Source organism: Vibrio sp. Isolate32, assembly GCF_022397955.1.
GTDB lineage: Bacteria > Pseudomonadota > Gammaproteobacteria > Enterobacterales > Vibrionaceae > Vibrio.
The window spans coordinates 57,672-173,014 of record NZ_JAKEUQ010000004.1 but is presented as its reverse complement, the minus strand read 5'-3'; the positions used below and the strand labels follow the sequence as shown (position 1 = coordinate 173,014).

The following is a 115,343-nucleotide window of genomic DNA, read 5'->3' as shown; positions in this document are numbered from 1 at the left end:
ACTTAACGCTTGGATCGGCGTCATTTCAGTATAACCAAGAGAATCCAACGTATGCAGAAGCTCAGGTTTAAGGGCGATAGAAGAGAATTTTGAAGTGCTCAATGGAAATATCCAACTGGTGAAAAACAGAGTGCATTATGAGTGTTTTTGAAAATTATTCCACCTTAATCACAGTTTGGAAGAACCACGCTGAACGAAAACTAAAAAGCCAGCTTTGTTAGCTGGCTTTTGCTTCTTTACGGATTGCTTTCTATGGCACACCATGGTCTTTAGAAGCCACCCACACGCGATACCATTGTTCGCGAGTCAGCTCGATTTTCAGTGCATCAACAGCTGTCTTAACGCGTTCAATCTTACCAGAGCCAATGATAGCAATTGGGTTAGATGGTAAACGACGTACCCAAGCGTAGATCACTTGGTCAATACTGTCTGCACCCACTTCTTGACGAATCGCTTCTAGTTCTTCACGTACACGAATTGCTTGTGCAGAGTCACCACTGAAAATACTACCGCCACCTAAACAAGACCATGCCATAGGACGAACACGGTTCATCTGTAGTTGATCCAAAGTACCGTCGTGTACAACGTCGAAATTCAATGGGTTGATTTCAACTTGGTTAGTCACTAACGGTTTGCCTAGTCGAGATTGCAATAATTCGAATTGACGTGGTGAAAAGTTAGATACACCAAAGTGCTTAACCTTACCGACTTTGTGCAGCTCAGCAAAGGCTTCTGCTACTTCGTCTGCATCCATTAAGGCATCAGGACGGTGAATCAGCAATACATCGATATCGTGAACGCCTAGGCGCTCTAATGAGTTATTTACTGATTGGTAGATATGCTGTGCGCTAGTGTCATAGTGATTGATCTTACGCTCAGGAGTGTGGTCACCACACAAGTTGATATCACACTTGGTGACAATTTGAATCTCGTCTCGAAGGCTAGGCTCCAGCGCAAGTGCTTCACCAAAAAGCTTTTCACATTGGTAGTTACCATAGATATCCGCGTGATCAACCGTTGTGATACCAAGGTCTATGTGTTGCTTAAGGAAAGTTAGACGTTGTTGAGGGGTCATGCCCCACTCTGCCGTACGCCAGTATCCTTGCACCAACTCAGAAAATTCTGGGCCTTGTGGCGCTATCGTTACTTTTGCAACCATGGGTTGTCTCCTTTATCAATACTGAGCGTATCCTATGCTCGTTTTACCGACGGCTCAACGTTTAACAAATGGCAAAGGTAAACGCTTGCTAAAACTGTGAGAACAACAGAAAAACGAACACTCAAATCAATAATAGCTTGCTGTCTGGCTCTCAGGCGTTCTACGAAAAAGGTGGTTTACTCGAATGAAAAATAACACTTTCTATAAATTTGAGTGATTAAAAGCGATTAAGTTCCACGGTCAAATTGTCTCCGTCACTCGTGAGAACGGTCCAGGGAGAGTCAACATTCGGGACATTCCATCGGCTTATTTGCTCTGAAGAGTCGTGCGATCCATTCATAAACTCGATCAACTGCTTGTCCACGATGTCAGCACTTACTCCTTCCCTTTCTGCCAGTTCAAGTTGGCTCACAACATCGAACTCATCTTCCCCAATATGAATTGAGCTGAGCGCAAAGCCATCTTGGCGTAGGTATGCTTGAAGTTTGGTGTAACTTAATTTGGAATATGGCAGTGTGAAACGAACGGCTTCGACACTTGATGCTCTTAAGTCCAACTCTACATACACATCAAGATCGTAGTACTGCGTTAGGTCACTACACAGCTGAGTGCCTTCGACTTCGCCACAATCCATTAAAACGATGTCGTTAATATAGTGTTGGGAACTAGGCTGAGCGTGGCTCGTGTTAAACACGGTTCGCAGCCACCAGCTTTCACTCGCTTGCACGGAGGCAGAGAAGATATTGGCGGCTAATAGTACGACAAGGGCAGAAAGACTTTTCATTAATGTTGCTTATTCAAACCACAGGTGTGATTCATTATACGTAACCGATCAACCAGCAACCTGTCAAGACAATGATTTAAGCTAAAAAGTAAGACTCGACTGAGCAAACGCTAATCGGCAAACCTTCAATCAAACATCATAAATATCACTTAATAAGTGTGTTATATTAATGAAATTAATAGTTAATTTTCAAGGATTGTAATGACTGCAACGAACTATCTCAACCAACTAAATCACAAGTATCTTGCGACTCACAAAACAAAAGAAAACTTCTTTTGGGATACCTATATGGGCATCAGTGACGATCATGATGGCTCAACCCTCGCTCAAACTCAATGGACCGAGTTTCTAAGCTCTGCTGAACAGATAAAGGCTATCGAAGCCCAACTCAGTAACGTAGACCAAATTCAAGATCCTCAAGAAAAAGAGAACACCTTAACCGGGCTAAATGGTTGGTTAGCTACGTTCAAATCGCATGCTATTGAATCGCAGTATTCACAAGCGCTAAAGGCAGACCTCATCAAGTTTGAAGGGGAGCTGTTTGAGAAAAAGCAAAACCACGTGATGACTTACGTAAATGAAGCAGGTAAAGAAACAGAAGGCTCGCTTCCTGTCCTAGGTTCAGCTGTGAGAAGTAACAGTAGTGAGCAAGTTCGACGTTCAGCACACCAAGCTTTATTGGGGCTAGAGCAATGGCTGCTTGTGAACGGCTTTATTGAACTCATCAAGAAACGTAATAAGTTTGCCCAGTCTCTGGGGTTCAAAACATTTTTTGATTATTCTGTCGTAAAAACTGAGCAGATGACCACAGGGCAACTGTTTGCGATTTTGGACGACTTTGAGGCGCGTACCCGAGATAGTCACCAAAAGAGTCTCACCAACTTGGCTGTGCAAAAGGGTCAAAGCGCCCTCGAAGGCCATAACTTCACCTACTCTTTTGCTGGTGATGTGATGAATGACCTCGACCCTTACGTCCCTTTCTCAAAGTCATTGAGACGCTGGATTGAATCTTTTGGTCGCTTAAATATCGAATACTCTCAAGCCACACTGAAGTTGGATCTTCTTGATCGCAAGGGCAAATACCCAAATGGTTTTTGTCATGGGCCTATTCCTTCGTACTATGACCAAGACACTTGGGTGCCAGCTCAAGTCAACTTCACAAGCAACGCTAAGCCCGATCAAATAGGTAGCGGCTATGATGGAATCAACACGCTGTTTCATGAGGGCGGACACGCGGCACACTTTGCCAACGTCAAAATGAACGCGCCATGTTTCTCTCAAGAGTTTGCACCGACCTCGATGGCTTACGCGGAAACTCAATCTATGTTCTGCGATAGCCTATTGAATGATGCCGACTGGCTAAAACAATACGCGGTCAATGATAAAGGTCAGCCGGTACCGGATGAGCTCATTAAAGCGATGATTGATAGCAAACAGCCATTCAGAGCTTACCAAGAGCGCAGTATTCTTGTGGTGCCTTACTTTGAACGAGCGCTGTATGAGATGGCTGATGAAGATCTAACGCCTGAAAAGATCACAGAGCTCGCTCGTCGTAGCGAAAAAAGCATACTCGGTTTGGACTGCAGCCCACGTCCATTAATGGCGATCCCTCACCTGTTATCAGACGAAGCCTCTTGCGCATACCAAGGTTACCTGCTGGCTCACATGGCGGTGTATCAAACGCGTGCTTACTTCACTGACAAATTTGGTTACTTAACAGATAACCCTGAGATCGGCCCTTTATTGGCTAAGCACTATTGGCATAAAGGCAATAGTGTTAATCACAATGGAACAATAGAGAGTCTGACTGGAGAAGGTTTCAATGCCAAATACCTTGCTGATGAATGCAACTTAACACCTGAAGAAGCTTGGGCAATTGAAGAGCAAAAAATCACACAGCTGTCGACAAGAGAGCGTGCACCTGTTGCTGATTTGAATGCGAAGATATCGATCGTTGATGGGGCAAACGAGTTGGCGAATAATGACAGATCAAACCATCAGATGTGTGATGAGTTTGAGCACTTCATCGTTGGAAAATACGGTCGATAACAATAGTCGACAATAACAGTTGATAGATTGTGTTTTGAGACTAATGAAAAAGGCAAAAATGAGTAGTGATCACAACAAAAATGAGTAGTGACAAAAATGAGTAGTGAAATAACTCATTTTTGCCCCGAAATTGGTTTCGCTAAAAAGTCCACAATCACAGTCGATTAGTTTTTGACCTAATAGAACTAATCTGAAACCCAAACTCATAAAGAACTAAAAATGGGTATTAGAGTGCAGTTGTTAGTTCAAAGAAACTCGATGACTTTTGCTCTACAAACCACTCTTAAAACGTCATAAACTTACAAGGCGTTATGGAAGCATATCGCCTTGATAAAGTGTCCAAAATCTTTGCTAAGAGCGTTTGAGGGGCTCTGAGGCGTCTTATTGGTAGCTAACTTGCCTGTTTAACATAATAGGAATAATGAACACCGATTTTTGAATTGGTGTGCTTAAAAAGGTATTGTTTATTTTCATTTTACAAATAGAGTTTTGTCTATGAGAAGAATCCTTACACTTACTTTGCTCTTGTTTGCATCGTTTGCACAGTCGGCAGACTTTTATAAAGGTCTTGATGCTTACGATCAAGGCGAGTTTAAAACAGCCTACAATGAGTGGATTCCTTTGGCTGAGCAGGGGAATGCGTCTGCTCAATATCACCTTGGGATTATGTACGCCAATGGCGAAGGCGTACTCCAAGATGATAAGCAGGCTGTGTATTGGTATCGAAAAGCTGCTGAGCAAGGACATGCTATGGCTCAAAACAATCTTGGTGCGACGTACCGTGAAGGGAAAGGCGTGCCTCAAGATGATAAACAAGCGGTGCATTGGTATCAAAAAGCCGCTGAGCAAGGACATGCTATCGCTCAATATAACCTTGGGGTTATGTACGCCAATGGCGAAGGCGTACTCCAAGATGATAAGCAGGCTGTGTATTGGTATCGAAAAGCTGCTGAGCAGGGAGATTCGGATGCTCAATATAACCTTGGGGTTATGTACGCCAATGGCAAAGGCGTACTCCAAGATTATAAGCAGGCTGTGTATTGGTATCAAAAAGTCGCTGAGCAAGGACATGCTATCGCTCAATATAACCTTGGGGTTATGTACGCCAATGGCGAAGGCGTACTCCAAGATGATGAGCAGGCTGTGTATTGGTATCGAAAAGCTGCTGAGCAGGGAGATTCGGATGCTCAATATAACCTTGGGGTTATGTACGCCAATGGCGAAGGCGTACTCCAAGATGATAAGCAGGCTGTGTATTGGTATCGAAAAGCTGCTGAGCAGGGGTATGCGTCTGCTCAATATAACCTTGGGTTAAGGTACGCCAATGGCCAAGGCGTACTCCAAAATGATAAGCAGGCTGTGTATTGGTATCGAAAAGCTGCTGAGCAAGGACATGCTATCGCTCAATATAACCTTGGGGTTAGGTACGCCAATGGCCAAGGCGTACTCCAAAATAATATAAAAGCGTATATGTGGTTTAATCTTGCTAGATATAATGGATATAAAAATACAAAGTCGGCATTTGACTTTATGAAAAAGTTAATGGCACCTGTTGATGTTGGTAAAGCACAAGAAGCATCCAATATATGTTTGGAGTCTAACTATAAAAAATGTGGCTAACTTGGATGTTTAATTTAACGTAACGTCACTTAGTGCGAACTAATATTTAGACACAGAAATCGTCAATTTCACCGTGAAATCACCCTTGAAAACCCACCTTAAGCCATTGATTTTCAATTAAAAAACAAGGTTGCAAAAAGGTGTCTTTTTTCGGGAAAACTGTTTTTTGTAATTGATGATTTTCACTGTACTTTTAACGTAACTGCACTTAGTGCGCACCTAAACCAATACTTTGCCCACTTTCTTCGCTCCTGATAGTGGGCTTTTTTTCAGCTTGCCATACCTATAGTTATTCATGATTTGCTAATATTCGATTTGCCGAAACGCATTTTTGTCCAAAAGCTTCTCAGGTTGATTTCTTACCCGTGCCACTTTCTAGCTCGAAAATGCCCCTTAGTTTGTTAGACCAAATACTCTACAAATTTTAGTTGTGTGCTTTGCCCCTACAAAACCTAATATCAAGTTCTGGATGATTTATATACCATCTTTAATTTCTTTTCTGTATATCTATACGGTTTATTAATTTTGAATGTTGTTTGAATACGGATAGTGGCATGTTTTATTTAGAGTTTGGTCTCGCTTTGTCGATGGTTGGTTTTGTAGGTTGTTGTCTCTAAAGGTTTGTGGTTTTCACATCTTGGATAACACGCATTGTTAAAAAGTGATAACACGCTGGCGCGTTTTATGTGAGGATTGAGCATGAATCTTGATGTATTTTCAATTTTTTTAGTGACTTATGATAAGTTGAGCAAAAAACGAGTAGTTAGGAAAACGAGACTGCCTGTTATTAATAATGTTAGGGTTACAAGGAAACTATGTCTCATATTGAACAATTTTGTGAATCAGCAATAGCTAAAGGTGATGGCACATCGGCCCATGATAATGAGCATTTTGAGGCAATGAAATGCGCTATTAGTAATCTTTCAGATTTATCCGAATTAGTGCCTTTACTAAAACATAACAATGAATGGGTAGTTTCTTGGTCGGCAAGTCACCTCTTAGTTAATGGGCAAACATCAAAAGCTGTTGAAGCCCTAAAAATCTTAGTTCAAAGGGGTGGTATATCGGGTTTCTGCGCAGAGGTTGTTATTCAAGAGTACGAAAGAGGTACTTTCGTATCTCCTTTTGTGTATAAGTAAACCTAACAAGCTAAGTCAACGGGGCAATTTTAAGCTGGCCCCCGTCGATTCGCTACTAATTTGGGGTTGTTAGATGAGCTAGATGGGGTTATTTCTGAAAATCTGGAAGTTAGAGAGTTCTCGGTGGTTTTTTCTGATCATGAAGCAATGGCTTGTAACCTATATCCAAATAATCTTTAGAGTGTTCATTCAAAAGTACCATGCATGTCAATTGTACTATTTGCCATACCTTCAGTTATTCATGACTTGCTAATGTAAGGTTTTTCGAAACTCATTTTTGTCCAAAACCTTCACTGGTTGAGTTTTTACCCGTGGCATTTTCTAGCTCGAAAATGCCCCATTCCGCGTTAGAGTGATTATTCGTTGGTGAATCGTGCCACTGAAATCAGATTACATTTTCTCATGATTGGCGCTCTGTATCACTCATATAGATTAAAGGCTTTTCATTGCGGTTGATAGTTCAGTTATGGCTTTAACCATTTCAGCTACTTTTTCTTCCCCAACCGTATCAATTAGTTGCTCTGCATATGCTTTATGAAATGGTCTTATTTTTGACAGAGCATTATGACCTTTTGGCGTTAACTGAAGTAACATAGCCTTTTGATGAGATGGATTTTCTAATGTTTCTAACATACCTTCATCGATAAGCTGTTTGCTGGTTCTCTGAACGCTTTGACGTGTGATCCCCATTTGACGTGCGACTTCAGCTTGTGTAAGAGGATCATTAACAAGAGCCCCCAACACTTGCCAGCGAGTTGCAGTGAGATCTGCCCGAGAAGCAATATTCTCGGCTATTGATAAAAACTGACCATTTAAAGAAAAAACAGTTAGGGCTAAAGTACTGAGGTCATGTCTTGGGTCACTCATTGAAGGAATTCTCCATTAACTCGTAAAAACCAGTTATGTCCCGCTGTTCGAATAATTTCAACCAAGAATCTAGCGTAGTTTCAGAATAGATCTCCAACTTCCTGAATATCTCTGCCGCAAAAGCAATAGGTTCAATACCCCCTGCGGTGATCAAATAGTCTGTCGATACAACGGGTTCTTGGATATAGTTCTGGCTACCTGCATATCCTGTCATTTCCAGAAATTCTTTTGCATTACTAGTATGCGGAACATTATCTAATATACCTTTTCTCGCTAAAGCAGCGGTTGCACCACAGATAGCTGCAACACAAATACCATTGTCGATAAAACGCTTGGCTGCATCGACAAAATCATCGATGCCGCCTGAAGCAGCATTATCTGAACCACAAAGAATAAGCATTTTACCATCAGAGGGATTTAGCTTATCGAGAGATAAATCTGGCACGACAGTTAATCCACCTTTAGTTCTAATCGATTCTTTATTTCGCCCAACCGTCTTTATTACAAACCTGTCAGGGAAAGCTTGAAACTCTTGAGAGTTGATATGAGCCAAGACATACCCGTACTCCCAATCAGAGATACCGTCATATACAGCTAGATAAATAGATTCCTTCATAAATTACACCTCAAAAATGACAACAGACTTACATTGTGTCAGCGTGCTGTCATAATTACAAGGAAATAAATTCAATGGGAGTTGCATACAATTTCACAAACTTTACATTAATTAAGTTGATATCACAGAGTTCAGCCTTTCAGTTTCTGTCCACCGACATTTAAGAGCTTCCTAAACCCTACTAAATTTGACGGCCAAACTTCATGTTGACCAAAACACTGAGAGGAGGTCATCATGAGAAAGTTATCTTCTGGAAAATGCAGTGGCATCAAAAGGCCATTTAAGCTTGAAGAGATCTGGCGGATCAGAACTAGGCTGGAGATTGAAAATGATCTGATGCAGCTCGCATTACTGAACCTAGCTATAGATAGCAAATTAAGAGCGAGTGATTTACTAAAGCTACACGTTTACGATGTTTCTTCGCAAGGGGTTATCTATGAAAGGGTTCAGTGCATCCAGCAAAAAACTGGCACCGATGTCCATTATGAGATTACTCCGAGAACACAGCAAAGTATTAGCCGATGGATTTTTGCAGCATCCCTAGAGGCAAGCAGCTTTCTATTCCCGAGTAGCCGACGCTTTGGGCAACCTATCAGCTACTCATTCTATCGTTCAATTATCAGGAACTGGGCTGTAAAACTGGGACTGAATGCTGACTATTACGGCACTCATTCCATGCGCCGCACCAAAGCCACGTTAATATATGCCAGAACGAAAAACATCAGGGCCGTACAGATTTTACTTGGACATTCGAAGCTAGATAATACAATTCGATACCTTGGCGTTGAACTAGAAGACGCTCTGAGGTTGTCTGAGAAAACAGACTGCTGACAGGTGATGAAACAGGCTTTTCTTCTGAAAAGCCTGTGCCCCTTTCCGAGTTACGACTCACAAGTTAAATATGTCTACTTATTTGGTGACTATTCAGAAGGAGCACTAAGACTAGTCTTGATTGGTATAACTATGGAGTATTTTGAAGCAGTCATTTTTTGTAATGATGTTCTGCTTCTTGCTCAACTTTAATCGTATCATTCTCTAGCCATCGAGGTGTTTCTCGGCTAAGCAAGGACATTCTTACTTCGTTGCCTTGAGAGTCTTCAGTAGCCATATCTGTACCAAATGGATTGTCATACTCTATAGTTTTTCTAAAAAACTCATTGTTTAGATGGAACCCACAACCATTCTTACCTAGACAAATTAGTTCTACTGTAATCTTCTCATCTGGCCATTTTACATAAGCCAAACGTTTATCTTTTTTTTCATCGCACATTTGTGGCTCTTCTCCGCTTAGATGAGCTTGATTTCCGGATAAATGGTAGAGTGAGTTTCTAGGATTGAGGTTTGTCTAATCTTCAATTTAAAGTAATCAGTATCCCTTACTCCTCGGGCTCTACGTCTAAGAAGACCTATCGATACATTCCCTGCTTCCACTCGGGCATTCGTCAGCTTATATTTTGCATAGTTGCAGATCCCAACTCTTCTCTCCCAAAGCGCGTCTGCAAAATTGATGAGAGATAAGATCCTCGTCTTTTTAGCAAGCTGGCACCACGCATCAAGCGCTGCGATCATCAAGTCAAAATTACGTTCATCCCATAAGGCTTGAAGCTGCTCTTTGAGCATATAAATCGTACAAAGAGTCTTATTGCTTTCCAGTAAATCATCTAGCCTATCTGACTGCTTATCGCTTAATTTCGGCGCATTTTTGAGGAGTAAAAATAGCGTCCCTTTAAGCATTTTCTTCTCGTCATGTGTTCCTTTCCTAAACGCTTTATTACGCTCTTTCCTTATCAGAAGAGAGTAGTTCTGCATAACGTGAAACCGGTCAAAAACGATGTCTGCATTCGGAAGAGCGTTTCTCACTGCTGATTGGTAAGATTGCCCCATATCCATTGATACCGCTTGGATGCCGTCTCTCGTTTGCGGTGATAATTGTTCAAAAAAGTTGATGAGTACGTTTGAAGTCCGACCATGGTCAACCCAAATAAGTTGTCCTGAAACGAGATCATAAACGACGGTCATATAGTCATGGCCTTTAGCCCTAGCGACTTCATCAACGCCAATATGAACAAGGTTGGTCAACTTCTTAGGCTCTAAAGCAGGCAAGGTAGAGAGAAGGAATGCTTTATCGATATTTTTGACGGTTTCCCAGCGTATGTCTAAATGCTTCGACACTGCATGGATGCTCATATAGCGGCACAGTCCACTAATAAAGTGACAGAACCTCTTTGTATAACGACTTCCCTTATCAACAAAATCAGCCTCTTCAATCAACCTTCGGCCGAGCCTATCCCTTGTCTGAGCCAATTCAATTTCTATAACGCAAGGGCGACCACTGACAGGTAAATCCGACAGGCGACGGTGAACATAGTGGTCGACGGTGCGCGGAGCTCCAGACTCAGGATCAACAACTTTACAGCGTCTATCTCGCTTGCACTTGACGAGTACTGAATGAGAGCTTTCTTCAAGTGTAACAGACTGTACGGATTGACCTTTAAAGTTAAATAGAGCGGAAGATAATAACGACAAACTACAACACTGATATATAAGGTGGGAAGCGATTATAAATCAATGTGTTAGCGGTTTTATTGTTAATTTATAGACTCATCTAAGCGGAGAAGAGCCCTAAAAGTTATCCGGAGTCAGCACATCCACGGTTATGTCTCAGAACAGTCTAACTCCTTAACTCTACTGCTAACTTTTTGGTTTTGAGTTGTGTGCTAGATGTTTTGCTTCAGGTAGATCCCCATTCTGACTAAGAGTTCAATTGTGTTGTTCTCACAGATGTACGCCATGAACATTTTTTTATTGCTGACGTTCAGCAGTTCGAAGGCACGCTTGAGGTGTGTCTGCACGGAGCTCTCTTTAATGTTCAACGTTGCCGCCACTTGTTTTACCGACAAACTCAGTGTCGATAGTGAGAGGCACTCGACCTGACGCTGGGTTAAGAAAGGGGAAAGTAGTTGTGGGATGACCGCATACAGCTCTTCTGAAGCGCTTCTCGGCTTGAGAGGCTCCGTGCGAATGGTATAACGGCCCATCAGTTGGTTGAGTATACTTTGGCAATCCACGACCGAAGCGTAATGGCTGACTTTACTATTGACAAACGTCAGTTGTGAGCTGCCCTGGTAGACCAGAGCTTTCCCCGTAGCCGACACACCTAAGAACTCCCCCAAATGCTTTCCTTTCGCCGTCCACTCAATCACAATGTCGTTCTTACGGGTGATCACGCGGTTTTCTTTGTACTCTAATGTAGGAAAAGCGCGCAGCCACACTCTCAGCGTCTCGCAAAAGGAGTTAGAACCTACCGTTAGTTGAAGAGGACTTTCTATCACGGTGTGGGAGGTCATCACTTCCGTCACGGCCTCCGTCATCTTGTCATTCCAGATACGATTCATAAGGTTACGTGCGGTCTGAACACACGGTTGACGATGAGTCATAATGCGAACCTTCTTTTGTTGTACTCGTAGGATGGCGTTTATCTAAGACGCTGTGCTAGCACGGTGAATTTGGCGGCAGGCACGCTGCCAATCAACAAACCTAGTGCTATCAGGGCGCAGCCTACCACTTTTTGTGAAGAAATGCCCTCATGAAACAGAGCGCTTGAACCCAACAGTGCAAAAAGGGGCACGAGCAACGTAAACGGGGCCACATGCGACAAGCGGTAAGACACCACCAACTTGTTCCAGATCCAGTATCCAAACAACGTGGTGGCATATGCCTGGCACACAATGGAAAACACACCGGGTAGGGTTATATTGTCCACCAAAGCCGTAAAGCCCTGGGTCCCAACCTGAAGGTAGGACAGGAGACACAGAGGGATCGGCGCAAAGAGCATCGACCACACACTGAACGAGAACACGTGTTGGGTGTTGGATTGCTTTAACAGCACCCCTGATATCGACCAACACAGCGCCGCCACCAAAATCAACCCCACTCCGGTCAGCGTGACAGAACCGTCGGATACCGTCAGGCTTAAGGCCAAACCACACAATGCGATCAATGACCCGAGCGATCGAAGCGGGCTCACCGACTCTTTGAGTAACAGCCAGCCCAGCCCCAAACCGAACACCACATTCGTTTGAATAAGCAACGCTGCCATGCCGGGGGATAAACCCGCCCCGATCGCCCAGGTGGACAGTCCCCAAACCCCGACCGAAAACGTCAGGCCATAGGCTGCCAGATATCCCCAATGTACGTCTGGTTTCTTAACAAAAAAGACCGCTGGAATGGCCGCCAGGATAAACCTCAAAGCGGTCAGCAGCATCGGATCCAGTGTATCCAACCCAGTTTGACGACGGAAAAATTCAGTCCCCAGATCGCCATTATGAACACGCACAGGGTATAGTCTTTCAAGCCCATGCGTTACCCCTTCGTTAACATTGTGTTTGGCTCCGATTGGTGCCAGATCGCGAACTGTTTCGCAAAGTAGGTGACGATGAGATCCGCGCCCGCTCGTTTAAAGCCGATCAGAGTTTCCAACACTGCTTCCTGTTCGTTTAAGATGCCCATTTGCGCTGCGCATTTGATGGCCGCATACTCCCCGCTGACTTGATAGGCCGCCAGTGGAAGCTGAGTTTTACGGCGCAATTGGGCCAAAATGTCCAGGTAAGGGGTACCGGGTTTGACCATCAAAATGTCCGCGCCTTCTTGTTCATCCAGCAAGGCTTCACTGAGCGCTTGTCTGGCATTGGCGTAGTCGAGCTGATACGAGCGTCTGTCGCCCTTGAGTTCGCACTCAACCGCCTGTCGAAATGGCCCGTAAAACGCCGACGCAAATTTCGCGCTGTGTGCCAGTATCGCGACATGCTCAAATCCCGCTTCATCCAAGCCCTGGCGGATCGCCCTTACCTGGCCATCCATCATGGAAGAGGGGGCGAGCATGTCCGCCCCGGCTTGCGCGGCATTTACACACTGCTTCACCAAGTGAGCCACCGTCTGATCATTGTCAACGTCCTGATCGGTCATGACACCGCAATGACCGTGCGTGGTGTACTCGCAAAAGCAGATATCGGGGATCACCATCATGTGCGGACACGCTGACTTAATCGTGCTGGTCATACGACTCAGCAGACCGTCTCGACACCAGGTGTCACTCCCGATGTCGTCTTTGTGATGACTGATACCAAAGGGCATTACATAGCGGATCCCAAGCGCATCCAGCGCATGGATTTCATCGACGAGTTGAGTTTCAGGGATCCGGGTCAATCCCGGCAGACCGGTGACTGGCACCGGACTGGTGATGGTTTCTTCGACAAATATCGGATAAATCAAATCGCTTAATTGAACCTCATGTTCCCGAACGAGCGCTCTGATCATGGGGGTAGTCCGCAAACGGCGCAGGCGTTTGGTGATCCCCGGTTGGGTGGTGTGGTTGGATTGGAATTCCATGGGTGGTACTCCTGTGAATGGGTTGTCTAAAAGGGTGATGAGTGGCCCTCGATCGAGACTATCGAGTCAAGGCCCCTCTCGCGTGATGGTGCGTGTTACACGCGCTCAATGATCATTGCCATGCCTTGGCCTACTCCGATACACAAACTGCACAGCGCATAGCGTCCCTGATGCTGGATGAGTTGATTCATTGCCGTACCAATCACCCTCGCGCCACTCATGCCCAGCGGGTGGCCCAGCGCAATCGCGCCGCCATTGGGATTGAGGCGCGGATCGTCGCCGTCAATCCCCAGGTGGTTGACCACCGAGAGGACCTGTGAGGCGAAGGCTTCATTGATTTCAATCACGTCCATCTGATCCAGCGACAACTGAGCGAGTTCCAGGACCTTTTTGATCGCCGGCGCCGGGCCAAATCCCATAATGCTAGGCTCAACGCCGGCACACGCCGTGGCCACAATGCGCGCTTTGGGCACCAGTTGGTGATCGGTCAGTGACCGCTCCGACGCGACCAAGAGTGCCGCCGAGCCATCATTAATGCCCGATGCATTTCCCGCTGTTACGGAACCCTGTGGGTGCACCACGGGTTTGAGTTTGGCCAAGGTCTCGATACTGGAGAGTCTGGGGTGCTCATCGGTCTCGATAACCAACGGGCTCTGACGTTTGCGCGCGACTTCGACCGGGACAATTTCGTGACGGAAGAACCCCCGTTCTTGCGCCGCGGCGTATTTGGTCTGACTCCAAAAGGCAAACGCGTCCTGCTCATCTCGGCTAATGCCGAATTTGACTGCCAGGTTTTCCGCGGTCTCTGGCATCGAGCAGGTGCCGTACATCTCATCCAATCTGGCATTCACAAAACGCCAGCCCATGGTGGTGTCATAGAATTCGGCGTCGCGGGCAAACGGCAAGTCGGTTTTTCCAAGCACGTACGGTGCGCGTGACATCGACTCCACCCCGCCGGCAATGATTAGGTGCGCTTCGCCCGTTTTGATGGCTCGCGCGGCGTTAGACACAGCTTCCATCCCAGACGCACACAGTCGGTTGACAGTGGACCCCGGCACTTGGGTGTCCAGTCCGGCCAGCAGCAAACTCATTCGGGCGACGTTGCGGTTGTCTTCACCCGCTTGGTTCGCACACCCCAAAATCACATCGTCGACGCGACGCCAGTCGAGCATTGGGTGACGTTCTGTGAGTGCTTTTAACGTGATGGCGGCCAGATCGTCCGCGCGGATCGACGACAATGCACCGGCGTAGCGGCCAATCGGGGTTCTGACGAAATCACACAGGTACGCATTAGACATGCGCCACCTCCTTGTGAGACGCCGCGAAGCTGGCGGTGATCAATCCTCTGGCCAGATCGATTTCCGATCGGATAATGCGGTGCTCTCGCTCGGCAAAGATCTCAAGGTGGACACTCGCTCCTAACTGCTCAAAATAGTCGGCCGTCTGAGTGACACGTTCCGCGGAGACCCAAGTATCGGTATGACTGCCCGAGAGCAACATCGCCATGCCATCAAACACGGGCTTTTGATCCGATGCTATCGGGCACTGAGGACCAAACAGTCCACCAGTGAATAAAATGACGCCCCCCATCGGCTGTTGAGATTGCCTGATGAACTCGGCCGCCATGCACGCGCCCTGCGAGAAGCCCATGATCCAGATGCGCTCGCGGCTCACGCCTTGTGAGATCAAGTTTTGCAGGACGTGATCGATCACCTCGAGCCCCTGATTTAACTGTGGCTGGTTGTCGTCAAGAGCGCGGGTGAACCCTCGGGGATACCAGGTGGCGCCGGGTGCACTCGGCAGATAATAGGTCGCCTCAGCCAAGTTCAATTTGTTGATCAGTTTCGTCATATCGTCTGTAGTTTGGCGGCGTCCATGCAAAAGGATCACCACAGGGTTGCCGGCGCTCAGTTCAGCGCCTTTAATAACCACTGTGTACGGGCTAATGTTAGATTGGGATTTGAGGGTTAACACGTTATCTAGTCCTTGTTTTGAAGGCGGTTACACAGCTATCTCAGCGATGGTGTCGGGCTTGGCAGGTTGTGGGTTTAGGCCTAAGATTGTTCTGGCCTCATCGATAGTGGCCACATCCCGTCCCAATTCGTGAGACAGTCTGACGATGCGATCCACCAACTGGGCATTGCTGGTAGCGAGCTCACCTTTTCGGTAATAAATGTTGTCTTCGAGCCCCGTGCGGACATGGCCACCCAATAAAATCGAGTAGGTGTTCAGCGGCAACTGCGCCTGCCCAATCCCGATGGCTGACCAGATGCTGTTGTTAGGAAGGCAGTCCACCAGATGCAGCAAGTCTTTGCAGGTCGGCCGGACCCCACCATGAATGCCCATTGCAAACGCAAACACCAACTTCTTGTCCAAGTAACCTTGTTGCTGAAGGGTGATGGCCTCGTGGATTACCCCGGAATGGTAAATTTCTATCTCAGGGGTCACCTGATGCTCCTTCAGCGCCAGTGCGAGTTTTTTTGCCAGTGCGGGGCTGTTGATGAAGGGTTTGTCGCCATGATTCACTGACCCACAGTTAAAGGAAGCGATGTCTGGCCCGTACTGAAGATGATTCCAGGCTTCCTCTTCTGGCATGCCGTGTGGCAAGTTGAGGCCCGATGTACTCAGGTTGAGGATAATGTCGGAATGTTCGCGGACACGCTCGATGATCTCGCGCCAAACGTCTTTGTCGTAGCTTGGCTTACCCGCTTCATCACGGGCGTGGATATGCGCGACACTGGCGCCTGCCTCACTGCACTGAACGACAGCATCTGCAATTTCTTTTGGCGTATGTGGGACGGCGGGGTTCTTACTTCTTGGAGTGATTCCGCCATTAACGGCGGCGGTGATAATTAAATTATCCATATATTTCAATTTCTTACAGTATATAATTGCCTCCATTATAAATATAAAAAATTAAACTCATGTCCCCAAAAAATGGTGACAAAATGGATTTTGTTGCATAAAGGCCACATTAGGCCTTGCTATGCATGGTGTGCTTACAACACAGTCTATATGTCTATACATATTGATTTTATGATTGTGATTTGCCTCATCAACACAGGTTACTCAGTAAAGCAACATGCCATACCTGTAGTTATTGGTTAATTGATAATTTAGCAAAGTTGCTGAAACAGTTTTGTCCAAAGACGTGCTGACGCCGATCTCGGCAAACATGGGGGCTGTCAATTTATGTCAATTTATGACACTTTTAAGCTCTGTGACACTTTCAAGCTCGAAAGTGTATAGGCTTCTTGTTTGACTGTATTCTCCCTATGAACCGACTGGGCGATCCTGTTAGTGTTCAAAGTTCCAAGGCAGAAGCGCATCGATGTCTGGCTCTGGTTTTGCCTTTTCAATTCTCCTTTGAGTAGGGGAGTTAAGCTTATTCTTCACGCTTGGCTATTCGAATGCGGGTTGCATGACGCGCTTACAAATTAAGAAGCATATAGAATAAGAAAGGTATCATATCGATGCCTTTTTTGGTTTTAAATGAATGCGCATTACATATGCACTCAAAAGACTATGTATCTTAGAGCTACTAGATGGATAACTGTATCTAAACTCGATACTGGCATTCTCTGACCAAGCTAACAAAATCGTCCATTACCTTTTCGCCAAATGGTGTAAGCCTCCCGGATTGTTCAATCACTATTCCAAGCGCTATGGCACTGGGCAGTTAGACGTCATCCAACCAAGTCCAAAGACTGGGTTGTTCATAAGTACTTCCTCAATCGTAAAGGCCAGTGGCAATTTCACGGTTGGCAGAAAATCATGAACATGGACTGTCACTTCAATCTGCTGTTCAAAATAGCGAAAGTGCCCATCGAAAGGCACGTGAAAATTAGGAGTGCTGCGACCCCTTTTGACCCTCAATACCAAGAATATTTGGTGAAGAGAAAATCTAAAAGGCTAGCTCGTAACTCTTGGAAAGAGCCTGTCCCGACTGCGTTATAAGTTGCTGGGTATCAATGATGCCTTAGTGGAGGCTTGAGCCGTATGCAGTGAAAGTTGCACGTACGGTTCTTAGAGGGGCGGCACTTGGTAACAAGTGTCGTCTACTCGACAATAGTTACTCAGGACAAACCAACATGCTACATAGGACATTTTCCAGCTTAGTTACTCGTTACCTTCACTCAGAGCAAACTTGATCTCGTCTGAAGAGAAACCCTTTCGACTTAGCATTGCGTAAGCCTTAGAGCGTTCTTTTTGATCGTTTAGATCATAAGATTTTTTCTGTAACTGCTCTAAACAAGAAGAATAGAAATCGAGTTGATCTTCGTTAATCAATCGTTCGATGAGCGATGACAGTTCACAGATATCGATTTGTCTTTGTCTTAGCTCTTGCTTAATAACGGTTAACCCCTTTCCTTTTTTGGCATACTTGAGCACTTCTTTTTCCAAATCCGCTTTCTCAGCCTTAATTTGAATATTACTTCTCAGTTCATGCGCTTGTGAATGCTGATCAATAGCGACCTTCACCTGCTGGTAGCTAAAACCACGCTTTTGCAGGGTCGCCACTAACTTTTCACGGCTTATGGTAAAGCTTGAGTAGTAATGGTTGACTCGGTCGATTAAGATAGTCTGCTCATCAATAGATTTCTCAACCGACACCTTATGAATAGCGTCAGAAATAACGGAATTATTCAGGCCTTTCTTCTTCAATTTTTCGACAATATATCGAGAACCAAATTCGCCAGAAAAAGCTTGTTCCACGAATTGTTCGGCAAACACTTGATCAGACTTAAGATACCCAAAGCCTTTAAGGGTACCCAACGTTTCATCGATCCATTCTTGATTGTCGGTTTTCACTTTGAGTTTTGCAATCAACTCACTTTCAGTCATATCTCTCTGGGTTAAATGCCACATCGCAGAATCCATGACGCTTTCGATTCGAGTCGCTTTTTTTACTATTGTATTTCTAGTGTTGTTTTTTTGCTGTGAACCATCCATTCGCTTTCAACTGTCCAGATTAAGCCTACCCCATCATAACTTAATTCTGAGGTGTGTAGCGTTTAGTAAAAGAATGACGTTTTATATAAACGACAGCCAATAAAAATGGACGGTTATTCAGCGTCCATTTGTTATCACATTAACAATGATGGCTCGAAGTCACGCTTAGCTCTCTTCGTGATTGTAAATATGTACATCACGTTGAGGGAATGGAATCGTGATTCCTTCTTCATCAAAGCGTTTCTTCACGGCTTCTGTCACATCCCAATAGACATCCCAGTAGTCATCACTTTTCACCCATGGTCGAACTACAAAATCAACGGAAGAGCTATTTAGTGTATGCAATTTGACAATATGTTCAGGCTTCTTAAGTACTTTAGGATGGGCGATAATAATGTCATTCAACACGTCTTTCGCCTTGTCAATGTCATCTGAGTAACCGATACCAAAGACCATATCTACACGTCTTACCCGTTCCGCTGTCACGTTATTAATTACGTCACCCCAAATCTTATTATTAGGGATGACCATTCGTTGGTTATCAATCGTTTGAACCGTGGTGGAGACAAGACTCATGTCTTTCACTCTACCTTGAACAGAGGCTACTTTAACCATATCACCAACATCGTATGGACGGTAGATCAGGATCATAAGGCCAGATGCAAAATTAGATAGCGTGTCTTGCAATGCGAAGCCGATGATGACACCAGCCACACCAAAACCAGCAAGGAGTGGTGCTAGCTCTATCCCTATTTGAGATAAAGCAAATAACAAGCCGATAAAGACAACGGCTTTTGAAGCCATTGAAACAAAGAAGTCTTGCATTAATACGCTAAAGTCCATTTTTGAATGTGAAACACTCTTACGAACCATTTTTCGGGCTACGTTAGACAATAGACGCGTCACATACAAAACACCTAAAAACAGCGCGAGCTTAACGACAAAAGAGGGGGTACTTTCCAACGCCCATGAACTGAACGAACGAAGCCAACCATCCAACAGCTCCAGTGCAACATCAACATCCAACACATCGGCGTTAATATCACCTGTAGTTGCTAATAGCACACGTTTGTATGAGGTCACATCCACACCAAACGGCTCCATTAGCGTGATAGTTTCTTCTAAACTCGCTACCATAACGCTAGTACGCTCGCTAAAGCGCTCAAGCTCCTTTTTAATGGTCGCTTTCTCTTCTTCACTCACGAAAGCCAAACGCGTTTCTAAATCTTGTCGCTGAGTGTCAGTGTAGAGAATGGCATTGGTTAAGTATTTAGAACGAGACACCAAGTCCGCTTCTAGTGCTTTTTTAGGCGCAGATACATCAACACCACGCTTTTTCGACCAGTTTAAGGTTTTGGCAAGCTGCTGGTAATAAACGTCCATCATCCCAATTCGTTTTTGGATACGTAATTCAAGACGTTTTTTATCATCTCCTTCCGCCGAACGATTCGCTTTACTCATCAAAATAATTTTATCTTCGTTCAATGACAGTAAATGTTGTAAAAGCTCTACCTGTTGAGCAAGAACCGCATCTAGGCCTTCTTTCTTATCAGACGACAACTGGGAAAGAATATCTTCACGTACCGATTGGTTTTTTCGTCTTAATATATCTTCCAAAAAAGGCTTTTCTGCATCGTGCGCCGATTCAAGTGTAGTGAGGTCCAGCATTAGCTGGTCTTGTATTGTTGCTATCTTGTCGACACTTTGTGCAAAACTCCCTGTTGCAACAAACGCCAACATTAAAAATAGACAACGCCAAACCTTTATCATGTTAATTCCTATGAATGTCTAAATTGACCCTTTACATAGTAATGAAAAGGATATAGATAACAAGCATTTAAACGTATGCTGTGTTAAAAATTCGCAAAATGTCAGTCCGTATCTAATATTTGAGAGTTCCAATCCCCTCTTTTGACCTGTAGAGTACGCAACCAACAAAGTACAACCGCCAATATCGTCACTTAATTTCATGCACTAGAACGCCTTAAGTCCGATATTAGCTAATAGCAAGAGAGCATAAAAATGAACAACGAACTTGATATTATTGATTCCTTAGAAGAACTAGAAAAGTTCCTAATCTCAGTTGAAGCTGGCGGTTTGGGTCTTGAAGGCGTTGAAGGAGTAGGCATGGCAACCAATAATTCAGATGGTCGTCACTTCGTTGCGGTATTCAACAGCAGCCACAAAGTTCTACTTGCTCGTTGGATCACTGACGAAGTATTTGAAAACGGCAAAGACCTAGTGCGTAACGGCCCACGCCGTAGTCACTAAACGGCTAAGCAGGAAGTTAGAATACTAAGCTTCTGCAGCCACAGATAAGAGTTGAACAAGCCCAATCCGATCCCAGGTGAATGATTGGGCTTTTTTTGTACCCAAAATCATCGCAAACGTTTGTTAGCGGTACCGTAAAAAGAAATATTAAAAAAGATCATATTCTTATGAACTTAACTCCAACCGCGGTGCCTTAACGTCTAGGTTTGGTGATAATACACCTTTGGGCTTTGACAGTTTTATAACTTGTAGCACGAAGCAAAGTTATCTAAGCTAACCGCCGTGAAATGAGCTGTTTGATGACTCCGTGAGTAAAAATAGCCCGTCAATTTAAATACCAAGACCCGACACTAACTGACTCTATTACTGATTGATTTGCTAAGCACACCTAGATTCTTTTTATCTCAACAAAACCGCCAAAAAAAGCAATCGCTTTGGGCGCTTTTCCTTACCGGACTGGTTATCATAACTTGTCTGGCGAGTACGCTGTCTGCAAATAAAGTTACGTTTTCCAACTATTCGATTAGTCAATCAACACGTCTTGGTACTGAAAGCAGTGGTCCGCAAGCCTCTATAGCTTCGTCTGAAAAAATGTCTGAGCTTTACTCCAGTGTATTCGGATCAAAAGCATCTAAATCGCTGTCTGCGCCAACTTCAAGTGCCTGTGACCTGAGCTCTAAAATGCTCACCTTCGCGACACCTAAAACTGGCTGGCTAGTCCCTTTTATTCTTCTGATCGCTGTAGCATTCAGCCTTCCACCTCACATATCGAGATTATCTAGAGACAATCATCGCTCTGCTCGACCAACAAAGCACCGCTTACACTTAAAGCACTGTATATTTAGAGAATAAATAACCGGGCCGTTACACCCTTTTATTTATTTTTTGGAGATACATTTGTGTACAACACACTTCTAACTAAGTTTGCCGATTGTTTGGCATTCTGCATGCGTACATGCGCGAAAACTATTATCACAGCCCTACTGGTAATGACGTCATTCACAGCTCTGGCACAAACGACCGGATGGCTGAGTATGCCTGAGCACCCGCCTGTAAAAATGCGAATGATGTCGACAGGGGAACAATCCGATGACGGTTCTCAAATTCAGACCGTACTCGATATCGTGCTCGATGGAGACTGGAAAACCTATTGGCGTAGCCCTGGTGAAGGGGGTATCCCGCCAAGCTGGGACTGGTCTGGTTCTACCAACATCAAGTCGGTTGAGTGGCATTGGCCTATCCCTAAATATTACGAGCAGCTAGATGTAATGACATTGGGCTATAAAAAGCATGTCAGTTTCCCGGTCACGCTCACATTGAAAGACAACACCAAGCCTGCAATATTCAAGGCGTCTTTGACCTTTCCGTCGTGTACCAATATCTGCGTTTTAACCGATTACGACATTGAATTGCCGATTGACCCACAAACATTAGAGCTTGATGAAGAAGCCATGCTTTTGTTCAATCAGGGTATGAGTCAGTCTCCACGCGAAGCTAATCGAACTTCTGTGAATGGCCTATTTTGGGACAAAAGCAAGCAACAACTGGTCACTCAGCTGACAAGCAAAGATGGCTGGGATAAGCCAATGGTCTTGATTGACGGACAAGAAGTAATTGATGATTTCTTCTCTCAACCAAGTGTCCACATCACAGACAATACAATGACTGCTGTATTTGATGTGAGCAACTGGATTGGTGAAGTCGACCTTACCGATCGCACAGTGAGTGTCACTGTCTCAGACACGAATTTTGCCGAAGAGATGACCGCTCAAGTGGGCTCAGAGCCAATCACTTATCAAGAGAGCAACAACGGCTTTATTGCGATGATCGGTTTTGCCTTAATTGGTGGTTTGTTCCTCAACATCATGCCGTGCGTGTTACCCGTATTAGGAATGAAGCTAAACAGCATCATTCAGAATAAGGGGGCCTCTCATCGTCATATCCGACTTTCGTTCCTGGCTTCTGCTGCTGGTGTGATTACTTCATTCGCACTGCTAGCGCTTGGCATGACACTCCTAAAAATGGGTGGAAACGCGATTGGCTGGGGAATCCAATTCCAGAACGTTTGGTTTATCGGTTTCATGCTGATCATCACCTTGCTGTTCTCAATTAACCTATTGGGTTTATTTGAGTTCCGACTGCCTTCAGGTTTAAACACCTGGATGGCGACCAAAGGCGACGATTCACATTCGGGTCACTTCGTTCAAGGCATGTTTGCCACACTCTTAGCAACACCGTGTAGCGCGCCATTCCTTGGTACCGCCGTAGCTTATGCACTTGGGGCAAGCTACCAAGAACTGTGGGCTATCTTCATTGCACTTGGCATTGGTATGAGTGCACCTTGGCTAATCTTCGCTCTATTCCCAAGCCTAACCAAATTGCTGCCGAAACCGGGCGCGTGGATGTTCAAAGTTAAGTTGTTGTTTGGCTTAATGATGTTCATCACCAGCTTATGGTTAACAAGCTTACTGACCCCATTCATCGGTAAGTTACCGACCATCTTGCTGTCTCTGTTTATTGTTGTTTCGGTATTGATTTGGATTGGCATGAAACTAGGCAGAAAGGTACTGATTCCTATCATGGCGACCACTACTCTAACGTTTGGTGCTGCCCTTATCATCGGTAGCGTGACAGCTAATAACTGGGCGACCCCGATCGTCGATGACCTACCTTGGCAGAAGTTAGATGCTAAACAAATTCCTCAGTTAGTTGAGGAAGGTAAAACGGTCTTTGTCGATGTAACGGCACAGTGGTGTATCACCTGTAAAGCGAACAAAATCGGTGTAATTCTCCAAGATCCGGTTTACAGCCACCTACAACAAGAAGACATTGTTTTAATGAAGGGCGATTGGACAACACCAAGCGAAAGCGTCACCCAATACCTGCAAAGCAATGGGCGATTCGGTGTTCCATTTAACATCGTTTATGGCCCAAGCTACAAAAAAGGCATCCCTCTCCCCGTGATTCTAGACAGCGACACGGTTGTTCAAGCTATCGATGCAGCGAGGTAATCAATGAACACTCCCAACGCTAAAGATACAGCTGGCACAACGGAAAGTGGCGATGCAAGTCACCAAGTGAAAAAGCAAAGCCGCCTTAAGAAGTGGGGAAAAGAATTCGTCTCAATGTTATTGATTGTCGGCGTTGTCTCTTTTGCCATGGATTTTTATCACAGCAGAAACATGCCTCAAGGAGATGCAATTCCAATCATGGGTCAATCGATCCAAGGTGAGGATATTGACGTCATTGAGCTCAGTAAAAATGGCAAACCAGTGATTGTCTACTTTTGGGCAACTTGGTGTGGTGCCTGCAAACTGGTGAGCCCTACAGTGAATAGCTTCAGCGATTCACATCAAGTCGTCTCTGTCGCTTTGTCCTCCGGGCCAGATGAACGAGTACAACGTTTCATGGATGCCAAAGAGTATGATTTCCCTGTGATCAATGATCTTTCTGGTTCAATCAGCAGAAGTTGGGGCATTAATGTCACACCAAGTATTGTCATCATCAAAGATGGAAAGATAAGCAGTATCGCAACGGGCGTGACTTCTCCAATCGGACTTTGGCTAAGAACTTACTTTGCATAAAGTATCGGCAAAATAGATCGTTAGGCCAATTTAAACCAACTAAAGAACATTAGCGCGAACGCCCCCCAACAGGCGCTCGCCATTATAAGAATTTGAGATTAATAACATGAAAAAACTTCTGATTAGCACACTGATTTTAGGCTCGATGATGAGCGCAAGCGCTTTCGCAGAGCTGAGCAAAGAACAAACGCAGCAACTTGAGGAGATTAACCAATTCCTCAAAGAGAACCCTTCTACAATTTTGGGCCTACACACTAGCTTAGAGCAGTACGTAGCAGGTCAAGAGCAAGCGAAGAAAGCCCAAGCGGAAAGCCATGATTGGTTATACAACAATGACGCTCACCCAATCACGGGCAATCCGGATGGCAAATCGGTCATTATTAATTTTACCGACTATAACTGCCCTTACTGTAAGCGCTTGGAAAAAGGCTTGGTTCAATTAACTTCTGAAAACAGCGATATTAAAGTGATCAACGTGTACTTATCGTTTAAGCAACAACAAGTTGCAGGGCTAGACACCAACGCTGCGCTATACGCAATGAAAGTATGGAAAGATAACCCAGAAGCATTCCCTGAAGTTGATAGATTGCTGATGGCGAAAAGCGGCATTCACTCAAAAAACTCACTAGAAGCCGTTGCCAAGAAAACGGGAACAGAGGCGGAGCTAAAAACAACTCAAGAACAAAACCAGGCTCTAACCACTAACCATCAAACATTCAGTGCACTCGGCTTAACAGGCACTCCAACCATGATGATGAATGGGAAAATATTACCAGGGTATGTTCCTTACGATCGCTTGAAAGAGATCGTGGATGAAGCGTTTTAATCTCGCTAATAAGTAAAGGCAAAGCCACCCAATAAAAACCAAAAGCCTACTTGTCTAATTCACAGTAGGCTTTTTTGTTTGCCAGTATTTTTCGCTGCGGTTTGAAGTCATGACTGTAAGGTCATCATTTTGCAATAGAAAAACACTCTAAGTGTCACCACTACGCAATGGGTTCTTAATCTAATCTAGGTAGCTTAAAAACAGTTCTGTCGAGAGTGCGAAGACGTGTTAATTCTAGACAACTGTCCTTTGACCGAGCTTAGCTCGGTCTTTTTTTAGGTGTTTCAAAGGTGATAAAGCAAGTGCCTAAAGGTGAAACTCGATAGAACTTAACTCAATAAACGACAGACAAGCGCACCAGGCTCTCTCAACGCATCCACATTGTAACTGAGAACGCGCCCCGCCGATGGCGCATGATAGCGGCGGCACTCATTACCAAAAGCGTCATATTGAATGGCCAATAAATCATCTTGTTCTACACTTTGCAAAAGCTCCACCTGAGGCAACACAAAGCCGCCTATGTCGGCGCGGATAGACACGACGTTGTTGCCTTCTATCCAATCCATACTTGGCAGCTGCTTTGCCTCTAATGGATCTTCACCGTCAAGCATCTCATAATAAGATAGTATATTAAAAACACCGTCTACCGCTCGTTGAATCATCTCAGGCTGAGTGAATTTCCCCATCCCCACTTCCACCGTGACACTCGGAATTCCACTTCGATTCCAAACCGTTTCAAGAATACCAGGATCGCCGGGATCATTGAGCACGCAGTCTGGCTGCATCAGTCTTGCCATCTCTAAACATTGATCAATTCTGTAATCCGCAAATACATACAGCGGGTATACCGCACCACGAGTTTGGGTATGTAAGTCGACGGCAAAAGTAGCATTGCGCTTGAGTAAGCGTTCCCATAAAGAAGCAACAAAGCGCTCGGCTGCTAAGCCATGTGGGTCTCCGGGGAAAAGTCGATTAAGGTTCGCAGGGCAAGAACCCGGATCCGAAGAGATGAAGTCTCGACTATGGTTTAGTATACCTGACAAATTCACCGTTGGTACAACGGTCACGGTCCCTTTTAGCTCTTTCCCCACTAAGTCTCGGATAATTTGCTGTGCAGCTAGCACACCATTGAGCTCATCACCATGGATACCAGCGGTGATCATCAACTTAGGGCCATCTTGGCTGCCTTTGAAAACAGAAACTGGCATGTTTTTAGGTTGCCCGAGTCCATCACTGGTCACTTGAAACCAAAACTGATGTTCTCCGACCTGTAAGTCTTCAACATTCAAGGAGCCAATAACCTGTCTGCCTTGTAAAACATCGCCTAAGTACTCTGTTTTCATCCAACCACTCCATCTTGTTGAGCAAAATCTATTCTCTTCTAAGTTTTTGCATCATAGAGGATATCTTAACCAGTACAAGCAGTTAATCAGATTAAAAAACCCTTAAGCGCTCCAAAAATCCACCCCGATCGACATACGTGATTCCGAGGTAAAACTTGTCAATGTGACCTTTGAAATACACACAACTTCTATAACCATTCACAGAACACTCAGCCTAACTAAATAAAAGTGCAATAAAATCAACATTTAAAAAGTTCTCTATTCACTGAAATGTAATTTTATAGAAATGAAAGCTTAATTTAGCTTCTCTAGATTAGTTTCATATCGAAACGGAGAGCACTTCGCTCTCGGATTTTAAAATACAAGGTAATTGATTATGAAAAAGGCAGTTCTAGCTTCTGCAGTGGTAGCAGCACTAGTTTCAGGTTCATCTATAGCTGCAACAGTGTACAGCTCTGACGGTACTGAGCTTAAGATTGGTGGTCGTGCAGAAGCTCGTTTCAATGTCTCTGACAACAATGAAAGCGCGTCTGACAGTTCTTTCAAAGACAAGTCACGTGCACGTGTAAATATTTCAGGCAAATCAGAACTTTCAGACGGTTTATATGGGTTCGGTAAGTATGAAGCTGAATTTACTAGCTCATCAACGACAGAGTTCGAAGATGGAAATGGCGACACTGTAAAAATCAAAAATGAATCACTTACCAATCGTTATTACTACGCTGGTTTAGGTACCAAATTTGGCGAGTTTTCTTACGGTAAACAAGATTCAGCACAAGTAATGTTAACCAATATTACGGATACGATGGCTACATTTGGTGCGGATGCCGCTGATGCTGTTGCTGGTAACAAAGACAAACGTGAAAACAACTTCCTTTACTCTGGCGAGTTTGATGCACTGACAGTTCAAGCAAACTACATAGCTGCGGATGAAAAAGATGCTGACAGCTTTGGTCTTGCTGCTATGTACAACTTAGGAGCTTTTGACCTTGGTGCTGGTTACGTCGCTCAAAAGAATGGCAACTTCGATGATGACCAAATTAACCTTGTAGCTCAATTCTCAATGGATGCATTTACTGTTGGTGGTCTATACACAATGGCTTCAGTAGCAGATGAAGATTACACTGGCTACGAGCTATCAGCTATTTTCAAAGCAACTAAACAACTATCGTTGATTGGCGTATATAACTACGGTGAGTTCGATAAAGCGGCTGACGAAGAGGCAAACAACTTTGCTATTGAAGCAGTATATAAGTTTAACAGCCACATCCGTACCTATGCTGGTTACAAATTTGAACAGCTAGATAATAAAGACGATCAACTGCAAGCTGGCATTCGCTACGACTTCTAATCTAAATTTACTTTAGGTAGACACTAAAAAGGTTGGGCAATTGCTCAGCCTTTTTTCATATTCGAATATTCTGACCAACTTCATCGATGCTTTTTCTGGTTAAGTGGTGCTAAATCCGTATCATAGGCAAACCACATCAAATAATTAGAAACATCATGTCACAACACCATCCGATCCAAGGCGCTAGCTGGATGCTTACCGCAGGCTTAGCCTTTGCTGTAATTAACAGCTTGACTCAAATTGCTAGCATTCATTTCGGACTGACTTCTACTACCGTTGCCGTCATTCAATACGCCATCGCTTTATTAGCCATTCTTCCTTATCTGAAAACGCTGGGCATTCGCCGTGCACTCCAGACCGACAACCTCAAACTGCACGTGTTCCGTGTCTTTTTATCGGTCATTGGTATCCAGCTTTGGATATGGGCGCTCGCTTACCCTGTGCCAATTTGGCAAGGTATCGCACTGCTGATGACCTCTCCGTTGTTTGCGACGATAGGATCGGGACTGTTCTTAAAAGAAAAAGTTGGTGCTGCACGCTGGGGAGCAACATTAGCGGGCTTCATTGGTGCAATGATCATTCTAGAGCCATGGGCCGAAGACTTTAGCTGGGCAACCTTATTACCTGTTGGCGCTGCATTCTTTTGGGCGTGCTACTCGCTGATGGTGAAGAAACTGTCATCACAAGATAGCCCATCAACCATGGTGGTTTATCTACTGCTGTTGATTACACCGTTCAACATCATGTTAGCCGTGCCTGACTGGCAAACACCAAGTGGCAGTACCATTTGGGGTATTCTGGCCGTCATTGGTGTTTTAACCGCCCTCGCACAATGGGCCATTGTAAAAGCCTACTCGGTCGCCGATGCTTCGTTTGTACAGCCGTTTGACCACGCGAAATTACCGCTAAATGTTTTAGCAGGTTGGATTGTGTTTAGTTGGGTTCCACCGGGTCGTTTATGGCTAGGAGCTGCTATTATTATTGCGTCAGTTGCATTTATAACGCACTGGGAAACCAAAAAACCTTTGAAAGTGAAGAAAGTTTAAGGTTGGTGAAATAAATAGTTCGACTGTCCGTTCTATATGGATAAGAGAATTCAAACGAGGCCGTAACCATGAAGAAACCAGTCAAGATTACACTGTACCGTTGGGCAGGTAGCTGGGGTCCATTTAAAGTGAACATCCCATGTGGAGAATGTACTCTGACCAAAGATATTCTTAAAGATACTTTTGAGAATGAGCTGGCAGATGTCGATATCGAACTGGAAGTAAAAGATTGGTTATCTTACTGGTGGGAACCGTTAAAACTTGGTTCTTGGCACGCTCCGATCCTTATTGTTGAAGGCAAGGTGGTAAGCCAAGGTGAAGCGCTCAACCGTGGTGTGCTCGTCCAATCGGTAATCCAAGAATGGACAAAACGAGATAGCCTAAAAGGCAATATTGTTTACGGCAAAGCGACCTGCCCATACTGCGTAAAAGCGAAGAACATGTTGGATGAAGCAGGTGTCGAGTATACCTACCATGATGTGGTTAAAGACAGTGCAGCTCTGTATCGAATGATTCCTGAGGTGAAAGCGCACATCGGTCAAAAAACGCCAGTGACCGTGCCTCAGATCTGGCTTGATAATAAGTACATCGGCGGGGCTGATAACTTGGAAGCTTGGATGAAGGAAAATGGTCTAGATAGCACTCCAAATAACGTCGTCGATTTATCCAACCAATCAGCAGGCTAACTTCATTCGCGTCACTCTTTAATAAGCGGCAGCTATCGAATTAATATTGTTGTGTCCATCCACAACAAAATACAGCTATGAAAGTCATCAACCGCTGAAACTAAAAAGGCCTTAAACTTCAAAGAGTTTAAGGCCTTTTAAAATTCCGTTTTGGAAAATGGTTACTTAGCCATTTTCTTCATCATTCGCTTGATGAATGATGCTTTTTCGGCTTTGACTTACCGTACATTGCTTCGTGCATCATGTTTTTTGCTGCCATTTGACCAAGGTATGCGTGGCCTAGTTCATAATTCATGCTTATCTCCGCACATAATCAACTTTCTTTAGCGCGGATTTTACACTGAAAACACCCAAAAACAAGATATAAGTCACACTTTACTGCAATGCGAGCTATTAAATTGCAATAAACCTAATTTTGCCTCTGTGCTAATCAGCATTGTATATGTATATCAATGAGTTAACCTGAAGTCCGGTTTGAGCTTAATGCTCCATTCCTAATAACAATCCAAGACATTGGTTTAGCCACTTATAAAAAAGCAGCTCAAGAGAGCTGCTTTCTAAAATACTTTACTGAAAACCCTAGCTGCGCTTCGGCTGTCTGTAAGTTTTACCGGCAATTTGGTATGTGTCTTTTTGCTTCAATTCAAACATTGTTTCAAAGAACCAAGCTGCAAATTTGATTAAGTCATCGCCTTCATTCATGACATGTTCGATGTACTCTTGCTCTTCGCCTTGTTCATTTTCTTGAAGCGTCACGTGGTAAATACGCTTTTCACCTTCCACTTCAGCGAGTGAAAATTGACCAGTCAGTGATGCAGCAGCCTCAGCGACTTCTGTATCCTCATTGGATTTCAATAGCTCAAGCGCTTGAGGCAGGCCATCTAGGGCGCAGATAGCTTTTACCAGTACTTCAAATTCATTTTGCTGCATTTTGTTTTTACCTATTCAATGGACCGAAGCATTGTAGAAAACCATCAGCACAAATACAACGTATTAACGATGGTGAGTGGACGATAGTGAACTAGGCAATTAGCTATATTCCACTCCAACAGTATCGTTTTTTTTGTTCACTTTGGTTGAAGACCAAAGCACCCCGCCCATAGCAGCACCAATGATGAGGTAGAACACGCCTAGCTGTAAATGAGTCGTGACCCAACTCTCTACCAGATACCCACCCAATAAACCCGCTAAACACATCTGGATTGAACCTGACAACGCGGAAACTGCACCCGCTTGTTTCTTATGAGGCTCTAATAACATGCTGATTGATAGCGGGAACGAGATACCCTGTGCTATAGCCAACCAAGTAAACGCCCAAACTAAGTTAAAGATGGACAACTCATGAGTCAAAAGCCAAGTTCCCGATGCCAAGATAATCAAGATAGCTAGGCTCATCAGTTGGGGGGTACTAAACCTACGATTGAGCAAATTTAAAGCGACACTACCTATCAGTAAGCCTGCCGAAGGGACAATCATCAATGAGCCATATTCAGCGGCGGTCAGCCCTAATTGCTCTTGCATTAAAAAGGGAAACAACGACAACGAAACCAAACTCGCCACATAGCTCATCCAGTTGTAACTAGCACTGGTCAACACCTGGTGATTGGTCAACAAGCGCCCGTAGTTCTTCACCACCTGGCAGGCATCAAATCGGCTCTTTCCGTATGGCAAAGTTTCATGCAGAACAAAGTAACCCAGCGTAAATATCGCTAATAAGTACAATAAAACGAACAGGAATACCGCCTGCCAACCGAGGTGAAATGAAATCCAACCACCAAATACTGGCGCAATGATCGGCATGATCGAAACAGTGATCGAGATATAAGACAACGCTTTGGTAAGCTGTGAACCATCATAGCTGTCACGAAGCACGCTTCGCCCAAGAACCGAGGCACTACCGGCCCCTAAACCTTGCAACAAGCGGCCTACTTCTAGCGCCATCATGTTGTCAGAAAACACGATACAAACGACAGTACCAACCAAATAAACACCCTGACCTAACAAGAATATAGGCCTTCTTCCCACCGCATCGGACATCGGTCCGTAAAATAACTGCGATAAACCAAAACCCACAAGAAACAGCGTGACGAGCAGCTGTACATCCAATTGGGTAACACTTAAGTCAGCAGCAATGAGCGGCAATGATGGCAAGTAGATGCTCACACCCACCTGGCCCGTAGCAATGATCATCATTGCTAAGAGTAACGGCGTTTTTTTAAAGGTCGATTGGCTCAAAAAATTCCCTATTCGTTTGAAATTTGTCCGTTAGGTGAGTTTACATTCAAAACCAAAAATTGATAATTAGCTAAATTGGAATTTAATTAAGTCCCGACAGGAAATAATATGGATTGGATCCTTAACGTAAAAAGCTATGTCAGAGTAGTGGAAGAAGGTAGCTTCAATGGTGCAGCTCGAAAACTGAACACCACCAGCTCAGCGATCAGCAAAAGAGTAAGCTGGCTGGAAGAGCGCATTGGCACTCAACTTTTAAAGCGCACCACTCGCTCAATTAGCCAAACCGAAGCAGGCGCACTCTTCTATCAGAGAGCAAAAGATCAACTCGATAACTGGCAGTCAATCATTGATGAAACTCGCTCAGTTAATCAAACTCCCGCAGGCCTATTAAAAATTGGAGCCACCATCGCAGTTGGCTCTAAATTTCTCGTTCAACACATGGGCGATTTCCTAGAAAAATATCCAGATATTAAGGTGCAGCTGATCACGACCACGCCAGGGCAATTACCAGAGCTGGGATTAGATCTGGTGATCAGCCGTGAACTGGAACAGCTCAACTCGTTAAGCTTCAAGAAAACACCGCTGTTTGAGCACAAAGCCAGCTTCTATGCAGCGCCAAGCTATTTAGCTAAACATGGTTATCCCGCCAACGAGCAGGACTTAGAACAACACAACTCTTTGATTTGGGGAGAGCGCCCTACCCGAGAAGTCACACTCACTAAAGGGCAACGCATCACTCTCAATGGCAACTTTGCTACCACCAATCCAGAGGCCTTGTTTCATGCTGCGAAGCGAGGAATGGGCGTACTCTTAACCATTAAAGCAATGATCAAAGAGGATCTAAAACAAGGGACATTAGTTCCAGTATTGCCAAATATTACTGCCGACGAAGTAATGGTTTACGCGTATTACCCTAAGCTTGATTACTCACATACGCGAACCAAGTTATTTTTGGATCATTTAAAAGAGAGGTTAGACAAAGAGCGCAGCACTCAGGCTCTGTGAAATAAGTCACATTTTAATTTGAAAAGTTATACAATACGAACAATAATAAACTAGACGCATATAAGTACTAAAGCTTAAAACTGCATAGTGCCAAAATCGTATAGACAAGAGCATACACATACAGCTTACACAGTGAATCTGGTTAACTAAGGATGGTGACCATGACTCAACATACGCATAACAGCATGATAGACACAGAGCGCATTGGTCGTTTACTGAAATTGGAAGGTATCGACCTTTTAGAGTCAGCCGTACTTACTTTACATCAAACCTTTGGTACTCAGTACACCAGCATCATTGAGAAGAAGCACTTCCCAGATCAAATCGTTCCTTTGGTGATCGCCCACTCTGACCATGTAATACATGATAAAATCAATGCACGTCATGGACAGATCTACCAACAAGCAGTCAATCAAAGACACCCGGATTGCTCGTTTGCTCAGCATGTCATCCAGTCATTGCCAACATCGGCATTTAGACAGGAAATCACCTCACAAAACTCCATCGCGATCCCTACTCGTACTCAAAGTGGTGAAGTGATGGGAGTGTTGTTCTCAACGTTTGCCTCGCCTCTAAGTCCTGTTCAACAACAAGACGTGATAAAACACCACCAATTGTTCGCTGACATCATCATCCACACCTTGCGTGAAATGTGGTTCAACGACCGTTCTGAACAACTGGTTAATCAACTCCGTTACGAAGTATCACACGACAGCTTAACGGGAGTACTAAACCGAAGCTGCTTGTCTGATACCTTAGAATCGATCACTCAACAGAGCGTCACTCCATTCTCTCTCGCTCTGCTCGACATCAATAGCTTCAAAGCCATCAATGACATGCACGGCAATTATATTGGCGATAAGGTACTTCAATTTGTCGCAGAAATATTGCGTAGAACCTTACCCGAAAGCAATCTGACTTTCCGGACTGCTGGCAATGAGTTTGCTTTCATTACCTATCATTCGGACCCAATAGCAGTTTGCGAGCAAATCCTACCCAAGATAAAGCAAGGTTACAGTAATGTTGATATCAAAATCGATTTCGACGTTAGTATCGGCATTGCCCGTTCAGATGGGAATAACAAAGACATAGAACAGATCATCTTCAACACCAGTTTAGCTCTTAAAGAGTGCAAGCACAGTCAAGATAACCATATTCAATGCTATGACACCCACTTGAGATCTCGCTACCAAAGAAAAACCGAGTTAATCGCTGCGTTGCGCAATGAACTCGAAAACCCAATATCACAAAGCTATGTCCCCGACAGCAATGGAATGTATGTAGTTGTGCAACCCATTGTGGGCAAAGGTGATGCACAGTGGCAATATTTCGAGGTACTGACTCGCTGGAAAACTGCCAGACACGGTGACATCTCACCAGTAGAGTTCATTCAAGTAGCTGAAGAGTCAGGGCTAATTGTCGAGCTAGGTGAGCGTATTATTGAATTGGTATGCCGCGCCAAAACCACGTTAGAACAAGGTTTAGGTTACAAGATCAAGCTTGGGATAAACTGTTCCGCGCATGAGCTTACCGACTCTAAGCGCTATATTTCCTATCTCACTAGAACCATTGAACAGCATCACTTTAAAGCTGATGAGTTTGTTATTGAGCTAACCGAAACTGTGTTGTTGTCTCCAACTCAAGAGACCAAATCGGCACTAAACTTCCTGAGAGGACAAGGCTTTACCATTGCGCTTGATGATTTCGGTACGGGCTACTCCAGTTTGAACTACATTCACAGCTACCCTATCGATTGCATTAAAATTGATGCCACCTTTATCCGTAATTTGTTGACCAATTCAACCTCTGAGAGCGTTGTTTGGTTGATTGTTCAACTTGCCCATAGGCTAGACGTATCACTAATTGCGGAAGGCGTAGAGAAGCGTGAACAATTAGAAAAACTGCACGCTATGGGATGTGACAAGATACAAGGATACCTCTACTCACCACCGATGCGACCTGAAGCTATCGTCAGTTACGTGACTCACTCAGAACCGTTAGCTTAAATACTTGCTTTAGTTACTCCAAGATCAGAAAAGCCGCGAAAGCAGGACTCTGTTTAGAGTGATGCTCTCACGGCTTTAGTATACTACTTGATGAGTAACAGCCTCATTCAGGGTTACCTTAAAGAGGCCTAGCTAGCTGTTATTAGATTGTGCTTCTAACGCTACCTTTAGCAACTTGTCAGCTTCATCTCTTGCAGCTACAAACGTCGCTTTTTCCTTTTTCGGCACAGAATCTGCCATTGGGATGTTTGCTTTCATAGCATCAACAGGGCGACCACGTTCAATCAGTTCGTAATGCAAGTGTGGACCTGTCACTCGACCTGTTTTGCCTGATAAACCAATACGCTGACCACGAGATACCGTTTGTCCTTTACGCACGAGGATTTTACTCAAATGTAGGTAGCGTGTTTTATAAGTACTGCCGTGCTGAATAACAACGTAATTACCTGCGTATGGGTGCTTACGAGTCATAATCACTTTGCCATCACCCGTCGCTTGAACTGGGGTGCCAATCGGCGTCGCGAAATCTGTACCGTTATGCGGTGAGACTCGCCCAGTCACGGGGTGTAAGCGCTTAGGATTAAATTGAGAACTTTGGCGCCAACCACTGCTCACAGGGTAACGTTGGAAAGCACGCTGCAAGCTATCACCATTGGCATCGTAATATTGCCCATCAGTATGTAAATACGCTGACACAACGCGGTTACGATTCATGATCTTAATCGCTTCAATTTCACGTTTTCCGGTTGCAACACCATTAACAAATTGAGCCTTTTGAAGCACTTCAAACTGATCACCAGCACGCAAATCACGGCTAAAATTCAGCTTATCTTTCAATAGAGTAACAATATGATCAATCTCAAGACTATTCAGGCCAACCTTATTAGCCGACATCGAGAAACTGCCTTGAATATCACCCACTAAAGGCTTTTGCTTCCATTCACCTGGAATAGAAATATCTTTGAATTCGTAGCTACCGTCGTCAAGCAGTCGATAAACCACTTTATCTGCGACGCTAAATTGAAGTTCCATTTTGGAAAGTTCACCCGTAGCTTCATCACGCCAGAAACGTAATGTATTGCCCGGACGAAGCGTATCTAACGCAAGAAAGTTCAAATCGGTTTCCATTACGCTCATCATCGATTTATAAGAAAATCCAAGTTGAGTGAAAATGCTACTCAAGTTATCGCCCGTTTGAATTTGATACTCAAATGTCGGAGGCTCAATAACGGTAACAGAAGAAGGTGACAAAATGGACTCAATAACGTTTGAGTCTGGTAAATCAAGATCGATCGTTTTCGTCAGATCCGATTGTGAAGATTGCAGAGCAACACCAATCGCTGCAATAAGTGGCAGCCCTAAAATAGCTACTTTTTTTACAGGTGAAAGCTCAGCAAACGGAGAGGGAAATATTTTTGAATACACGGTAAACGGTCTTTCCACGACATAAAGGCACAGGATATGCTTTTCAAACGCATAAATCATCAATGCATTGTAATAATATGACGAGAATCTGCCCAATTCAGGCTAAGTCATTGAGTTGCCGTAGATGAAGTACCATGAAACGAGAAATAAAATTAACCGCTAAATTTGAAGTAGGTACTCCAGAGCATGCACGGGGTACTTACTGTTACAACTCCCTGCGGAGTTGACCAGAATCTTTTTCACCCTGATGTGGTAGGTGCGGTGATTCCGAACAAACCGGCATTCATGAATACACGGCTGTTCTTCAACCCAGTGAACCCGCAACAAAAAGACTTCTGGCATCGTGACTGTCAATACGACTACGACATTGATGACCAGATGAAAGTCATCATGAAAACTCAGGTACTGCATCTGCGTGTTCCCCTTTTTGATGAGCCCGGTATGGAGCTTATCCCTGGCACGCACAAGCGCTGGGATAACGAAGAAGAGTACAACGTTCGCCAAGAAGAAAATGGTAAAGTGAGCAGCGATGATATCTCTGGTGGCAAGCAGATACCGTCAGAAGCGGGCGACTTATTGGTGTTTTCAGCGGATATGCTCCACCGAGGCCGATATAGCTTGGATCGTTTGGCTTTGGATATTTTAATCTTCGATACGGCGGCAGACTATGTCAACCGCGTTGGTGACGACGGTTTACCAACACCAGCTATGTTGAGCAATATTAGCGACCCAAGGTTGTTTATGAACACGCTACACTTAAAATCAATGCAGTACTCATAATCCATAAGGTACCCGAACTATGACTGACACTATGCAAAATACCCGAATTAGCCAGTTCCGTTTCGGTCAGCCGAAAGAGTCTCTCAAGTTAGAACATGTCGCTTTAGGGGCACTAGACAAAGATAAAGTTCGCGTACAAATTGAAGCGACTAACATCAACCCTAGTGATCTGTTGTCGATTTATGGTGTGGGCCAATACAAACATAGCCGCCAGCCGCCGAGAGTACCGGGGTTTGAAGCAGTAGGAAGGCTTGTAGAGTCCAGCAATGCTGAGTTTGCAGTGAACCAGCGAGTGCTCGTAGCAACCAATGGAACGTGGCAGAACTATGTCGATGTATCACCAAATGACCTATTCCAAATTCCTCAGCATTTAGATAATGGCTACGCCTGTCAGCTCTACATTAATCCCCTAACCGCATGGGTCCTAACGACAGAAGTAACCAAGCTGACCCAAGAAGATGTGTTGATCATTAACGCAGGCAGCTCTGCCATCGGTAAGATCTTCTCCCAATTATCAGCATCGCTCGGCTTCAACATCATTGTTGTTACATCACAGCCGAAACGATACCCAACTGCCACAAGTTGGGTATTAGATTCAAACGATGATTTAGTTAATCAAATTAAGGCCTTAGGCTTGCCTACTCCAACCGTCGCCTTTGATGCAATTGGTGGTTCACCCGGAACCGATCTTATTCACACCCTTGGCAATAATGGGCGTTTTATCAACTATGGGACGCTGTCTCTAGATTTTTACGAGCCACGCTTCTTTGAGTACGCGAAAAGCCAACACATCGATTTCAGCACCTTCTTCTTACGTTATTGGGAAGAAGCAGCAGGTAAAGATGTTCGCCGTGATAAGTTCACAACCATGCTAGATCACTTCATCACAAACGACATTCAGCTCGACGTTGACCGCTATCTGTCATTCGATAAAGTTCAAACCGCGATTGATCTCATTGAATCGAAAACCACACGTTTAGATGGCAAGATCGTCTTACTCCCACAGTAAGTGAAGGTTGGCGATATATACCTTATTTATTTCAACAGGCAAAACGTTCAACAGCTTACAAACGTGCTGATTAATACACCAACGCTTAGTTAGAAAGTTTGATTAAAGGATTCAAGTGTTGAAAAGAGAGCGAAGAGTTGTGGCCGATTTCATCATAACTTAAGTTGTTTTGAGATGGTCATGAGTCACATTTATTTGAAACATTAATTATTTATATCATTAGAAATATGACATTAATCACTCACAAGATAACCTCAATTCTATATGGTAGCGCCATACTGAAAACCACGATGTGAACATACTTATGAAAAGACACATACTATCAAGCGCCATCCTACTATCTCTAGCCTTTCCCACCTTTGCAGCTGATGGCGACATACACGATGTCACGATACTGGGTACTTCAGATATACACGGTCATTTTATGGCGTGGGATTACGCGGCAGATAAACTCAACACTCGTGGTAGCTTGAGCCAAATCGCGACCAAGGTTGGTGAGATCCGAAAAGAGCAATCTAACATTATCCTTGTCGACGCTGGTGACACCATCCAAGGCAACTTCGTCGAAACCTTCAAAGACGAGCCCGTTGATCCAATGATGCTTGGCTTTAATCACATGAAATACGATGTGTGGGTTTTAGGTAACCACGAATTCGATTTTGGCCTCAAAACCCTCAACAGAGCCGTTACCCAATTTAAAGGGCAGTCTCTCGGTGGCAACATTAAGAACAAAAACGGAAACCCATTCTTACCGGGTTACACCATTCTAGAACGAGGTGGTATTAAGATCGGTGTGATAGGAATGGATACCCCAATGACGGAGGTCTTTGCGCAAGGTACAAACCGTTTAGAAGGCGTCACTTTCACTAATCCAACCTTGGAAGTGAAGAAAATCGTCAAAGAAATTGATGATAAAGTGGATGCCATCGTATTGGTTGCCCATATGGGGATTGAGAACGAGAATGACATTGCCGACACCGGTGTCACCGACATTGCCAATGCAAACCCAGAGCTTGATGCCATCGTCGCTGGCCACATGCACACTCGCATCGATAAGGCCGTTGTAAATGGCGTTATTATTACTGAACCCGACAAATATGGCCGCGCCCTATCTCGTATCGATCTTCAATTTGAAGAGCGCGATGGCAAATTCACTCTCGTTAACAAAGACAGCTTCACCTATAAAATTAAAGGTATCGACTCTGATGAGAATATGGACGAGTTATACCAGCCTTATCACAAACAACTCCGAGAAATGGCGAATCGACCTGTCGCTCAGCTTACCGGCGTTGATTTAGTCCCTGAAAACGAAATCCGCGGTATCCCTCAAGTCCATGTTCAAGACACTGGCATCAGTGCGCTATTCCAAGAAGCGAGCTTCTTCTATGCACCCAAAGCCAATGTCATCGCACTTCAAATAGACAACGACAATGCCGAGCTCGATGTTGGCCCAATCAAAGCCAAAGACATCGCGTACAACTACCAATACGCAGGTGGCGAAATCACTGTCTACCAGATGACAGGCAAAGAGCTGAGAACCTACATGGAATGGTCTGCGGGCTACTTCAACTCAGTACAACCTGGCGATGTAACCTACAGCTTTAACCCTGAGCGCAGAGCTTCAAAATACTCAACCAATGACTTCTTCGCGGGCGTGACTTATACCATCGACCTCACTCAACCTGCAGGTACCCGCATCACCAACCTTGTGTTTGCTGATGGCACACCGGTTACTGATCAAACAAAGATCCGTATTGGTATGAATAGCTATCGAATGGGTCATCTAACCAAGAAAGGCGGCGTGCTAGAAGGTGAATCGTTCCCTGTACTTTTTGATACGGAAGCAGAGTATGGAGAAGAAGCAGGCACGATCCGTAATATGACCATCAAGTTTCTTAAGGAAGAAAAGAACGGTCAGTATGAAGGCAAGCCTCAACAACGATGGGCACTTTCTGGTTTAGAGAGCCGTTACAATGAACAGCGTGAGATCGTAAAGTCATTGATTAACGATGAAACCATATCAATCCCGACCAGTGACGATGGCCGCTACACAAACATCGCTTCTATCAACGTGAAAGAACTGATGTTCAAATCTGACGAAGCCAAACAAGCAGCCATAACCACACGCGAAAAGAAACTGCCGCAGGCGACTGAGCAAGAGAGTAAGCAAATCAAACGCGAAATCACTCTGATTGAAGCGCTCAATTAATCCCTGACCTCAAACCAATAACGACTTAACGACGCTTAGAGCATGGCTAAGTCGTTGTCATTCCCATCTTCCAACATTACATCTGAACTGAGTAAAACTGTTGATATTGGTGAATGAGCCACAAAGGCTAACTCATAGTTGGTAAAGTGCTATGAGTTAAAAATCAACCTGTCACTGCTTTTAGAAATGTTTAATTTGAGTAACAAGATTTTACACAATGAACAGCATTAGAAAGAATGGAACAGGAACAAACTAAAGAAACAGCACGAACCATCTGACGAAAAATCTAAGAGCCTCCTAGGTGACTCTAAGCTCCCACCAAAATCTACATTCTTCCTTGCACTGATCTATTTCCCTCTTTTCAAAGTACAAGTTATTAATAATTCGATATAAATCGCTCTATTGTTTGAAATTGTTGTCTACAGTTTTATAGAGCTTGTCGATTCGGTAATTGCCACAAGTAACGACACCTTTTGATGGTAAGTTTTGGTTATAAGGAAAGGTAATGGAAAGCCCAATTGTCACACTCACACATGCCAGAAAAAGCTTTGTTGATGGTAAAGATATCCATCACGTGCTGGAAAATGTCGACTTCGCTTTGGCAACAAGGGCAAGCGTAGCTTTGACAGGGGCGAGTGGCAGCGGAAAAAGTACTTTGCTGAACATCATTGCAGGGTTTGAACCACTATCTGGTGGCGAATTGTGGCTCGATGGCGAGAACACATCAAATTGGAAAGACCCACAGTGGAGCCGACTCCGCCATCAAAAATTAGGCGTGATCTTTCAACAGTTCAACTTGCTAACGCCACTCAACGTAAAACAAAACATTGCCTTCCCTCTTCATTTAAATCAACAGAAATGGAGCGACTGGTGCGACTATTTAGTTGACGCATTGGGTATCAGCGAGCTACTCGAAAGACATGTATCCGCACTCTCTGGCGGTCAGCAACAACGAGTCGCAATAGCGCGTGCGCTAGCCCATAAACCCAAACTATTGCTTGCTGATGAACCCACAGGCAACCTCGACCACAAAGCAGGCATTGAGGTAATGAAGCTGTTGAGTGAAATCACTACACAAGGCAACACTGCGGTGCTTTTGGTTACGCACAGCCCAGAATGTGCCAGCTTTATGCAGACAAAATTGGTGTTAGATGATGGTTGTTTAAGGAACGCGGATCTAACCCCAAGAGCAGCAGCGTTGTGATTAATCCAATGAAGCAAACTGGCTTCGCTCAGAACCAGCTCACCCATACCAAACTGACTCTGAATCTATTCGCGGCGCACTATCGTCAGTCACCATTGCAAGCCGCAGCGATTCTGATCGGCATTGTGCTTGCAGTCACCTTGTTTGTCGCGGTGCAAGCCATCAACCTCAATGCCAAGCGCAGCTATGCAGAATCGACCGAGCAACTGAGCGCTCAAGCGCAGAACCTTATCATTCCACCAGCAGGGCAAAACTATTTGCCGGAATCGCTCTACTTCAGCTTAAGACAAAGTGGATTAAGCGCAGCGCTACCTGTTATAGAAGGGCGAGTAAGAGACGAACAAGGCCGACGCTGGTCAGTTCAAGGCAGTGAGCTAATCGCCGCCCTCACTTCAAGAGCTCGCCACGCTCGCATCGACGAAAAAAGCAATACTCAAGCCAAAGAGCCAAACATTTCCCTGTTCGACAATGCCTTACCTTTGCCGCAACTCTTAGCGGGTGAACCCATTGTGATGATGAGCCAATCTCAGCACCAGAGTTTGGACGAAGTGGACACGCTCACTTTGGATGAAGTGCTCACCAAAGTTGTGGTATTGCCAGATGAATGGCAACTCGGTAGCCGAATGTTGATGGACATTGGATTCGCTCAACAACTGCTTAACAAGCGAGGGCAACTGAGCTATATCGCTGTTTTTGACACGAACAGCAATACTCAGGATACGTGGCAAAGCCTAATAGGCACACAAGGGCAATGGATTTCCAACAACCAAAGTACGGATCTCGGTTCAATTACCGATAGCTTTCACCTCAATCTCACCGCCATGAGTTTGTTGGCGTTTTTGGTTGGCTTATTCATCGCTTACAACGGTGTGAAGTACAGTTTGCTGAAACGTAATCGGCTGTTGGTGCAACTTCAACAAGCAGGGATTGCGCCAAGCATCGTGTTTTCAGCTCTGTTAGTCGAGCTTACGGTTTTAATCACACTGGGCGCATCGCTTGGTTTCATACTCGGCATTCAACTCAGCCATTGGCTACATCCAACCGTCGCGATAACGCTAGAGCAACTTTATGGTGCAACACTTCTGCCCGGCACATGGCAGTGGCAATGGTTTGTGCAGGCTCTGCTACTCACGCTGGCCGCAACGCTTGTCGCATGTTGGCAGCACTTTAAACAGCGAGTGCGACAACCTCTCTCTTCCCATGGCGGTTTCTATCAAGCGCCGGAAACGTCTAACGAAAATCAGCTGTTTGTTATCGGGTCAGTGTTAACCATTCTCGCGTTAGCTGGGTTATCGTTGAGCGAGCATCACCGCTTCACCATGGCATGGCTCGGTGTGTTAATGGTGTCGATTCCCTTATATCTGCCTAAAACGCTCAGTGTGCTAGCAAACTGGAGCGAAAAACGCACCCAATCGGGATTAATACAATATCTGTTTGCTGAGCTGCGTGAACTTATCTCCCCTCTCTCCCTTGCCATGATGGCGTTGCTTCTCGCTGTCACCGCAAATGTGGGAATGAATACCTTAGTCGGCAGCTTTGAATCCACGTTAAAGCAATGGCTTGAACAGCGCTTACATGCTGATATTTACGTTAGCCCTGCCCAAGGTGAAATCGCGAATGTTGTGCGCGCGTTAGAACAGTTTGAGAACGTTGAAACCGTCTACAAACAATACTACGTCGATGATAACTTGCAGGGCTTACCGACTTTGCTCGGCACCAAAGACAGAGACACACTTGAGCAAACCATGGTGTTCCAATCCCGCGTTGATGACTTTTGGACGCGCTTTTACCAAGGTGAATTAGTGGCGATCAGCGAACCTACAGCGGTGAAACTCGACTTGTCTCTTGGAAGCCAACTCAAGCTCGACGCGATCCAAGACAAAACACTCATCGTCGGGGCGATTTTCCACGATTACGGCTCACCGAATGGTGAAGTGTTACTTGCGCCTTATTTGTGGATCGAAAGCGGATTTACACACTTACCCACCAGTTTGGGAATCAAAGTCTCTGGCGACCCACAAGTGGTTTACGAACAGCTACGCCAACAACTCAATTTGTACCCTAGCCAGCTTTACGACCAAGCACAGATCAAATCGATCGCTTTGGATATCTTCTCACAAACTTTTGCCATTACTCGGGCGCTTAATGGCGTCACTTTAATGGTGGCGGTGATAGGGTTGTTCTGCGCCTGTTTCATGTTGCTCGATGCACGCAAAGCCGCTATTGCAAGGTTGTATGCGCTCGGTGTTAGTCAGAGAAAATTGATGGCAATGGTAGTCGGGCAAATCGTTGTTCTGGTCGCCTTCACTCTGGTTATCGCGTTACCACTCGGCGCTATGGTCGGTTATGTGTTGACGGACATCGTCACCCTGCGCGCCTTTGGTTGGAGCTTAAATTACGTATGGAATTGGAGTGATGCGCTCAGTATCTCCGTAATCACAATTATTGTGGCGGTGATTGCAACACTCATCCCCCTATGGCATTTGGTCAGTAAACCTGTGGTGTCTAGCTTGCAAAGTGAGGTGTTGTGATGAGCATTGGTTTGAAGAGTAAGCTAATCCAACTGGCTGCACTCTCACTTAGCCTGCTATCTCTATGGGGGTGTGACAAGGTCGATCCAAATTCAGCTCAAAACATGGGGGCAATACTCGGCGGGAACAGTGAGCAGCAGAGTGATCAATACAGTCCCGTCATTAAAGACGTTGAACTCACCTTCCCTATGGACCACCAAGCGCACCCGAGTTTCCGTCATGAGTGGTGGTATTTAACCGCCAACCTCATCGATGAGGACGGCAACACACTAGGCGTACAATGGACACAGTTCCGCTTTGCCGCAGCTCCAGAAAACAGCGTCGAACAAAACAAGTCAACCGCATGGCAAAGCCAACAGATCTACATGGCGCACAGTGCCGTCACCACCGAAGACAAACACTACGCCGATGAAAAATGGTCACGCGATCACACAGAACTGGCAGGAGTAAACACATCACCATTTCGCGTCTATCTTGATGATTGGCAGTGGACATCTTCTACCGATGACTTGTTCCCTGCCACATTGAATGCTAACTCAGAGCAGTTTGGCTACTCGTTAACACTGACTAGCGGCGCTCCCTATCAAAAACAAGGAGAGCAAGGCTACAGCACCAAAAGCGGTGACGGAAAAGTCGCCTCCTACTACTACAGCCAACCATTCATCGATGTATCAGGCGACGTGACGATTGATGGTGTGACACATCAGGTTTCAGGCAAAGGTTGGATAGACAGAGAATGGAGTTCGCAGTTCTTACTCGACTCTCAACAAGGCTGGGATTGGTTTGCACTTAGGCTCAGTGATGAAACCAGCCTAGTCGTATTCCAACTGCGAAACTCAGCAACAGGCGAAGCCAGTTATGCTCACGCAAGGCTTATGCAGCAAAATGGTTCTGGTACTGCCATTTCGCAGCAAGACATTACTCTCACTGCAACCAAACAAACAGTAATTGATGGGCGCGATTATCCAACAGAGTGGCAAATATCAATTCCAACGAAAAGCATAGATCTGACTGTCTCGGCACTGAACCCCAAAGCAAAAATGCCACTATCGGTTCCCTATTGGGAGGGTCCAATCTCAATTAAAGGAACACACTTAGGTATAGGGTATATGGAGCTGACCGGGTATTAGGTATGTCTGAGCAATCATCAGCAATACAATAAAAAGACATGAATTAACCAGCCACCTATTCAAATAGAACGCTCTTGGTTTAGGGCAAACTCGTGTCCACTACAACATCTAAAAAATTAAGCACAACCAAGTCAATAATTTAAATTCGCATCTAACAACGCAACCACTCAATAGTGAGATTCCATTTTGTGAAGAGAACATGCATTGACGTCATCTTAATAAATGCCAACAAGTATAAGTTTTAGATATATTACCAACAGTAAAAACTAAGGTTTAATCGTGCTCAAGCGATATAAATTACGAATAGGCACCGCCGTTCTCGAAAGCGCTTGATTGGATATCATCGAGATACTTCCTCCTGAATACTTCAATCACCTATTTGGCGCTAGTAGTCCTCTCTCACTGCGGCAAATGACGACAAATTAAAAGGAATAGAATGAAACAAGAAGAACAAGAGTTATATCACGCTGCCGTTGAACTGATTAAAATACGGTATCCGCGAGGCTGGGGCGGTGCGGCGGCTGTAAGAACGGAAACAGGCAAAATTTTAACTAGTATTGCTCCCGATACGAAAAATGATGCACTTTCTCTTTGTATGGAGGTCGGCGCCTTTCTGGAAGCGCATAAATTGAACGAAAAAGTCACGCACTCTCTGTGTATCTGTCGAGAAGACGAGAGTACTGAGTTTTTGGTGCTATCTCCTTGTGGAGTCTGCCAAGAAAGACTGGTTCATTGGGGAGGCGACGTTAAAGCAGCTATCTCAACAAAAGAGAATAAGCTGGTGTTCAAAACTATCCGTGAATTAATGCCACACCACTGGTCGTTAGTAAATGGAACGACTCTATAACAAAACGCTTATTACCAAGCCTCGAAGCCCCTAAGCACTCTATACAATGCTTCTAGGGATGATACGTAACATAATAACTGGTAATTTGAAATCTACGCTAGGGAGCTCTATTGAACATTTTAATTCAGCAAGAAATCGATCTTCATCAATATGAAGTTCGACAAAACAACAATGATATTAAGCGTTTAATACATCCCGATTTTTCTGAAGTCGGTCGCAGTGGCGATAGCTATGACTTTATGTCTATCGTCAAAATGATGAGAGCAGAGGAACCTTCCACCTCAAAAATTCACTCACAAGACTACCAATGCCTTTTACTAAGCCCTTCGGTACACTTACTAAAATATCAGACTGCTTTGGTAAGTGAACTTGGTGATGTGAGTAACTATGCCAAACGTTGCTCTATATGGGTTTTGACTGAGGCTGGTTGGCAGCTTAAATATCACCAAGGCACACCATGTTTACCTTTCGAGCTAACCTACAGTTAAGACATCGCATCTGAACCTTGAATCTCGATTTTATTTAAGTACATAGTAAGGAGATACATGATTAAACTTAGAGAAATGCGCCATGAAGAGTACCCCGCTTACTGCGACTATTTTATTGACGATTACAGCCGTGAAATAACGAAAAACTATGGCCACTCTATGGAGCGATCCGTTGAGCTAGCTAAAAAAGATCTACATCGTTGCTTTCCGAATGGCCTTGAAGGAAACGAACATTCGCTTCTTTGTATCGAAGCTCAGTTAAATGGACAACCATGCCTTGTCGGCTACCTTTGGCACTCCATTAATACAGAAGATAAATCTACCTTCATCTACGACTTCTACGTATCTAATTTGTACCGAGGTGCTGGCTATGGAAAACAAGCTCTGAGCCTATTAGAGCAGCAGCTTAAGGAGCATGGTATTGAACAAATAAAGTTAAGAGTCGCGTACCATAATGAAAGAGCACTGAAGCTCTACCAAGCAGTCGGCTTCTCTATTACTGGTTTTAATATGTCTAAGAAAATAGGAGCTGTTGAAGCCTAAATCAACACAACCGAGCAATGGAACAGCTAAACATAATATTTGAGTGAGGATGAATTTTAAGCCACTCATCTCAATGGGATAAGTTCTGTACTCACCTATTGTCTTAATAAGTATCGAAGGAAAACTGTGAGCGAAGAAATTTATGACAAGATGTGGCAACGCTTTAAAGTTGCATCTGAAACCGACCAATATGAACTAGATTCATATCTATTAGATCTACCCAGCGACACTCGAAGAGGGATCACTGCTCTAGCCTATCTAAAACAAGGTAACAATGTTCTTCTCGACGAAATAATGAGATTTCAAGAGGCTGTAAACATACTCGAACCCGACCAATATTATCATCCTAGGGAGGAGTTACATTTAACCATTCTTTCCATCATTTCATGCGTTGCTAACTTTGAAATTACCCAGGTTAATGCTCAATCCTACATTGAGGTTTTCAATAAAGTTGTAGGTTCAATTGCACCCATTGAGATTGAATATAAAGGCATAAGTGCTTCTGAAAACTGTATCATCCTCCAAGGCTTTGCTATAGGTAATGGACTTGAACAGCTCCGAAACAAGTTACGTGAAGCATTGGTAGAGCAAGGGCTAAGAGTCACTTTCGATAGTCGATACAAACAGGTCACTGCGCACAGCTCTTTGATTCGCTTTAGTTCACCAGTTAATAATGCTCAGCGACTTTTTAACCTCTGTGAGCAATATCGAAATCATACGTTTGGTCGGATTACTCTTAATGACTTCGAACTGGTGTTCAATAACTGGTACCAACACTTGGATACCACTCAATCGTTGTCACGAGCCTGCATAGCACTCACTAAGAAAGTGTTCGCAAGATAAAAAGCCATCACTAGGATGGCTTCTTTGAATTGACTTCAGTGTATGTATCAACCATTACAGCGACTATCATATATGTCATTTACCCAGCTTGGGTTGTCGATGAACGGATTGCGGTTGCTTTGCCATTTGACGGCTTTTTCATGGCGGTTACGTTCCCAATCATCGACAGGGTCAGCGTTATGCCATTGCAATAATGTGCAAAGTTTTCCAACCTTAGGTTGCCCTGAAGAGCTCGACGTGTCATCGACTAGGTACAAGTCAGGCATTTTTGCGTCATTTCCCTCATAGCGTACAGCCATGTAGAAAAGCGAACGAGCGGTATCCCCTTTCACTGCATCGCGAGGTTCAAAGCTGTCGTAATCCGTCTTGTTAAGCGGTGACTTTTTCAATGGCGCTCCACCAAAATCGAAGTCTTTGTTCGAACGGATGGAGTTAATCTCTGCATCGGTTGGTTGAAGATGGTGAATGTCCGTATACCCCCACTGATCTTTACGCTTGAAACCAAAAGATTTTGGCCAAAGGTGTTCACGGTTCCAAGCATTCTTGTCGTTGTTGCCTGATGACGTAAAGTCTTTAGATTGTGAACGACCGCTATAATACAAAATCACATTGTTCGGGCTATTCGGATCTTCGTTGGTGTCTTTCAATGCAGACCACACCTGAGTGTAAGTGAGTTGCTTTTGCCCGCGAGCAGCAATCACACCAAGCATGTCTTTCAACGCATTCCCACTTAGCCCCTCAGCTTCAAGGTAGTAACCATCAGGGTAGCTAGTATTAGCAAGCGCAACTGGACTAAGAGCCGTCGAAATCAGCAAGAGGCTTAGATTTAAACGCATTTTCATTGTTTTTTATTATCCTTGTTATTGTTGTTATTCACCCACCATTGATGAGTGCCCTCATACTCTACAAAACACAACTTATATGCAATCTGTTTATTTATAAATCTCACTTGAGCTACAGCCTTAATATTTAAGCCGTAAGGTATAGCTGTGCACAAACCTGCAATGATCCATGCTTGGTAGGAGGTATATAGGGTCGGTGTGCTTACTCTCGAATTCTAGTAAGCCGCTTTTTGTTCGTGATGCAGGGCAAAAGTGAGTCACTTGCGCCCTGCTATCTTCGGTTAAGTTAAGTTCGAGACAGATCTAGCCACGTCTTCAGCGCCTTTTTGTATCTCTTCGATCACAACAGATACGCTTTCAAGCCTATCGTTTGTTTCGATAGACGATTGACTGATCACTTCCATAGATTGAGTAATGTCGTTGGTTAGAGATAAGTTCTCTGCAACCACTCGACTGATTTCTTCCGTTGAGTCGGATGTTCTCGAAGCTAAAACCCTGACCTCATCAGCAACCACGGCAAAACCACGCCCGTAATCTCCAGCCCTAGCCGCCTCAATTGCGCATTAAGCGCCAATAAATTCGTTTGATCAGCAATATTGCCAATGACCTGCACAATGTTTTCGATGCTGCCCGATAATTCAGTCAGTCGACGAATTAGCTTTTCAGACTTCTCGATATCTTCAACCACATTTTTAGACAGCTCACGGGTCAGTGCGAGAGAAGATTGCCCATCGCTTGCCACTTGTGCTGTCTCTACCGCGGTGCTGTAAGCAATAGACGTCGCATCCGACGTTGCCTCTTCTTGCAGCACTTCATTGGTAATATCGGAAGCAAACTTAACGACTTTATAGACCTCTCCTCGCTCATTCTTTATCGGGCTGTAAGAGGCTTGAATCCAAACTTTTCCACCATGTCGATCTTTTCTTAAGAAGCGCCCAGTAAATGCTCGCCCCGATTGCAGCTCTTTCCAAAAGTTAGGGTTCTCTTTGTAAAATTCGTCAAAACAGAACATCCTATGATTCTGCGAAATAACCTGTTCTTTTGAGTAACCCAAGGTTTTCAGGAAGTTGTCATTTGCATCCAAAATATTGCCATCAGGCGTAAACGAAATAGTCGCAAAGGTTTGGTTGAGTGCGTCTAATAATTCGCTGTCTAGCGTCTGCTTTACATGAGACTCGGTAACATCAGCGGCAACTTTAACGACCTTTTGCACTTCCCCATTTGAAATAATCGGACAATAACTAGCCTCGATATGGACTTGTCGCTTTCCCTTCGCGTAACGAGGAAAAACACCGCTTTTCTTTGAACCTGCAGCAAGGTCTCGCCAAAATTGCATATAGTGCGAGGTATTCACTATCTCGTCAGAACAAAATAGAGAGTGATGTTTACCTTTTATTTCATCCAGTGAATAGCCCATCAATGTTAAGAATGGCTCACTCGCGTCCAACACATGCCCGCGAGTATCAAAAGACACCATTGCTAAAGAACGATTCAGTGAATCAACAATATCCATATTGTGATCAGATTGATCTGTGCTTTTTTCCTTCTTTTTAAAAAAAATGATACTGTCCACCTTCAAAAGTAATAATTAATTTAATGTTTTATACCCTTAGTAAATAAGGACTCAATTCGTATCGTGCCAATTTAGTTAACGACAGAAAGTTCTACGATTGGCAACCTGCTAGTAAGATGCGTATTGAGTTCGACTTGATGAAAGCCAAACAGCTGGACAATATGAATAAAGTTGTCGACGTTAATATTGGATAAACTGACCGATAATGGCTTAATTTGTTGTTGCTCATCTGAGAAGCATTGCTCTAGGTGTGCCTGCGAGACATATAAAGTACTAGGAAGATATTCAGACACGCCCTCATTAAGGTCTGCCGTTATTCCATGATCTTCTCTCAAATATTCAAGTAGATAGTGAAGCTTATGCATGTCATTCAACCTATCCCTGTAGCTTTGGGATAGCTCTCTAAGCTCACATAAACGCTCTTCAAGTAAGGCAGAGCCATACTTGCCAGCCTGTATGATCGACTTTATCTCTTTCTTAATGGTTTTATATTTGATCTTATTTATTTTTGGCTTAAACCATCGCACCAATATCTGGTTTCGGACATCTCTAGAAACATGATTCCTTGAGTTGGCAACCGAAATCCAAAGGTGCAATAAAGCGTTGTCTATCGTGGTTGAGAGTAAACGCTCGTATTTGTAACTCGACATTGTCACTCTTTATTTTCGAACTGCTACATTTTGTAAAACTAACGAGGTTCATTACCTTGCCTATCTGTATAAAAACCGCCCAGACAGTGAATAACGGTCCGGTTGATAATTAAGATATAGATAAGGCATTAAGCCCCTACTGCATGGGTTTACTTATTAACGAATACTTCGTTTTCACAAGGATATTATCGTGTAAATGTCTTTGATGTAACAGCACATTTATTTAAACAAATTTAAGCTCATATGGTGCGCTTTATGAACAAGCACTATTGCAGCAGCTAGCGCAAACAACACATTTGCGCCAGCTGACAAGCTTAATGATGGCTCACTGTTTAAGGTTAATTGAAAGCTATTGCGTCAAGTCAGCCTTAATTTGATCAACTTGATTCGCCAAAGAAGTATCTTGGAAATATTCACTGTGTGTTTTACCTAAGTACAGCTTCTTGTTTTTAACTCGTTGATCCAACTTATCTTTAATAACAGTGCCTTGTACCAACTTGTTGTCTAGCTCGCTGGCGATAGTAGAGCTGTCTAATACTTTGTTACCTTTCGTATCATAATAACGAACTTTACCGATATTCTTATCAAATGGATCACAGTAGGCTATGCCTAAATCACCACTTTCAATAATGTCGTTGTATTGGGCTTTGGTGATTGGTGCCTCTTTATTCGATACGAATTGGCTACCTCGAACACACCAATTGATTCGGGTACCTACGTCTGGGAAATACGCCGAAATTAAGTTAACGGCATAATATATATCAGGATCTGATAGATTTGATTTTGCATATATATCAATCACCTTACCGCCAACCACTTGATACTCAACGTCCCCATTGTCATAAGACTCTAAAAAGTAGCTGTTTCTAAACATCTCGCTAAAGCTGACATTATCAACAGAACGCCCGCTATCAGATTTGAAGCTCTTCAGTTGCTGCTTATATTTAACGTTGCCCGTAATAATGTTGGTCATTAAACCAATCACCGTGTTTTTCGAAGAATCACTTTCCCAGGCTGTATAGTTACTTATATTTTGCTGAGGTGTCTTTGTTACAGCATCAGCTTTGACACTGTACTTATAACGAAGCTCGGTAATGTCGTCACCAACTTTAGTTTCCTTAGCGTCGGGTTTGTAACGGCGAGCTTCGCAATCTTGAAAGTTTGCATCGTAGTAGAAATAACTGATCCAATCTTTTGCCTCAATCATCTCTTTACTGTGAGCAGAATAATCGACGATTCCGTTTGCACCATAAACACCATAGAAGCCTTTTAGATCTTTTTGTTCCTTAGCATTTAGTCCCTTGTTGAACTCATCATTCCAACCAAAACTGTAAATGTTAAACAGGTTCAGAGTCTTTTCGCACTGTTTAATATCGGTGCTACCGATAGTGTTAGCCGAATACATGACAGGGCTGCTAGCGAATTTCTTTGCTGCATCATCTTTTGGATCAGCCACGCTACCTTTTGCTGGAGTGACCGACATTTGAGGCACCACTGTTTGTTTCTTTTGAGCCGGTGGCGCTGAACCGCCGCCGCCACCTCCGCATGCAGTAAGTGTGGCAACTAACGCTGATATGATTGAGATTTGGAACTTCAAGGTTTTCCTCGATACGTTGAGCAAGTGGTAAATAAATCATCACCGAATTACCGAAAGAATACTAAACGCTTATATAACCAAATTAAAACCATAAAAGAATCAGGTTTAGAACCAAGCTAAAACAAATTGAATTTAACCAACATAAACAATACTTTAGATATAAAAACCGTAGCCTTCATACTGTTAATCGAAGGAATTAACTAAACCTATTACAACAAACGGTTCTTATACTGTTCGGGAGTTTGACCTGAATACTTCTTGAACATACTGATGAAAGGACTGGCTTGGTTGTAGCCTAACGTAAGCGCAACTTCTTTAACCGATTGCCCATTTCTTAGCAGATCCATTGAATATAAATAGCGAACGCGCAGTCTCCATTCAGTAAAACTCATGCCCAGTTCACTTTGGCAATGACGCGACAAAGTACGCTCGGTAGCATGTACTTTCTCCGCCCAATCTTTCAACGAAACTTCATCCGTTGGGTTCTCTTCTATCGCTGCTAAAATAGGCGCAAGGTATTTGTTGTCGGTTGACGGTAAGAAGTGGTGTTCAACTTGACGCTCTGCGAGTTGATCCAATAAGACCTGAACCAATCTCTTATCTGGTTCGGTTTGTGCCACGTTGATATCACGTTGACGAAAATCATCTATGATCGAAGAGACTATCGGCGTGATCTTAATTAGGCTGGTCTTTTCAGGAAGGTGCTGAGTTAGCTCTGGGGCGATATTCAGTGAGCAGTAATCAAGTGGTTTACGGTTATAACTGCAGTGCCTAACCCCTGCTGGCACCCAAATTGCGAGATGTGGCGGCGCCAAGAAGCGAGTTCCCTCGGCCTTCATTTCAAGAATCCCACCACTGATCAACTGAACCTGTCCCCAAGGGTGACTGTGGACACGCGTTTCAGTATTCGATAAGAACGCTTCAAAATTCATAAATACGTTGGATGGTGCCTTATCAATTGATAAGGATGGATGAAGGTTTCTTGGGTGTTTTTTCAAACTTGTCTTCCTATCGCGCCTGATGTCTTTTTAAAGATATCTGTAAGTATAACGACCTGTCAAACTAGCCGCATCAACTCATTTTGCGATGGAATTCACATGCATTATCTTTTACCTTTTTTCACAGTCTGTATCTGGGGTGCCAATGCGATAGTCAACAAGCTCGCTGCAAGCACCATCGAGCCAAGCGCGATGAGTTTTTACCGTTGGTTTATTGCAATGTTAATTCTGACTCCTTTCTGCATTCGCTCGGTTATCAAACAGTGGCCAATCATTAAACCTAACTTATCAAAGCTGGCTTTCCTTGGCTTTCTAGGCATGGTGTTGAACCAGTCTTTAGGTTACTACGCAGGCTTAACCACTTCCGCTTCGAACATGGCTTTGATTACATCATTAGTGCCATTGTTCAGTGTATTCCTTAGCGTTCCACTGCTAAACAAGTCGATTTCAAGTTTGAGTATTGTAGGCGGTGTGTTGTCTCTATCAGGCTTAGCATTAATGCTTGGTAAAGGCGATCCCCTATTCTTTATCCATCAGGAGTTAACGCAGGGCGATGGCTACATGTTAATCGCAGCTTGTGTGTATGCTTCTTACTGCGTGTTGCTAAAACGTTGGAAAATGCCTATAAGCAATTGGGTAGTCATCTACATGCAAGGGATATTCGCGGTCGCGATGCTGGCCCCACTTTGGCTAACGAGCGAGCAGCTAGTGCCTTCACAACAAGCCATTCCTTTGATTGCTTACGCAGCTGTAGCGGCTTCTATTTTGGCACCTTGGATGTGGGTTAAAGCAATTGACACGATTGGCGCTGATTCAAGTGCGATGTTCATGAACTTAATGCCTGTAGTCGCGATTGTATTGGCATCGACATGGTTAGGCGAAGAGATTAACCACTTCCATATCATTGGCGGTATCATGGTCGTTTCTGGTGTTATCCTTGCTCAAGTAAAAAGAAAACCAAGGCTTGAGGCTCCTCTCCCTCAACAAAGCTAAGCGAATGACCCAACGCTCATATTAGGATAAATACTCAAACTCACTGTCTCACAGTGCCTACTCCTAAAGTAGGTACTGCTGTTTTATTCACAAGCCTTTCAAATGCTTTTAATAAGCGTTCATTGTGGTTGCAACATGTTACGAGTCAGGTTTAATGCATTAAATACTGTTTAAGTTGTAAAATGAATTAAAATGACTCAACTAACGATCCCTGCGGTCATCTCGTCCCTGCTTGCTTTATCATCGACTTCAAGTTTTGCTGCCACTGTTCCTGCTGATAGATCATTAGCTGAAGAACAACATTTTATGCGTGGTAATGGCACAGAGCCAATACACTAGACCTAGCGCCATAAACTCAGGCATGCCCAGTGAGATTATCGTCAATTATATGTTTGAAGGTTTTGTTATCGAGAAATACTGGTAGACAAAGTGACAGGGTAAGGAGATCCAAAGCGAAACAACTAATCGAAGAACCAATCTGGATACAACAAAGAAAACCCTCTGAAATTCACTCTCACCTAGGGCACCAGCCAGAACCACAAAAAGATCGTCATCGCAATTGCACCTATGTGGAAGCCGCTCAGGGTAAACATTGAATTACAAAATATCGAGTGGGATGCCTACGTAGCGGCGAAAGGAACTGGAGACTATCAACTTTTGCACGCTCATTGACATTTGGTGATTATCCTTAGCCCTCGGCGCTGTTAGAAGCTTTCACTTGTCATCATACTGCTAACGAACATGGTTTTTGTAATCCAGACTATGATGAGCTTTTAAATAAATCAAGAAAAACGAAAAATCAAGCTAATCGCTTCGCTTTATACCAGCACACTGAATCACCGATAAACAAATAATCAGCATTTATGCCTTTATATTGCCACAATTACACTCAATTAGTGCGAAATCACCTCAAATTCTTTCCAAACAACAATCCAAAAGGAAATATCTTCGCTAAGGACCTATACTTCATAGAATAACAAAAATGAGCTCAGAAATAAAAATTTCAACTACCACTTTAGTGGTGAAAAGATAGAATCACTTTAACTAAATCAAATAAAACAACGGTTAGTTGGCTAACATAATAAAGGTACCGTAACGAGTACCACACGGCTTAGAAACACCTAGCATAGCTAGGTGTTTTTTTTTGCAATCGACCTTTCGAACAATTTACTCGATAAAGTACACCTCTGTTGAAGCATCACCTTTAACGCCTTTGAACATCAATATTCACCAACTCATCATTTGTTCGAAAAAATAGTCTTAATCGTGAAATTATCCGCTTTAAATTATGTCGTCTTAAGTAAAGCCCACTAACCGCTCTACCCTCCAAAACCTTATTACTATGCCAAGTACCTGCTTGGCACTTACTAACCCCTTAGCTCTGTGTATCTATATAAGACACACCTATGAAAGCGTGATAGCCAACCAAAGGTTGAAATGAATCGAAGCTGAATGTCGGATTTATTTTGACTGTAATAAAGTCGTCATTTTGCTCTGGTTAAATACCGCCAATCATAATGGATGTATTAAATTTCCCGGAGCTACACTTGAGCGTCACACGCCCCACTCTTAGCGAAGCTACACTAAACAATTTGAAGGCTGTTGAGTACCAATGGGTTAGAACTTTGTACGTCGAAGGCTACGACAGTAATGAGATCAACCACTACATCCAAACCTGTTTCGGCGGTGACTCGACGTTTGCGGATCTGTTTCGTCGCGTGGCCTTGGATCAAGAAAGTATCTATGTATTGCTGCAACACCTTGGATGCGCTCCTTCGAGTAAAGAGTTCTAACTCAATACTCAACCACACACTTCACAAAATAATACCCAAAGCACCTTATATAAGCGCATGAAATAACGAGCAAAAGCTCTAAAAGGCACAATTGTGTCTATGTCCTTTTTTATGCAATATCCATAGTTGTTGCATACAAATCATTGAAGTATCACGCAATGGAATATTAGCAAACTATCAATAGAGCAACGGCCCCTTATACTGAATGTCTGATTTGTGAGACTCGTTCATTTCCTCAAGTAATCGAGATGATGCAGTCAATGTTTAGGAAAGAAGTGACTCGAAGCTTTAAATACTCAAGCCGTTGTAAACATAACAATCGTGCTGGGTACACTGTTAACGAGCAAAGCTGACACAAAGATAAGATCAAAACGGCAGGCATAAAAAAACCCAAGTAAATACCTGGGTTAGAGTTACAAAAACCACTAATCAATAATAGCGTAAGGAACCTGATTAGTAGCCAGCTATGCGTAACCTGAGGGTTATTTTTATTACTGATCGGCGGCCAAACCAAATGATGTAATAAAAATGCCAATATAGAGCGACCTAATGGTCGCTCTTTTTCGTTCTTATAGGGTACAGCTTATCCTTTTACACCACCTGCCGTCAAACCGCCAACTAACCAACGTTGAGCAAGTAAGAACACGATAGTGATAGGAAGCGCTGAAAGTACAGCCGCTGCCGCAAAGTCACCCCATAAGTAGTTCTGAGGGTATAGGTATTGCTGCATACCTACTGCTAGCGTGTAAGAGTTCACATCAGTAAGTAGGATAGACGCTACTGGAACCTCACCAACTGTCGCAATGAAAGATAGGATAAACACCACCGCTAGAATTGGCACAGACAGCGGCAGTAGAACCAACCTGAATGCTTGCCATGGCGTTGCACCATCTAGTGCTGCCGCTTCTTCTAGAGAATTATCAATCGTCTCAAAGTAGCCTTTAATCGTCCATACGTGCAGTGCGATACCACCTAAGTAAGAGAAGATCAAACCGCCGTGCGTATTCAAGCCCAAGAACGGTACGTATTGTCCAAGTTTGTCGAACAGCGCGTAAATCGCTACAAGAGCCAATACCGGTGGGAACATTTGGAAAATCATCATCGCTTTCAGGATTGTGTTTTTACCTTTAAAGCGCATACGAGCAAACGCGTAAGCTGATGTCGTAGACAGTGCCACAATCAGAATCGATGTAGTACCCGCCACTTTCACTGAGTTCCACAACCAAGTCAGTACTGGGAATGGTGGTGTTGTTACCGAACCATCCGCGTTTGTTACTGAGATACCTAGTGCAAGTTTCCAGTGCTCCAGCGATGGATTGTCTGGAATCAAGCTACCCGTTGCGAAGTTACCTTCACGGAACGAGATCGCGATGATCATTAATAGTGGGAAGATAATCATTGCCAGGAAGCACCACAACAGTGCATGCGTTGCCCACACTCGGTATTTAAGGCCTTTACCTTGTACCATAGCCATTGTCGTGCTCCTTAATCTTGAGACAGTTTAGTGAAACGAAGGTTTAGTAACGCTAGTGCACCAACCAATAGGAAGATAAGCGTCGCGATAGCACTTGCTAGACCAAAGTCTTGACCGCCGCCGCCTTCGAATGCGATTCGGTAGGTGTAGCTTACAAGCAAGTCTGTGTAACCCGCTGGCTCAGAAGTGCCAATCATGTTCGGGCCACCGTTCGTTAATAGTTGAATCATTACGAAGTTATTGAAGTTAAAGGCAAACGCTGCAATCAATAGCGGTGTTAGCGGCTTAATCATCAATGGGAAAGTGATTCGCTTGAAGTTATCAAGGAAGTTCGCACCATCGATTGCTGACGCTTCGTATAGGTCATCAGGAATCGCTTTAAGCAGACCCATACATAGAATCATCATGTAAGGGAAACCTAGCCATGTGTTTACAATCAACACCATGGTTTTCGCAAGAATCGGGTCAGAGAACCAGTTCGGGCTTAGGCCGAAGATATTCTCAAGTACCATGTTGATCTCACCAAAGCTCTGGTTGAATAGACCTTTAAAGATAAGAATCGAGATGAACGCTGGTACCGCGTAAGGCAGAATAAGCAGAACTCGGTAAATAGAACGACCTTTCAGCTCTTCCCACTGTACGATGTTTGCAAGTACAAGACCGATAATCAGAGTGAACGCCACAGTACATACAGAGAAAATAACCGTCCAGATGAAGATGCTGATGAAAGGTTCTTTAATACCGTCATCTTTCCATACACGTTCAAAGTTGTGCGTACCGATGCCAACGACGAAGCCAGGAGAAATAGTGTTACCAGTAAACTCAGCGTTTGCATCAACAGGTTGGTAGAAACCGACTTCCATATTTGGCTTTAATACATCACCGGTTTCATTGTTAACCAGTGTTTCACCATCTTCTTGTAGTGTGTAAAGCGGAGCAACAGAAGCAAAATTACGCAAACCGCTCATGCGGATGTCATCGCCGTTTGGCAGATGGAAATCAACGCCACTAAGCGCTGATCGGTTTTGAATGATCGCTTTGATCTTCTCTTTTTCACCTTGAGCCGACTCGATAACCGATAGGTCCATATCTGTCGCTGTCATACCTTCTAACGAAAATACATCAGTCGCTAACAGTTGGTCGCCATCTTTAACCACGATTTGGTGGCCGTTATCTGTTTTGTACAAAGTGAATGGGTAGCTTTCGCCGCTTTGGAAAGAGCGGTCTAAAAGAACGGTTTGAGTACGTTCCAAAGAAAGTTGGTTTTTTGCGCTGTAGTTAGTAAACGCTAGCCCAACGGTGTATGCCAATGGGAAAAGAATGAACAAAATCATTCCGGCAATACCCGGGTAAATATAACGGTGGGCGTAAGTTTTCTTACTACCAAAAATGTAAAGAGCTAAAGCCGTTAAGATCACTGTAAGCAGCGCAAAAGCGAGCTCACCGCGAGAATACATTAGAATTGTAGCGTAGCCGTTAATTAAGCCAACGCTACCAAGCAACCCCCATTTGATGAAGACGCTTTTACTGCCTGGAAGGCTTGATGGTGCTGGGATAGCATCTGTACCTTGAACTGACTGCATAGAGGAACCTGCTAGCGATATAGATAAAAAATAGAAAAGTAAGGAGAGGTTGCCCTCTCCTTAAAAGGAAGTGCTTAGTTATTACTTAGTCATGCGAGCTTCAGCACCTTTCAGCGCTTGGTCTACTGTTTGACGACCATCAACTACGTTGCCGATCGCTTCTTCCATGCTGTACCAGAACGTTGTGAACTGAGGAATGTTAGGCATGACTTCGCCGTTCATCGCGTTGTCCATTGTTGCTGCGATACGAGTGTCGCTGTCTAATTGACGTTGGAAAGAGTTTAGAGCAACAGCGCCAAGTGGTTTGTCGTCGTTCAGGCTCTTCATACCTTCATCAGTTAGTAGGTAGTTTTCCATGAACTCAACCGCTAGGTCACGGTTTGGAGAAGCTGTGCTGATACCACCAGCCCATACGCCAACGAAAGGTTTAGATGCTTTACCGTTGAACTTAGGTAGAGTTGCTACGCCGTAATCTACGCCAGCTTTCTCGATGTTTGCCCAGCCCCAAGGACCGTTGATTGTCATCGCAACATTACCCGCAACGAACTCAGACTCAGCTACCGAGTAATCCATGTCTGCAGAAATAACTTTGTCTTGTACCATTTTCTCGATAAAACCTAGAGACTTCTGAACACCGTCAGTCGCTACGCCCGCATCTTTAATGTCGTAACCTTCAGCAACCTGTTTGAATGCATAACCGCCGTCAGCTGCGAGTAGAGGCCAAGTGAAGTATGCGCCGCCACGTAGGGGCCACATGATCGCTTTCTTACCGTCTTTTTGAAGCTCAGCGTTAAGTGCTGGGATTTCTTCCCAAGATTTAGGAGGGTTTGGAACAAGTGCTTTGTTGTAAATTAGAGAAACTGACTCAACGGCGACTGGGTAAGCAATTGTTTTACCTTCGTATAAAACAGCGTCCCATGCGAAGTCTACGATACCTTCTTTAGTCTCTTTAGAAGGTTTGATATCAGCAAGAAGACCCGCTTCTGCAAAACCACCAAAACGGTCGTGAGCGTAGAAGATCATGTCTGGGCCATCGCCAGCTGCTGCTACTTGTGGGAATTTTTCTTCTAGCTTATCAGGGAAAGCGACTGTTACTTTTACACCAGTATCTTCTTCGAAACGTTTACCTACTTCAGCCATTCCTTCATAAGCTTTGTCACCACCTACCCAGATTGTTAGTTGTCCTTCTTCGATAGCAGCGTTTGCACCAAAAGAACCCAGAGCAACCAATGTACCTAGAGCTACAGCGCTTAGAGCGTTTTTCATGTGAATATCCTTTTTATATTTATACGTAGGGCACATCAACCAAGACGAGCCAGTTTTCGGAGTTATGATCTGAGAAAACAGACCCTAGCTCATCATCCTAGCCACTACGCCCTAGCTATTATGGCTTAAATTCGTGATCGCCATCCGGTCAGATTAGAGACTGCAATCACAAAACGTATAGTCATCGTGATCAACATCACCGTTATGTGGTGGATTTATTTGAACTGGATCGCCAATTATTAATAACCCCGTATATCTACTCCTCCCCTCCTACTCCCCCTAGTTAATTTTCCATTAGGAGGATGTCCCCTTACGCCATTTCACCGAAACTGTATTCATCCAAGAGTGGATAGAAAGAAACCTTTACCGACAAGTGCTATGCATTGACGCATTATTCATTTAGTTGGCTTCACTGCCCGCTGGTGTCTTATATTAGCATCGAGCTAAATCTGTGATTGAATCACGGGGGAGGTTTAGCTAAATGTGGGGGAAATGGACATCAGTTTGGCTATGACGGGTGGGCCTGGTTAAAGAAGCCAAGTCTCACCCACTTTTTTCTTACTCACTCAATACTTACCAATTCCTACAGTTACTGCTGACCCAAAAATTTCTTATAATGATAAGCAGTAAAACTTAAAATTTGATCGATCGAGGACAAGCTAGATGGCGAGTGTCACGTTAAAAAACGTTTATAAATCATATGGTGATGTACAGATTTCTAAGGACGTAACCTTAGACATCAACGAAGGTGAGTTCGTAGTATTCGTTGGACCATCCGGTTGTGGTAAATCGACGCTATTACGTTGTATCGCAGGTCTAGAAGACATTACGTCTGGTGATTTGTACATTGGCGACCAACGCATGAATGACGTTGAGCCTTCAAAGCGTGGCGTTGGTATGGTATTCCAATCATACGCGCTTTACCCTCACCTCAACCTATACGACAACATGTCTTTCGGTCTTAAGCTAGCAAACGCAAATAAAACTGAGATTGACAAACGCGTTGAACATGCTGCAGAAATCCTTCAGCTTGGTCACCTTCTTGAGCGCCAACCTAAAGCGCTTTCTGGTGGTCAGCGTCAACGTGTTGCGATTGGTCGTACTCTGGTTTCTCAACCAAACGTATTCCTACTTGATGAGCCACTATCAAACCTAGATGCTGCACTACGTGTTCAAATGCGTTCGCAAATCACGAAGCTACAGCGTCAACTCGGTTGTACCATGATCTACGTTACCCACGACCAAGTGGAAGCGATGACAATGGCGGATAAGATCGTTGTTCTTGATGGTGGTTACGTATCTCAAGTCGGTAAGCCGCTTGACCTTTACCACTACCCTCAAAACCGTTTCGTTGCTGGCTTTATTGGTTCACCGAAGATGAACTTCATGTCTGTACACATTGAACAAGCTGAAGCAGAACGCGTATTGATACAACTTTCTAATGGCATGACTTTCTGGATTCCTGTTGACGGGACGACGGTTAATGCTGGCGATCGTATGTCTCTGGGTATTCGTCCTGAACACTTGATGTCTGCTGAATCAGGTGACGCGACGATTGAAGCTGACGTGATGATGGTAGAGAAACTAGGTAACGAAACTCAGGTTTACCTAAACCTTGAAAGTGCCGATGCTGATGTTATCTATCGCCAGCCAGACACGTTAAAAATCGAATCAGGAGACAAGTTGGCGATTGGTATTCCAGCGCACCGTTGTCACCTGTTCCACAGCGATGGCCGCGCATGTCGTCGTCTGTACAAAGAGTACGGCACTGAATAAGCGCTAAGCTTTTAAGATATAACTTGCCCTATTCAAATCCCTCTTACTCTGTAAGGGGGATTTTTCTTTAGATTCGACCTATATCAACGAGCAATAAAAAAGGCCTAGCGTGTGCTAGACCTTTATCTGTTCTGTTTGAGCCTTAGCCCAACCAATCACTTAACAGTACCACCTAAACATAGGTTTATTTTAAGCTTAGTGGATTGGCGTATCATTCTGTTTGTTGAACTGACCAAAGTGCGCTTCTAATACTTCAGGTGTCAGTTTGCCTTCCGCTTCTAGTCGCTTAAATTCAGCAACGATCGCTTTTTGCTCTTCAAGTGATGGCAGTTTTACCTCAGGCTCATCGCCCATCTCTTGAGTCATCTGCTCTAGTTCTTTTTCAAAATCGCTCATGATACATACTTACCTAAATATTAAACCTAATCAGATTTTACTCATTTCCGCTCCGTGATGCTAGATTGATTGAAAGTAAAGCACGAAACCAGATCAAGCTAAGGTCAGTTAGAAGATAATAAGCCCACAAATCGAAAGAACTGGATTCACGATAAAATGAACCCACCTCTTAGTCTATATTCCTTTCTAACCCATGTTACAGCTTGAAGGGGTTAAAGCTTAAATGAACCAACCATCTTATCTAGGCGAGAAGACAAGTCACGAAGCTCTTGGCTCGCTTCAGCAAGTTGCTCAGCAGTGCCTGTTGTCACTTCGTTAATCGCGTTGATCTCTTCGATGTTCTGGTTAATGGTGTGAACCACCGTTGATTGCTCTTCAGTTGCTGTCGCGACTTGCGTGTTACGGTCAGAGATATCAACGATACGGTCAGAAATACCGCCCAATACATCGACCGCTTCATCTGATGCTGATACACCTTCAAGCGTAATCACTTTGCCCGCACTCATCGCCGTTACCGCATCTTTTGCATCGCTTTGCAGTTGGTTGATCATCTTCTGAATCTCTTCCGTTGAATCCGCAGTGCGACTTGCTAGGTTACGAACTTCATCCGCTACTACCGCAAACCCACGACCTTGCTCACCGGCACGCGCAGCTTCAATCGCAGCGTTCAATGCAAGCAAGTTGGTTTGCTCTGAAATATCGCGGATAACACCCAGAATAGAGCCAATGTCTTGAGTGGTAGAAGCCAGTTGCTCTACTACCTGACCCGTGCTTTCGATGTCTTGAGCCAAACGGCTAATCGCATCTTTTGCTTTGTTCACAACAGAACGGCCAACTTCTGTATTACCTGAAGCCTGTGTTGCCGTTTCAGCCGCAGTTGCCGCATTCGATGCAATTTCACTGATGGTCATACCCATTTGGTTAATCGCAGCAACTACTTGAAGGGTTTGATCACGTTGCTCTTGGCTATTATCGTGGGTGATGTGTGCTTTATTAGAAACACTCTCGGCCGCCACTTGAAGCGCTTGGCTTGTCGAACATACCTCTTTCATGGACTCGTGAATCTTTTCAATAAATCCGTTAAAGCCCTTTGAAAGCTGTGCGATTTCATCATTGCCTTTGACTTCGATACGCTGTGCTAGATCGCCATCACCTTCGCCAAGGTCACCGAAGCGCTTAGCCAACAGCTTAATCGGCTGAGTGATGCTATTTGCTAGCACTACGCCCATTAGGATAAAGACCAACGCCACAACCGCAGTCATGATCAGCATCTTTTGCGCTGTCGCATCTAACTCTGCAAATACTTCACCAGTCGGAACCACACCAATAACAAACCAGTCCATTGAAGACACATACAAGCTTGCCACAAACAACTCTTGGCCCTGGCTTTCAGTGGTAATCAGGTTAAAGCCCGACTTGTTTAGTAGTTGGCTTGCTTGAGGACCGTAGAGTTGTTGAAGTGAAGAATCACTGCGAGAACGTTCACGGTGAATTTGAACATCACCCTGGCTATCGGTTAAGAATACGAAGCCTGTATTTTCAATCTTAAAACCATTGAGTAGCTTAACCATGTCATCCATCGACTTTGATAGACCTGACATCGCCAAACCAGAAGGCTGTTGGTAGTTAGCAAACATCTTCACTTCGCCATTGGCTTCTTGGAACATGCTCACCATGGTTGGCAGCCCAGATTGAGTAAAACCAAAGAACCAACCATCTTGTTGTTGGTTTAGCTGACGCAAGAAGCCGTTTTGGTTCCAGTAATATGCGGTTTGACGGTTCGCTACCGATGCATCATTCAACTGATACTGATTGCGAACATTATTCAGTTGTTTAACCAACTTACTCTCTAACGTTGGATCGCGATCTGTCGACTCGATTACATCAGAAATGAATTCATTTGAAGCAATTTGCTCAGCGGCCAACAATAACTGAGAAACTTCACGGTCAATCTCACCATTGATTCGCTCAAGCATTCCAGGAAGTTCAATATTGACCAGTCGATGACTCAGTACATCTCGTGCTTGTTGCTGCGCCATCGCGCCAACAATAACCGTAGAGGCAAGAACCGCAAAAGTAATACCCAGTACTACCTTTTTCTTAATACTTAGAGAGTTAGTTTTAAACATATTTGGACCTTTAAAAAGCATCGCTCTTAATTCGCATCCCCAAAACAGGGCCTTTTAGTGCATCCCAAGCTGAAATACACAGTCTGAGTTGTGTATCGACCAATGCCTATAAATCTAAAGAGGAATGTCCCCAAAATTTGCAAAAATAATGTAATAAGCAAAACAATCAAAAATCATATGGCATCAGCAAACCAAACATGCTGCCATTTGTCCTTCACCCCCTGCATAGTTAAAACTTCCACAGCTATACACAACAGCCTCAGTAAGTACTTTTATGTATAAACATCGATTGATATGGTAAAAATCAACAATCAAACGCGTTGCTCGCTAAACACTTGTTAATATTTCCAATTTTGAAAAAATAAATTCCGCAAATGTATTGGAACTTTTTCCTAGTAATCAGTGACCAATACACAAAATAAAAATCAAATGGATACCCAGAGAGTCCAAAATGCACGAAACAAATTTCGAAGTCCTTCAAAACTATCTAGAGTCTCAAATTATTGGTCAAAAAGAGCTCGTTAAGCAACTAATGATCGCCCTTTTGGCGGATGGTCATATCCTCGTTGAAGGTCCTCCCGGCTTAGCAAAAACTCGCGCAGTAAAATCATTGGCTGACTGTGTTGAAGGGGATTTCCACCGCATTCAATTTACCCCTGACTTACTGCCTGCCGACTTAACGGGTACCGATATCTTCCGACCAGAGACAGGGGAATTTACGTTCCAATCTGGGCCGATCTTTAACTCACTTATCCTAGCGGATGAGATCAACCGTGCTCCTGCAAAAGTTCAAGCGGCGATGCTAGAAGCGATGGCGGAAAAACAAGTCACTGCCGGTCGTAAAACCTACGCCCTACCGGAGCTATTTTTGGTGATGGCGACCCAAAACCCGATTGAGCAAGAAGGTACATACCCACTTCCAGAAGCTCAGTTAGACCGCTTCCTGCTGCACCTAGAAGTTGAATACCCAGACATGAAAAGCGAGCTTGAGATCCTGCGACTCAACCGCGGTGAAGCTCAAGGTAACGAATCGGCACAGCCACAAGAGATCTCTCAACAGACTATCTTTGAAGCACGCCAAGAAGTGCTCAATATCCATATGGCAGATACCATTGAGCAGTACATCATCAGGCTGGTCATGGCGACTCGCCAACCTAAGCAGTACAGTGACCAACTGGATCAGTGGTTAGATATGGGCGTGAGTCCGCGTGCGACCATTGCTCTCGACCGCTGCGCTCGTGCACATGCTTGGCTTGCAGGCCGCGACTATGTCACACCACAAGATGTTCAAACGATGGCATTTCCTGTCTTGCGTCACCGCCTGCTTCGCAGCTACCATGCACAAGCTGAAGGTGTCACAGCAAACCAAGTGATTGCACACCTGATTTCGTTGGTTGGTAGCGCATAGGAACACGCGCATGAATAATTTATTACCGAACCACAGTGACGGCGTGATGCTGAACCTGGACGAACTGATGCAATACAAAGCGCAGTCTGTTCGATGGTTGCCTCCAGCGAAAAGCCTCTGGTCACAGCTCAATGGTCAACACGAAAGCAACCGCAAAGGTCGTGGGATGAATTTCTCAGAAGTTCGTCAATATCAAGCGGGTGATGACATACGCAGCATTGACTGGCGAGTAACCGCAAGAACGGGCAAAGCGCATACTAAGCTGTTCTCTGAAGAGAGAGAGCAGCCTGTTATCTTGTACTTAGATTTATCAAGCAGCATGATTTTCGGCTCAACCTTATTGCTGAAATCGGTTCAACTTGCGCACTTTGCTAGTCAGTTGTGCTGGCTAACCGTCGCTCAAAAAGACCGAATTGGCGCAGTCATCGATACCGGAAAAGAAATCATAGAAATCAAACCAAGTAGCAGTAACCATGCTCCTTTGCGTATTTTGCAAAAAGTCATAGAAATCAATAATGCAGCGCTAACCAACCACGATAATCGCTGTGATACCACCTTAGAGCATGGATTGAAGTCTCTTCATCAACTTTGCCCAAAAGGAAGCGATATTGTCCTCCTCAGTGACTTTGTACGCTACCAAGAAAGTGATTACTCACTTACCAGTCAAATACGCCGACACAACAGAGTACGTCTGGTACATTTTTATGACCCGCTAGAGCAAGGTCAAACAGCCTATAAAGGCTCGAAACAAGTTACCGATGGCAGTAAAACGCAGTGGTTTAACTTCTCCTCCACTAAAGAGAAGCAAAAACTCAACCACGCGTTCTCATTAAAAAAACAGCAGCTACAAGAGTTGAGTTTATCTCTCGCGATACCCTATAGCTCGTTGTCGAGTGCACAGCCATTGATGAGCCAGATATCAGGAGCTCAGTCATGAAGCAGACCTTAGATCTAAGCCCTGTGATTGCACCAGATGCGCCAACATGGTGGCCTCTGGCGTGGGGTTGGTGGGCATTGATTGTCACAGCCATTATCCTAATTGCCTTGGTGTTTTTTATTGTAAAACGAAGAAAAAACAACCAACAGCCTAAACAAGAGGCGCTGTCTTACTTCACTAATAGTCATTCTTCTAATCGCTTGTCTCCGAGTGAAGCACAACGCATCCTTCGTCAGGCGGCATTGAGCTACTTCCCACGTGAAAAAGTGGCTGGCCTAGCTGGTGATGATTGGTTGAAGTTCTTAGATGCGCAACTGAAAAAGCCGTTGTTTGTAGAGAAACAAGCTCAGTGGCAACAGTCACTCTATCAAGAACCAACTTCGATAAATGACGAACAGCGTCAAAGCCAACAGCAATTGGTTGACGACTGCGAAACGTGGCTTCGTAAAGCTCTGCCCCCAAAGCGAGGTAGTCATGACTAACTTTCTAAGCACTAACTGGTTAAACATCGAGTTCGTTTGGTGGTGGATGTTTTTCCTCGCACCACTGCCGTTTCTCATTTACATATTCTCACCTAAAGCAGAATCAAGCAGCGCTCTTAAGCTTCCATTTTTGCCAGAGGACAGTAATACAAAGACACCGAGTACTCGCTTACCAAAAGCGCTTTCAGTGCTTATTTGGCTACTGCTAGTCACGGCGAGCGCTCGTCCGGTTTGGTATGGCGAACCCGTTGAGTTTCAGCCAAAGCACCGCGATTTGATGTTGGTAGTTGACCTCTCTTATTCAATGAGCCAAGAGGACATGCAGTTCAATGGCGAGTACATCGACCGCTTATCAGCAGTGAAACATGTGTTGAGTGACTTCATTGAACGTCGTAAAGGCGACCGAGTTGGTTTGGTGCTCTTTGCCGATCATGCCTACCTACAAACCCCTTTGACTTTGGATAGAGACACACTGTCACAACAACTCAATCAAGCCGTCCTAAGACTGATCGGCAATCAAACCGCGATTGGTGACGGCATTGGACTGGCGACCAAGACCTTTGTAGATAGTGATGCACCTCAACGTGTGATGGTACTACTCAGCGACGGCAGTAATACCGCTGGGGTGTTAGACCCACTAGAGGCCGCAGATATAGCCAAGAAGTACAACGCAACCATCTACACCGTCGGTGTTGGCGCAGGCGAAATGATGGTTAAAGAGTTCTTCATGACTCGTAAAGTAAACACAGCTCAAGATTTAGATGAACGCACACTAATGGAAATTGCCAAACGCACTGGCGGTCAATACTTCCGAGCGCGTGACAGCAAAGAGCTGGCAACGATTTACGACACCATTAACCAGTTAGAACCCGTGACAAATGCCACCAAAATATGGCGACCACAACAAGAGTGGTTTTTATGGCCTTTAGCGGCTGCCATGTTCTTCGCATTTATGCTGTTAGCCATTAGGAGAAACAATGTCTAACTTTACTTTTATCTACCCATATTGGTTGTTGGCACTTGCTGCCCTACCCGCTATTTGGTGGCTCAGCAAGAGACAATCAAAACAAGGGTTATTGGCGTCTCATATCGCACGATATTTGGCTCCAGAATCAAGTAAGCCGTCTAAAAACCGCAGCACTTACTTTGTTATTTGGTGGTTGGTTGGTGTTATCGCGCTAGCCGGACCAAGCTTTCAAAACAATGAGCAGCCTAGCTTTGAAAAAACACAGGCTCGAGTTGTGATGATGGATATGTCGATGTCGCTCTACGCTACCGACATAAAACCAAACCGTTTGACACAAGTGCGATATAAAGCGCTCGATCTGCTCTCATTGTGGAAAGAGGGCTTAACCGGAATGGTTGCTTACGCTGGCGATGCTTATACCATTAGCCCGTTAACCTCAGACATCAATACGATTAAGAGCCAAGTACCGAACTTATCTCCAGATATCATGCCTTACCAAGGCAGTAACGCCCCCGCAGCGGTTAAGCTTGCCATTGAGATGATGACTCGAGCAAAGATCTACCAAGGTGATTTGGTACTCATTGCCGATGACATCGATGACCAAGAAAAGAAAGAGATCGACTCGCTACTATCTGATGGCAATTGGACACTATCTATCTTAGCGGTGGGCAGTGAAACTGGCGCACCAATCTCGTTACCAAGTGGCTCGATGCTACAAACCGACTCAGGACAGACGGTAGTAGCAAGAACCAACTTAGAGAACATGCGTGATCTTACACGCAGCTATGGTGGCACGTTTACTGAGGTTCAATTCGATAATTCAGATGTTGAACACATTGCGAACTATCTAGACCGCATTGCTACAACGACAGAAGTGACTAAAACCCATAACTCACTCAACACCAGAGTCAATAATGGCTTCTGGCTACTGCCATTCCTATTGCTGCCTGCGGTTGGGCTTTTCAGAAAAGGGATTATTTGGTGCGGATTGGCTATGGTTCTATCATTTAGCCAACCGAATACAGCGTTTGCAAGCCTATGGAAGACCGATGATCAAGTCGGTTATCAGCTTTATCAAAATGAAGATTTCCAGCAGGCTGCGGAACAATTCAAACAGCAAGAGTGGAAAGGCATCTCACAATACAAAGCGGGAGACTTCGAAGCCGCTGAGCAGACACTACAAGGTTTGACTGACGAAAGTGCTCGTTACAACCTTGCGAATGCTCAAGCACAGCAAGGCAAGTACGAACAAGCGATCGAAGAGTATCAACGCATTCTCGAAAACAACCCAGACCATGAGTATGCGAAGAACAACCTAGAAGTCGTCAAGCAAGCCCAGAAGCAACAGCAACAGCAACAGCAACAGCAACAGCAACAGCAACAGCAACAGCAAGATGATTCTAAATCCAAAGACCAAAAAGACCAAGACCAGCAGAATCAGCAAGGTCAACAAGGTCAACAAGGTCAACAAGGTCAACAAGGTCAACAAGGTCGGCAAAATGATTCGCAAGGCTCACAGGATCAACAACAAAACTCTGCAGACGCTGAAAATTCGCAGAGCAAAGCTGATAGCCAATCTCAAAACACAAGCCAAGAGCAAGCCAAAGACCAATCGAGTGCAAACGCAGGCGAACAAGAGGGCGAGCAATCTAAGCAACCAAGTACAACAAATCATTCTGAGGAAAAAGAGCATGACAAGTCACAGACTCAAAGTGCAAGTGCACAGCAAGCTTCAAACGAGAAAGGTGATAAAGATGGTCAACAAGCTTTAACACAAGCCTCAGAGAAGCCGTTATCAAATGACCCAGATATGCGAAAGCTTGAGCAGGTAGAGAGTGCTAGGGATCCAAGCCAACTACTTAAAGCACAAATGATTTTACAAGCACAACAAAAAAGTGCCCCTAACAACCAGAACAAAAAGTGGTAACCATGCGATTTCTAAATAAGCCATTTTTATCCATAGCTCTAACACTGCTGTTGGGCGCATTCTCGTCATTTTCAGCATTGGCGGCTAATGCCGTGGCGAGTGTTTCACAGAACAGTGTCACCAAAGATGAAGTATTCTTACTTAGAGTGACCACCGACGAGAAGGTCTCTTCTGATGCTCTGGATCTCACCGCACTTCAGCAGGACTTCTATGTCGGTACACCAAGCTTTGGTTCATCAATGCGAATCATTAATGGTAGCCGTTCGGTGTCAAGTGAGTGGAACATCACCCTTGCTCCACTGCACTTAGGTCAAATACAGATCCCGAGCTTTGATATTGAAGGGGCTAAAACCAAGCCTATCACCATCAATGTCGCCATTAATAAATCAGCGCCAACTCAACATGATATGGCTGAGTTTCAACTGAATCTAAGTAAGAGCTCACTATACCCACAAGAGACCGCAGTGCTTGATGTAAAGCTGATCATTAAAGCAGACCCAAGAAGGCTACAAGATCCGAAAATCGCGCCACCAAGCTCTTCTGGCTTAAAAGTAGAACCTATTGGGGAATCGAAGCAGTTTCAAGACGTTCTCAATGGAAAGGAGGTGACAGTAGTTCAACAGTCATTCCGAATCTCGTCACAAAAAGCAGGTCAATTTAAGCTGAACGGGCCCAAGCTAACAGGAGCAGTCGTCTACTCAACCAACAACTCCAATGCAACTCGACTATTCCAACTCGACACGCCCGTTGAAACCTTAGATGTCACCGTAAAGGATGTGCCAAAAGGCTACAAGGGTGAGTGGTTACCAACATCGAGCTTCAAATTGATTCAGCAATGGTCGGATAGCCAAGGTAACGAATTAACTGCTAACAAAGGATTAGCAGGTGACAAGCAAGCCATCGAAATGGAAGCGGGTGATTCTTTAACTCGTACTATTACCATGACGGCGAGTAACTTAACGCAACACCAACTACCAAAACTGAATATCACCTACCCTAATTCGGTTCGTGTTTATGAAGAAAAGCCGCAATTTGGTACCACAAAGTCCGGCGATGCAGTTGTAGTGTACAAACAGGTTCTAATCCCAAAAGAAGCGGGAAACATCTCGCTTCCTGACGTTTCCCAAGCTTGGTTCAATACTGATGCTCAATCAGAACAAACCAGTAAAGCTCTGGGTTTAGAGCTAGCAGTAACAGCAAGTGATCGTGTTGTATCAAGCGCACCTCCAGTTGCTAGCGCGCCGCTCCAACAAACAGCGCCAACGGTGATTAATGTCGATAACCCTGGTTTCTGGCCTTATCTCACCGCCCTATTCGCTGCTTTGTGGTTAATCAGCTCAGCAATGGCTTTCTACTTCTGGTCACGCCGTGGAAAAATCACACAATCGAAGCGCGCAGAACAAAGTTCTTCCAATACCGAAGAGGCGATAATCACTGCTCTGAAGGCACACGATGGTGTGATGACCAGGACCTTATTTGAGCAATGGAAAGCTGAAAATACAGACCTAAGTGATGAGACATTAGAAACCGTTGAAAGTGAACTTACTAAACTAAACCAAGGCCTTTACGGTGAAGCTGGTTCATCAGCCCAAACATGGAGTCCTGAGCTGGCAATCAAAACGGTGAAGAAACCCAAAAGAGTCGCGAGTAAGAAGCATAATAGCTCGCTAGAAAAGCTTTAGTCGACACTGCTCGTCAAAACAGTAAAGCACAAAGACCGTTGATCATATGGAGAACAACGGTCTTTATTTTAAGAAAGAGAGGCAGAAACCTTTTTGCGCTTTAAGGCAGAAACAATTCGATTTCGTCCTGAGTCTTTGGCTTGATATAAGGCTTTATCTGCCTTGCCATATAGCAAATCAAAATCGAATTGGCGCTGGTCAGAAGTTATCGAGGCATAGCCAACGGATGCGGTTAAATAGGGGCTGGTACTACTTTCACAATGGAGGATTTTTGCCTCTTCAATGCATTTTCTAATCGACTCTGCACGTTGCTTTGTCTCTGAGTGATTCGTGCCAATCATCAACAACATAAACTCCTCTCCACCAATACGACAGAATGTTTCTTTGTCATTGTGAACATGAGCATTCAGTATCTCGCCGACCGTCCTCAGAGCCGCATCCCCTTCAGTATGTCCATAGACACTGTTGTACAAACCAAAGTGATCAAGGTCGACAAGAATCAACCCAAATGTAATTTCATTCTGTGAGGAAAACGCACCTTGATCGTTGCAACTCAAGTCTTCTAAAACCTGCGACAACATACGGCGGTTTCCAAGACGCGTAAGAGGGTCTAGCTTAGAAATGATATCCAATTGCTCATTCGCCAACTCTAGCTCTTGGGTGCGCTTACTGACTTCTTGCTCCAGTGTTTCATTGAGCTTTTTCAGTTCTTCTTGAGCCATGGTTCTTTGCAGCACCTCAGCAAGGCTTGAAGCAAAGATACGTATTACCTCACGAAGCTGTGAGGTTAGCGGGCTACGAGTTAGCAAGTTATCGGCAGCGATAAACGCAATAGGCTCACCCGTGTTTGTGGTGAGCATAGTCATGGCCGTCCAACCAACGCCGACAATATTGAAATCGTGGTAAATAGGGACCGACTCTTCGAACGCGACTTGATTCGGACAAGCACGCGCTGCCGCGACAATGTCACGTTCCACTAGCTCAGAGCGATAATAAGACTCATCGACAATATCGCCTTTAATGTCAGTACCCCAAGTACCCTGCATATAACTGCACTTTTTGTCCGTAAGGAAAACTGCCAGTCGATCGATACCTAGATGTTGAATCGCAAAACTAACAGCGGACTTACAGACTTCGCTGACGCTATCGCATCGAGACAGCTCAACCATACTCGAGTGCAACATACGTATGTTCTGCTCTTGGCGCTTGCGAATGTAGATCTGAGAAAGCAAGGAGCCAAAAGACTCAAGCATCTGCTTTTGATAATTAGTAATCGGTGAACGATGAATGTAGTTATCCATGGCGATCCAGCCAACAGGCTTGTCCCCTTCACGCAAGATAAGCATGCCATTCCAGCCCTGCCCAACCACCTTACCTTCTGTATACAAAGGAGCATTATCGATGATCACTAGATTAGTATGATTATCAGACAGCGCTTCAATGTATTCCGCTTCAAGTTGATGCAAATCGTATTGAGTGTGGTGTTCACTGTTGGTTTTACCCGCTTCGTCGGTGCCATAAGTGCCACTGAAACAACGCTTTTTCATATCAAGCAACATGAAGATCGCTCGATCAAAACCTAAACGGTCACGAACTGCTTCAACCGATGCCTTGTACAAGGCATCCAGTGACTCAGGGTTAGACAGTTCAAGCGCGACCTGATGAACCAGCTTCATGTTCTCAACAAACAGTTCACGTAGCTTTATCTCATCTAAGTATTGAGCTTCACGTGTGTCTCTGTGTTTGATTTCTAGCACTGCGTTCTTTTCTGCTCGAATGCATTGCCAGCGGGCTGCGGCTAACTGAAGTACGTCAAGGTCTTGATCACAAGTCTGGTTGATCTGCTCTGTACAACAATTTTGAACAATTAAATAAGTTCTGGAGGCCGGCGCATTGTCGAGCATCATGATGAATGACTCACCGCCAAGTACCTTCATGTGTTCCCACTTACAGGTGTTGATAGCCATAGGCAAAACCCCGTCTGCGGTATCGAACTGAGCAACCCAAGGCCAAAATGTAGCAGGATAGTTCGCCAATGAGGTGAGCTCACCGTAGGAGAATAGCGGTAATACGTCACTTTCTGGCGTTGGCTCAGCAAATATTCCAATCCCTTTGGGAGCTAGAACCTTAACCAGATAATCAAAAAGAGACTCAGCCAACAGACGATGGTCGCGTGTCGCAGATATTTGTTTTGCAAAGGCTTTAACAGGCACAGCTTCCTTCCATTGGCGATTAAGAATAAAGCAAAAATACAGAAGCCTTGATATGCAATCAATGTAAGCAAAAATGAGATGTTAAGCGGGTCGCAGTTTCACCTTTAACATTATCACAAGCATGAGAAGGACGACAAAAATGGGATTCTCTGCCCAAAATCACATCGACATTGGGGCTTTTTTAGACACATAAAAAAGCCCCACCTAAAGTGGGGCAAAACTTCCATCGCTTATAGTTATAGTGATAATTCTGTTGTTCTATTCGATTATCTAACCTGCGTTTCAGTTAGTGTGTAAAGGTATCTAATCGCTTAAACACCACACGTAAAACACCGATTAACCAAAGTCACCGTTTACGTAACCTTTAGTGCGATCATCTTTTGGCTCACTGAAGATAACGCTCGTTTCATTGTGCTCAACAAGTTCACCCATAAGGAAGAAAGCCGTACGGTCTGAGATACGACGAGCTTGTTGCATTGAATGCGTCACGATAACGATAGTGAAGTTTTTCTTCAGATCTTCCATCAACTCTTCAATTTTGTGAGTCGCAATAGGATCAAGTGCTGAAGTAGGTTCATCCATCAAAATCACGTCAGGTTGCATCGCGATCGTACGAGCAATACACAAACGTTGTTGTTGACCACCAGACAAGCCGAATGCGTGTGCTTTCAAACGGTCTTTCACTTCATCCCAAAGAGCAGCACCACGAAGTGAACTTTCAACCACTTGATCAATGTGCTTTTTGTCTTTGATACCTTGAGCACGTAAGCCGTATGCTACGTTCTCGTAGATGCTCATTGGGAACGGATTTGGCTTTTGGAAAACCATGCCTACTTTAATACGCAGGTCAGCAACATCGATATTGCCGTAGATATTGTCGCCATCCATCTCCAGAAGGCCTGTGATTTTCACACCTTCAATAAGGTCGTTCATGCGGTTCAAACAACGTAATAACGTTGATTTGCCACAACCCGAAGGGCCAATCAAAGCAGTCACTTGGCGCTCAGGTACCGGCAGGTTGATTGATTTAAGTGCTTGATTGTCGCCATAAAAAAGGTCTAGGTCTTTAATATCAAATTTGTTCATATTCGTAATCTCGTAATTCGTCAAAGTCTGTACTGTGTCTGTTTTAGGAGCTCATCTGGCTCTAGAAAACCCTGCTTAGTAAGTTGCAGTATTAAAACGTCTTGCGATCAACTTAGTGAGTGTGTTGATCAGCAGTACAAGAACAATCAGTACTGTTGCAGTGCCGTATGCTTGATTCCATTCTTCAATGGTAAACAGCTCCGTCGTTAACTTATATAAGTGAACGGTTAGTGTACGACCAGAATCCAATAATGAATCTGGGATACGAGCAACCATACCCGCGGTCAAGAATACTGGCGCTGACTCACCAATAACACGACCAATACTCAAAATAACTGAAGTGAGAATACCTGGCATTGCACTTGGCAGAATCAAACGCCAGATTGTGTAGATTTTAGAAGCACCCAAACCATATGAACCTTCACGGTAAGTTTGAGAAACGGCCATTAACGCTTCTTCAGTGGTTCGAATAATCACTGGAAGAATCAAGATACTCAATGTCAACGCGCCCGATAGGATAGAGAAACCTAAACCTAAAATAGCCACGAAGAATGTCATACCAAACAAACCGAAGATGATTGACGGAATACCCGCTAATGACTCAGTACAAAAACGAATGATCTTAACTAAACGACTTCCGACTTTTGCGTACTCCGTCAGGTAGATTGCCGTCATGATACCAAGTGGCGCCGCAACCGCGATCGAAGCGATAACCATATAAATCGTAGAGATGATCATCGGGAAAATACCGTGTTCATCACCTGTACGTGTATAGTTATCTGTGATGAACTTCCAATCCACGTGCTGTAAGCCGTTAGAAAGGATGTACCACATAATCCAGAATAAGAATCCAACCGTTAAAGCTGCAGCGGCCCAAATGAAACCACTCAGAACTGCATCTTTACGTGCGCGAGCTTTCTTTAACGCGACTCTGTCCAACTTACTACCCTGTGACGTCATTGATTTAGCTTGAGGTGTTGCGTTGTTATCTAAAGACATAATGTTTACCTCGCCTTCTCGCGGTTCAAGTAAAGTAGAATCGCGTTTAGAGACATGATGAATATCAGTAGAACAACACCCGTCGCGTATAATGCGCTTGCATGAACGCCACTTGCGTAAGACATTTCAATCGCAATGTTCGCTGTAAGAGTACGCGCTGAATCTAGAATACCTTCAGGCATAGCTGGCGCATTACCCATCACCATGATGATTGCCATCGTCTCACCAAGAGCACGACCAATACCAAGAATCACACCCGTCATAATGCCTGAGCGAGCAGCCGGAACGAGCAGCTTGAAGATGGTAAAAACCTTTGAAGCACCTAACGCTAAAGAACCCTCTTTATACGTTCTTGGTACTGCACGAATTGATGTTTCAGAAACCGTGATTACTGTCGGTAGAATCATCACACCCAGTACAATGATACCTGCCAAGATCGTGTTACCCGCAGGAACTTGAAACACATTTTGAATCAGGGGAACGATAATCACTAGGCCGAAGAAGCCGTAAACTACCGAAGGAATACCGGCAAGCAATTCAACAGCAGGACGGATGATGTCTGCTAGACGTTTTGGCGCGATTTCAGCAATAAAGATTGCCGTTAATACACCAATAGGCACACCAACTACTACCGCGCCTAATGTCGATACGACAGATGCCACAATCATGGTAGCAACACCGTAAAGTGCCGGTGGTAGCCAATTTTGTCCTAGAACGATGCCCGATAGGCCTGCTTCTTGGAATGCAGGGAGACTTTCTCTAACGATGAAGTAAGCAATCACAGCAAGGGATACGATACCAATGATTGCGCTTGTAAGAAATAAGCCGTGAAAAATACGCTCTTTCCAATCTACGCGCTTCTTTTTACGTAAGCTGCGTTTCAGTTGAGTCGCTTCGCTATTCATAAGCTGTTCACTATTCGTTGCGATGGTCATAACAAGTCTCACATATCGATAATCCTTAACACGCTGTCTCAGCGTACGGATTAACTCGAAGTGGGATAGAAAAGGCTCAGCCTGAAAGGGTAGGCTGAGCAATATTTAAATTAATTGAGATATAGATTAGTTAACTGAAATGTAGCCTTTGTTCTCAACAAGAGACTGAGCTTCGTCAGTTAGCATCCAATCTAGGAACTTTTGAGTTTCAGAAGAAGGTTGACCTTCTTTGTAAAGTACTAGGAAAGGACGAGCTACTTTGTAAGAGCCGTTTTTAACGTTGTCTACAGATGCTTCAGTACCGTCAATTGCTAGCGCGTTTACCGAGTTATCTACTGTACCTAGAGAGATGTAGCCGATTGCGTAAGGGTTAGATGCAACCATTGTTTTTAGTGCACCGTTACCGTTAGCAACTTGAGCTCGTTGAGAGATAGCCGATACTTTCGTGCCAGAAATCTTCATTTTAAGAGACATAATGTCTTCAAATGCACCGCGAGTACCAGATGCTGTATCACGCGTAATAGCTACGATTGGCTTGTCTGCACCACCAACGTCTTTCCAGTTTGTTACTTCGCCTTTGTAGATAGCCGTTACTTGCTCAGCCGTTAGACCTTCAAGGCCATTCTTAGGGTTAACCACGACTGCGATACCGTCACGAGCAACAACTTCTTCCACTAGTGTTTCTTCTTTCTCGCTATCTTTAAGGTTACGAGAAGACATACCTAAATCTGCACTGCCATTCTTAGCTGCTTTAACACCTGCAGATGAACCTGGGCCTTGTACTTCAATAAATACGTTTGAATTCGTTTTCATGTATGTTTCAGAGAAAACTTCCATCAGTGGAGTCACGCTGCTTGAACCAACTGCTGAAATAGTTTCTTTAGCTGAAGCTGGAGTCACTGTTAGTGCACCTAAAAGAGCGATTGCACCGATAACTGTCTTTTTCATCACAAATTTCCTTAAGTGGCGTTATTGCCGTTGTGTTTTACTTGAACGATGCTCACTTTAGAATCCTAATGTGACAGTTGTGTTTCACTTAATTGAAGCCTGTATGACAACTGAAAATTAATGACTGATTTCTCCCCTACTCGATGAATTGATGACTGTATACCTATAATGCTCACTCATTTATCAGAACAGTTCACCTCAAATCAGACACGACTTCTCACAACAACCCTCAATTTATATCGAACACTAACCAATATATGTCCTTATTTATCAGTCAAATATCCGTAAAAAATAAGTAGAAACACGCACATTTAGAGCAATAAATAACCGTGTATAGCAAATACCTATCGCATATAACAAAATCAAAGCCATTACTGATTGAATTATCAATCTCATTGGTTAGAATCGCCAACAAATAATAATAATTATCATCTATTTATTTTATTCAAAGAGGGACATTACATGCGCCAACTTCTCAGTGGCTTATCTATAAAAATACAAATACTAATACCTGTACTCTTTTCCGTCGTATTGCTTTTGACGGGGGTTATTATCGGTGGTGACAAACTAGAAAATGCCTTTAAAGAGGTATCTATCGCAACAGACCAGCTGATACTACATAAAGAAGAACTCAGCGAAATCGTCGACAACAGCTACGGTATGCGCATCAAAGCGATCTACAGCTTGTTCAATGCAGATGATGTGAAAACCTTGGTTCAAACTCTTAATGAAAAGCGCGACCTAAACACTCGTCTATTGAACTCCTTAAATACTGTGCCGGGGATACAAGACGAAGTAGCAGCGATGAGTAAAGCGATGAATCACTATGTCGACTTTTCTCGTACAACAATGCTTCCTTTATTGAAGGCAAAACATGGTAATTCAGCTCTGTCTTCTGACTTCGATGCACGTTACCAAGTGGGCATTGACCAATACCGTCATGCAGGTAACGAGATGGTACAAGCCATCAATACCCTATCTAAAAAGCTCAACTTACTTGCAACGCAAGAAGTAGACATCAATGGTCAGCAACACACCAATACGCTGGATACGGCAACGGTAGCTCTGTTAATTATCCTTTCAGGCGCGCTAGCCATCAGCTGGGTACTCGCAAGCATCATTGTTAAACCAATCAGTAATATTCAATCAACCATGCGTGAAGTTGCTAAAGGTAACTTGTTAGTCAAAGCAGAAGAGTACGGCGATAACGAAATCTCGGCCCTTGCACAAGACGTTAACCAATCGGTAGACCAACTACGTGACACCGTAAGTTCACTTTCTCGAATCAGTATTGAAGTCGCTTCTGCTTCCACAGAACTAGCAGCAGTAATGACGCAATCAAGCGCGAACTCAGATCAAGAGAAGCAAGAAGTTGAGCAAGTTGCTTCTGCAGTGAATCAACTGGAGAGCACAGCTTCTCACGTTAACGAAAATGCCGTGCAAGCAGACTCGGCGTCTAAGCAAGCTGACGAGATGGCAACGCATAGCATGAGTTTGTTTAACGAAAGCAACAAAGCCAATGAGCAAATGGCTATTCAGCTTAGTGAAGCAGCGAATGTTGTGGGAACACTGAAAGAACACTCAGAACAGATTGGTAAAGTAATTGAAGTGATTCAAAGCATCTCAGAGCAAACCAATCTACTTGCGCTTAACGCGGCCATTGAAGCGGCACGTGCTGGAGAAAGCGGTCGTGGTTTCGCGGTGGTTGCCGATGAAGTTCGAATGCTAGCGGCACGTACTCAAGACTCAACCAAAGAGATCCAAACCATTATCGAAGGTTTGCAAATTCAATCTGGCAACGCTAATGAAAGCATGAGCAATTCACTGGCTATGCTAGAGCAAAACCAAGCGCTTGCTAGTGAAGTGAGTATCGCCCTTTCTGGTATCGCTAACTCGGTAACGGACATGACGGAAATCAACACTCAAGTAGCCTCAGCAGCCGAAGAGCAAAGCCAAGTGACATCAGATATTAACCGTAATATATCAAACATCTACAGCCTAGTAAGCCAAAACGTAACCGGCATTACTCAAGCAGCAGCAGCAAGCTACGAGCTATCTAACCTAGCCGAGCAGCAGAAGCGGCAGTTGGATTACTTTAAGGTATAAGTTTCAAGGTATAAAAACTTAAGATGTAAGTGCTTACTTTACATGTATAAATTGTAGTGACCATCTTAAATATTATTAGGCCTACTATTGAATAATCAGTAGTTGGCTTTTTTATACGCCAGACATTACTGACTAGACTCAGCAGCTCTGATCCTTTCAATCGCTTCAACTCTACGAAGTTGCTCTGGCTGAAAGTGCATAATCCGAAGCCGTGCGATAGTCTCTTGTTTGTCAGTTGTCGAGAGTGCTGAATCACTTAAGATGTCATTTCGCTCTGTAAAATAAACCTCTAACGAACCTTCAAAGTCCGCCCTTTGCTTATCGAGCGCTTGGAGTCTTTGGGTTGCTTCTTCACCAACGAGTTCGCTTCTCTTTAAATATTTACCCTGCTCATCGAGGCCTTCAGAGCTAGAGAGCCGTTGGAGTAACACCTGATTCTGATGACTCGACTGAACATAATCGGGTTGCTCAGATAAATAAGACTCAAGCCTTTGCTGATATTCTGACTCGTCTAGCCCTTCTTGTTTCAGAAGTAACTTTTCTAAAGCGATCTCCCTCATTCTGTTGTCATGGGTAAATAGAATACTAACCTCGCTCTCACTGAAAAATTGAGATTGGAGATCGAGCAACGCTTGATTCAGTGCACGTAAGTCCTCTGCAGATATTGAGGTGGTGTCGAATTGAACATCCAATGCTGTCAGTGCCGACTTGTACTCAAGATACTTTGCGAACAATGCTTCATCGACCACCCCTGCTTGTGATTGCTTGTAGTGTTTTGCCACATTGTAACGAATCTCTTCGAGGGTTAATTCTGTATTGCCTGACACGAAATATTCCATCATGTCTTTAGCTGACGCACTATCAATTTCGGTATCTTGTTGAGAGCTAACCTTCAATGAAGAAGCGCTTTGTTCGTTGTTATTATATGAACTTGTATCTTCCTTCTTTAGATATAAAAAGACCGCCGCTGTGCTCATCAGGGCTATCGTGGTTATCGACAAAATGGCGGTCTTTTTCATTATATTTTCCTTATGATCTTAACTGATGGGCAATGTGACCTACAGGCCAGCCAACTTCAATCGATTTGCGTGTTGGCGATATAGCGTCACCGGGTCAGTCTCAAACAAGTGATGTATGCCCAGCAAACCATTGATCTCATCCAGATGATTCATTTTGTAATCGTCGCCAATCACTTTACCTAGGTGAGCACTACAAGCTCCAACAAGCCCATCATTCGGTTCATCAAACGCTAATCCAAGCACAGTCATCGCCGCATCGGTCGGGTCCAGAAGGTTGGTAAAAGTGGAAGACCCTGTCCATGAGTAGTAATAAACACCGTTGCTGGCTTGCCACTCACCATCACCGCATGCAGAGGTTGGAACCCCTTCAGGGTAAAACTGGTTGAAAGCAAGAGAGCCTTCTGTGGTCAGCGCTTCTAATGATGCCAAGCCATCTTGTTCTAGATCAGAACCACCAGAAAGTAGATTGATGAGTGTCGTCAAACCACCAGCCAACTTAACTGCAATCCCTTCTGAAACCGAACCCTCAGGTACCGTTCCACGGACTAAATCTGCCACTTTTGAACCTTTATGAACGCCGCCAATACTCGTTACCGATGCGACAAGGTCTGGTCTCACTGAGGCCACATACCTCGCCGTCGGGCCACCATGACTATGCCCGACAAGGTTGACCTTATCTGCTCCTGTTGCTGCTAGAAGTGTCTCGACTTGAGCAAGTAACTGCTCTCCCCTAACCTCTGAGCTATTTGTCGCTGATACTTGTGCAACGTATACACTCGCGCCATCTTTGGTTAAGGATTCAGGCACCCCATAGAAGTAATCCACACCAGCTAACGTATCGAACCCAAATAAGCCATGTACCAACACAATAGGATATTTGGTTTCAGTGTACCCACTTACTTCTAACGCCGATGCGCTCGCTCCGGCATATACGCCAAAATTGGATAGGCAGGCTATCGTCCAAATTAATATCTTTTTCAATGCTCTTTCCTTAAATAGGTTGGACCTCTGATGAGCAACGGAACCGTAAGTGATTATTTTATAAAACCAAAAAGAGTGACTCGATATTTGTGATGTTTATATTAAAATAAACAATTGGGGTTAACATTAGACTGGCGAAGAATAAACAATAAAAATAACAATAAGGTATTGATTAAAATAACATTTAACCAAGATGGCGTGTTAATTATTGACTCTTAAGTTCCGAGAACAAGAACCAAAAAGTCGTTGGAAGTTTGATGCTTATGCCAGTTATAAAACACAGGCACTATGAATAAATTGACGAGAACCATCAATTTTAGATATAGGTCGTACGAGTGATTTAGTTACTCAGTTATCAACAATAAACAACGTTTATTCGGCTTACTTACACATAAAAAGAGAACACAGTGATGAAATACATGGCTTTGATACTCGCGTTAACCGTACCTTTTGGTGCCTATGCTGCTGAAAATTCAACACCAACACCTGAATCCATTACCTCTGCTCAAGTACTCAGCACACAAGGTTCTGAAACCAACTCTTACGTCCGATGTTGGTATCGCACCGATGCATCTCATGACTCAGCCGTCACAGACTGGAAATGGGCGAAAAAAGAAAACGGGGACTATTACACGATCAACGGATATTGGTGGTCGTCCGTCTCATTCAAAAATATGTTTTACAGTGATACCTCACAATCTGAAATCAAACAGCGTTGTGAACAGACACTCGACATCCAACACGACGTTGCCGATATCACTTATTTTGCGGCAGACAACCGCTTCTCTTACAACCACTCAATTTGGACCAACGATAACGCCATTCAATCCAACACCATCAACCGTATCGTTACTTTTGGTGATAGTCTTTCTGATACTGGTAACTTATTTAATGGTTCTCAATGGATTTTCCCGAACGCTGATTCGTGGTTTTTAGGACACTTTTCGAATGGTTTAGTCTGGACTGAATATTTGGCTAAAGCCAAGGATGTACCTCTATATAACTGGGCTGTGGGCGGAGCAGCAGGTACCAATCAATATGTCGCGATAACAGGTGTTTATGATCAAGTCACCTCTTATCTGACCTACATGAAACTAGCTAAAAACTATCGTCCAGAAAACTCATTATTTACTTTAGAGTTTGGTCTCAATGATTTCATGAACTACAACCGAGAAGTTGCAGATGTAAAAGCTGACTTCAGTAGCGCGCTGATCCGCTTAACCGAATCTGGTGCGAACAATATCTTGCTGTTCACCTTACCCGATGCGACCAAGGCACCTCAATTTAAATACTCAACCGAGCAAGAGATTATTAACGTTCGTGGTAAGATTTTAGAATTCAACCAGTTCATCAAATCCCAAGCTGACTATTACCAAGGTATAGGAAAAAACGTGGTACTGTTCGACGCTAGTGCGTTGTTCGCTAGCATTACCGATAACCCACAACAACATGGCTTTCGAAACGCAAGCGATGCATGTCTTGATATCAATAGAAGCTCAGCGACCGACTACCTGAAAAGCCATAGCTTAACTAATGATTGTGCAACCTATGGTTCAGACAGCTATGTATTCTGGGGCGTGACGCACCCAACCACCGCCATGCATAAATACATTGCCGACCATATCTTAGCTCTTTCATTCTCGACTTTTGATTTCTAAAGCCGACAAAATGGCTCTGTAACCTGAGGTAGCACCTCTCATGCACAGAAGTCAGACACAAAAAAAACCGCCAGCAGGCGGTTTTTATTTACGTTAACTTTTATAAAGTTCTGTTTTTATAAACATTAGCTTTTATCTCACACGAGTTAATTACTCGTCGTTAGTTTTTGGCGCCACTTTCTTCTTAGGGATAAACACGGTATCACCCACTGCCACATTCTGGTGGAAGCTCTTATCACGCTTAACTGGTTTCTTCGATGTTTTCTTAGCTTGAATATTGGTTTTCTTCTTCGCAGGACCGCCTTTAGCAAAAGTAGGTTTGCGCGGTTGAATACCTTTAAATTTGCCTTTTAGGCCTTCAAGCACTGAGAAAGTTAAATCTTGTTGAAGGTAAAGTTCAACACGCTTGAAGCTATCCCAATCTTTTGGACCAACTAAAGAAATCGCATCGCCTTTGTTACCAGCACGGCCAGTACGACCAACGCGGTGAACGTACTCTTCGGTGTGCTTTGGCATATCAAAATTGATAACATGGCTTACGTTTGGAATATCAATACCGCGAGAAGCAACATCGGTCGTTACCAAGATCTTGTAAACAGCACGCTCAAACTGACTCATGATCGTATTGCGCTGCGTTTGGTTTAGGTTACCACTTAGTGCGACAGCTTTAAGCTTCTTCTCATTCAGCTTGTTTGTTAGTCGATCAGTGTCGGCACGAGTTGCTGTGAAGATCATTACCTGACGGTATTCCGCTTCTTCTAATACGCGGTCTAAAATCGCTTCTTTGTGATCAAGGTGATCACATAAATAAAACTTCTGAGTGATATCTAAATGTTGCTCGTTAGAAACACCTACCGAGATACGCTTAGGTGCCTCTAGCATTTCATTGGCAATGCCGTTCACTTCAGCGTGATCTAATGTTGCAGAGAACATTAAAGTCTGACGACGACGGTGCTTAGCCGCGTTTGCAATACGACGCAGCTCTGGAGCAAAACCTAGATCAAGCATTCGGTCTGCTTCATCAAGAATCAGCGTTTCAACACCATCTAAAAACAGTGAGCGGTGTTCAAGGTGATCCGCAAGACGTCCAGGAGTCGCAACAATAAAACGAGGGTACTTACGTAGAGCTTTAACTTGATCGTTAAAGTTTTCACCACCTAAGATAAGTGTGGCTTCGTAAGACAGGCCACCAAGCATGCTACGCAATTCGCCATACACCTGCTTAGCCAACTCACGAGTAGGAGCCAAGATTACACCACGAGGATCACGAGCAGAAAACGCCTTGGTTTTTAATGCTTTGTGAATCATTGGTAACACAAACGCCAATGTCTTGCCTGAACCCGTTTTTGATGAAGCCAATAGATCCTTACCGGCAATAGCAACAGGGATCGCTTTCGATTGGATCTCTGTTGCTTTCTTAAAGTCGTAATGTTTTAAGTTCTTCAGTAAGCGGTTATCTAAGCCTAAATCTTTAAAGTGCAAAGGACTCTCCAAGAATGATGGTATTGAATAAAATTAATTTAACGCAACATGATACCGCGAAAGTACTTTATAAGGATACAGATCACAGTAAATTTATCCCTTCAACTATCTTTAACGAAGAGGCTTTATACATTGCTAGCAAAGTGATGTCTTTTCAGACTAGGTCAAAACCTTTGCCTCACAAATGAGACAGAACGTGACGGTTAGCTAATTAACTCAAAAATTTAGCTCTTTCTCTAGTAATACTTTTTGTGCTTAAAAAATTTGTCGCTACAATCAGTGAGGAAGCGACTATATGACAAAGAGTGTATAGCGCAACTTTTGATGAAAAATAATCAAGGAGTTCTTATGAATAAGATGTTCATCGCTGCTGCAGCCTCAGTTTTCATTTTAGCCGGTTGTTCTTCAGAGCCAGAAAAAGCGACCATGTCGAAAATGGAACAACTAACTAACCAAGTTGCTCAGCTTAAAAGCGAAGTCGAAACACTTAAGAGTGAAAAAGCTGCAGCAGAGATGAAAGCTCAAAAAGCTTCTGCAGCCGCGATGGCAGCAAAAGAAGAAGCGGAGCGTGCTAACGACCGTATCGACAACATCGCACAGTCTTACACTAAGTAATACTGACTAGATAAACAATTAATTTAAAATCAATTGCTTACTTTGAGAGCATCCGATTTATGGCGATAAAATGGCGACACATTTTTGTGTCGCCATTTTTGGGTTGCGCATCAATATTAAACAGTTTGTTATTAATTAAACCCATAGTACTTGCCGATGGCTGTAGCCAACAGACTACCAGCAGCACCAACCTTAACATCCCATAACGTTGATGCTGCTTTAGAAACCATTTTGCCCATCCAGCCCGATACGGCTGAACCAAAGTTCCCAGATTCTAGGTTCGCACTATTTTTATCTGCTTCTATTGCAAGTTGAAGTAACTCTATATCATCATCACTAACTTTATTTTGTTTGAGGACTTCGAATAAGGAAGCCATATCATTTTTATTTACGGTATTACGAATAGTTTGCGTGTTTGAATCACCAACTACGATAGTGGCATTATCACCAAAAACTGTATTGTTAAATAAATCTGACACACCAACCTCTTTCGCTCTTGTTTTCATATCACTCAACTCCATTTCATTTGGAAATTTTTCAGACAATTCCAAAACGAAATCTAAAAGCCTAGTCGTAACTTCTGTCAATATTTGTGTCATCGCACCAACAGAATGAACAGCCCAAGCGGTTTCTACACCATAGCTAACATCAAAGCCCTCAGACAAAAGTGGGTAGAACTCAGGTGCGATACTTACCTGTAAATTTTCTTTAGTAGAATACTGCTCGACAACAGCAATGCTGTCCATCAAGTATTTAGTGTTTAGCTGTTCACGTATCTCATCATCTAAGTGCATCAAAGGCAGAGGTTGATTCTGGTATCTGTACACAGAATTACTCAAATTGCCTTTGACTGTAAGATGCAGTTTTCTGTATGAGGGGACAGACTCACGACTTCCATATCCTCTGAGCTCATGATCAACCCAATCTAAAAGCTCTTTCTCGCCTAACTGATGAAGTAGTACTTTTGTTTTTAACAATGCTACTTTTAAGTTGCTTTCGCCAGAACTTAACAGCTGGATAATTTCTTCGATTAACTTCATTTACTTAACAAACTCAAATTTAATGCAACGCCCAGTTAAAGTGTGAGCCACGCTACCACAGCACTCAATTTGAGCACCGTAAACACCTAATTTGAACCAAACCAAAAATGCCAAGCGTGGGAACAACTCTTAAATTGTTATGTGATAATTTCTAGAACAGTACATTCTGCATATTGATAACACCCGCGACTTCCTTGTAGAAAGGTCTGTCGTTTTTATCACATAGTTCAATGAACGCTTTATACGTCGTGCTCTTAGTAAAAAGCAGAGTTACTTCATCAATACAAAACTCAAAATCACCTTTTACTCGCCACTCACGCTCATGTGTCCAGTCAATGATAAAGTTTGGATTTGAAAGATCAAAATTTACGATACGCCACCATTCTGATTTGGGTAAATACCTCTTAGCTTCAGCTGTTTTATCGTATATCACTGGACGACCGCCACTTGTGTACACCTTTTGTTTCGGAAACATGAAACCACAAGGGTGATACCTTGTTTTTTTCGTATGCCCACTAGCTCTCAATTTTTGCTCAAACCAAGTGTTCTGGCAAACTGAGCTCAAAGGTGCATCCTGAAAACAAACTGCTGTGTCTTTACCAACAATAAAGCCTTGTTCAGTAGAGCTACCTTTCAAGGATTGCTCTGTTAAAATTTTAAACATTAGGGCTGCAACAGATGCCTTATCCTTTGCTCGTGTTAGATGGACTAACCCAGTCGAAAGGTCAGAACGCTCAGAATAGCGATTTCGCCAATCTTCAATTTTATACGACATACTTTCCTTATCACATCTCGCCGCTTTAAGTGGTTAGTAACGCAAACCACCCTACCAAAATCATTGTGCCGTAAATACTAAAGCTAAATCAAACCAATAATGCCAAGACGCTTTGATAGAGCTATTCTTGCACCCTTACACGGAGGTTTTCATCACATTTGTAGTGTTTTTCGAATATGCAGTATATTGTTTGAAAAGATACCCAAAAAACAGCAAATGCACCGATGCCAACTGGAATACGTTGATCCGCCAACTGTCCTACAAATGACTCAGGGTTGAAAATAGATATTACCCCTAAATCGACAGATGACACCAAACCAGCAGCAGACAAAATGATGGTAACAGCTTCAGTTAAATCTGTTTTTGTTCGTTCTTTATAAAACGCCAAGCCGATATAAATAAGAACGAGGCATAGTCCCAGAAGAATAAGCTTTGCGATGATATCCATAATTAATCACCACTATTTTTTTTCTTTGTATCAGGCTTATTACGACCAACAATACCACCTACAATACCACCGACAACAGCTCCGCCAACCCCTGGAGCGATCCAATTACCAATGAGTGCACCACCAATAATAAGTGCTGGGATACGTGTACTATCACCTTTCGGGTCCTTTTTCTCCCCGAAGTTGTTGATGGGTCTTTTTATCCCACTGGGGATATTATTATTCGTATTTTTCTTCATAGTTTCCTCTTATAGCCCTAACATCCAATTAAGGGGTGAACAGCACCTTCACTTAAATCCAAATCACTGTGCCATCGACACTAAATTTGAAGTAGAAGCAAAAGTGCCAAGTGTTGCGAATCACTCTTAAACAATCTGTTATACCTAAATTATTTGCAACTCTTTCCTCATCAACTCCATCAGTTCTTTAGCCGTTGCTTGCGTTTCTAATCCAAGGGCGGCCAACTCACTTTGAAATTTTGCAGATAACTCATTATTTTGAGATAAAACTATTTCTAGAAATTTATTCATGAACTCGTTGGACTTATCAAAAGATGCTTTAGTTAAGGCCTCCAAACGTGCGAATGTTTCAATCATCTGGTCGGTTGCGGTGAGTTTTAGTTTGTTAGACTCTGACTGTAGTTTCATCAAGTCCTCCATACCATCGCGCATTACTTCAGAAACTTTTGACCCAAACCAGCACACAACTTCACGCTCTTTTTCTTTGTCTCCAACTTGTGCAGCAGCTAAATAATCTTTGAAATACTGGTCGACAATTGGTTGCATCTTTGCAGGAAGATCTACTTGATACTTTTTACCAAAGGCATCAAGATTAGACACGTATGATTCGTACTGCGTGGCTTTAAGTTCGAATACTTTTTTCCTTCTCTCAGCTTCCACCGACAATTTATGCTTCAAGTTTTCTAACGCTTTGTCATGGCTCTGCTTGTTAAAATAAACAAACAACCCCCAAAGCACGTTAACCACACCGAACGCCCAAGCAAAATAATCAGGGTTTTCCTGAATAACATTGTAAACAGATTCCATACTTCCTCTTTAGGCAGAATAATTCTGTCTAGTATCTTAATGGCGTAAACAATACATCTTTTTTACCATAACTAACAATGATTTAAGATGTATCGTTCTGTACCTACATCCCTAAATACAGATTTTTCTGAAAAACATAAATTGTCCAAATAGTTCTCATGATAGCTTCATACGCTCTAAACACGCTGTGGGACATAGACGAGTTAGATTGATCACTCATAAAGCCTTAAATATACATGGAAAAATCAAGTTTTCCGTCACTGCTTGACTCTCTTTTGCCGTTCTCTTTTTCAGACTAATCCAATGAACAATTTCGAAAAAACAGAATTACTATCAGATTAACGTCAAAGCCTTGTCCTATCAGGCTTAAGCTCCTGAAAGCGGATCTTTAACCCTATACATCAGATCGTTAAAAAGTCTGACAGAAAACATCTTACCACATTTAAAATCAACAACTTAAAAATAACAGTAAGATCTTTTTAGATCGTCACAATTGAAATTTATTGAAAGAAAACGCAATGATAGAAATTCTACTAGGCGCTCTATAATCCATTTTAAGACGCCTAAAGGTTAAGCCGAACCCCTTATCACAAAAGGCTTTGCAGCATCATCACCGCCCCGCCTAACCCCGTCGATTTTCACCAAATCAAAATTGCGAAAAAATCAGTTCGAAAGTGTCGCAGGTGGGGAGGAGGAGTGCGGATTCCGTCACCTGAATGCTACTTTACGTGGCGCTAGCCTGTAGCTACGCATTGGCTTTAGATATAAGAAAAGCGCCCCTAGTGGGCGCTTGGTGATGATGTGGTATGTGTTTAGGTTACTTTGTAGCTTCCGGCTGAGCTGCCGCCCGTGACTTCCACTTGAGCGTTCTGTGTGATTTCATCCACTACCGCATTGGCGATCGCTTCTGCCATCATGCCTGCCATGGCGAACTCACCATCGAGCACGAAGCCTTTGGCTTTCAGTTCTGTTTCTATCTTTTGCTTTAATGATGCTTTGCTTATTGCCATTGCTACTTCCCTGCATAAACGGTGGTTGATACGTCGACATGCGGTTTTCCCATGAAGGGGCAAATGCTCGCGCCAGTACACACGCCTTTTCCGCCATTGAACTTGATGGTGTTGGCGTCTTCGGTGATGTTTTTCGCTTTGATGGTTCTATTGCCTTTGACAGTTTCAGTGTGGTTACCGCCAATTTCTGCGATTCTATCTTCGAGCACTTTGATTTGTTGAGTGAGGCATTCAAGCTTGTCGGCCTGGTCGGTATTACGTTCGAAGTTGCCTTCCTGGTCGACTAATTGATACACGCCTTTTCGCTGTTGATAGCGGCTTTCGCCTTCCTTAATGCCTGGCAGCTTGAACCCAAGGGGTAGCACGCAACGAATAAAGGGCTTGTCGGGTTGGCCAAACATAAACCCGAGCTCAACAATACTGCCGATAGCCGGCGGCTCTAGACGTCCCGCATGGTCACCGAGACCGGGAACTGGAAGTGGTACCGCCTGCAGTGGTGATTTATCTTCATACTCCATGCCCTTTTCATCGAGTAGCTGCACATCCACCGCGTAGTGAGGGTAGAAGCGATCGGATAAATCGCCCTCTTGAGGTAGCTCTGGCAGTGCTACGACCTTTCCCCAACGTGGCAAGTGCCATCGCCCTGTAAACTCAGGGAACAACCTAAAGATGATTCGCTTGATGGTGTTTACATCCATGTCAGCTTCGCCTCCGTCCCTTCAAACTCAACGCCCACTAATCGAAGGCCGTTTATCACAACACCTGGCTTAAGCTTTGGGATAGCCGGTATCTTTACCGACTTGTTGGCCGTGTGGTTGGTCATGAGTGCATTGGGCAACGTGACGGGCTTTTCGGCCCAGAATGAATCAACCCAACTTCCGACATACACTTGGCCGTTGCCTTGCTGCTGCCAGAACAAGTCATCGATGCTAAATGCCTGAGCCAGCTCGTCAATCACACGATAGCCATTGCCATCGCTGTAGAAACAAGGAATGGCCGTTTGGCTGTAGGCTTTCTCCGGTACCACAAATTGCAGCCCCGTTTGGTTGGTGACCTCGCTTAAAAGCTGCATGAGAGTTGGGTGACGCAAGATGATATTGAGCGGCTGATAAAGAATGGCTGCGAGCTCACGGCAGAACACAGTTGACCACCCTTTTTCAGAAGGTTGTACGCGCTCGATGTAACCCAGAAAGACGCGCGTTATGTCATCCCCCCACCCTAAATCAATCGCGATGAGCGTGTTGGGCTCTGGGTTACCTTCCACCGACAGCTCACATCGACCCGGCGTATTGTGACTGAAAACGATGCGGTGGCTTTTTACTTTGGTTTTCTGCTTGCCCACATACGCACGGCAAAGAAATTTGTTATTGATGGTCATGGTTAACCCTCGTTTACGCCAGTGCGTTATCCACGCTTTTCAGCACCTTCATCACGCCAGTTAACTCCACTTGCGTATCGGGCGGCACGTCTTCAGTTTGTCCGGTTTCAACGGGCGTTTTTACGCCCTGCACTTTTTGCTGCGCGGCGGGCTTATCCGGTTGACGCTGTTCGACTCGCTCTGGTACCGATAGGTGTTCGACCAGCTCAAACGACACGCTCCACTGGCGGTGAGATTCTTGTTCATCGGCGCGCACGACGCCTTGGAATTTCACTTGGCGAATCTTTAGAGCTTCTGCGGTTTGGTTACTAATACGATAGATTTGGCGCGCATCGTTGTCTTGGGCTTCCGCCATGCTGAACAAGTGAGTTAATAACTGGCTTTTCGTAAAAGGGATCACGCCTTTCACCGTGAGTATTTTACCCTTGCTGCCCATTTCAGCTTGGTCAGTGGCCGAGGTTTGGCCGGACATGTCTTGTCCAGCCAATTGCTGACGAACGCCAATGCGCAGGTTTTTTAATGGGAGCTGAGCACCATTAAGAATGAGCATACTATCGCCCTGGCTTCAATGGCCATACGACCTCTTCGGCTGAGCTGTACGCCTGCGGTAAGTCTCGCAGTGCTTGCCTGTAGGCCAGATAGCTTTCTTTGGTTTCAGCGCTGAGCGGCGCATCTGGCATCATCACCCAATCGGTTTGAGCAATGAGCGCATCGCGACGCTCTCGAACCTCTAGCCACTCTTCTTCCACTAACCCATCTGTAGTCACAATCAGTATGGTCATGTTGTCCCCTTATTAAGCGTGTTTTTTTGCAATGACTTTCGTGAAATGGTCTTTCAGGTTATACAACCTTGAATGCTTTCGACCTTCTGGCCAAATGCCAGGCACGACGCTCGGCAACGCAATCATGACCACATCACCCACTTCTGTTTTGTCATCGAAAGTAAAATCGACATGTCGATATTTTGAGGCGCCTGGCGTACCTTTCACTACCGTTCGTAGCTGTACCCACTCCCCATTCGTATCCCCTCCCAACCACCTTACTGAAGTTTTACCGATCACTTTGACGTAGCGAAGGAAAGAGGTCGCAGGATCGTATCTGAGATGCTGGTCAGCAATATGGGCGTCATAACTGGTTCGCTCGATGAACGATGTATCAAGTACTCTGATTTTTAATATGTTGAAGGAGCGAGACCAATGTTTGGTGTCTGCGCCTATCCCCATGAAGTCGAGTAAGGCCCTCACTTCTTCATGTCGCTCCACCGCTACTGACCCCGAGACCGCAGGAATCATTTCCAAATGACAACACTCTAAAAAATCCGGCTTAACGCCCCAGCCAATTGGGATTTGATTAATGACACCTTGTTTATTGGGCTGCTTTGCGACATAAAAGTCTCTCATGTCAGCATTGTAATTAATCGCCATGAAGCCCAAGTTATCCGCCGTTGCTTCAATCGCACTTTGTGCCTTTTTTTGTGCGTCCGATACGGACTTATCGATGCCCGCCATTTTCTGATTCACTTCTGCCGCCAACGCCTGACTGGCTTGCGTTTGTTGCAGTGACGCGTTGATGGCCTGAGTTAATAAAGTATCGGTATGGCTCATGTTATTTCTCCATTTCTCTGATTTTTTCATTTAACGTCATCAGCATTTGCGCTTGTTGAATCGCATTCTGTTGTGAAGTGAATAATGCTGTGGTCAAAGACACATCCATATCAAAGCGCCGATGCTCTGCTCGTTGATGTGCCCGACTGATTGCCAGCCTCTGCTCGTCATACTGATGCTCACGCGCGTTCGCTTCCGCGTCCATGACTTCTAAGCGCTGCCCCAAAACACGATTAGCGTCTGACAGCCTCAAGTTTTCATAGCTTTGTTCAACCACCTCCTTTTGGGTCTCAATGAGACCGACGGTTAGCTGAGCAAGCAAGGTGTCCATGTCATCCAGCTTAGCTTCATAGTTAAACTGCCACGTCTCTGGGGTCACCGTGATTTGGGTGATGGCTTGAGCGCCCGAAAACTTCAGCAAGAAGTTACGCGTGAGGTTATTGCCCTCTTCGCCAGTGCGCTCTTGGCTCTTACGTTTGGATTGCACTACCATGTGATTGGCCGACACCAACACCCCTTCTTCGCTCACCAGCCCAAGCCAGTTGAAAGCAAAGTTGCCCACGGTGTTGTCTAAAATCAGCGAGTACACCACCTCATTGTCATTCACGCAGGCACTGCGCGTCGGCGCACTTCGATAGACAATCTGACGACTTGACGGCAGAGATTGGTCGCGTCGTGGCGGCGTCTTCGGGTCGAGGTTAGGCACATGGGCCAACACAAATTCGCGGATCACCAACGGTTGTTTGGCGTGTTGTTTTCGAGCGATCAGCTGCTCGCCTGCCAGAGTAATGACGGCCATAATTTATCCTATTGATGCGCTGTAGGTTTCATGGGTATGACTGAACTCAGCCACCGAAATATGCGGGTACGCCGCCGTGGTCACGTCAAAGCTGTATCGACGGCAGGTTCTGCCATACTGACGAACCAAGGCGTCCATCAAACCAGGGACTTGATTCAAATCGTGGTCTTGCACTTTCACGCTCACCACATCCCAGGGGTAATAACCGAGTCGCTCATCGATTTCGATATGGGGATAGCCCAACCTATCGAACATGGTTTCCCAGCCCACTTCTGAGCCGCCTCCGATAGCAAACGCGTACGCAAAATTCACTCGAATGCGGTAGATGTGCTCGGGCTCTTGTGGCAAACGTTCGATGTCTCGCTGCCAAGCCATCAAGTCCACCAATTCAATCGGGGCGACCATCGGGTCTAGCTGCCTCAGCGGCCACTCCAAGATGTCTTGAACGTGAGACCAATAGCCGAGCAGCGCTTGGCCGAGCTTGTAGAGCTCGCCCTTGCCCATCCAATGCTTGAGCGTAAAGTTAGGCCGTTTCAATGCGTATCTCCAACTGCTTCATTCTTGGCACTTCCATGCCATTGCTCAGGTCCGCATTGTCAAACTCAATCGACGCCAAGACGGGAAACTCACCGTGCAGCTCTTGCGCTAACTTCGAAAAACTAAAGCGCGAGGAAGGCTTGGTTTTGGTCGCCTGATAATCGGTGTTTTGCCTAAAGGCCGAGCCAATAAACAGCGCCATGTCCGCTTTCAGTTGCGCGTTTTCTTCAGCAGACAACAGGCGCGCCACCCAGACTCGACACGTCACCGTGATGGTATTGCCTGGCATGGCGTACACCTTAAGGTCATCGCCATGGCCATGATTGCCTTCTTGGTTGATGTGCGCGTTTAAATCCGCCAGCATTTGCGGCGATGGCTCACCCGAGTCCAACAAGATATAAGCGTTGGCCGAGCCAGGCCCTCGCGGCGCGTTGTGCTCGAAGTAAATGTTTTCGCTGTTGATGCCGGCGCGCAGCATCAGCAATGAGCGATACGCCGCATCGATGTGCCATTTCGCCACGCCACTGAACTGATTGCGAATACGCACCCTCAGTTGGTCGTCGGTTTCTTCATCCGCGCCCGCGTTAATCAACCAATCGGCCGAGTTCACTACGCGGCTAATACCTGGAACCGCCGACGTTAAGACATGGAAGTAGCCTTCGCCTAAGTTAAAGGCGGCGCCATGGTGCTCAGCCTCCACTCTGCCAATGATTGAAGCGGCGTTTTCCGGCAACGTCGTATCTTGGCTCAGTAGCACTCGATACACCGCGCCGTTAATCGGGTCAGTTTGTATCACTGTGCCCTTGGGCACTACTATCGCTGGCCCTTGCTGCGCGGCTCGGTGAATCACGACCTGCCCAACGGCTTTGGTGGCGGGTTTGCGCTTCACGTTGAACTGCCACGCCCACAGGTCGAGCCATTTGTCTTTGGCCGTGGCCACGAACATGTTGGGCAACACGTACCCCACCAAAAAGCGGTTCACTAACCACACCGTCGGGCCAATCACCATGGTTTCAATCAAGCGCCAAAATGGCGAATATTGAGAGTCGTTAGCGATGGTGCTGCCCTGCTTCGCCGCTTCTTCTTTGAGCGTCGCTTTCCACTCTGACGCCTCAAGCGGTAACCCCGCTTTTTTCGCCAGCTCGGTAAAGTTGGGTTTCGGAATATCAGTCAACCTGCACCTCTGTTGTTACGCGGCCAAATTGCACCGTCTCTGCAAAAATATACAATTGCCCATCACTCACTTCTTCGATGCGCACCGTCCCAGGCACCAAACGAACGTCTTCTTCCACTAACAGCTCTAACTGTGTACGCGCATCGGCTTTTTTCGCGGGGCTGCGCTCAGCAATCAAGTGGATGGCTACGTTGCTTTCAATGATCGCGTGTTTGATGTCTTGAGCAATGACCGCTCGGTCTTGGATCAATACAGGGTTTCTACCTGCATCGAGTACCACGTCACCGTTTTCAATTAAGATGTCTTGATACACGTACTCCGCCATTAGCCTGCCGCCATTTCTAATTCACTCGCCATGTCTTGTGGGCTGCTCATGTAAGTGGGGTAAATCGCCACACCGCCGTAATTGGTTGAACTCGTTTGATAATGGGCAATGCTCTTGGCCGCGCCACCTGGCTGGACTTGAGTGTGAGGCACTGCGCTTTGCACAGACTTGGATTTCACCGGCGTGGTGTCCTCCTCATCACCCAAACCAGGCAACCAATCAACCAGCCCTTTGAGGCTTTCCCAAATGCCCGCTAATTTATCGGTGAACCAACTGAACACGCTGCCAAAGATATTGCGCATCGCGTCAGCCATTTGGCCAATAAAGGCAAAGCCGCTGGTATCGGTAAAGCCACTCATTACCCATTGCCATCCCGCCGATAGGAAATTGAAAAGGGTTTGAAATGGCAGGGTGATAAGAGTGATCGCCCCTTCTAATAATTGGAACCACGTCGTGTCATGCAATGAAGCGATCAATGTTTGCCAGCCCAACGCTAAGTCAGCAAAGCCTTGTTTTAAGCGCCCGACCATTTGCTCAATAAAGGCAAACCCGCTGGTATCGCTAAAGCCGCTCATTACCCATTGCCAACCGGCAGCAATGGCTTTAAAGACAAAGGTAAACCCATTCATGAGAAAACCTATCGAGCCAATGACGCTCGCAATCACCCAGCCCACGCCTGTTGCCACGACACCGACCACATCCAACACACCTGATAACACCGACCCAATCGCTGAAAAGCCGACTTTCATGGTTTCCCATAACACCTGAAAACCGCGAAGTAGAACGTCGCCCAGTATCTTGCCCAGCTCCATCACGATATTGAGCAAAGGCTTGAACGCATCAAACAACATCGATACCGCCCGCATAGCTGCATCAGCGATATATTCAATGGCCTTAAATACCGCGTTATCCCCCAACGAGGCTTTCAAATCATCCCAGTAATAAATCAGAGCACCCACAGCGGTTACTGCAGCTATCAACGCCCCCACAATTAAAATAATCGGATTGGCAGCGATGGCGATGTTCGCGGCGAGCATCGCAGCACGAAAAGCGCCTAAGCCTTGAGTGAGCAAAGCGCTCACTCCCGCGAACAACTTCATGGTAAGCAGGTAAGTGGCCATCACTTGTTTGCCCACTCCCATCATCAAGGTAAATGCACCGCCAGCTGCCGCAGCACCTAAAATCGCCATGGCTGCAAAGCCAATGTATTTAGATAGGTTCGGGAACATCTGAGTCCATTGAACGATGGCGGTCGCGCCTTCGGCCATGCCGCCAACAACAGGCAAGATGGCAGGAAGAAGCACAGAGCCAAAAGCTGCACTGATGGCAAACACGCCTTGCTCTAACCGCTCCCATTGGTCGGTCATGGCGCCCGCCATTTGCTCAGCCACATCAAGTCCTTTGACTTTGCCGAGCTCGTTTATTGACGTGGCGAGCCCATCGGTGTTTTGCATCAATAGTTGGATCATCGCCGACGCTTCTTGCGTGCCAAACGCTTTGCTCAGCTCTGCGGCTTCGGCAACCGAGATGGTTTCCCCGTAGCGTCCCTTGATTTGGTTCAAGATATCGATCATCGGCAGCATTTGACCTTGGGCATTGGTGAACTGCATGTTCAAGGCGGCTTGCGCTTTGGCCGCGCCGGCTAAGAACGCGCGGTATTTAGTCCCCGCTTCACTGCCGCTCATGGTGGACTGCAACGTACCTAAAATCGCCATCTGTTCGGTCATCCCAACCCCCACCGATGTGGCGGCGGCGCCTATTGAGGTGAACGCCGATGACATACCATCGCCCGTGGTTTTGAACATCTGCACCGCTTTGGCCGTTTGACCACCCAGCATATTGACCCAATCCGCCTTCCCCATCTGGTTGGCGGAATGTTGGAAAATGCCGTACATGGTGCCGACATAGTTGGTGATGGTTGCTGTGTCCGCTTTCGTTGCGGCAGCCAGTACCCCTGACGCGCGAGTAAACTGTGGGAGTTCATCGCCCCCTAACCCCGAAATGGCCGACTGAATATCATAAGAGGCGGCCACAAAATCGGCGGCTGACTTGCCATAGTCCACCGCAAACTCCAGGGCCGTATCGCTGAGCTGCTTAAGCTGCTCATCCGCTACCCCGAGAGATTTCACCTCACCTAACGCCCTGTCCATTTCAATGGCGGGCATTAAGGCTTGTTGCAGGGCAAAGCCCGCGCCCACCATACCAGCGGCGCCCGATACCATGGTTTGCGTCCCTTGCTTGTAGGTGTTCGTGACATCGGAGAGTTGGCGCTGAATGTGGCCCAGAGGTTTTGAGATCTGGTCAATCAATCCAACTTGAAATCTAAGAGCTTCTGGTAACATTCACTTCTCTCTACTGACCTAATCGCTAACCACTAAAGGCTTTGGCTACACCGCTGGCGGTGACAGCTTGCATGTTTTCCCAATGGTTCTTCTCCAACCAAATCGCATAAGCCAGGTTCTGCTCGGTATCGGGCTCATGGGGTAGCCACTTGCGCCGCCACGCGTACATCTTTTGCCTGTCGCTGCTCTCAATAACAGCGACAAGCCCATCTATTTTTTTACCGAGATGGAAAGCTTAGGTGCGTACTCTTTCAGTACTGCACCGTAAATCTGCGTTGCTGCACCTGGGTTCTGCTGAGTAAGTGCACGCAGAGCATCTTTTGAGCCTTCACTCACACAGCTCATCAAGAAGTTATGTGCCGCGCTACTGGCATCACCTTGCAAGATGGTGTTTTGAGCGTCGTCGTACTCAGCTGGCGTTGGGTTGAATTCAAGATCTGCCGTACCAACAGTTAAAACAATGGGTTTTGTCATGCTGCTTCTCGCTCTGTTTTATCTAACTTTGCATCTAGACGGTCGAACCGTCCGTTAATTGATTCTTTCAAATCATCTACGGCTTCCCGCAGTTCGTGTTTGGTGGCGTACTTTTCTGCTACATCACCGCGTTGTCGCTCTATAGCCAGCTCACAATCATGGATACGGCGGTCATGGTCTCGGGCTGTGGTTTGCCCTTTATCCGTTCTGCCAAATACCAGATTGATAATGGTGATGACCAACGCAATAACCGCCACTCCCACCGATAACCATGATGAGTCCATCGCTATTCCTTCTGTGGAATTTCCTTCAGGCGTTTGCCTTGAAGAGAGGCAATCACATCGTCCACGGTCTCTTGAATCACGTCGTTGGTACTCAAGTCACGAAGCGCTTCAAGCCCCCAAATAATGGTGCGAGACGCGAATCGCTCAAGCACCACTTTCCATGTAATTTGAAGAAACAGCCCTTTCAAAATTTCGAATAAGGTTTTGCCGATGATCCCCGTTAAAAAGCTCATGATTGCTCTCCCATCATGGATAAATAAGCGTTGAGGTAATCCGCTTCTGTGGCTTTTCCTGCGGACGTATTCCAGTACTGTTTGGCGTAACGCGCTAACCCTTCTAGGTCATCCGCCTCTGGCAAGGCTTCTGGGAATCGGATCAGATTCAAACGCGCCGTGGCTACCGCAAACTGAGGGGAAATCACCATATAGTCCGCATCCTGTTTTTCGACGGAATCGGCGGTCAACGGCGCAAACATCGAAAGCGCATCCAACAAGTGAGGCCGAGTTTTTCCTAGCCATTCAATCAACCAGGCAAAGGTGGCTGGCTCCATTTGTGTAAACCCAAGTGCTGGGCCTCGCACCTGCTTAGCGTAGGTCAATGCACCGGATTCATGGGCCACAATCATCAAAATCAGATTGATGGCGGCTGGCGTGTTCAGCTTGCCGTGCCCACCGGTAACCATATCTAAATGGTCGAGCACCGGCTTAATCACATGCTCTACAAAGAGCTTTCCTAATTTCATCGTTTCATCTTCTCCAAATCGCTTTGACAGTGAGTGCAGTACTGACATCCCACGATGTGTTGGCGGCGAGCTTCAGGGATGGGGTCGCCGCACTCGCCACATTCCTGCGCGCTCTCCCTTGGTGTTTTCGGCTTAGCACTTGCCAATTGGTTGGCCAATGCCACCTCTGTGAGTTGGGCTTCAATGTCACAGGCATGGTCGATAACATCTGGCATCCTGCCTCCTTACTACTGAACCAGATCTGCGGTTTCATCGGGGCGCAGGTATGGCACGCCGTTGATTTTCACAAAGTCTGGGCTGGTCACTTCGAACGGCAGCTTATGGACGAGCGCACTGCCTCCGTTGGTGTCGGCGTCGAGTAAATCCGAGATCTTTATACGACAGCCAAAGGCTTCGATTTTCAGTTCGTCTTTATCAATCTTGCCGTAGAACAGGGCATCAAAGTCCGGCATACCACGCCAGGATCCGACACCTCTAGCAGCCTTGCTCAACTGATTAAATTGCTGCGTGGTAAGCTCCATCTCGCCGCTGGCTTCGACATCGCCATCAACGTAACCATCCGGCACCCCTGAGGTTTTATTGACGGCGGAATTGTCGGTAATCGAGAGGCTGACCTTTTGCGCTTTGAGCTTGTAGTCGCCCATTGAAAAATGCATGTTCTTACCCGAAATTCGCATGCTCATGGATTAGGCCTCCGTGTCGGCTGGGTTAGAGAGATCGAGACCAATATTGACCACGATGTGTTTTGGGCAGTTGTGTGGGCGCACCATCAAACCAATGTTGACTTTGGTTTTGCTCATCCACTGAATCGACACGTCTTCTTCACGCGGTGCCATGATTTCGCCAGGGAACGGGATCCCTCCAATCTCGGTGGTCTTCGACATGTCACGCATGTCTTTGCTGAAGTAAGTGCGATTGAGCTCGATACTCGGTGGCGTCGAATTGAGAATGCGATCGGCAATGCGACGAATCGCTTTAATACGCACGCGGCGGTTCAACTTGTGAACGGGGCGAACGTACTCTAAAAATTGATAATCTCCGCCTTTGGTTTCCAGTGTGGTGGCGTCAGTCCAGTACACCCCTTCCATATCGGCGTACCATTGCGGCAAGGAGTAACGCGCATTAGCCAAGGCCGAAATGGTGCTCATTTCCAGTGGTTTGCCGGCGCTGTCGATAGGCATCTCACCAAGACCCAAAACACTGCCCGTGGCCACTCGCATTGGACTATCAGCCACGGTCACCGCGCGATCACATAAACGACCACCCAATACCCCGATGTTATTGCCATTGAGCATAGGAACGGGCGTGACCATATTGGCCGATACGCCATTGACCAACGTCAACAGACTGGTTTCATATTTGGCCCAGGTTTGCTTACTCTTATCGATGCCAGGACACGCCGCCAAAAAGAACACCCAACGGCCCAGCTTGCTGGTGAGCTCAGTTGCTTTGCTTTGCATCGCTTGGAAGTCCGCTTTGCTGCTTACCACATCGACAACGCACACGCCTTCGAACGAATCGGTTCGATTGGCAATATCGACGGCTTCCTGCCACGTTTTACCCTCAGCGAGACCAAACACAGCACCTGTCCAATTCTGCTTTCCATTAAGCTGCGCGGCTTTCAGGTTCGCGCCCAGCAAGTCATCCGCGACGACATCATCAAGGTTGGTCATGTTGTTGACGCGTGTGACTTTGCCTTGCAGCGCTGCTTTATCGGTGCGCCCGATATACAGCAGGTGGCGTTCAATCTCTGGGATCCCGCCTTGCCCTAAATTGAGGTTGTTGACCTCGACCTTTCCGGTTGCCATTGATTGTTTCCTCGCTTATTTTCTCGTCTTGGCCTGCTCAAAGATTTTTATGAGTTGGCGGGTTACTTCGCTTTCTTTACTGCCTAATATCTGGCGCTCGACTAAAGGGATATCCCAAGCGGTGACACTGGGCTGATTGCTCAGCTCTCGGATAATTTGCCCAGCTTGGCCATGGCTAACAGTGGCCATCAATAACTTGAGTGAGGGTTTCTTCCTTCCCTTGCCACTCTTTCGCGCGACCGTGTAACCCAGCTCCCTCAGTTTTCGCGCTTGTCCTTTACTGCAAGGCGCACTGAAGTCGGGGGTTCCCCAACGCTTTTGCATTTGGCGCTTGGTCATTTTTTGCTTTTGACCAACGTGATGCCTGGCTGCAATTCTTGCGGTGAGCTTGTTGCTCCAAGTTAGGTCAAGCATGTTGGCGTTTCGTACATAAGGGGTTAATCCCTTCGCCATACGGCGCATCACTTTGCCGCGCTTCTTCCCTTTTTTGGGGGCTAAGGTTTGCCCTCGAACGTCCTTTTGTTGCTGAATGCGTTTGCGTGTATTGGCCTTTTCCCAACGGCCAAGGGTTTTCAGTATCCAAACTCGCTTTTTGGGTGGTAGTGCTAACATGGCCAACTTTTCTTGCAGGTTGAGCACATCCCTTCTATTCGCACTAATCGTCGGTTTCATTCACCAACTCCGCTTCTTCTGCGGTGTAAATCTCCACGGCTTGAACTCGGTATTTAATTCCGCGCCAGGTAATCATTCCGGCTTCTGAATCTGGTACCAACTCGATAGGTTCCATCAGCTCAAGCTCTATGCTCACATCAGCGACTTCATTGCTGATCACATCCACCGATAGCATGGGGTCTTCGAGCTCTTGCTCGTTTCGGTCTTCTTCATGGTCGCTTAACCAACAGGCAACCAGAGCTAACAAACAACGTGGGTCTAATAACTGGTGAGGAAACTCCTCCACCGAAATCACAGCGTTATATTTCCAGTAACAGGCGATATAACCATCGTTCCCACGGTCTTCACCGCTTGGCACTATCGAACCGTTCTCTTGCCAAGCATCAATTTTGTTATTGAGCACATTGCTATTTAAGTGACTAACGATGTAATCCGTTAAGTGCTCAAGCTTGGTTTTGTTGTAAACCGTGTCGCTCATATAGCTTCAATTCCGTTTGCACTGCGGCCAAGCAACAAACGAACATCTTGGTTACTCTGAGTAACAAAACGTGCCGCCTGTTCTGGTTCATCAGTTGCCACGCTTTCCCCTTCCTTACGGCGATCTTGCGTGGCGAACTCTGGCAATAGGTCAGCGTGGGCCAAACCATAAACCGCGCGCTTATATGCGGCTATTTTGGCTGAGCTTAGCAGTGGCGGAAAACCGTCAACCAACAGGCTTGCAAGTCTTTGTTGGATATTCATAGCCGCAATTCTCACGGCAGCAGCCATAGAATCGTTATCAAACGTATGGGGAATACGGCGCAGCTTGCGGAATTCATCGGTCGATAAATCTGGCCAACCTTCACCTTGCATGGCGGTATTGGCTGCACTAGTAATTTTTCCACCAAAGCTCATCACGATTCCTTCTTTGAATAAGTGCACCTCTAGCCACTGGGTCGACGAGTCACAATGAGCTTTTGCTATTGCACTCTCGCCAGCCGAGGCGCGGTGGCGTAGGAGTTTTTAAAGATTCTTGCCTTCTTGAATGGCACGAATACGTTGTTCAATTTTCTTAATTTGGGTACCCACACCCACTTTCTGGTGCTTATCTTGAGCGTGTTGAAGCAGAGCCAAAGCCTTTTCCAACGTTTCCAAGTTGCCGATTGCTGTCGCTTGCGGTTGGCCTTTTTCATTTCGAATCAGGTATAAGCCTGCAAACTTGAACCATTTGGCATGAACCTTCTCGTGTAAGCGCCAACCTTTCTCGACCTTCTCAAATACTTGGGAGAAGTAAGGTTCAATTGAATTTCCACGTTCCGATTCGTTTTCAGCCCAAGCAAGTACTTCATCAGCACAGAATGTCGGCCAGTCACGGCGGAAGTTCTCTGGCGTTGGCAAATCACGTTCGATTGCCGTCATACACCACTCAATCGCGGTATCTAGCTCTTTAATATCGAATAGCCAGATCACCAAGTTGGTAAAAATTGGGTTTTCGAACTGCTCACCACTTTCTAAGTAACTTTGAACATACGGCTTGTATTTCGGGACTAAGACATTGCGCTTATGCTCGACACGATCAGCAATCGCATTGAAAGAACGCAAATGCTTGCGGTCTTCTTCGAAGTCAATCAGCTTGATGTGCAGGCTATTAGTGTCTGCAACAGAGACGGTCTCTGGCGCAGACTGGTTAGCTTGCTTTTCAAGAATCTGTTTGCGCTGTCTTGCTAATGAACTAACCATTGTTCACCCCTTACGCGGCTGCCGCAGTGTCAACAACTGTGACCGCTTCGATTGCAGCAAACTTTTTAAGGTTGCCCACAGCATAACCTTCCATGCGGATGTGGTTTTGCTTAAAGCGAAGCTCATCTTCATCGTTCTTCTGCTTGCGCCACTGCGTCCCTTCTTGTGTAAGGATTTGCAGATTCTTTGTATTGGTTACCCAAATTTGATTAGCAGGGAAGAACGGAGGCGTGTAAGCCTTTTTACCCGCAATCGTCTTAGCTAGGCTTTGCGCCGCTTTGTGCTCAGTTGGGCTATCTGCTGCTTCAAGCAAACGGTGTTGTTCAGCCGCCACCAAATCAGAGCCAACCAACACAACAAGATCAGGGTCTTGGCGATGCTCTGGAGCAATGGTTGTATTGATTAAGTCCTGCACCAACGAATCAAGGTTTTTGTATGAACCTTGGGTCGCACCTGTTGGATCAAGGTCGGCTGACGCTAGCACTTGAGCTGCTGCTTTCTCTTTTACAAGTTTTAACCAGCCCTTGTTCACATCTTGCCCTAGCGGATTGGCAACTGGGTCGGTTTTGGCTGCGATAGATGTACCATTGAAACCAATACGCAGCATGTCTAAGGCAAAGCGACGAGAGATAGCGTTTTTCATCATGGTTAGCCACTCGTTCTTTGAGCCTGAGTTGGCCCACTGAGTCATGGTTTCCCACATAATGTGTGCGCCTGAATCGGTTTTTGTCAGTTCGTAGGTATTACCACTTTGGCCCACTTCAACACTAAAGCGCCCAGTATCGGAGCGACCTGTAGACAGGCCATCATCACCCACATCGACCACTTGGCCTTTAATTTGTTGAACAGGCAGTAGTGAAACCATTCCAAGAAACGCATCAGACTGCATAATTGCTTGGCGCAGCTTAGTTTCCATTGGTGGTGTTAGGTTAAACGTCTGTGTGCCCTGTGGAGCGTTTGCCGCTGATAGCGTTGCTGTGCAGAACTCTAGTAAATAGGTGGTTGATATTGCATTCAGCATTTAAATCATCTCCGTGGTTGAGAATTTGTCATCAGCACCTTCGCCCTTTGGCTCTTGGCCAGGTGCTTCCTGTGAAAGTTTGTTGAACTGGGTTTCGAGACCCTCCACTTTCTCAAGAAGCGGTTTGAGTTTTTTATCCAGAGTGGCAGAGAACTGTTCGAACACTTGGCTTTGTTCTTGTTCTTCTACTGGTTCTTCTGGGATTTCTGCATTGAGATTGAATTCTTCGGCCAGTTCTTTTTTGAACTCACCTTTGAATACAGAAAACTGCTCTTTCAGTGCTGCTTTAAGTTGCTCTTCAGTCACTTCGGTATCCTCGCCTATTGATGGAGTTTCTGGCACTTCATCGCCAGAAGAGAAAAATTCATTGAATGCCGCAAAAAAGCGGTCTTTCTTGGTGAAACAGGCTGAAAAGTCGATTTCTTCAAGTGCACTGCATTTAAGTTCGGTTGTTTCACCTTGCTTACGAGAGAATTGAAGTAGCGAAGTACCTGTGGAGGCTGGGGAGTCAGTCGCAGCTAGGCCCATTAAGTAACAACGCCCTTCGCCCTTGTAATCGGGGTTTGGCTCAATGGATGTGAATAGCTTTTGCTTTTTACGGTTTGCTTCAAGCATGTAATCGTTAGGCTCAAGCTTTGCAAACAAACGCATTTTGCCGTCTTTCTCTTCCGCTTTAAGCTCTACTACCTTGCCCCAGTTTTCACCGAAACCATAAAAACGACGGTGCTCTGGCCAAATCAATGCTGGGTATTCCTCAAGCGAATAGTTCTCCGCCATTTGAGTTAGCCATTCACGGGTAATTTTGCGCCCGTCTACGGTTGGCCCTTCTGTCGCTATGATTTTCCAGTCACTAATTTTTGGCATTTGCGCTCTCAAGTTAGTTATTTACATCTCTGTTTGAGCAAACAATACGCCTTTGAATAACTGCTTTCAGCCACTTCAATTCCTAGAAATTCGGATTTTATCCAAATCCGAAGTCATCCGAATTTTGCTTAGTCATTTCAGAGTTTTCGGGGCGTATGATGCAGCTATGGCATATTCAGACGAAATAAAAGAGGCCGCGAAAAAGCTTTATTTACGCGGATTACCTCCAAAAGAAATAGCGGCGCAACTTAACCTAAATAGCGACCGCATCATTTATACCTGGGCGGAGAAATTCGGCTGGGCTTTGTTGCTGAACGAACTATCTGTAGAAGAAATGATTAACCGCCGTTTGGCTGTGTTAATTGATAAGGACGAGAAAACCGATCAGCAGCTTAAAGAGATGGATAAACTCATAGACCATCACGTTAAGTTGCTAAAAGCGAATGCCGATGCAAAAGCCAAAGCTGAACGCATGCTTTCGCAAGGCAGCTCGAAGACTAATGGTTCTGAACCAGCTAACCAAGGCCGTAGCGGTAGCAACAATCGCAAAAAGAGCCGCAAGAAAAACAGCATTGAGCACCTAGCCGAAGAAGACTTTAAACGCTGGCATGAATCGCTATTCGAATATCAGCATGTCATGCGTAACAACATTAAACAGCGTATTCGCAACATTCTTAAATCACGCCAAATCGGCGCGACTTACTATTTCAGTGGTGAAGCGTTAGAAGATGCAATTCTAACGGGCGATAACCAAATATTTCTTTCGGCTTCTCGCGCTCAAGCGGAAGTTTTCCGCAGCTACATTATTGCCATTGGTAAAGAGTTTTTAGACATCGAATTAACCGGCAACCCGATCATTCTTTCTAACGGCGCAGAACTACGTTTCCTATCAACCAATAGCAAAACAGCCCAGAGCTACCACGGCCATGTGTATGTTGATGAATATTTCTGGATACCTAAATTTGATGAGCTAAACAAACTCGCTTCAGCAATGGCTACGCATAAGAAATGGCGTAAAACCTACTTTTCTACGCCATCATCGAAGATGCACCAGGCTTACCCGTTTTGGACGGGCGACCAATGGCGTAAAGGCAAAGAGTCTCGCACCAATATTGAATTTCCAACCTTTGAAGAATATCGCGACGGTGGCCGACTCTGCGACGATAAGCAGTGGCGTTATGTTGTCACCATTGAAGATGCCGCTAATGGTGGTTGTAACCTATTCGACATTGACGAACTGCGCGAAGAATACAGCCAAGACGACTTCAACAACCTGTTTATGTGTGTTTTTGTCGATGGTTCGCTTTCTGTCTTCAAGTTCTCTGATCTTGAAAAAGGCATGGTGGATGCAGCCCACTGGCAAGACTTCAAGCCAAATAACAAGCAACCTTTTGCCCGTCGAGAGGTTTGGTTAGGTTATGACCCATCTCGAACCCGAGACAATGCCTGTTTGGTGGTTGTGGCACCGCCTGCAGTATCGGGTGAAAAATTTCGTGTATTGGAAAAGCACTATTGGAAAGGTCTCAACTTCCAGTATCACGTTTCGGAAATCGACAAAGTATTTCAGCGTTACAAAGTCACTTACATTGGCGTTGATACCACGGGTATTGGTGGCGGTGTTTGGGACTTAATTTCTAAGAAATACCCGCGCGAAGCTCACGCAATCCACTACAGCAACGAAAACAAAAACCGCCTTGTGATGAAGATGATCGACATTGTAGAAGCCAAACGACTTCAATTTGATGCCGAGCACAAAGATATTGCTATGGCATTCATGGCAATTAAGCGAGTACCGACCGCCAGCGGCAACGCGATGACATTCAGAGCGGAGCGCAGCCAAACCACAGGCCACGCCGATGCATTTTGGGCAATTTCTCACGCCATTATTAATGAGCCGTTAGATCACTCAACACCAACTAAATCAACTTGGGCAACCGCAGCATGACCGAGCAAAGAGAACCTTTAGTCAAACAAGAAGAACAAGCACCCGAGTCGGTCTACCACATCGACTCCGCTCCTGAAGCTATCGACTCTAATAGTTGGATGACTTCCTACTCAGATTTGTTTTACAACGATTCCGATAACTATTGGGAACCGCCAATTTCGCGCAATGGATTAGCCGACATTGCCAGAGCCAACGCCTATCATGGCTCTTTATTGATTGCCCGGGCCAACTATGTCGCAGGACGATTTCAACAAGGTGGTTCGACTCGGCGCAGACACATTCAAGCCTTTTGCCGCGATTACTTCACCTTTGGTGATGCCGCTTTCTTAAAAATCCGTGATGGCTTTAAACGTGTGGTGCGCTTGCATCCGTTACCGGGCATGTACTTACGCAAACGCAAAAACGGCAACTTCGTTATTCTTGAGCGAGACAACCAACAACGAGAATACCGCAAAGAAGATTTGATCTTCTTACCTCAGTACGACCCGCAACAACAAGTTTATGGATTACCCGATTACTTAGGCAGCATTCAGAGCAGCTTATTAAATAAAGATGCCACGCTATTTCGCCGCCGATACTACAAAAACGGTGCTCATATGGGCTTTATCTTCTACGCTTCTGACCCGAACCTAAGTGAAGAAGACGAAAAGAAGATGAAGGAAACCATTGCCAGCTCTAAGGGCGTGGGTAATTTCCGCAGTATGTTTGTAAACATCCCAAACGGAAAAGAGAAGGGTATTCAGTTAATTCCGGTTGGTGACATTGCTACTAAGGATGAATTTGAGCGGATTAAAAACATTACCGCCCAAGATATTTTAGTGGGTCATCGCTTCCCGGTAGGTAAAGCAGGAATCATTCCTCAAGGCACTACCAGTTTGGGTGACCCGATTAAGATTGGCAGCGAATACGCCAAAGATGAAATTATTCCTGTTTGTGAACTGATTATGGATGAAGTGAACAGCGACCCAGAGCTCCCTAAACGGCTCCATTTGAAGTTTGATACCGATAAGGTAACAACAGTATGAAACTGTACAAAAACACAGCCATTGACGTAATATTATGCTGTCAGTCAGTTAAGTTAGGTCAATGTATGCGAGTGTATTGCAAATGTGGTGAACGCGCGATTATAAGTAGAAGCATCGCTAAAGATGCCAATTGCGCAGATTTATCTTGTTCCTGTTCTAACCCAGAATGTGGGCATACCTTTGTGAGTTCTATCGGCTATCGCCACTCACTAAAACAGTCAAAACTTCATTTCGGAATTGGCGCAACTAGCAAGCCGTCTTTGTTTGGTAGTCGCATTACTTGCGGTTGTGGCGAGCGGGCGGTGATTAATAAAACCAACCGCCTATCGAACGACTGTGCAGATTTATATTGTGAGTGTAAGAACCCAACTTGTGAACATCAGTTTGTTATGTCTTTGTATTTTTGTCACACGCTAAGTCCATCATCGAAAGACACCGATGAATTGACGAACTGCTTAATCAAGATGTTAAAGCCTGGACATCGAGACCATTTAAAGGAGCAGTTAGCTTTATTTTAATAAACCCTCATAATTAGGCCCGGTAACATGGACAGCTTCTAGCTGTCCTTTTTTATGGGCAAGAATCAATGAAATTAAGAACATGCCAATGTCTTGGTTTTCTTCGTGGTTCCCGCTTGTATCCTCAGCCAAAGCGCATAAAACAAACGCCTCCGCATTATTATGTAGTTCAGACATTAAGCCTCCCAACTGACGATTTACTGTATATTAATACAGTAGTTTTACCTGTACAAATTTAATTACTTTTTATGTGGTCAACTACACTTAGATAATTCAATGACTTTTGCAGCTAAGTCTAAAGACAAAACAACTCTAATCATTTGAATTATTTAGCATGCATCTAACTGCTAACCTTGACTGGCTTTTCATCCATCAAAAACACCAAATATGGCGCACTAAGGGGATAGAAATGCCAAAATTGAACAGCAATACCTATCGAAGAGTGCAGCGACTCGAGCAACACCGAGCAACATCGAGCACTGATCAATGCTGAGCAGATAGAGATACTATGCAATCATTACAACATCAGTTTATTGGACATAGCGCGAGGTACAATTGACTTGCGCCCCGCCAACCCCTGCGACCTGGTTGAACACCTAGAAAGACTGCCTGCGCCTGTAAAAAAGTCGATCACAGAACTGGTCAAAGTTTTAAGCCGCAGTATTGAGTGACTGCCAATCACGCTCGTACAATGCATCTTGCACAGTGCAAAAGTGGATAAGCACTTTTACCTTTTCTTCCAAGGTTCGGGCCTTCGCCAACTCTTGATCTCTTAAATCAACCATGTACTGATAGGTTGTTTGAGGGTTAATTGAGTTCATCTTCTTCTCCTACTTCTTTGATGTACTTTCAGCATACCTAGACTGAAAATTTTTCCGAAATCACGTAACCAAACGGCTTTGTTGAAACGCACTATACACAGCTCAAACGACGCTCAAAATATCACCAGATACGATCAGCGTTTTTCCAAATGCCGCATAATTACCAAGCTAACATGGTTTAAAAACTTCCAAAGTCGCCCGTGGTTACTGGGCTGAGCCTTGGTGACTCACACCAACCTACCAGAACTATTTTTATGTCAACCTTTTGAGCGGCCACTTTTTCGCAAAAAAATTCTCTAATGCCGATGACTAAATTGAGCGTTCAAAAACGCCAATGACAAATCAGTTAAACGGATTGGTGCTTAATTAAAAAAATTGAGTGTGGAGAGATGAGAAAGGAGGGTGTATTTATAGTTGCGAAAAGCAGATCGGCTGTCAATAGGCGAAAAAAAACGACGGCTGTGGATAACCGTCGTTTCAACCCACCTTAATTATGTTGTGGATAAGTGGAAATTCTTTTTCTTTAATTACATGCAGTTGCATTAAAAAATATAACAAAAATCACATTAAAACGGACACCTTGCCCAGTACTTGGCTAGCACTTTTGCGATGTATTCACACAGTTCATTCAAGTCTCGATATTCCAAATAGAAATTACTGTCGACAAACTGCGAACCGCTAGATGAGAAATTCGGTTGCGCTTGACCTTTTCCACCGATACCCAATTCAAAGGTCTCTGAGAACTTGCCGCTTCTTGGCCTTACATTGAATTTAATATGGTATGTCCAATGGGTTTCAGATTGGCAACGTTGATAGTGAGCCGGTATCAAACCAGAGTCGTAAAAATTTGGGTAGGTGCTATTTGGGAGTTGGTTGCCAGCGAACGGCGGAAGTGTTGGAAGATTTGAACGGATTTGGTTAGCCATTTGATTAAAGGCGTCGATGTAGGCTTCTTTGATTGCTGTGGCTTTCTTGCCTGTAAATCCCATAACTAAGAACATAAAGCCGTCTTTGGTCATTTGGTAGGCTTACTGAAATCGTCCTTTTGCGTCTAAATAATCAATCTCCTCAAAATTGAGGGCATTGAATTCTTCTGAGCAATCCAAATTGCTAAGGGTACACATTACATTATCATGCCGTTTACCAAATGCTTCTGCAATTTTGATTGAAGTCGTTCTAAGATCACCGTGATTTTCTACAACGGCATTTTCAGTTGTGCTAAAGCTACACATAAAAAACCAGCTAAAAGCTGGCGTCTATGCGCCTATATCTAAACGGGGTACTAATCCCGGCACTGGATTAAGCCAGTGCTCTATCACACTAGCCGATGTGAACTATAATAGTCAATGGTGTGTAATGATATTGATGAACATTGACTCATATTGATAAAGAACTGACAATGTGATGATTGTTTGAAACTTTGGGGTGATGTATAGTCTGCGTCCTCAAGGTTCGTATATACTTTTTATATACTGTAATGCTTCCAATTCTATCAATAAAGGCACTGTAATTTGAGTTCACCTGTAGCACTTGCAAATACTAATGATTTGTTAAGAGAACTGTTCTGTTATCTTGGAACAGGGAAAGCTCTCGACCCTTTTACGAAAGCTCGCCTGCTCAAAGAAGCTAAAAAGCAAACAACTCTTGATAGAATGCATACTTTAACAGCATACGTTTATACGATTGCTGGCGAGAAAGAACTCGCTAAAGAATCAGCATTACGAGGATTAGAATACATCGCTGATCCCGCAACAATATCTAGTTGCTTATCTATACTTCAACTAAATGCTTTCCCTAAAGTAGCTATTGAACAAGTTAATCAACTTCAAAACTTTTTAGATGACCCAAACTATCTACCTAGTTTTACGGCATTCTTTGCTGCTTACCCCGATGTATTGCAAATGGAGCGCGCTATGACAAAACTGGAAAAAATGAACCTGTGTTCTTCCGGTGACATTGGCCATCTTTACAATTACTTTCAAACCGTTTCTAGCACTGTTGATACAGCAGTTGAAGAACTAGAACTAGAGAAATCCATATGCTCTCGTGTAATTGGCCTAGCATCAGGGGTTGCACAAAAATCCGGAATCATTCTAAATTCAACCGTGCTCAAAAAACAACCTGAGTCAGATTGGTTAAGTATTGTCCTCAATGTAGAAACCGAAACCACAAGACAATTGGCCGAGCTAAATTGGGATCTTGTAGGTGAGCTAATTGATGCGAACTTAAATACTCCAACTATTGTGACCCGATTTGAAATGGTTGAACCCGGTGAAACTGTTGCGAGATGTCGATATGCCGATTAGCCCAGAAGAGTTACTCAGTTTTGCAGAGGGTATTCACGCGAAAGACGAAAACTGTGAAGTACACAGACGTTCTGCGATTAGTCGTTATTACTATGCGATGTACCACAAAACAAAGTCTATCCTGAAACTAGAACCTCTGCTATACACTAAAAGTGATCACGAAAACCTAATTCGCTATTTACAAAGCGATGCCCGAGATGATGAAGACCATAACTTCCGTGCACTTTTTATGCTAGGTGAGTCTTTGAGGCAAGAGCGAGACAGACGCAACCTAGCAGATTATGACCTCGATGTAGCCATAACGAAGATCAACACTGAAACTAGCAAAGATACCGCTAAGCTATTATTTGAAAAATCAGATGAACTTATAAATGTGAGTTCAGCAAGCTAATTGCAAGTCTGCTGTATAGAATATCTAAGCACACCAATTGGTGTGCTTTTTTATATGTAACATAACCCTAGACTAACTATTTACGTAAATAGTTAGTCTTTGTACACCCACTTCTACGCTAATGGCCAGTCGTCCCCATCAGGGAAAATCGACAGGTCGGGTTGTTGATACTCTTGCTTTTCTGGTTGGGCGAATAGGTTGTCCCAACCCTCGAAATCCATCCAATTGGTGTCGTCCGAACGTTGACGGCTCACTTCTACCAACTGGGCAGGCCGTTTATTGCCGTGTTCGTCTACCTCCGCAGGGCGGATTTGAATACTGGTTGCATCGTCGATGCGAATTGAGCTGCCTTTTAGCAGTGCGGCCAGCGCCGCTTCATCAATATTTGGTGATTTATTCGCCTGCTTATCCTCTTTACTCTGTGAAGAACGTGGGTCTAATAATCGGGTTAGCTGATCGCAGACCTGTACATTCTCAGGCTCCGTACAGTTATTGACAGAACTCCGAGAGGAGCCAGAGGCTCCAAAAGCGGTCGCTTCGCTCCCAAGAGCGCACGCTTTAGCTCCATCGTTAACCTTTGATTTCTTCTGAATCGTCCAAGCTTTGGTGCGTGTTTTGATGGTTTCTTCTGGTGTAGTGAAACCCTCAATTTTGCGGACGTCTTCGCCATGTGGTGAAGCGAACGGCAGAACTTCATAAGAATTCACGATCAGTAAATCTTCACGCTTAACGAATGGGCCACCTTGCCCCATGATGTAACCTTGCCAGTTACCATGGTCAGCAGCTTTTAAAGTGTCTGTGATGCTTGCGTCTTCGGTCTTCATGCGTGACTGGTAGCTATCACCAATCACTTTCATTAACTCTTCATTGGTGATCAGCTTGCTCGGCTTGATAGGCCCAACAAGATCACGCTGCAGCATTGAGTAAATAGTGAGTAGGTCGACACGCTCTTGCATGAAGAGGTATTCCATAAACGCTTTTTTGTTCTGGTTAGCGAAGCGGCGTAGCTCACGGTAAGTCGTGACTGGTGCACCACCGAAGAACTGGAACTGGCGAATGTTCCAACGGCTTTTCCAAGCACTCACATTCTTCGCCATGTCTTTAACTGGCTTGCCTGTTTCGTCCGAGATCTCCCCGTCCATTGCAAAGCCGTCAATGTTCTTTGAAATGTATTTGGCGATGTAGCCCGTTGCTGTGCCTTTCTCTGAGTCAATAAAACCCAAGTCGCAACGTGGGCGGTAATCTAGCGGCCCAACGTAAGCACCTTTGCGAAATGGCTTTTTTTTCTCTTTCTCAAACTCTGGGTGCAGTTCGCCACGGTCTTCTTGCGTGGCGTAAGAAATGAAGATGTCACGCACTTGCATCACGTCTTCTGGTTTTACCCAGATCAGCAAGTGCCAATGTGGTGTGCCGTCGTGATGCGGCTCTGCAACGCGAACACCAAACCAACGGATTTCTTCACGACCTAGTTTGGCGCGGACTCGCTGCCATACGTTGTTTAGGTAAGATTGCGCATCACGTGGGCTTGCACCGTTCCAGTGACCAATAAAGCCGCCTTTCTTGTATGAGTTGTGATACTTAGATGGAGTGGTCAACGTTAAGAACAGACCTTGCAAACCCAACTCGTTGCCAATGTCTTCACAACCACGACAACGCACCATTAATTCATGACGACGAATAGCAGGGTTAGCCACACTCTTTTTGACCATATCCCATAGATCAGCTTCTTCGCCTGTTTCTTCATCTAATAACTGGCATTGCTTAATGTATTCATAGTTAGCAGTTTGCTGCGCTTGGTGTTCACGAACGCAGTCCCATGACGC

At 44.8% G+C, this 115,343-nt stretch carries 109 protein-coding genes and 3 pseudogenes (2 of these 112 cut by a window edge); 42 read left to right on the top strand and 70 right to left on the bottom strand.

All coding sequences use genetic code 11. From position 1 onward, the window contains the following. The 3 genes from dbpA to L1D11_RS05110 form a co-directional block, all read right to left on the bottom strand. Positions 1–102 carry the beginning of an ATP-dependent RNA helicase DbpA gene (gene dbpA, locus L1D11_RS05120; RefSeq protein WP_239833452.1) on the bottom strand. The gene continues 1,278 nt to the left of window position 1, outside the view, so 102 of the gene's 1,380 nt are visible here — the first part of the coding sequence; it begins with the start codon at positions 100–102; its stop codon lies beyond the left edge, outside the window. 148 nt (positions 103–250) lie between these two features. After that, positions 251–1,159, bottom strand: a complete 909-nt coding sequence (locus L1D11_RS05115) for an aldo/keto reductase family oxidoreductase (RefSeq protein WP_239833451.1) — start codon at positions 1,157–1,159, stop codon at positions 251–253. 217 nt (positions 1,160–1,376) lie between these two features. Then, positions 1,377–1,943 (bottom strand): hypothetical protein, encoded by a 567-nt coding sequence (locus tag L1D11_RS05110; protein WP_239833450.1) that lies wholly within the window; start codon positions 1,941–1,943, stop codon positions 1,377–1,379. 201 nt (positions 1,944–2,144) lie between these two features. Here L1D11_RS05110 and L1D11_RS05105 point away from each other — a divergent pair, with 201 nt between their 5' ends. The 3 genes from L1D11_RS05105 to L1D11_RS05090 all read left to right on the top strand — a co-directional run bounded on the left by L1D11_RS05105 (position 2,145) and on the right by L1D11_RS05090 (position 6,751). Next, on the top strand, positions 2,145–3,992 hold the full coding sequence (locus tag L1D11_RS05105; protein ID WP_239833449.1) for a M3 family metallopeptidase: 1,848 nt from the start codon (positions 2,145–2,147) through the stop codon (positions 3,990–3,992). 495 nt (positions 3,993–4,487) lie between these two features. Continuing rightward, the gene (locus L1D11_RS22610) at positions 4,488–5,612 is read left to right on the top strand and encodes an SEL1-like repeat protein (RefSeq protein WP_275665950.1); all 1,125 of its coding nucleotides are present in this window, start codon (positions 4,488–4,490) and stop codon (positions 5,610–5,612) included. 815 nt (positions 5,613–6,427) lie between these two features. After that, complete coding sequence (locus L1D11_RS05090; RefSeq protein WP_239834794.1) at positions 6,428–6,751, top strand: hypothetical protein; 324 nt, start codon at positions 6,428–6,430, stop codon at positions 6,749–6,751. A 432-nt stretch (positions 6,752–7,183) separates the two neighbouring features. Here the strand turns inward: L1D11_RS05090 and L1D11_RS05085 are convergent, their stop codons facing one another. Beyond that, entirely contained in the window at positions 7,184–7,618 is a 435-nt protein-coding gene (locus tag L1D11_RS05085) for a MarR family winged helix-turn-helix transcriptional regulator (protein ID WP_102478962.1), read from the bottom strand. After that, entirely contained in the window at positions 7,611–8,234 is a 624-nt protein-coding gene (locus tag L1D11_RS05080) for a DJ-1/PfpI family protein (protein WP_102478963.1), read from the bottom strand. The genes L1D11_RS05085 and L1D11_RS05080 overlap by 8 nt, the downstream gene beginning before the upstream one ends. Positions 8,235–8,468: 234 nt before the next feature. On the opposite strand from L1D11_RS05080, the gene L1D11_RS05075 reads away from it, so the two are divergent. Continuing rightward, positions 8,469–9,065, top strand: coding sequence for a tyrosine-type recombinase/integrase (locus L1D11_RS05075; protein WP_070967984.1), 597 nt, complete (start codon positions 8,469–8,471; stop codon positions 9,063–9,065). A gap of 151 nt (positions 9,066–9,216) precedes the next feature. On the opposite strand, the gene L1D11_RS05070 is transcribed toward L1D11_RS05075, so the two are convergent. The 8 genes from L1D11_RS05070 to L1D11_RS05035 form a co-directional block, all read right to left on the bottom strand. Beyond that, the gene (locus L1D11_RS05070) at positions 9,217–9,504 is read right to left on the bottom strand and encodes a hypothetical protein (protein WP_239833140.1); all 288 of its coding nucleotides are present in this window, start codon (positions 9,502–9,504) and stop codon (positions 9,217–9,219) included. A gap of 17 nt (positions 9,505–9,521) precedes the next feature. Continuing rightward, the gene (locus L1D11_RS05065) at positions 9,522–10,760 is read right to left on the bottom strand and encodes an ISL3-like element ISVa7 family transposase (RefSeq protein WP_239833141.1); all 1,239 of its coding nucleotides are present in this window, start codon (positions 10,758–10,760) and stop codon (positions 9,522–9,524) included. Positions 10,761–10,951: 191 nt separating this feature from the next. Next, the gene (locus L1D11_RS05060) at positions 10,952–11,671 is read right to left on the bottom strand and encodes an ester cyclase (protein ID WP_239833142.1); all 720 of its coding nucleotides are present in this window, start codon (positions 11,669–11,671) and stop codon (positions 10,952–10,954) included. A gap of 38 nt (positions 11,672–11,709) precedes the next feature. Then, positions 11,710–12,570: an EamA family transporter gene (locus tag L1D11_RS05055; protein ID WP_239862140.1), complete on the bottom strand. Its 861-nt coding sequence runs from the start codon at positions 12,568–12,570 to the stop codon at positions 11,710–11,712. A gap of 26 nt (positions 12,571–12,596) precedes the next feature. Next, positions 12,597–13,622, bottom strand: coding sequence for a porphobilinogen synthase (gene hemB, locus L1D11_RS05050; RefSeq protein ID WP_239833144.1), 1,026 nt, complete (start codon positions 13,620–13,622; stop codon positions 12,597–12,599). Positions 13,623–13,717: 95 nt separating this feature from the next. Beyond that, positions 13,718–14,920, bottom strand: coding sequence for a 3-oxoadipyl-CoA thiolase (gene pcaF, locus L1D11_RS05045; RefSeq protein WP_239833145.1), 1,203 nt, complete (start codon positions 14,918–14,920; stop codon positions 13,718–13,720). Next, positions 14,913–15,596, bottom strand: a complete 684-nt coding sequence (locus L1D11_RS05040; RefSeq protein WP_239833146.1) for a dienelactone hydrolase family protein — start codon at positions 15,594–15,596, stop codon at positions 14,913–14,915. The genes pcaF and L1D11_RS05040 overlap by 8 nt, the downstream gene beginning before the upstream one ends. Before the next feature lie 27 nt (positions 15,597–15,623). Then, complete coding sequence (locus L1D11_RS05035) at positions 15,624–16,487, bottom strand: 3-keto-5-aminohexanoate cleavage protein (RefSeq protein ID WP_239862138.1); 864 nt, start codon at positions 16,485–16,487, stop codon at positions 15,624–15,626. A gap of 774 nt (positions 16,488–17,261) precedes the next feature. Between L1D11_RS05035 and L1D11_RS05030 the strand changes: the two genes are divergently transcribed. Next, the gene (locus L1D11_RS05030) at positions 17,262–17,579 is read left to right on the top strand and encodes a hypothetical protein (RefSeq protein ID WP_345779306.1); all 318 of its coding nucleotides are present in this window, start codon (positions 17,262–17,264) and stop codon (positions 17,577–17,579) included. Positions 17,580–17,741: 162 nt separating this feature from the next. On the opposite strand, the gene L1D11_RS05025 is transcribed toward L1D11_RS05030, so the two are convergent. Both L1D11_RS05025 and L1D11_RS05020 read right to left on the bottom strand, forming a co-directional pair. Beyond that, positions 17,742–18,575, bottom strand: a complete 834-nt coding sequence (locus L1D11_RS05025; protein ID WP_239833599.1) for a RecX family transcriptional regulator — start codon at positions 18,573–18,575, stop codon at positions 17,742–17,744. A gap of 165 nt (positions 18,576–18,740) precedes the next feature. Then, a complete protein-coding gene (locus L1D11_RS05020) occupies positions 18,741–20,345 on the bottom strand; it encodes a mechanosensitive ion channel family protein (RefSeq protein ID WP_239833598.1) in 1,605 nt (534 codons plus the stop codon). Between the two features lie 252 nt (positions 20,346–20,597). Between L1D11_RS05020 and L1D11_RS05015 the strand changes: the two genes are divergently transcribed. From L1D11_RS05015 to L1D11_RS05000, 4 genes are all read left to right on the top strand, one after another. Then, a complete protein-coding gene (locus L1D11_RS05015) occupies positions 20,598–20,846 on the top strand; it encodes a hypothetical protein (protein WP_239833597.1) in 249 nt (82 codons plus the stop codon). Between the two features lie 947 nt (positions 20,847–21,793). Next, positions 21,794–23,857, top strand: a complete 2,064-nt coding sequence (locus L1D11_RS05010) for a protein-disulfide reductase DsbD domain-containing protein (RefSeq protein ID WP_239833601.1) — start codon at positions 21,794–21,796, stop codon at positions 23,855–23,857. 3 nt (positions 23,858–23,860) lie between these two features. After that, a complete protein-coding gene (locus tag L1D11_RS05005; RefSeq protein ID WP_239833596.1) occupies positions 23,861–24,430 on the top strand; it encodes a protein disulfide oxidoreductase in 570 nt (189 codons plus the stop codon). A 106-nt stretch (positions 24,431–24,536) separates the two neighbouring features. Next, positions 24,537–25,256, top strand: a complete 720-nt coding sequence (locus tag L1D11_RS05000) for a DsbA family protein (protein WP_239833595.1) — start codon at positions 24,537–24,539, stop codon at positions 25,254–25,256. Between the two features lie 329 nt (positions 25,257–25,585). On the opposite strand, the gene L1D11_RS04995 is transcribed toward L1D11_RS05000, so the two are convergent. Further along, a complete protein-coding gene (locus tag L1D11_RS04995; protein WP_239833594.1) occupies positions 25,586–26,599 on the bottom strand; it encodes a succinylglutamate desuccinylase/aspartoacylase family protein in 1,014 nt (337 codons plus the stop codon). A gap of 376 nt (positions 26,600–26,975) precedes the next feature. Here L1D11_RS04995 and L1D11_RS04990 point away from each other — a divergent pair, with 376 nt between their 5' ends. The 3 genes from L1D11_RS04990 (at position 26,976) to L1D11_RS04980 (ending at position 29,682) form a co-directional block, all read left to right on the top strand. After that, positions 26,976–27,950: a porin gene (locus tag L1D11_RS04990; RefSeq protein WP_239833593.1), complete on the top strand. Its 975-nt coding sequence runs from the start codon at positions 26,976–26,978 to the stop codon at positions 27,948–27,950. Positions 27,951–28,105: 155 nt separating this feature from the next. Further along, complete coding sequence (locus L1D11_RS04985) at positions 28,106–28,996, top strand: DMT family transporter (RefSeq protein ID WP_239833592.1); 891 nt, start codon at positions 28,106–28,108, stop codon at positions 28,994–28,996. Positions 28,997–29,064: 68 nt separating this feature from the next. After that, the gene (locus L1D11_RS04980; protein WP_239833591.1) at positions 29,065–29,682 is read left to right on the top strand and encodes a glutaredoxin; all 618 of its coding nucleotides are present in this window, start codon (positions 29,065–29,067) and stop codon (positions 29,680–29,682) included. A 579-nt stretch (positions 29,683–30,261) separates the two neighbouring features. Here L1D11_RS04980 and L1D11_RS04975 read toward each other — a convergent pair. Both L1D11_RS04975 and L1D11_RS04970 read right to left on the bottom strand, forming a co-directional pair. Continuing rightward, positions 30,262–30,612: a hypothetical protein gene (locus L1D11_RS04975; protein WP_136978590.1), complete on the bottom strand. Its 351-nt coding sequence runs from the start codon at positions 30,610–30,612 to the stop codon at positions 30,262–30,264. Between the two features lie 99 nt (positions 30,613–30,711). After that, positions 30,712–31,917: a multidrug effflux MFS transporter gene (locus tag L1D11_RS04970; RefSeq protein ID WP_239833590.1), complete on the bottom strand. Its 1,206-nt coding sequence runs from the start codon at positions 31,915–31,917 to the stop codon at positions 30,712–30,714. 108 nt (positions 31,918–32,025) lie between these two features. On the opposite strand from L1D11_RS04970, the gene L1D11_RS04965 reads away from it, so the two are divergent. Continuing rightward, on the top strand, positions 32,026–32,922 hold the full coding sequence (locus L1D11_RS04965) for a LysR family transcriptional regulator (protein WP_239833589.1): 897 nt from the start codon (positions 32,026–32,028) through the stop codon (positions 32,920–32,922). 161 nt (positions 32,923–33,083) lie between these two features. Continuing rightward, entirely contained in the window at positions 33,084–34,928 is a 1,845-nt protein-coding gene (locus L1D11_RS04960) for a GGDEF domain-containing phosphodiesterase (protein ID WP_239833588.1), read from the top strand. Between the two features lie 132 nt (positions 34,929–35,060). On the opposite strand, the gene L1D11_RS04955 is transcribed toward L1D11_RS04960, so the two are convergent. Continuing rightward, the gene (locus tag L1D11_RS04955) at positions 35,061–36,353 is read right to left on the bottom strand and encodes a peptidoglycan DD-metalloendopeptidase family protein (RefSeq protein ID WP_239833587.1); all 1,293 of its coding nucleotides are present in this window, start codon (positions 36,351–36,353) and stop codon (positions 35,061–35,063) included. 246 nt (positions 36,354–36,599) lie between these two features. Between L1D11_RS04955 and L1D11_RS04950 the strand changes: the two are divergent. From L1D11_RS04950 to L1D11_RS04905, 10 genes and pseudogenes are all read left to right on the top strand, one after another. After that, a pseudogene (locus L1D11_RS04950) lies at positions 36,600–37,133 on the top strand (phytanoyl-CoA dioxygenase family protein); the annotation flags it as partial. A 19-nt stretch (positions 37,134–37,152) separates the two neighbouring features. Continuing rightward, positions 37,153–38,142, top strand: a complete 990-nt coding sequence (locus tag L1D11_RS04945; RefSeq protein ID WP_239833586.1) for a zinc-dependent alcohol dehydrogenase family protein — start codon at positions 37,153–37,155, stop codon at positions 38,140–38,142. 304 nt (positions 38,143–38,446) lie between these two features. Further along, entirely contained in the window at positions 38,447–40,351 is a 1,905-nt protein-coding gene (locus L1D11_RS04940; RefSeq protein ID WP_239832387.1) for a bifunctional UDP-sugar hydrolase/5'-nucleotidase, read from the top strand. A gap of 505 nt (positions 40,352–40,856) precedes the next feature. Next, positions 40,857–41,555 (top strand): ABC transporter ATP-binding protein, encoded by a 699-nt coding sequence (locus L1D11_RS04935; RefSeq protein WP_239832386.1) that lies wholly within the window; start codon positions 40,857–40,859, stop codon positions 41,553–41,555. Between the two features lie 8 nt (positions 41,556–41,563). After that, positions 41,564–44,086, top strand: coding sequence for an ABC transporter permease (locus tag L1D11_RS04930; protein ID WP_239832389.1), 2,523 nt, complete (start codon positions 41,564–41,566; stop codon positions 44,084–44,086). Continuing rightward, positions 44,086–45,216: a lipocalin-like domain-containing protein gene (locus L1D11_RS04925; RefSeq protein ID WP_239832385.1), complete on the top strand. Its 1,131-nt coding sequence runs from the start codon at positions 44,086–44,088 to the stop codon at positions 45,214–45,216. Before L1D11_RS04930 ends, L1D11_RS04925 begins: the two co-directional genes overlap by 1 nt. A gap of 436 nt (positions 45,217–45,652) precedes the next feature. Continuing rightward, the gene (locus L1D11_RS04920; RefSeq protein ID WP_239832384.1) at positions 45,653–46,063 is read left to right on the top strand and encodes a cytidine deaminase; all 411 of its coding nucleotides are present in this window, start codon (positions 45,653–45,655) and stop codon (positions 46,061–46,063) included. A gap of 110 nt (positions 46,064–46,173) precedes the next feature. Further along, a complete protein-coding gene (locus L1D11_RS04915) occupies positions 46,174–46,551 on the top strand; it encodes a DUF4440 domain-containing protein (protein WP_239832383.1) in 378 nt (125 codons plus the stop codon). A gap of 57 nt (positions 46,552–46,608) precedes the next feature. Further along, a complete protein-coding gene (locus tag L1D11_RS04910) occupies positions 46,609–47,094 on the top strand; it encodes a GNAT family N-acetyltransferase (protein WP_239832382.1) in 486 nt (161 codons plus the stop codon). A gap of 126 nt (positions 47,095–47,220) precedes the next feature. Then, complete coding sequence (locus L1D11_RS04905) at positions 47,221–47,937, top strand: hypothetical protein (protein WP_239832381.1); 717 nt, start codon at positions 47,221–47,223, stop codon at positions 47,935–47,937. Positions 47,938–47,984: 47 nt separating this feature from the next. On the opposite strand, the gene L1D11_RS04900 is transcribed toward L1D11_RS04905, so the two are convergent. The 5 genes and pseudogenes from L1D11_RS04900 to L1D11_RS04875 all read right to left on the bottom strand — a co-directional run bounded on the left by L1D11_RS04900 (position 47,985) and on the right by L1D11_RS04875 (position 53,597). Then, the gene (locus tag L1D11_RS04900) at positions 47,985–48,779 is read right to left on the bottom strand and encodes an endonuclease (RefSeq protein WP_239832380.1); all 795 of its coding nucleotides are present in this window, start codon (positions 48,777–48,779) and stop codon (positions 47,985–47,987) included. Between the two features lie 281 nt (positions 48,780–49,060). Next, positions 49,061–50,292, bottom strand: a pseudogene (locus tag L1D11_RS22605) (PAS domain-containing methyl-accepting chemotaxis protein). 131 nt (positions 50,293–50,423) lie between these two features. After that, positions 50,424–51,002 carry a DUF2913 family protein gene (locus tag L1D11_RS04885; protein ID WP_239832379.1) on the bottom strand — a complete coding sequence of 193 codons (579 nt, stop codon included), beginning with the start codon at positions 51,000–51,002 and terminating at the stop codon, positions 50,424–50,426. Between the two features lie 349 nt (positions 51,003–51,351). After that, positions 51,352–52,599, bottom strand: coding sequence for a hypothetical protein (locus L1D11_RS04880; protein WP_239832378.1), 1,248 nt, complete (start codon positions 52,597–52,599; stop codon positions 51,352–51,354). A 209-nt stretch (positions 52,600–52,808) separates the two neighbouring features. Next, positions 52,809–53,597, bottom strand: coding sequence for a helix-turn-helix transcriptional regulator (locus L1D11_RS04875; RefSeq protein WP_239832377.1), 789 nt, complete (start codon positions 53,595–53,597; stop codon positions 52,809–52,811). A 99-nt stretch (positions 53,598–53,696) separates the two neighbouring features. Here L1D11_RS04875 and L1D11_RS04870 point away from each other — a divergent pair, with 99 nt between their 5' ends. The 3 genes from L1D11_RS04870 (at position 53,697) to L1D11_RS04860 (ending at position 56,383) form a co-directional block, all read left to right on the top strand. Continuing rightward, entirely contained in the window at positions 53,697–54,590 is an 894-nt protein-coding gene (locus L1D11_RS04870; RefSeq protein WP_239832376.1) for a DMT family transporter, read from the top strand. Between the two features lie 192 nt (positions 54,591–54,782). Further along, positions 54,783–54,929, top strand: a complete 147-nt coding sequence (locus tag L1D11_RS04865; protein WP_239832375.1) for a hypothetical protein — start codon at positions 54,783–54,785, stop codon at positions 54,927–54,929. Positions 54,930–56,137: 1,208 nt separating this feature from the next. Continuing rightward, positions 56,138–56,383: a hypothetical protein gene (locus L1D11_RS04860; RefSeq protein ID WP_032498029.1), complete on the top strand. Its 246-nt coding sequence runs from the start codon at positions 56,138–56,140 to the stop codon at positions 56,381–56,383. 583 nt (positions 56,384–56,966) lie between these two features. Here the strand turns inward: L1D11_RS04860 and malG are convergent. The 3 genes from malG to malE form a co-directional block, all read right to left on the bottom strand. Beyond that, the gene (gene malG, locus L1D11_RS04855; RefSeq protein WP_239832374.1) at positions 56,967–57,857 is read right to left on the bottom strand and encodes a maltose ABC transporter permease MalG; all 891 of its coding nucleotides are present in this window, start codon (positions 57,855–57,857) and stop codon (positions 56,967–56,969) included. Positions 57,858–57,868: 11 nt separating this feature from the next. After that, the gene (gene malF, locus L1D11_RS04850) at positions 57,869–59,440 is read right to left on the bottom strand and encodes a maltose ABC transporter permease MalF (protein ID WP_239832373.1); all 1,572 of its coding nucleotides are present in this window, start codon (positions 59,438–59,440) and stop codon (positions 57,869–57,871) included. Positions 59,441–59,521: 81 nt separating this feature from the next. After that, the gene (gene malE, locus L1D11_RS04845) at positions 59,522–60,706 is read right to left on the bottom strand and encodes a maltose/maltodextrin ABC transporter substrate-binding protein MalE (protein WP_239832372.1); all 1,185 of its coding nucleotides are present in this window, start codon (positions 60,704–60,706) and stop codon (positions 59,522–59,524) included. A 663-nt stretch (positions 60,707–61,369) separates the two neighbouring features. Between malE and malK the strand changes: the two genes are divergently transcribed. After that, on the top strand, positions 61,370–62,482 hold the full coding sequence (gene malK, locus L1D11_RS04840; RefSeq protein WP_239832371.1) for a maltose/maltodextrin ABC transporter ATP-binding protein MalK: 1,113 nt from the start codon (positions 61,370–61,372) through the stop codon (positions 62,480–62,482). 195 nt (positions 62,483–62,677) lie between these two features. Here malK and L1D11_RS04835 read toward each other — a convergent pair whose 3' ends face one another. Both L1D11_RS04835 and L1D11_RS04830 read right to left on the bottom strand, forming a co-directional pair. Next, positions 62,678–62,878 (bottom strand): restriction endonuclease subunit S, encoded by a 201-nt coding sequence (locus L1D11_RS04835; protein WP_239832370.1) that lies wholly within the window; start codon positions 62,876–62,878, stop codon positions 62,678–62,680. Between the two features lie 212 nt (positions 62,879–63,090). Continuing rightward, positions 63,091–65,007: a methyl-accepting chemotaxis protein gene (locus tag L1D11_RS04830; RefSeq protein WP_239832369.1), complete on the bottom strand. Its 1,917-nt coding sequence runs from the start codon at positions 65,005–65,007 to the stop codon at positions 63,091–63,093. Between the two features lie 451 nt (positions 65,008–65,458). Between L1D11_RS04830 and L1D11_RS04825 the strand changes: the two genes are divergently transcribed. From L1D11_RS04825 to L1D11_RS04800, 6 genes are read left to right on the top strand one after another with little or no spacing between them, the layout of a single operon-like run. Continuing rightward, on the top strand, positions 65,459–66,415 hold the full coding sequence (locus L1D11_RS04825) for a MoxR family ATPase (protein ID WP_239832368.1): 957 nt from the start codon (positions 65,459–65,461) through the stop codon (positions 66,413–66,415). A gap of 10 nt (positions 66,416–66,425) precedes the next feature. Next, positions 66,426–67,352: a DUF58 domain-containing protein gene (locus L1D11_RS04820; protein ID WP_239832367.1), complete on the top strand. Its 927-nt coding sequence runs from the start codon at positions 66,426–66,428 to the stop codon at positions 67,350–67,352. Then, positions 67,349–67,834, top strand: coding sequence for a DUF4381 domain-containing protein (locus L1D11_RS04815; RefSeq protein ID WP_239832366.1), 486 nt, complete (start codon positions 67,349–67,351; stop codon positions 67,832–67,834). The genes L1D11_RS04820 and L1D11_RS04815 overlap by 4 nt, the downstream gene beginning before the upstream one ends. Continuing rightward, positions 67,827–68,819 carry a VWA domain-containing protein gene (locus tag L1D11_RS04810; RefSeq protein WP_239832365.1) on the top strand — a complete coding sequence of 331 codons (993 nt, stop codon included), beginning with the start codon at positions 67,827–67,829 and terminating at the stop codon, positions 68,817–68,819. Before L1D11_RS04815 ends, L1D11_RS04810 begins: the two co-directional genes overlap by 8 nt. After that, complete coding sequence (locus L1D11_RS04805; protein ID WP_239862136.1) at positions 68,812–70,728, top strand: VWA domain-containing protein; 1,917 nt, start codon at positions 68,812–68,814, stop codon at positions 70,726–70,728. Before L1D11_RS04810 ends, L1D11_RS04805 begins: the two co-directional genes overlap by 8 nt. Positions 70,729–70,730: 2 nt before the next feature. Next, the gene (locus L1D11_RS04800; RefSeq protein ID WP_239832363.1) at positions 70,731–72,410 is read left to right on the top strand and encodes a BatD family protein; all 1,680 of its coding nucleotides are present in this window, start codon (positions 70,731–70,733) and stop codon (positions 72,408–72,410) included. A 68-nt stretch (positions 72,411–72,478) separates the two neighbouring features. Here L1D11_RS04800 and L1D11_RS04795 read toward each other — a convergent pair whose 3' ends face one another. From L1D11_RS04795 to L1D11_RS04775, 5 genes are all read right to left on the bottom strand, one after another. Then, complete coding sequence (locus L1D11_RS04795; protein WP_239832362.1) at positions 72,479–74,623, bottom strand: GGDEF domain-containing protein; 2,145 nt, start codon at positions 74,621–74,623, stop codon at positions 72,479–72,481. A 336-nt stretch (positions 74,624–74,959) separates the two neighbouring features. Next, a complete protein-coding gene (gene pstB, locus L1D11_RS04790; RefSeq protein WP_239832361.1) occupies positions 74,960–75,709 on the bottom strand; it encodes a phosphate ABC transporter ATP-binding protein PstB in 750 nt (249 codons plus the stop codon). 75 nt (positions 75,710–75,784) lie between these two features. After that, the gene (gene pstA, locus L1D11_RS04785; protein WP_239832388.1) at positions 75,785–76,648 is read right to left on the bottom strand and encodes a phosphate ABC transporter permease PstA; all 864 of its coding nucleotides are present in this window, start codon (positions 76,646–76,648) and stop codon (positions 75,785–75,787) included. A 65-nt stretch (positions 76,649–76,713) separates the two neighbouring features. Continuing rightward, entirely contained in the window at positions 76,714–77,643 is a 930-nt protein-coding gene (gene pstC / locus L1D11_RS04780; RefSeq protein WP_239832360.1) for a phosphate ABC transporter permease subunit PstC, read from the bottom strand. 126 nt (positions 77,644–77,769) lie between these two features. Beyond that, positions 77,770–78,591 carry a phosphate ABC transporter substrate-binding protein gene (locus L1D11_RS04775; protein ID WP_239832359.1) on the bottom strand — a complete coding sequence of 274 codons (822 nt, stop codon included), beginning with the start codon at positions 78,589–78,591 and terminating at the stop codon, positions 77,770–77,772. Between the two features lie 462 nt (positions 78,592–79,053). On the opposite strand from L1D11_RS04775, the gene L1D11_RS04770 reads away from it, so the two are divergent. After that, the gene (locus L1D11_RS04770) at positions 79,054–80,697 is read left to right on the top strand and encodes a methyl-accepting chemotaxis protein (protein ID WP_239832358.1); all 1,644 of its coding nucleotides are present in this window, start codon (positions 79,054–79,056) and stop codon (positions 80,695–80,697) included. Positions 80,698–80,822: 125 nt separating this feature from the next. On the opposite strand, the gene L1D11_RS04765 is transcribed toward L1D11_RS04770, so the two are convergent. Then, positions 80,823–81,716, bottom strand: coding sequence for a lipase secretion chaperone (locus L1D11_RS04765; protein WP_239832357.1), 894 nt, complete (start codon positions 81,714–81,716; stop codon positions 80,823–80,825). Positions 81,717–81,755: 39 nt separating this feature from the next. Beyond that, positions 81,756–82,697 carry a triacylglycerol lipase gene (locus tag L1D11_RS04760; protein ID WP_239832356.1) on the bottom strand — a complete coding sequence of 314 codons (942 nt, stop codon included), beginning with the start codon at positions 82,695–82,697 and terminating at the stop codon, positions 81,756–81,758. 410 nt (positions 82,698–83,107) lie between these two features. Between L1D11_RS04760 and L1D11_RS04755 the strand changes: the two genes are divergently transcribed. Then, positions 83,108–84,355 carry an SGNH/GDSL hydrolase family protein gene (locus L1D11_RS04755; protein ID WP_239834249.1) on the top strand — a complete coding sequence of 416 codons (1,248 nt, stop codon included), beginning with the start codon at positions 83,108–83,110 and terminating at the stop codon, positions 84,353–84,355. A gap of 150 nt (positions 84,356–84,505) precedes the next feature. Here L1D11_RS04755 and L1D11_RS04750 read toward each other — a convergent pair whose 3' ends face one another. Beyond that, the gene (locus L1D11_RS04750) at positions 84,506–85,837 is read right to left on the bottom strand and encodes a DEAD/DEAH box helicase (protein WP_239834241.1); all 1,332 of its coding nucleotides are present in this window, start codon (positions 85,835–85,837) and stop codon (positions 84,506–84,508) included. Positions 85,838–86,185: 348 nt separating this feature from the next. Here L1D11_RS04750 and L1D11_RS04745 point away from each other — a divergent pair, with 348 nt between their 5' ends. Further along, on the top strand, positions 86,186–86,452 hold the full coding sequence (locus tag L1D11_RS04745; protein WP_239834242.1) for an Lpp/OprI family alanine-zipper lipoprotein: 267 nt from the start codon (positions 86,186–86,188) through the stop codon (positions 86,450–86,452). Between the two features lie 131 nt (positions 86,453–86,583). On the opposite strand, the gene L1D11_RS04740 is transcribed toward L1D11_RS04745, so the two are convergent. From L1D11_RS04740 to L1D11_RS04600, 29 genes are all read right to left on the bottom strand, one after another. Then, positions 86,584–87,492 (bottom strand): hypothetical protein, encoded by a 909-nt coding sequence (locus L1D11_RS04740; RefSeq protein WP_239862134.1) that lies wholly within the window; start codon positions 87,490–87,492, stop codon positions 86,584–86,586. A gap of 151 nt (positions 87,493–87,643) precedes the next feature. After that, positions 87,644–88,267: a hypothetical protein gene (locus L1D11_RS04735; RefSeq protein ID WP_239862132.1), complete on the bottom strand. Its 624-nt coding sequence runs from the start codon at positions 88,265–88,267 to the stop codon at positions 87,644–87,646. Between the two features lie 121 nt (positions 88,268–88,388). Next, the gene (locus L1D11_RS04730) at positions 88,389–88,715 is read right to left on the bottom strand and encodes a hypothetical protein (RefSeq protein ID WP_239862130.1); all 327 of its coding nucleotides are present in this window, start codon (positions 88,713–88,715) and stop codon (positions 88,389–88,391) included. Between the two features lie 2 nt (positions 88,716–88,717). Next, positions 88,718–88,954, bottom strand: coding sequence for a hypothetical protein (locus tag L1D11_RS04725; protein ID WP_239862128.1), 237 nt, complete (start codon positions 88,952–88,954; stop codon positions 88,718–88,720). 144 nt (positions 88,955–89,098) lie between these two features. After that, a complete protein-coding gene (locus L1D11_RS04720) occupies positions 89,099–89,761 on the bottom strand; it encodes a hypothetical protein (RefSeq protein WP_239862126.1) in 663 nt (220 codons plus the stop codon). Between the two features lie 812 nt (positions 89,762–90,573). After that, positions 90,574–90,771: a hypothetical protein gene (locus tag L1D11_RS04715; protein WP_239862124.1), complete on the bottom strand. Its 198-nt coding sequence runs from the start codon at positions 90,769–90,771 to the stop codon at positions 90,574–90,576. 2 nt (positions 90,772–90,773) lie between these two features. Further along, positions 90,774–91,469, bottom strand: coding sequence for a hypothetical protein (locus L1D11_RS04710; RefSeq protein ID WP_239862122.1), 696 nt, complete (start codon positions 91,467–91,469; stop codon positions 90,774–90,776). After that, entirely contained in the window at positions 91,460–92,149 is a 690-nt protein-coding gene (locus L1D11_RS04705) for a hypothetical protein (RefSeq protein WP_239862120.1), read from the bottom strand. Before L1D11_RS04705 ends, L1D11_RS04710 begins: the two co-directional genes overlap by 10 nt. Before the next feature lie 13 nt (positions 92,150–92,162). Continuing rightward, entirely contained in the window at positions 92,163–92,699 is a 537-nt protein-coding gene (locus L1D11_RS04700; protein ID WP_239862118.1) for an adenine glycosylase, read from the bottom strand. 1 nt (position 92,700) lies between these two features. Continuing rightward, on the bottom strand, positions 92,701–92,931 hold the full coding sequence (locus L1D11_RS04695) for a tail fiber assembly protein (RefSeq protein WP_239862116.1): 231 nt from the start codon (positions 92,929–92,931) through the stop codon (positions 92,701–92,703). Positions 92,932–92,943: 12 nt separating this feature from the next. Beyond that, on the bottom strand, positions 92,944–93,753 hold the full coding sequence (locus tag L1D11_RS04690) for a hypothetical protein (RefSeq protein WP_239862113.1): 810 nt from the start codon (positions 93,751–93,753) through the stop codon (positions 92,944–92,946). Between the two features lies 1 nt (position 93,754). Then, a complete protein-coding gene (locus L1D11_RS04685) occupies positions 93,755–94,552 on the bottom strand; it encodes a phage tail protein (protein ID WP_239862111.1) in 798 nt (265 codons plus the stop codon). 3 nt (positions 94,553–94,555) lie between these two features. Continuing rightward, positions 94,556–95,056 carry a hypothetical protein gene (locus L1D11_RS04680; RefSeq protein WP_345779305.1) on the bottom strand — a complete coding sequence of 167 codons (501 nt, stop codon included), beginning with the start codon at positions 95,054–95,056 and terminating at the stop codon, positions 94,556–94,558. A 19-nt stretch (positions 95,057–95,075) separates the two neighbouring features. After that, positions 95,076–96,263, bottom strand: coding sequence for a baseplate J/gp47 family protein (locus L1D11_RS04675; protein ID WP_239862108.1), 1,188 nt, complete (start codon positions 96,261–96,263; stop codon positions 95,076–95,078). Next, complete coding sequence (locus tag L1D11_RS04670) at positions 96,256–96,588, bottom strand: DUF2590 family protein (RefSeq protein ID WP_239862106.1); 333 nt, start codon at positions 96,586–96,588, stop codon at positions 96,256–96,258. The genes L1D11_RS04675 and L1D11_RS04670 overlap by 8 nt, the downstream gene beginning before the upstream one ends. Then, complete coding sequence (locus L1D11_RS04665) at positions 96,588–98,930, bottom strand: phage tail tape measure protein (RefSeq protein ID WP_239862104.1); 2,343 nt, start codon at positions 98,928–98,930, stop codon at positions 96,588–96,590. Before L1D11_RS04665 ends, L1D11_RS04670 begins: the two co-directional genes overlap by 1 nt. Before the next feature lie 210 nt (positions 98,931–99,140). After that, positions 99,141–99,404 (bottom strand): putative phage tail assembly chaperone, encoded by a 264-nt coding sequence (locus tag L1D11_RS04660; RefSeq protein ID WP_239862102.1) that lies wholly within the window; start codon positions 99,402–99,404, stop codon positions 99,141–99,143. Continuing rightward, positions 99,401–99,688: a hypothetical protein gene (locus L1D11_RS04655; protein ID WP_004742493.1), complete on the bottom strand. Its 288-nt coding sequence runs from the start codon at positions 99,686–99,688 to the stop codon at positions 99,401–99,403. Before L1D11_RS04655 ends, L1D11_RS04660 begins: the two co-directional genes overlap by 4 nt. Before the next feature lie 2 nt (positions 99,689–99,690). After that, on the bottom strand, positions 99,691–99,921 hold the full coding sequence (locus L1D11_RS04650; RefSeq protein ID WP_004742492.1) for a hypothetical protein: 231 nt from the start codon (positions 99,919–99,921) through the stop codon (positions 99,691–99,693). Then, the gene (locus tag L1D11_RS04645; RefSeq protein ID WP_239862100.1) at positions 99,918–100,430 is read right to left on the bottom strand and encodes a hypothetical protein; all 513 of its coding nucleotides are present in this window, start codon (positions 100,428–100,430) and stop codon (positions 99,918–99,920) included. The genes L1D11_RS04650 and L1D11_RS04645 overlap by 4 nt, the downstream gene beginning before the upstream one ends. Continuing rightward, positions 100,427–100,645, bottom strand: a complete 219-nt coding sequence (locus tag L1D11_RS04640; RefSeq protein WP_239862098.1) for a TraR/DksA C4-type zinc finger protein — start codon at positions 100,643–100,645, stop codon at positions 100,427–100,429. The genes L1D11_RS04645 and L1D11_RS04640 overlap by 4 nt, the downstream gene beginning before the upstream one ends. Positions 100,646–100,657: 12 nt before the next feature. After that, entirely contained in the window at positions 100,658–101,113 is a 456-nt protein-coding gene (locus L1D11_RS04635) for a phage protein (protein WP_239862096.1), read from the bottom strand. A gap of 3 nt (positions 101,114–101,116) precedes the next feature. Further along, entirely contained in the window at positions 101,117–102,238 is a 1,122-nt protein-coding gene (locus L1D11_RS04630) for a DUF2586 domain-containing protein (protein ID WP_239862094.1), read from the bottom strand. Between the two features lie 15 nt (positions 102,239–102,253). Continuing rightward, positions 102,254–102,910, bottom strand: coding sequence for a virion morphogenesis protein (locus tag L1D11_RS04625; protein ID WP_239862092.1), 657 nt, complete (start codon positions 102,908–102,910; stop codon positions 102,254–102,256). Next, the gene (locus L1D11_RS04620; protein ID WP_239862090.1) at positions 102,894–103,388 is read right to left on the bottom strand and encodes a phage tail protein; all 495 of its coding nucleotides are present in this window, start codon (positions 103,386–103,388) and stop codon (positions 102,894–102,896) included. The genes L1D11_RS04625 and L1D11_RS04620 overlap by 17 nt, the downstream gene beginning before the upstream one ends. Then, positions 103,385–103,804 (bottom strand): head completion/stabilization protein, encoded by a 420-nt coding sequence (locus L1D11_RS04615; RefSeq protein WP_239862088.1) that lies wholly within the window; start codon positions 103,802–103,804, stop codon positions 103,385–103,387. The genes L1D11_RS04620 and L1D11_RS04615 overlap by 4 nt, the downstream gene beginning before the upstream one ends. Before the next feature lie 108 nt (positions 103,805–103,912). Then, positions 103,913–104,629 (bottom strand): phage terminase small subunit, encoded by a 717-nt coding sequence (gene gpM / locus L1D11_RS04610; protein WP_239862086.1) that lies wholly within the window; start codon positions 104,627–104,629, stop codon positions 103,913–103,915. A 10-nt stretch (positions 104,630–104,639) separates the two neighbouring features. Continuing rightward, entirely contained in the window at positions 104,640–105,650 is a 1,011-nt protein-coding gene (locus tag L1D11_RS04605) for a phage major capsid protein, P2 family (RefSeq protein WP_198777904.1), read from the bottom strand. After that, positions 105,651–106,514 (bottom strand): GPO family capsid scaffolding protein, encoded by an 864-nt coding sequence (locus tag L1D11_RS04600; protein ID WP_239862084.1) that lies wholly within the window; start codon positions 106,512–106,514, stop codon positions 105,651–105,653. A gap of 166 nt (positions 106,515–106,680) precedes the next feature. Between L1D11_RS04600 and L1D11_RS04595 the strand changes: the two genes are divergently transcribed. Genes L1D11_RS04595 through L1D11_RS22705 form a run of 3 tightly spaced genes read left to right on the top strand, consistent with a single transcriptional unit; the run spans position 106,681 to position 110,002 of the window. Then, positions 106,681–108,459, top strand: a complete 1,779-nt coding sequence (locus tag L1D11_RS04595; protein WP_239862082.1) for a terminase family protein — start codon at positions 106,681–106,683, stop codon at positions 108,457–108,459. Then, a complete protein-coding gene (locus tag L1D11_RS04590; protein ID WP_239862080.1) occupies positions 108,456–109,484 on the top strand; it encodes a phage portal protein in 1,029 nt (342 codons plus the stop codon). Before L1D11_RS04595 ends, L1D11_RS04590 begins: the two co-directional genes overlap by 4 nt. Then, positions 109,481–110,002, top strand: a complete 522-nt coding sequence (locus tag L1D11_RS22705) for an ogr/Delta-like zinc finger family protein (RefSeq protein WP_345779303.1) — start codon at positions 109,481–109,483, stop codon at positions 110,000–110,002. Before L1D11_RS04590 ends, L1D11_RS22705 begins: the two co-directional genes overlap by 4 nt. Here the strand turns inward: L1D11_RS22705 and L1D11_RS04575 are convergent. The 3 genes and pseudogenes from L1D11_RS04575 to L1D11_RS04565 form a co-directional block, all read right to left on the bottom strand. Beyond that, positions 109,994–110,179: a hypothetical protein gene (locus L1D11_RS04575; RefSeq protein ID WP_239862078.1), complete on the bottom strand. Its 186-nt coding sequence runs from the start codon at positions 110,177–110,179 to the stop codon at positions 109,994–109,996. The two genes, L1D11_RS22705 and L1D11_RS04575, sit on opposite strands and share 9 nt — an antisense overlap. Before the next feature lie 473 nt (positions 110,180–110,652). Next, entirely contained in the window at positions 110,653–110,823 is a 171-nt protein-coding gene (locus tag L1D11_RS04570; protein ID WP_239862076.1) for a hypothetical protein, read from the bottom strand. 566 nt (positions 110,824–111,389) lie between these two features. Next, positions 111,390–112,055, bottom strand: a pseudogene (locus L1D11_RS04565) (Rha family transcriptional regulator). A 279-nt stretch (positions 112,056–112,334) separates the two neighbouring features. Here L1D11_RS04565 and L1D11_RS04560 point away from each other — a divergent pair. Next, the gene (locus L1D11_RS04560) at positions 112,335–113,129 is read left to right on the top strand and encodes a hypothetical protein (RefSeq protein ID WP_239862074.1); all 795 of its coding nucleotides are present in this window, start codon (positions 112,335–112,337) and stop codon (positions 113,127–113,129) included. Next, entirely contained in the window at positions 113,119–113,520 is a 402-nt protein-coding gene (locus L1D11_RS04555) for a hypothetical protein (protein ID WP_239862072.1), read from the top strand. Before L1D11_RS04560 ends, L1D11_RS04555 begins: the two co-directional genes overlap by 11 nt. Positions 113,521–113,633: 113 nt before the next feature. Here L1D11_RS04555 and L1D11_RS04550 read toward each other — a convergent pair whose 3' ends face one another. Beyond that, on the bottom strand, positions 113,634–115,343 hold the 3' portion of the coding sequence (locus L1D11_RS04550) for a replication endonuclease (RefSeq protein WP_239862070.1). Its footprint extends 831 nt past the window's final position; 1,710 of the gene's 2,541 nt are visible here — the last part of the coding sequence; the start codon falls outside the window, past its right edge; it ends in the stop codon at positions 113,634–113,636.

Coding starts and splice junctions, on each gene's coding strand:
- malK (WP_239832371.1), top strand. CDS start 61,370: ATGGCGAGTGTCACGTTAAAAAACGTTTATAAATCATATGGTGATGTA.
- L1D11_RS04820 (WP_239832367.1), top strand. CDS start 66,426: ATGAATAATTTATTACCGAACCACAGTGACGGCGTGATGCTGAACCTG.
- L1D11_RS04930 (WP_239832389.1), top strand. CDS start 41,564: ATGAAGCAAACTGGCTTCGCTCAGAACCAGCTCACCCATACCAAACTG.
- L1D11_RS04935 (WP_239832386.1), top strand. CDS start 40,857: ATGGAAAGCCCAATTGTCACACTCACACATGCCAGAAAAAGCTTTGTT.
- L1D11_RS04635 (WP_239862096.1), bottom strand. CDS start 101,113: ATGAGCATGCGAATTTCGGGTAAGAACATGCATTTTTCAATGGGCGAC.
- malE (WP_239832372.1), bottom strand. CDS start 60,706: ATGAAAAACGCTCTAAGCGCTGTAGCTCTAGGTACATTGGTTGCTCTG.
- L1D11_RS05085 (WP_102478962.1), bottom strand. CDS start 7,618: ATGAGTGACCCAAGACATGACCTCAGTACTTTAGCCCTAACTGTTTTT.
- L1D11_RS04980 (WP_239833591.1), top strand. CDS start 29,065: ATGAAGAAACCAGTCAAGATTACACTGTACCGTTGGGCAGGTAGCTGG.
- L1D11_RS04710 (WP_239862122.1), bottom strand. CDS start 91,469: ATGGATGTAAACACCATCAAGCGAATCATCTTTAGGTTGTTCCCTGAG.
- L1D11_RS04575 (WP_239862078.1), bottom strand. CDS start 110,179: ATGTCTGAACTACATAATAATGCGGAGGCGTTTGTTTTATGCGCTTTG.
- L1D11_RS04630 (WP_239862094.1), bottom strand. CDS start 102,238: ATGGCAACCGGAAAGGTCGAGGTCAACAACCTCAATTTAGGGCAAGGC.
- L1D11_RS04800 (WP_239832363.1), top strand. CDS start 70,731: ATGCGATTTCTAAATAAGCCATTTTTATCCATAGCTCTAACACTGCTG.
- L1D11_RS04645 (WP_239862100.1), bottom strand. CDS start 100,430: ATGAAATTAGGAAAGCTCTTTGTAGAGCATGTGATTAAGCCGGTGCTC.
- L1D11_RS05000 (WP_239833595.1), top strand. CDS start 24,537: ATGAAAAAACTTCTGATTAGCACACTGATTTTAGGCTCGATGATGAGC.
- L1D11_RS04590 (WP_239862080.1), top strand. CDS start 108,456: ATGACCGAGCAAAGAGAACCTTTAGTCAAACAAGAAGAACAAGCACCC.
- L1D11_RS04720 (WP_239862126.1), bottom strand. CDS start 89,761: ATGGAATCTGTTTACAATGTTATTCAGGAAAACCCTGATTATTTTGCT.
- L1D11_RS04775 (WP_239832359.1), bottom strand. CDS start 78,591: ATGAAAAAGACAGTTATCGGTGCAATCGCTCTTTTAGGTGCACTAACA.
- L1D11_RS04740 (WP_239862134.1), bottom strand. CDS start 87,492: ATGAAGTTAATCGAAGAAATTATCCAGCTGTTAAGTTCTGGCGAAAGC.
- L1D11_RS04715 (WP_239862124.1), bottom strand. CDS start 90,771: ATGGCAATAAGCAAAGCATCATTAAAGCAAAAGATAGAAACAGAACTG.
- L1D11_RS04770 (WP_239832358.1), top strand. CDS start 79,054: ATGCGCCAACTTCTCAGTGGCTTATCTATAAAAATACAAATACTAATA.
- L1D11_RS04690 (WP_239862113.1), bottom strand. CDS start 93,753: ATGAGCCATACCGATACTTTATTAACTCAGGCCATCAACGCGTCACTG.
- L1D11_RS05020 (WP_239833598.1), bottom strand. CDS start 20,345: ATGATAAAGGTTTGGCGTTGTCTATTTTTAATGTTGGCGTTTGTTGCA.
- L1D11_RS04670 (WP_239862106.1), bottom strand. CDS start 96,588: ATGGCGGAGTACGTGTATCAAGACATCTTAATTGAAAACGGTGACGTG.
- malG (WP_239832374.1), bottom strand. CDS start 57,857: ATGGCTATGGTACAAGGTAAAGGCCTTAAATACCGAGTGTGGGCAACG.
- L1D11_RS04865 (WP_239832375.1), top strand. CDS start 54,783: ATGACTCAACTAACGATCCCTGCGGTCATCTCGTCCCTGCTTGCTTTA.
- L1D11_RS04655 (WP_004742493.1), bottom strand. CDS start 99,688: ATGGACTCATCATGGTTATCGGTGGGAGTGGCGGTTATTGCGTTGGTC.
- L1D11_RS05070 (WP_239833140.1), bottom strand. CDS start 9,504: ATGTGCGATGAAAAAAAAGATAAACGTTTGGCTTATGTAAAATGGCCA.
- L1D11_RS04815 (WP_239832366.1), top strand. CDS start 67,349: ATGAAGCAGACCTTAGATCTAAGCCCTGTGATTGCACCAGATGCGCCA.
- L1D11_RS04805 (WP_239862136.1), top strand. CDS start 68,812: ATGTCTAACTTTACTTTTATCTACCCATATTGGTTGTTGGCACTTGCT.
- L1D11_RS04830 (WP_239832369.1), bottom strand. CDS start 65,007: ATGTTTAAAACTAACTCTCTAAGTATTAAGAAAAAGGTAGTACTGGGT.
- L1D11_RS04965 (WP_239833589.1), top strand. CDS start 32,026: ATGGATTGGATCCTTAACGTAAAAAGCTATGTCAGAGTAGTGGAAGAA.
- L1D11_RS04745 (WP_239834242.1), top strand. CDS start 86,186: ATGAATAAGATGTTCATCGCTGCTGCAGCCTCAGTTTTCATTTTAGCC.
- L1D11_RS04600 (WP_239862084.1), bottom strand. CDS start 106,514: ATGCCAAAAATTAGTGACTGGAAAATCATAGCGACAGAAGGGCCAACC.
- L1D11_RS04700 (WP_239862118.1), bottom strand. CDS start 92,699: ATGCTCATTCTTAATGGTGCTCAGCTCCCATTAAAAAACCTGCGCATT.
- L1D11_RS04615 (WP_239862088.1), bottom strand. CDS start 103,804: ATGAGCTTTGGTGGAAAAATTACTAGTGCAGCCAATACCGCCATGCAA.
- L1D11_RS04650 (WP_004742492.1), bottom strand. CDS start 99,921: ATGAGCTTTTTAACGGGGATCATCGGCAAAACCTTATTCGAAATTTTG.
- L1D11_RS05110 (WP_239833450.1), bottom strand. CDS start 1,943: ATGAAAAGTCTTTCTGCCCTTGTCGTACTATTAGCCGCCAATATCTTC.
- L1D11_RS04755 (WP_239834249.1), top strand. CDS start 83,108: ATGAAATACATGGCTTTGATACTCGCGTTAACCGTACCTTTTGGTGCC.
- L1D11_RS05025 (WP_239833599.1), bottom strand. CDS start 18,575: ATGGATGGTTCACAGCAAAAAAACAACACTAGAAATACAATAGTAAAA.
- L1D11_RS04810 (WP_239832365.1), top strand. CDS start 67,827: ATGACTAACTTTCTAAGCACTAACTGGTTAAACATCGAGTTCGTTTGG.
- L1D11_RS05060 (WP_239833142.1), bottom strand. CDS start 11,671: ATGACTCATCGTCAACCGTGTGTTCAGACCGCACGTAACCTTATGAAT.
- L1D11_RS04705 (WP_239862120.1), bottom strand. CDS start 92,149: ATGACCATCAATAACAAATTTCTTTGCCGTGCGTATGTGGGCAAGCAG.
- malF (WP_239832373.1), bottom strand. CDS start 59,440: ATGCAGTCAGTTCAAGGTACAGATGCTATCCCAGCACCATCAAGCCTT.
- L1D11_RS04825 (WP_239832368.1), top strand. CDS start 65,459: ATGCACGAAACAAATTTCGAAGTCCTTCAAAACTATCTAGAGTCTCAA.
- pcaF (WP_239833145.1), bottom strand. CDS start 14,920: ATGTCTAATGCGTACCTGTGTGATTTCGTCAGAACCCCGATTGGCCGC.
- hemB (WP_239833144.1), bottom strand. CDS start 13,622: ATGGAATTCCAATCCAACCACACCACCCAACCGGGGATCACCAAACGC.
- pstB (WP_239832361.1), bottom strand. CDS start 75,709: ATGAACAAATTTGATATTAAAGACCTAGACCTTTTTTATGGCGACAAT.
- gpM (WP_239862086.1), bottom strand. CDS start 104,629: ATGGTTAGTTCATTAGCAAGACAGCGCAAACAGATTCTTGAAAAGCAA.
- L1D11_RS22610 (WP_275665950.1), top strand. CDS start 4,488: ATGAGAAGAATCCTTACACTTACTTTGCTCTTGTTTGCATCGTTTGCA.
- L1D11_RS05115 (WP_239833451.1), bottom strand. CDS start 1,159: ATGGTTGCAAAAGTAACGATAGCGCCACAAGGCCCAGAATTTTCTGAG.
- L1D11_RS04885 (WP_239832379.1), bottom strand. CDS start 51,002: ATGTCGAGTTACAAATACGAGCGTTTACTCTCAACCACGATAGACAAC.
- L1D11_RS05080 (WP_102478963.1), bottom strand. CDS start 8,234: ATGAAGGAATCTATTTATCTAGCTGTATATGACGGTATCTCTGATTGG.
- L1D11_RS04945 (WP_239833586.1), top strand. CDS start 37,153: ATGACTGACACTATGCAAAATACCCGAATTAGCCAGTTCCGTTTCGGT.
- L1D11_RS04555 (WP_239862072.1), top strand. CDS start 113,119: ATGCCGATTAGCCCAGAAGAGTTACTCAGTTTTGCAGAGGGTATTCAC.
- L1D11_RS04660 (WP_239862102.1), bottom strand. CDS start 99,404: ATGACAAAACCCATTGTTTTAACTGTTGGTACGGCAGATCTTGAATTC.
- L1D11_RS05090 (WP_239834794.1), top strand. CDS start 6,428: ATGTCTCATATTGAACAATTTTGTGAATCAGCAATAGCTAAAGGTGAT.
- L1D11_RS04665 (WP_239862104.1), bottom strand. CDS start 98,930: ATGTTACCAGAAGCTCTTAGATTTCAAGTTGGATTGATTGACCAGATC.
- L1D11_RS04625 (WP_239862092.1), bottom strand. CDS start 102,910: ATGAAACCGACGATTAGTGCGAATAGAAGGGATGTGCTCAACCTGCAA.
- L1D11_RS04765 (WP_239832357.1), bottom strand. CDS start 81,716: ATGAAAAAGACCGCCATTTTGTCGATAACCACGATAGCCCTGATGAGC.
- L1D11_RS04730 (WP_239862130.1), bottom strand. CDS start 88,715: ATGGATATCATCGCAAAGCTTATTCTTCTGGGACTATGCCTCGTTCTT.
- L1D11_RS05010 (WP_239833601.1), top strand. CDS start 21,794: ATGCGTACATGCGCGAAAACTATTATCACAGCCCTACTGGTAATGACG.
- L1D11_RS04835 (WP_239832370.1), bottom strand. CDS start 62,878: ATGAGCGATTTTGAAAAAGAACTAGAGCAGATGACTCAAGAGATGGGC.
- L1D11_RS04620 (WP_239862090.1), bottom strand. CDS start 103,388: ATGAGCGACACGGTTTACAACAAAACCAAGCTTGAGCACTTAACGGAT.
- L1D11_RS04995 (WP_239833594.1), bottom strand. CDS start 26,599: ATGAAAACAGAGTACTTAGGCGATGTTTTACAAGGCAGACAGGTTATT.
- L1D11_RS04605 (WP_198777904.1), bottom strand. CDS start 105,650: ATGCTGAATGCAATATCAACCACCTATTTACTAGAGTTCTGCACAGCA.
- L1D11_RS04725 (WP_239862128.1), bottom strand. CDS start 88,954: ATGAAGAAAAATACGAATAATAATATCCCCAGTGGGATAAAAAGACCC.
- L1D11_RS05105 (WP_239833449.1), top strand. CDS start 2,145: ATGACTGCAACGAACTATCTCAACCAACTAAATCACAAGTATCTTGCG.
- pstC (WP_239832360.1), bottom strand. CDS start 77,643: ATGACCATCGCAACGAATAGTGAACAGCTTATGAATAGCGAAGCGACT.
- L1D11_RS04900 (WP_239832380.1), bottom strand. CDS start 48,779: ATGAAAATGCGTTTAAATCTAAGCCTCTTGCTGATTTCGACGGCTCTT.
- L1D11_RS04870 (WP_239832376.1), top strand. CDS start 53,697: ATGCATTATCTTTTACCTTTTTTCACAGTCTGTATCTGGGGTGCCAAT.
- L1D11_RS04680 (WP_345779305.1), bottom strand. CDS start 95,056: ATGGGCAAGGGCGAGCTCTACAAGCTCGGCCAAGCGCTGCTCGGCTAT.
- L1D11_RS05005 (WP_239833596.1), top strand. CDS start 23,861: ATGAACACTCCCAACGCTAAAGATACAGCTGGCACAACGGAAAGTGGC.
- L1D11_RS04685 (WP_239862111.1), bottom strand. CDS start 94,552: ATGGCCGTCATTACTCTGGCAGGCGAGCAGCTGATCGCTCGAAAACAA.
- L1D11_RS04920 (WP_239832384.1), top strand. CDS start 45,653: ATGAAACAAGAAGAACAAGAGTTATATCACGCTGCCGTTGAACTGATT.
- L1D11_RS04985 (WP_239833592.1), top strand. CDS start 28,106: ATGTCACAACACCATCCGATCCAAGGCGCTAGCTGGATGCTTACCGCA.
- L1D11_RS04695 (WP_239862116.1), bottom strand. CDS start 92,931: ATGACCATACTGATTGTGACTACAGATGGGTTAGTGGAAGAAGAGTGG.
- L1D11_RS04910 (WP_239832382.1), top strand. CDS start 46,609: ATGATTAAACTTAGAGAAATGCGCCATGAAGAGTACCCCGCTTACTGC.
- L1D11_RS05015 (WP_239833597.1), top strand. CDS start 20,598: ATGAACAACGAACTTGATATTATTGATTCCTTAGAAGAACTAGAAAAG.
- L1D11_RS04735 (WP_239862132.1), bottom strand. CDS start 88,267: ATGTCGTATAAAATTGAAGATTGGCGAAATCGCTATTCTGAGCGTTCT.
- L1D11_RS04570 (WP_239862076.1), bottom strand. CDS start 110,823: ATGAACTCAATTAACCCTCAAACAACCTATCAGTACATGGTTGATTTA.
- L1D11_RS05075 (WP_070967984.1), top strand. CDS start 8,469: ATGAGAAAGTTATCTTCTGGAAAATGCAGTGGCATCAAAAGGCCATTT.
- L1D11_RS04960 (WP_239833588.1), top strand. CDS start 33,084: ATGACTCAACATACGCATAACAGCATGATAGACACAGAGCGCATTGGT.
- L1D11_RS04640 (WP_239862098.1), bottom strand. CDS start 100,645: ATGCCAGATGTTATCGACCATGCCTGTGACATTGAAGCCCAACTCACA.
- L1D11_RS04975 (WP_136978590.1), bottom strand. CDS start 30,612: ATGCAGCAAAATGAATTTGAAGTACTGGTAAAAGCTATCTGCGCCCTA.
- L1D11_RS04925 (WP_239832385.1), top strand. CDS start 44,086: ATGAGCATTGGTTTGAAGAGTAAGCTAATCCAACTGGCTGCACTCTCA.
- L1D11_RS22705 (WP_345779303.1), top strand. CDS start 109,481: ATGAAACTGTACAAAAACACAGCCATTGACGTAATATTATGCTGTCAG.
- L1D11_RS05035 (WP_239862138.1), bottom strand. CDS start 16,487: ATGGATAATTTAATTATCACCGCCGCCGTTAATGGCGGAATCACTCCA.
- L1D11_RS04990 (WP_239833593.1), top strand. CDS start 26,976: ATGAAAAAGGCAGTTCTAGCTTCTGCAGTGGTAGCAGCACTAGTTTCA.
- L1D11_RS04940 (WP_239832387.1), top strand. CDS start 38,447: ATGAAAAGACACATACTATCAAGCGCCATCCTACTATCTCTAGCCTTT.
- L1D11_RS04595 (WP_239862082.1), top strand. CDS start 106,681: ATGGCATATTCAGACGAAATAAAAGAGGCCGCGAAAAAGCTTTATTTA.